Raw genomic sequence first — 115,343 nt, 5'->3', positions numbered from 1 at the left:
GAACATATACCCAAAAATGGAATTGGAATGATGAAAATTGAAAATAAAAATCAGGCCGCCGCGCTCAAAAATCATGATTTGGCTTGCCTCGTCCATGTGCAAGGACTTGGCGGGTTTGGCTGCCAAAATCTTGTGCGAATGCGTCAGGTGCGTCATGGCTTTGTCAAAATCGCCTAAGTAGTGATATTTCAAAAATCCATTGTCGGCCAAAGACCACTGACGGCGTGCGTATTGATAGCTCCAGCCGTTTTCTTGGCGCGGAAAATCTATCCATTCGGGGTGGCCAAATTCATTTCCCATAAAATTCAGGTAGCCTTCTCCGCCCAACGAAATCGTGAGCAAGCGTATCATTTTATGTAAAGCTATTCCCCTGTCTATGAGTAAATTATCCATGCTCTTGGCCATAGATGTGTACATTTCTTTGTCCATGAGCCGAAACGACAGAGTCTTGTCGCCTACTAAGGCTTGGTCGTGCGATTCCACATAAGCCACCGTTTTTTCCGTGAAACGGCGGTTGGTGAGTGCGCCCCACATTTCCCAAATATTCCACTGATCATCGGTTTTTTCTTTGAGCAATTTTATCCAAAAATCAGGAATTCCCATGCCTAAACGGAAACTAAAACCAATGCCGCCATCTTCGACGGGCAGGCCAAGCCCAGGCATTCCGCTTACGTCTTCGGCGATGGTCAGCACTTGCGGCTTGGTTTGAAGCGCGATCGTGTTGGCCAGTTGCAAATACATGATGGCATCGGCTTCCACGTCGTCGCCGAAATAGTCGGCATAACCCAAAAACGATTTGTCGAGGCCATGATGAGAATATAACATGGAAGTTACGCCATCGAAACGGAAGCCATCAAAATTAAATTCTTCGAGCCAATAGCGCACATTGGAAAGCAAAATTTCCAACACTTCCCATTTTCCATAATTCCAAAGTCTCGAATCCCAAAGCGCGTGATAACCGCGTACTCCTGCATGAAAATATTGATAATCAGTTCCATCAAATTCCCCCAGCCCTTCGTTCAGGTTCTTAACGGCGTGCGAATGCACGATGTCCATTATCACGGCCAAGCCGCAACGGTGCGCTTCGTCTATGAGTTGTTTTAGTTCGTCGGGCGTACCGAATCGCGAAGATGGCGCAAACAAACTGGATACGTGATAGCCATACGAACCGTAATAAGGGTGTTCCTGAATGGCCATAAGTTGCAACACGGTGTAGCCGTCGGCCACCACGCGCGGCAGTATATTTTCCCGAAAAGCCGTATAACTCGAAACGCCTTCTTGCTCGGAACTCATGCCGATATGTGCTTCGTAAATGAGCGGATTTGCGAGATTTTTATGTTTTTTGAATGAATGTTTGAAGCGGTAAGGTTGCGACGGATACCAAATTTGCGGACAAAAATCGTGCGTTTCGGGGTTCTGAACCACGTAGTTAGCGTAAGCAGGAATGCGGTCGTTCAGGCCGTTGCGGGCATGAACCACTACTTTGTATTGGCTGCCGTGCCCGAAATTTGCGCCGTAAGTGGCATCGTCCAAGAAAATCTCCCAAATTCCGCGTTCGTTGCGATGCAGCGGGTGCGCCGTTCGTTGCCAGCCGTTAAAGTCGCCAGTCAGGTACAACTGATAGGCTTCGGGTGCCCATTCTCTATAAATCCAGCCTTTGCGCTCTTCGTCGCGGTTCATTCCCAGATACTTATACGCGCCAGCAAACGCGTACAAACTGCCTGAATGCTGTTCTATTTGGTGTAGCGCGGCTTTGTAGCGATGATAACGGGCTTTCAAAAATGGCTCGAAAGGCTCAAGCAAGTTGTCTTGCTGCACGATGGGCAGATGCGAAACGGGCGTTTCTACCAAAGAAACACTTGTTGGGGCAGTAGTCGATTTGGTGGACATAGTGGCAAAAGTTTGATTCTTTTGGGGTAAAGATAAAACTTTTGCAAGGCTGCATCAACTTTTTGAGGTACAAATATTTAGGGTTTTTCGTGGCGGTAAGTGGCTTGTATCGGGAAATGGTCGGAATATGGCCAACGGTGCGTCTGGAATGAAGTTACCTTCAAGTTTTTGGAAGCAAATTGTTGGTCAATTCTTAGAAAAGGTAAAAATCCATTGAAACTAAAACCTAAGCCATTGCCTGCTTTTTCAAAGGCATTTTGCAAGGTGCGTTGCGTGCGTGTGTAGGTGTAGCTATACGGCAAATCATTGAAATCTCCGCACACAATAACAGGATGTGGCGACTTGGCGATTTCAGCTTCAAGTTGCTTTACTTGCTTGGCTCTTAGTTCAAAACCTTTGTTTAACTTCTTGTAAACCAAATAAATACTTCTTTTTGCTTCTTGCTCGTCTTGGTCTTGTTCAAAATATTCGGCGCGTACTCTATTGGATTGCAAATGCACATTAAACACCCGTATCGTCTCCGTAGGCGTTACGATGTCTGCGTACAAAATCTGATTCATGTCAAGTTTTTGTCGGCGAAAGGCTTTCGTTTTGATGATGGGGTAGCGACTAAAAATAACCATACCGCCGCGTTCGCGTACCCAACCCTCTAAGGCTGGGCTAAAAAACGAATGTTTTAGGCCTGCTTCTCTAAAAAGTTTGGTAATTTTGGTGTTATCCAAGCCCTCCAAATATTCCTGAAAACAAATAACATCAGGTTGCAGGCTAATGAGTTCGGTCGTAACTGTTTTGCGTAAAGAAGCGGTAAGTTCTTTGTTTTGTTCGTGCCTGCCGAACATGTGCACGTTGTAGCTCACAACATTCAAATCATTAGGGTTGGCGTGGGCTGTGGGGTGAAATGCCACCGTCGAAAATACAAAACGTGCTCCAGCTACCAACGCAAAAAGCGGCGGTAACGCGGGTTTGATTCCTTTTTTCGGCCAAATAAAAATAAAAAGTATAGCGTTGATAATGAGCCAAATAGGAATAGACATAGCCATAAATCCAGCACCAAAACGGGCAGGCTGCAAGTAGGCACACCAATAGGCTACGCAACTAAGAGCGGCAATAAGAGTTGTGAAAAAAAAAGAAAATCGCATCCAGTAAACCATAGTTTTAGTGGCATAAAGGTAGTGTTTTATGCGCAATTTTATAGGAAATACCCAATGCAAACTTTCATATATTTTAAAAATGAAAGTCGTAAATAGCTGATTATGGCCAAACTATTTACGACTTCGTATTTTAGGCTTTTTTGGCTTTGAACGACCACGTAAACCAAAATTCGGCCACCGTGTCGCCTGCTTCGTCCGTGCCTTTGCTCAAAATCGTAACGGTGCGGCCTTCGCCTGTGGCTTTACTTTCGGCGATAGCCTGCGCAATAGCGTCGCCATCCGTGCACACAAACGTAATTTTGCCAACGGCTTTTTTGGTAAATTCGGCCTTCATGCCCACCACCAACATCGAAATAGAAGGCTTGGCTTCAAACACGTGCATCATTGCCAAAACGCCCGTAGAAAGCTCGGCGGCCATCGCCAAACACGCAAAATATAACGAACGAAAAGGGTTTTGGGTCAAATAGCCGTAGCGAATTGTTACGCTGGCCGATTTTTCGTCCAATGAAGCGACTTTCAGACCTGCCAGCCACGCCATCGGCAGGCGTTGCAACGTGAAAACTCTGTATTTGAAAGAATTGGTAATAATATTTTTGAATTTTTCTGCACCAGAAGCCATACAACAAGACTTTTATTTGAGGTGAATGTTAAAATAATTACAATTTGGGTATTAGTAAGCAGAATACCGCCAAAAGTAATAGATTGTTCGCGTATTTGGTATATTTTTTAGTACAAAAATATTTAAAAAGTCTATAAGTTTGTTTTTATAAATCTTGTATTGTGTTTTATTGATACAATGTTGGTTTTGTTGTGATTTTTAAGATTAAGTTCAAAAAATAGACAAATGATTTATTGGCTTTTATTTGAAATAAATAACTGATTTTTAGTTGGTTAATTTGTAAAAATAAAGTTGATTTTCGCTTATAACAAGCCAATAATTTTGGTTAATAAATACGTTGTCAATACGCGTTTGGATGGGAATAGAAATAGTTCTTTCCTTAAAATTATACAAATTAAAAAAATGTAATTCAGGTTTGCCCGTTGCCTCTGGCCAATAGATTTCATCACCCCAAAAATTCCAAGCCAGCGCATTAACCATCGGGAGCTTTTTCTTCAAATTTCCCATATTATCAAACACAATCAGGCCGCCTGCGGGTTTGTTGGCCACATACACAAGATTCTGATATTCATGTATTTGCCCCCAATCATATTGCTGGTTGGGTAGCAACAAGGCCAGCGGCGTGGTCAGCAAAATTTGTTGGTTGAGCAGGTCTATTTTTTTGAGGCTAAAATCATTGTCATCTATCGCCCAAAGTTGGTTGTCGGCAGAAGGGCAGGCCGTGCGCACAGAACTGGCCAGTTGTTCGGGCAGGCCAATGGCAGGACTGGGAAGCAAAAACCTATCCGTATAAATAATTTGCTGTAAATCCCTGTAAAACACCATGATTTTGAGTGGATTCCAAGCCTCGATGTGGCTGGGACTGGCGGCAATATCGGGCGAAAGTCGCTGGCGTGCGTTGCCTGTGCTATCGAACATTTGCAAAACGCCATCGCGCGTGGCCACGAGCCAAAGCCCGTCGCGCGTGGCTGAGCCGCATACAAACGAACTCGGAAGCGAAACAGTTCGCAATAAAGTCCATTGTTTGTCTGTGTTTTGAGCAAAAACATTGCTAAAGCTTCCTATCCAAGCCACTAAAGCCCATTCAAATCCGCGCAATTTCATTTTAGGAAAGTTTTTTGAAAGATGATTTATTCAAATATGGTCTAATTTCGGCAAAAAATCATGTTCTTTGCAGGCTTATTAGATTTTGGCCATACGCAAGGTCGCTTTTGCTCAGACAACTATGTTACGATTTTTTAGAATAAACGTTCCAGACCGCATAATTGTACTATTTCTGCTTTTACTGGCTATTCGTTTGCCACTTTTCATTACAGGAACGCCACATTTCGCCCCCGAATTGCAATGGCTACTGATTGGCGAAAAACTAAGTAAAGGCTTTTTGATGTACAAAGATGTGTGGGATAACACTGCTCCATTTTCGGCATTTCTGTATATGTTGCTCAACTACATAGCGGGCAAATCGGTACTGGCTTTGCAGATTTTGGCGTTTGTGGTGCTGTTTGTGCAAGCGTTGTTATTTAATGAAATGGGCGTGCGCCAAGAACTTTATACCGAACGGACTTTTGTGCCAGCCTTAGTGTACGGAATCGGGGCTAGTTTTTTTTATGATTGCTTATCGCTTTCACCTATGTTATTGGGTATCACATTTTTACTTCTTGCTTTAAGTAAAATATTTCGCCATATTCGTTATGGCATACGCGAAGACGAAATTTTCCTTATTGGCTTTTATATTGGTATTGCGGCACTTTTCAAATTGTCATTAACGGTGTTTGTGCTATTTCCGATGGTGGTATTTTTGTTGTATTCGGGTACTTCACCACGTTTGTACGCATTGTTGTTATTAGGCTTTTTTATCACGTTTGCGGCTACATTTCTTATCTTTTTGGGTTTTGGGGCTGGTTCGGATTTTTACTACAATTATTTAGCTACGCTGTTTGCTTCGTATCGGTCGCTTTTGGTGGGTTGGCGTGAAATTTTGCCTATTGCAGCCGTGCCTTTGATATTTGGAACGATTGCATTATTCAAAGTTGTTAGCTCCAATAAATTCATCAATTACCAGATAGTAAGCCAAGTGGCGATGATATTTTGGGTTGTTTTTTCAGTAATTGCCTTGTGGTTGGATACGGGTCGTTCCCCGTTTTTATATCTTATATTTTTGCCTGCTTTGGCGTTTTTGCTGACGCATTTCTTTTTGCTTTTCAAGAAAAAATGGCAAGCTGAATTAGCTTTTCTTGTGTGGTCGGCGGCAACGGTTTTCATGCTATATATTCCTACCTACAAGCTTTTTGAAGCGGAGACATGGCTGCCGTTACGCAGTTTTGAGGTGGGAGAAACACTCCCTGCGCAAGCCAACCAGAACAAAAATATTTTGGTGTTGGGCTACGCTCCCGAGTACTATGTGGGCAATAGTTTGGCAACGCCGTACCTAAACTATGAACTTTCGCGTCGCGATTTGCATGATTTGGAACATTACAGTTCCGTACTCAGAGTGTACAACAACTTCCGTAAAGAATTGCCTGACATCATCGTAAAAGCTCCACAAGATCCAACACTTGATTTGCTTTTTGCGCGTATGCCTGTTTTGGCCAAACAGTACCAACAAACACCAGCAGATACTAATGTTTATCAGCGAATTACACAATAAGGAGTACTATTTGTTGGTGTTTAGTCGCGAGAATTGTATAAGCGTACAAAATCTATAAAAAAATAGAAATGATACTTTAGTGTAAATAGATGATATTCTGATTATTGACCAGAGAGTTCCAAACAAAACACACACTTCTTTCCGTCGATTTCCCCAAAATATCAGTAAACAGGCTCAAAAGTTCCGAATTTAACTATATTTGTTCCCATTATTGAAAAATGAGTAGCTTTGTTAGAACTTCTGCTCAACAATGATCTGTATAAATAACAATGGCGTAAAGTGCTTGTAATAAGTGATTTATTGCTCTTGTTTCAGTTAAATAAACTTCGGAACGTAACAATATAAATATGGCTTGCACATCTTGTGGTTCAGGCGGTTGTGGAACAAAAAAAACTGACAGTAGTAGCAAAACGGCTTGTGCCACAGGTTGTTCTACTGGCGGTTGTAACAAACTCAACGTTTTTGATTGGCTTAGCGAAATGGACGGGGTGGGCGAGCTTTACCCCATCGTAGAAATAAGATTTAAAGGCGGAAGAAAAGAATTTTTCCGTAATCATTTGGGTTTAGATCTCACCACAGGCGATGCCGTAGTGGTGGAAGTTCCCAACGGGCATCATTTGGGATTTGTGTCGCTGCAAGGTGAACTTGTACGCCTACAAATGACCCGCAAAAACATCAAAGAAGACAGCGAAGAAGTACGTGGTATTTATCGCATCGCTTCCGAAAAAGACATAGAGAAGTTTGAAGAAATGCGCGCGCGTGAACTGCCAACGCTTTTCAGGGCCAGACAAATCATCGACGATTTGAAGCTGAGTATGAAACTCTCTGATGTTGAGTATCAGTCAGATAACACCAAAGCAACTTTCTATTACTCGGCAGACGAACGCGTAGATTTTCGCGAACTCATCAAGCTGTTGGCCAGTGAATTTAAAGTGCGTGTAGAAATGCGCCAAATCAGTTTGCGCCAAGAAGCCAGCCGTTTGGGCGGGATTGGTTCGTGTGGCCGTGAGTTGTGTTGCGCTACGTGGATTGCTGATTTTAAGAGCGTTTCCACTTCGGCGGCACGTTATCAGAACTTGTCTTTGAACCCCAGCAAACTGTCGGGTCAGTGTGGCCGCCTCAAATGTTGTCTTAACTACGAGTTGGATACCTACATGGACGCGCTGCGCGATATTCCGAACATCGAAAAGCCACTTTTCACCGAAAAAGGCGACGCGCATTTGCAAAAAACAGACATTTTCCGCCGCATCATGTGGTTTGGCTATGCCCAAGAAACTACTTGGCATCCGCTTTCCATTGATAGAGTGAAAATGATTTTGGAATTGAATAAAAAAGGCCAAAAAGTAGCGGTACTGACGGAGGAAGAAGAAGTGCTGCTCGACAACGAAGACGGCGGCTCGCTCAACGACGATTTGCACCAAATGGACAAACGTTTTGCCGAAAAAGACCGCAAAAACAAGCGCAAGAAAAAACGCACGGCCAGCAAATCAGGCGCAAAACCTGCCAATGCTTCGGCAGAAAACGGTGCAGAAGCGACTGCTATTGTAGCTCCTTCCAGACCTGAAAGACCCGAAAGGCCGCCACGTGCTGAGCGCGAAAACAGACCAGAAAGGCAGGACAGACCCGAAAGAGAACGTAGGCCAGACCGAGACCGCCCAGACCGCGAAAGACGTAATAATCAGGGGCAGCAATCACCACAAGCGGAAGCTAAAGTTCAGGGAAATGTAGAAAAACCTGAAAATGCTGCGCAGGAAGTGGGAGAAGGAACGGAACAACGTACCGAACGCGAAGGACGTAACAATAACAACCGACGCAATCGCAACCGCAATCGTGGCGGCGGACAACGACCTCCACGCCCAGAAGGGGAGGCACAAACTAACGAAAATGCGCCAGCAGTGCCAAGAGAAAGGCCTGTAAATCAGCCAAGAGCAGAACGTCCAGAAGGCGAAAATGCAGGCGGCTCAGACGAAGAAAGACGCAACAGAAACCGCAATAATCGCAACAGAAATCGTAACAGAGGACGCGGCGGAAATGGGCCAAAACCTTCGGAAAACCCTTCGGCGGAATAAGTTAAAATTCCTTAAAAAAAGTCAAAAAATGTTAAACGGCCATTGATTATTACAAATCATTGGCCGTTTTTTCTTTGTTTTGTGCCCAAGTAAACGATGAACGAACTAACTAAATCAATTTTTATGCGTACAGAAATGAAACCCGAATTTAAAGTAGCTCTGATACAAACTGATATTCATTGGCAAGACGTAACGGCCAATTTGGCAACGTTGGAAGAAGAAATCGCGCAACTACAAGGCCAAGCCTTAGACCTGATCGTATTGCCCGAAATGTTTACGACAGGCTTTACGATGCAGGCCGCCGAATGCGCTGAACCTGCCAATTTGCATACGTTTCGGTGGCTCAAGTTGCAAGCCGAACGCACGGGCGCAGTCATTACGGGAAGTTATGTAGTGAAAGAAAATAATCAGTTTTATAACCGCCTTTTGTGGGTGCAACCCGACGGCCAGTTTTGGCAATACGACAAACGCCATTTGTTCCGCATGGCGGGCGAAGACGGCGTTTATACGGCAGGCAGCCAAAAAATAATTCCGACGTGGAAAGGCTGGCGATTTTTGCCGCTTATCTGCTACGACTTGCGCTTTCCTGTTTGGAGCAGAAATGTGGACAATGAGTACGATTGTTTGATTTATGTGGCCAATTGGCCAGATGTGCGCGTGGTGGCTTGGGATGCACTTTTGCAGGCACGCGCCATCGAAAATCTCGCGTATGTGCTGGGCGTGAACCGCGTGGGAACAGATGCCAACAAACTTTGGTATTCGGGACATTCGGCCATGATAGAACCCAAAGGCACGGTGCATAGGTTGCCAGAAGGCAAGGTTCACTCCGAAATTTTTACGTTGGAGGCGCAAAAGCTAACGGCTTTTAGGGAAAAATTCCCCGCGCACTTAGACGCAGACCAATTCGAAATTAAACCCAACTAAATATACTATTCTCTTCAAATTCAATTATTTATCAAAAAACAAATTATTTAAACAACCATGAAAAAATTATTTTTTGTTCTATTCTCTTGGCTTACGGTCGCTGCGCAGGCGCAAATGTTGCCGCCTCATTTCCCTGCATCAAGTGCTTCTTTTACCCAAAAATATTTGATGCCCAAAGATTTATCTTCTCTTTTTAAATCTTCTTTGCCCAATGCCATGCGCACCATGCAGCCGAATACGACCATGATTCGGGTAGATAGTGTTGTGAGGATGGATTCTATTTATTCGGATATAACGCACCGCTATGAAATGTTTGAATACAACAATGAAGGGCGTATTGTGAAGGATAGTATGTTTTATAGGTTCAATGCAAACCCGCGTATGTTGGAGTCTAAAAACGAATATGAATACGATGCAAACGGACGATTGGTAAAAAAAAGAAAATATAAGAATACGCCTAACTATGATGTGCTGTCACTAAACGCGACTACAGATTATTCTTATGATGCCAATAATTTGCTTTTGGAGGAAAATGGGGTATTCGTAAATGGCAGTATGAGCAAGGAAAATTATACTTATAATGCCAACAATCAAATGATAGAGCTTATTTCGAAATATAAAAATTCAGATACAAGCAACTGGGCTATAAATAGTAAGGTAGTATTTAATTATGATGCTTCTGGCAAACCTAATTATTACGGATACTATGCTCCTAATGCTTCCGCTCAGCTTTATTTGGCCGCTAAATACTCAATCTACTTTAATGCTGGCAATAAAATTGACTCGATGTCAAGCACGGTGCTCTATGAGGATAGTAGCGTTGCGTGGGCATCAAAAGAAACTTATTCGTATGATGGGAATGGTAATATGAGTGTACGCAAAATGTTTGATTATGACACGATTTCCAACACATGGACTCCAACAATAACACAGTACTATCAGCTCAATCCTAATTATTTGATGAGTAATGTGTTACAAGAATCTGATCCATGGCCGATTGGCTTTGCGCAGTTCTTCACCAATGCCTTTGTTCATCTGGACGTTTATAGGTTTGTGGCTGCTTCTAATACATGGAAATTTAATAATTTATACGACTACTATTATTCGCCCATAGAAATTACATCCACCAAAACGGCCAGCACTTCACAGGCGAGTTTGTACCCGAATCCCGCGACTAATGTCCTAAACGTACAATTGTCAGGCAACGCCACCGAAGGGCAAATCAGCTTGTACGATGCGCAAGGCCGCAGGGTACTGAATCAAAGCGTTTCGGCGCAACAAAGCACACTCGATTTGCAGGCTTTGCCGCAAGGAATGTATTTCTATCGTCTGCAAACCGACGGCCAGAAGCTCCAAACAGGTAAGGTGACTAAACTTTAAAAAATATTATTTATATAAAAAAGAAAACACTTGTAATCTATTGACTACAAGTGTTTTCTTTTTTATATTTACTCATTATTAATTTTTAACCTTGACAAAATGACAAAATACATCTACTCCACAGCCATGCTTTGTTTGCTGGCTGCAACTTATGCTTTAGGGCAAGCTAATTCGGCTAGGCTCAAGTTCAAAGAAATCTTACCAGATTCGGCCACAAGTCTTGAAGTGTTTGATTTTGTAAATAATATCAATGCAACTAACCATGCAGGAGCAAAAATAGCTCTAACCACCAATGCCCTTCGTTTGGATAGTATAGTGCCAAGCGTTATTTCGGAAAAGTATCTGTACAAATACAATGCGAATAATCAGGCCATTGAGGAGGATAGAATGACGCAAACTGCCGTTGCTGGAGGAATACCGCAATATCATGTGCAGGAAAAAAATATTTATAGTTATGATAGTGTTGGAAATAATACAGGTTGGATTACTCAAGTGTGGGATACGGCCACTAATTCACTTGTTAATACTACCAATTTTGCACGTACTTACAATCAAATAGGAAAAGTAACCTCTGCTATTACCTACTATTACAGTGATAATGCGTGGAAAGAACAATATGGTTATCTGTACACTTATGATAGCCTTGGCAATCTTGCAACGTTTAAAGAAATACGTTGGAACTATTATGGTAATAATTGGGATACACAATTTATCTATAGTTATACATACAATAATAATAAATTAACTAATTCGCTTTTGTATGTCTATTATAGCAGTTATACTAATTCTGTTAAGACAACTTATCAATACAATGCTCAAAACCAGCTTATAGAAGTGGTTGATTTGTGGAGTAGTAGTCCGACTTTGTCTAGCTATACTGGCCATTATAAAAATACATACAGTTATAATGTGGCAGGGCTACAAACAGAATGTATTAGATATGTTGGAGTACCAGGTTCAGTGTCTAATTGGGTTCCTGAATTAAAATGGACTTATGAGTACAATAATTTAGGTTATAAAACTGTCGAAATAATGCAGAAATATAACAAAAATATAAATTCATGGTATAATTACGATAAAAGGAATTACGACGTAGATATAAATGGGAATGTGTTGTTAGATGCGTATTCGTATGCACCAACAACTACTTCTCCTTGGGTCTGCATGAGCAAACGCCAATATGTGTACGATACGAATACTTTAACTGCAAGCACGTCGCTACCTCCTTATTTTCTTTATGGCTTTGAATCTCTCAATATTGTAACGGCTCGTTTGTATCATCAATTTAATGAGACTACATCTACATGGAGCATTTCGTTGCCCGTGAATTATTTCTATACACCGCCTAGCATTGTTACATCCACCAAAACGGCCAGCACTTTGCAGGCGAGTTTGTTCCCGAATCCCGCGACTAACGTCCTGAATGTTCAGCTTTCGGGTAATGCCACTGAAGGACAAATCAGTTTGTACGACGCGCAAGGCCGCAGGGTACTGAATCAAAGCGTTTCGGCGCAACAAAGCACACTCGATTTGCAGGCTTTGCCGCAAGGAATGTATTTCTATCGTCTGCAAACCGACGGCCAGAAGCTCCAGACGGGTAAGGTGGTTAAACTTTAATTGACCACAACATATTTTTTAATAAAGACAATAAGAACAGTTACACTATGGATTTGTTTATGGTGTAACTGTTCTTGTTTTTGTAAATTATTGAATTAAATATAGTGGAAGATGAAGATAGTATATACGCTTTTGGGATTGTTGGTGTGGTTGGGTGCGCAAGCCCAAAGCCAAGTTCAGGAATTGGAAACAGGATTAGAACTCATTACGATTAAAAGCCCTGTTGCGACTAATCCAGAGATTACGGTTTTGCGCATTAACCCCAATGATTTTGATTTTGTGATGAAAAATGCGTCGGCGAAGAAAGTCCCCGAACGCTTGCCGATGGATGTTTTTGCGAAAAAAGCAGGATTATTGGCTGCCGTGAACGCGGGAATGTTCGAACTTGATGGCGTATTTCTGACAGCAACAGGCTATACAGCCAATTACAATCATATCAATAATGCGCGTTTGCGCAAAGATTACAAACTGATGTTGGCCTTTAATCCGAAAGATAATTCTGTTCCGCCGATGCAACTCATAGACCTTTCTGCCCAAAATTGGGACTTGCTCAAAACCAAATATCATAGCTTTTCGCAGGGGCTGCGCGTGGTAACTGGCGGCAAAAATGTTTGGAAACAGCAAGCTAAAAAATGGAGTATGGTTTTGTGGGGAACAGACAAAGCGGGCAATGCGCTGTGGATATTTACACGTTTTCCGTATTCGGTGCACGATTTTGCTAATATTTTGCTCCAAACGGATTTGGATATAGACAAAATCATGTATTTGGAAGGCGGCCCAGAGGCTTCTTTTTGGCTTAATCATGGGCTTGCCCAACGTGCGTTGATGGGCAGTTACGAAACGGGTTTTAATGAAGACGATAAGAATAAAAGATTTTGGGAGTTGCCCAATATTATCGGGATACAGCGAAAGAAAAAATAAGTCACTTTTGCGAAACAGGAAAGTAAGTAGAATTGCATTGTTTCTAACTTTTAGTATTTATCTTATAGCAATAGCTTTTTGGGAATGTATTGTATCCAAAGAAGTTATTGCTATATTTTTTGATAGTTGAAAGGCAGTGTTTTGGCCAAATTCGCGGATTTTCGTACTTGCGCGATGGCTGTTTTATTGGTCAATGGAATTTGTTATTCTGCATTCTTGTTGCTATATTGTGCGAAATAGGTATCGTTTTTGACAGCGAAAAGCTCCTTTTACATACCTCATAGCCCACATTAACAAAAAATCAGATGGCTAAAAACTTCAAAGACAGAGAAGAAGGCGCAGAATGGGTGAGCCGCTTCGAAGCAATGCTTCAAAATGGCAATACTGCTTTCTTTGATTTGGACAGTTACGAGTATATCATACAATATTATCTTAGAAACGGAAATTTTGGGACGGCTCGCCAAGCCTGCGAATTGGCCATTGAGTCCTATCCTTATTCTACGGATTTAATGATAGATTATGCGCATATTTTGGCCAATACGGGCGAAATAGAACGCGCAATGGCGACCATTGAGTCGGCAGAATTACTTTTGCCCAACGACGTGGACGTGGTGATGGTTAAAAGTTCGCTGATGGCGCAAAACAATCATTACAAAGAGGCCGTAGATTATATCCAGACCGCACTGGAAACCATCGAAGAAAAAGATGAATTGTATTTCATTTTGGGTGTAACCTACCAGCAATGGAACAGGTTTGATAAAGCCATAGAAGCCTATCAGCAAACCATCAAGCTCAACCCGAAGCACGAAGATGCGCTGTTGGAGCTTGGTTTTTGCCTTGACCTGACGGATCAAAATGAGCAATGTATCGACGTGTACAAAGCCTATTTGGATCACGAACCTTATGCGTTTCAGGCTTGGTACAATTTGGGAATCATTTATAGCAAGCTCGAACGCTACGAAGAGGCACTGGACGCTTATGAGTTTGCCATAGCTATCCAAGACGAATTTGTAGAAGCCTATTTCAATATGGGTAATGTGTATATGAGTATGTTACGTTTCCAAAAGGCATTTAGCTCTTACGAATACGCGCAACAAATCGAGAAAAAACGCGGACAAGAAAATCCTGAAACACTCGTGTTTATGGGCTTGGCTTGCGAGCATTTGGAGAACTACACCGACGCGATGCACTATTTCCGCGAAGCCCTCAAAATAGACAACGACTATGCGGAGGCTTGGTTTGGAATGGGAGAATGTATGTTGCGCCAAGACAAAAACTATGAAGCGATTCATTTTTTTAGCAAAGCGGTTGAGCTTATCCCTGAATATGCGATTTATTGGCAAAAACTTGCCGAAGCCGAATACAAAATAGACAATGTGGTTTCCAGTATTAAAGCCTACGAGGAAGCTTGTACGCTCGAGCCCGACAACGTAAAATGTTGGATAGATTGGTCGCTGATTTACTACCAACAAGGTGACTTCTCGAAGGCGGTTGAAGTAATCGGCGACGGCATTGAGCAGAACCCCGAAGAAACGGTTTTGTATTATCATGCGGTGGCCTATATGTTGGGCTTGGGCAAATTCAAAGAGGCCTTGAGCATACTCGAACGCGCTTTGATGATGGACTATGAAGGCCACGCCGTTTTGTTTGAAATCATAGACAATTTGGAGGCGCAAAAAGCCTTACACAAAATCATTGCCCAATACAGCGACCTGAAAGGCGACAAATAATTTTTGATCAATAAAAAATAAAATCCCCGTAAAGCGAACCGATGCGTTACGGGGATTTTTGTTGTTGTATTATGCTTTCAAATAATCTTGACGCAACAAACCAAAAACATCTAAATCAATAAACGCCCCATGCAAATATTCGGCTTGGCGAAGCGTTCCTTCTTTTTCAAAACCAAGTAGTTGCGGAATGCGTTGGCTTCGCAGGTTGCCAGTGCCGCAACGAATTTCGAGCCGATGCAAGCCCAATTCCTCAAAACAAAATTGTAGCAGTCTTTGGCACGATTGCAACACAAGGCCGCGCCCTTGTTGGTCGGCGGCAATCCAGTAGCCAATTTCGGCGGACTGATTGGCCGCATCAAGTTTATACAGCCCGATTCTGCCCACTACGCGCCCGTCGGTTATCATCACAAAGGAATATTCCGTGCCTTGTGCGTGCCGATGTTGTGCGCCAGCCACAAAATTTTCGATAAACTGTACGTCTTGCGCCCTGTCCACCCAGCCGAGCCATTGCCGCAAATGCTCGCGGTTGTGCTGTACGATGTCAAAAATGGCGGGTGCATGCACCTGCGCAATGAGTTCCAGCACGGTGTTTTGGTTTACGATCATTGGAATATTGTAGTAAATTTAGGGTTTGTTTAGTGCTTTTGTTCTAAGGCGATTTTCTCTTTCACCCAAGATCCTGTTTCTTTGAGCAACGTGCCTTTGTGTTTTTTGACTAGCTAGTAGATCATACACTTATGAAATGATTTTATATTTCCCAAATATTAAACAACTTCGTACTTTTGCGGCACTGTAACAAATATTTGTAAACAACCTTTTCTCTTTTATGAAAATTGCAATTGTAGGAGCTACTGGCTTAGTTGGTGGCGAAATGCTCAAAGTGTTGGCAGAAAGCCAACTTCCTGTAACAGAAATTATCGCGGTGGCTTCGGCCAAATCTGTTGGGCAAAAGGTGCGCTACAAAGACCAAGAACTCACCGTAGTAAGTGTGGAAGATGCCATTGCTGCACGTCCAGCCATTGCGATTTTTTCGGCAGGCGGTAGCACTTCATTGGCTTTAGCTCCCGAATTTGCCAAAGCGGGCATTACGGTAATCGACAACTCGTCGGCTTGGCGCATGAGTCCAGACCACCAATTAATTGTGCCCGAAATCAACGCGCACACGCTCACGGCAGCCGACAAAATCATTGCCAATCCGAATTGTTCTACTATCCAAATGGTAGTGGCTCTCAATCCTTTATATAAAAAATACGGCATCAAACGCATCGTAGTTTCTACTTACCAATCCGTAACGGGAACAGGCAAAAAAGCCGTTGACCAACTCAACAACGAACGCGCAGGCACGGAAGGCGAAAAGGCTTATCCGCACCCAATCGACCTGAATCTTATCCCACACATTGATTCATTTTTGGACAATGGTTATACCAAAGAAGAAATGAAAATGGTAAACGAAACCAAAAAAATCATGGGCGACGACAACATCAAAGTAACGGCCACCACCGTGCGCGTGCCAGTTATTGGCGGCCACTCGGAGGCGGTAAACGTGGAATTTGAGCGCGATTATGATTTGGACGAAGTGCGCCAACTGCTAAGCACTACCGAAGGCGTGGTGTTGCAAGACGACGTAAAAAATAACGTTTACCCTATGCCACTTTTCAGCAAAGGCCGCAACGAAGTGTTTGTAGGCCGTTTGCGCCGCGACGACACGCAGCCCAACACGCTGAATATGTGGATTGTTGCCGACAACTTGCGCAAAGGTGCTGCCACCAATGCCGTACAAATTGCGGAATATTTATTGAAAAACAATTTGGTTTAATCGCCTCATGGCCAAGTCTTTGTCTTTCATAACAAAGGCTTGGTTTCTTTTTTTTAACTTTTTAAAACCCCATTTTTATACCATGCGTAAAGGCTTTTTAGGAATTTTTGTTGGGTTAATGCTTGTGGTTTTGTCGGCCAACGGGCAGCAAAATTATGCGTTTCGGGTGGCCAAACTCAAATACAATGGCGGCGGCGACTGGTACGCCAACAAAACGGCTTTGCCCAACCTGATTGGTTTCTGTAACGACAATTTGCGCACCAACATCGCCCCGCGCGAGGAGGTGGTAGAAGTGGGAAGTCTTGAACTTTTTGGCTATCCGTATGTGTATATGACGGGACACGGCAATGTGGTTTTTTCGGAAGCCGAAGCCCAAAATTTGCGTCAGTACCTTATCGGCGGAGGCTTTTTGCACATAGACGACAACTATGGTTTGGATAAGTTTGTGCGAACAGAAATGAAAAAGGTATTTCCTGAACTTAGCTTTGTGGAATTGCCGTTTTCGCACCCGATTTATCAACAAAAATACAAATTCCCGAAAGGGCTACCCAAAGTACACGAGCACGACAACAAACCGCCGCAAGGCTTTGGGCTGCTCTACGAAGGCCGTTTGGTTTGTTTTTATACTTACGAATGCGATTTGGGCAACGGCTGGGAAGACCAAATCATTTATAATGACCCCGAAAGCGTGCGCCAACAAGCCCTGCGCATGGGTGCGAACATCATGAGTTTTTGCCTTACGAATTTTTAGGCCGTAAAAGCGCACACAAAAACTTATTCCTTTCTATATTTTTATAACTTTGTGCGCCAAAGAAAAATACGATATATATTAGATAATGACAATGAAGCAAGTTCATTTTATTGCGGTTGGCGGAAGTGCCATGCACAACATCGCCATTGCTTTACATACAAAAGGTTATAAAGTAACGGGGTCGGACGACGAGGTTTTTGAACCATCGCGTAGCCGACTCGCCAAACACGGCCTACTCCCAGCCGAAATGGGTTGGAATCCTGAACGCATTCACGCGGGTCTGGACTCGGTAATCGTGGGAATGCATGCACGCCCCGACAATCCCGAATTGCTTAAAGCCCAAGAACTTGGCCTGACGATTTATTCATATCCTGAATTTATTTATAGCCAATCAAAAAATAAACAACGCATCGTTGTGGCGGGTAGCCATGGCAAAACCACCACCACTTCAATGATTATGCACGTGTTGGCGTACCACAAACGCAAGTTTGATTATTTGGTAGGCGCACAACTCGAAGGCTTCGACACGATGTGCAAACTCACGGAAGACGCGCCAATTATCGTGATTGAGGGCGACGAATATTTTTCTTCGCCTATAGACCGCACACCAAAATTTTTACGCTATCAGCACCATATCGGTTTGGTGAGTGGCATCGCTTGGGACCACATCAACGTATTCCCGACCGAAGAAATTTATGTGCGTCAGTTCGACCATTTTGCCGACGCGACACCCAAAGGCGGCATTTTGATTTATAACGACAAAGATCCGCTTGGTTCTGTTATTTGCAAAAAAGAACGCCCAGACGTGTTGCAAGTACCTTTCCAAACGCACCCAGCGCAAATCATTGACGGCGTTACGCACTTGGTTACGTCTGCGGGGAAAGTACCTGTGCCGTTTTTCGGACAACATAACTTACTGAATGTGAGTGGTGCGCAGCATCTTTGTGCTAAAATTGGGATTTCAGAAGAAATGTTCTACGAGGCTATTCAGTCGTTCAAAGGCGCGGCCAACCGTTTAGAATTGGTAAAACAAAATTCGATAACAGCACTTTACAAAGACTTTGCACACGCTCCGTCGAAAGTTCGTGCCACCACCAAAGCCCTAAAAGAGCAATATCCGCAACGCAAATTGTTTGTTTGCTTGGAGTTGCACACGTTTAGCAGCCTCAACAAAAAGTTTTTGAAAGAATATGAAGGCGCATTGAACATGGCCGATACGGCTATCGTTTATTTCAATCCTGAAGTAATCGCGCACAAACAACTTGAGCCAATTACGGCGGAAGAAGTAAAAACAGCCTTCAAAAAAGCAGATTTGCAAGTCTATAACGACAGTAAATCACTGGCCGAAATGCTCGAAAACTACGACTGGTCAGGCACCAATTTGGCCTTGATGAGTTCGGGCAACTTCGATGGCATTTCTGCTAACGAACTGGCCGAAAAGATTGTAAAATAGTTTATTCTTCTTTTTTTAGATAAAAATAAAAAGCACTTTGTACGGCTGCATTGTCCGTACAAAGTGCTTTTTATTTTCAGTAAAACAATGATTTTACTCTTTCACAAATTTGCCGTTTTGTGTTTGGCCATTGGCTGTAATACGATACAAATACAAGCCTGATTTTAAGTTGTTTACAGCTACTTTAGATGTATTTTCAAGGTTTTGGGTCAGTGCGCTGCGGCCTTGCGCGTCGAACACTTCCAGTGTTGCTTTTTGAGCATCATTCGCCAGCACAATATTCAAAACCTCTTTGGCGGGTACTGGATACACACTCGCCACCGTTTCTGCCTTGCCGCGCACCGCCGTTACTTCTTGAGAAGAGTAGTAGTAAGTGTAGCTTTGGGTATTATTCCATGTATTTGCACTGGTATTCCATGAATAATGTTGTTCCGTGGTTTTCATATTAGCCATAGTATAATAATCAGGCAATAGCAATTCAACCCCTGTATAATTTAGGTTAAAATTATACAAACTTTTACTAAGGTAATCCCAAGAGCTACTGGTTGTATTCCATTTGTAGATAATTACTTGAGTTATATTCCAATTGATATCATATTCATAATCAATTTTATTCAATAAAACCCAGCTTGAATCATTGTAAATATAATCTACTTTATTTGTAAGATAATTGTTTGAATTGTAAGTACATTCCGTTTTATAGCCTTCCCATGTATTTGTAGAACTATTAAAATTAATTTGATTCATTGATATAAAACTACCGCTATTATCAAAAAAATATTCTGCCTTACCTGAATAATCCCAGCTTAAAGTTACTGAGTTCCAGTTATATCTCATTACAATATAGTTGCTGCCATTGTACGTATAATTCATTTTCGAATTATTAAGCCATGTGTTATTATGCCATTGATAATAGTTCGAAGATATTATTTTTCCGTCAGAATTATAGCTATAACCGTATTTATTGCTACTTTCCCAAGTACTATTACTATCAACCCAATTATAAATATAAGAGTTGGTTCTCTGTCCATTTATATTATAAACCTCTTCTAATTTAGTTCCAAACCAAGTGTTAGTTAAAGCAACATAAAACTTTGAAATTTGCAATATTACAATTCCACTGCTATTATAACCTACCTCACTAATATACATTTCTTTCCATAAATTAGTAACGGTATCCCATGAATAAGAAATATAGGACTTTGTCGATTCTGTATAGGTATAAATATATTTTGTGCTATTGACCCAAGTGTTATTACTCCAAGAAAAGGTAATATACGAAGCTAAGAGATTATCCGAATTGTAACTATACTCTGTTTTAGTGCTTTTTTGCCAAGCCTGTGAAGAGGTATTCCAAAAAAAATAAATGGATGTAACGTTATGCCCCGTTGCATCATAAGTAAATATCCTTTTTGATGATTGCGCTATAACTATACTATCCAAACGCTGTTTGATAGCATTGGTTTCTAATAGCATATTGTCTGATTGTCGCGTTTCTTGATTATAAGGCAGTTGCATACGCTGCATTAGAGAATCAAGATTCCCATTTTTAAGAGCCGCAGACATCATCTCTGCCGTCACAGTTTGATTTAGAGCAGCGGGAGGTTGCATCTGCCCCAAAGCATTGAAAGCAAAGGCCACCACAGCAGCCAAAAGCGTTAGTGTTTTTTTCATAAATACATTTAAGGATTAAATAATTATTGCGCGAAATTCGTACAATAAGACATTAATAACAATGATTATTGTTTGTTAAATGTCATTATTCTGCAATAATTTCAAGCCTTAGGCCAACTCCCGCAAATCCACGGGAATAACACGCGAAACGCCTTGTTCCAACATCGTAACGCCATAAATTACGTCGGTGCTGGCCATCGTACGTTTGTTGTGCGTTACGATAATAAACTGCGACTCCGCCGAAAACTTCCGAATAATGTTATTGAATTTATCAATATTGGCATCGTCCAGCGGTGCGTCCACTTCATCAAAAATACAGAATGGCGCAGGCTTAATCAGGTAAATGGCAAACAGCAACGAAATGGCCGTCAGCGTTTTTTCTCCACCCGACAACTGATTGATAGTCAGTGGTCTTTTGCCTTTCGGACGTGCGACGATGTCAATACTCGAATCCAACGGATTGTTCGGGTCGGTCAGTATCAAATCGCAAGTATCTTCGTCGGTGAACAGCGACCGAAACACCCGAATAAAATGTTCGCGAATTTGCCCGAACGTGGCCATAAAATTATCACGCGCCACCGTGTCTATTTCGCTAATCGTGGCCAAAAGTGAATTTTTGGCTTCTGTCAAATCTTGTTTTTGTGCCGAAATAAAATCGTGTCGTTCTTTAATTTCGTTGTAGGCTTCCATCGCCATCGGGTTAATCGCCCCGATTTTATCCAACTGACTTTTTACGCCTTGCACGCGCTCTTTGAGTTCGGCTTCCGAATACAGGCCGCCGTCATAGTCCTGCATCATTTCGGGCGTAATCTGAATCTCAAATTCCACCGAAAGCCGCTCGCGTACTGCCGTCAGGTGCAAAGCCGATTCGTTGGACTTGTTTTGTAACTCACTCATTAACTGATCATTCAGTTCGCGTCTGCGCTGCAACTCGCGTATTTCTTTGTCCGCGCCGTCGATGCGCCCGCGCAATGCGTAGTACTCGCGTTCGGCTTCGTTTACGCCTTTTTCGATGGCTTCTTTTTCGGCATACATCGAAATAAGTTGTTCGTCCGAACCTTCCGCAATTTCGCGCAAAGCCTCAATGTCTGCCGTGAGTCGCTGCTGTTCGGTGGCCGCCTGCTCAACGCGATTCGCGAGCACTTGCGCCTCCGATTCTTTATAGCTAATTTCTTTTTGTTGGCTGCTTTGGCGGTTTTCTTGCTGATGAAACAAAATATTGAGCTGGTTATAATTGCCTGACTTTTGGGTCAAAAGCTCGTTGTTCACCAACAAATCTTGGTTCAGGCTACCGATACGCGTTTCAAGTTCCTGTAATTCAAATGCTTGCAACTGTAATTTGGGGCGTTGCTCCGTAATGTCTGCGTCCAATTGGGCTATTTTTTCCAAAATATCCTCTTGGCGCGTGTCGCTGTTGCGTAGCATTACGGCGAGTTGTTCTTGTTTGCTTCGCAAAGCCACAAGTTCCTGATTCAGGTAATTTATTTCTTTGCTAATGGATTCAATTACAGACTTTTGTGTATTGCGTTTTAGCTCTGCTACCGTGTTTTGTTTTTGTTCCAAAACGGCCTTGAGCTTTTCGGTTTGGCTGGCCAATTCTTTGAGTTGGGCTTGGAGTTTTTCCAAATTTTTGGCTCTGCCAATGCGTTTTCCTTCAAACAAACCCACCGAACCGCCCGCCCAACTAAAGGCGCGTTTGGTCAAGTTGCCGTTTGGCGCAAGCAACGTACAGCCCACCACGTCGGGGAACTGCTCCGCGCCCGACTGCACCAAATACACATTATCCAACAGATATTCCACCAACCGACGATAACGCGGCTCAAATTCTACAATCTCGATAGCGGCTTTCAGTTGCGCATTGAGCGAAGGCGGAAGCGTTGGCCTAAATTCTTCTAATTTACTCAAAATGAAAAAGTTAGCTTTGCCACGTGCCGACTCCGAAAGCAACCGAATCGCCTGCAATGCTTGCGCCTCATCGTCCACGACGTAGTAGTTCATGAGCGGTTCGAGGTAGCCTTCAATCGCCACGCGATACTGTTCCTCGCAAGTGAGAATATCCGAAACCAAGGGCGCATTTTTGTTCCAATCGGTTTGTTTTTTCAGGAATTTAATCGCCTCAGGGAAACCTTCTAAGCTGTCCACCAACGACTTAGTAAGATTATATTCGTTTTGAGCGGCATCGGCTTGGCGGTTGCAGGCGATGAGTTGTTCGCGTGCTTGCTCGGCTTCGAAGGTGTTTTGTTCTATGAGTTGTTGCGTGCGCGTTTCCTCCGCAATGCGGCGGTTTAGCTCTTGTTCTTTGTCCAAAACTTGCTCGCGCAAATCGGCCATGCGGTCTTCAAACTCGCCCAAACTCTCGGTGTGGCGGTCGGAATCTGCGCGATTTTTCTCCAACTCTTGTTTGAGGCTCGAAATTTGTATTTGGTTTATTTCCAACGACTTACGCAACTGATACACCTCGTCTTGACTTTGGCGGAAAAGCTGTGTCGCTTCGGCGGCTTGCGTTTGCAGTTGGCCAGTAAGTTGTTTTTGGGTTTCGTATTCGGTTTGGGCCGTTTGCAGTTGCGCTTCTACTTCGGCCAATTGTTTTTGGGTAATATGCTGTTCGGCAGTGAGTTGCGCGATGGCCGTTGCTACATTTTTTTGCAAATCTTTGTCTTGGGCAATTTGCTTGTCCAGATTTTTGATGCGCTCGGTAAACAATTGCAAACGCTCATTTTTGATTTTGCGGTCGTTTTCGTATTGCTGAATTTGGCTTACAAACTCATGCAACTGCTTTTGCCGCGAGGCAACCAACTTTTCGGCCTGAAGCATTTGCGCTTTTTCGGTTTGCAACAAATTATCACGTTCGGCCAGTTGCTTGTTCAGTGTTTCGCGCTCGGCGCGTGCTGCCGCTACTTGCTTTTCGATGCGCTGCTGCGACTGCGAAAACTGACTTACCGTAAGTTTGGCCAGTTCCACGCTCCAACGCTTGTATTCTTCTTTTAGCTCAAAATAACGCTGCGTTTGCTTGGCCTGTCGCTCCAGCACTTTCAGGTTTTTGACGATTTCGAAAAGCAAATCTTCGACACGTTCCAAATCCTTGTCGGTGTCTTCGAGCTTGCGAAAAGTTTCTTTTTTGCGTACCTTAAATTTGGATATTCCTGAGGCTTCCTCAAACAAATTGCGGCGCGAGTTGTCGCGGTCGTTGAGAATGTCGTCCACCATTTTCAGTTCGATAATGGCGTAACTGTCCGAACCTATACCCGTGTCTAAGAACAAGTTAGTAATATCTTTAAGCCGACACGTAACGCCATTGAGCAAATATTCGCTTTCGCCCGTGCGGTAATAGCGGCGCGTAAGCGAAACTTGCGCGTATTCGGTCGGGAGTATATTTTTTGTATTATTAAAAGTCAGGGAAACTTCGGCCATCTGCAAAGGCTTGCGGTTTTTGGTGCCATTAAAAATAATGTTTTCCATCTTTTCCGAACGCAAAGCCTTGGTTTTTTGCTCGCCCAACACCCACCGAATCGCATCGACAATATTGGATTTGCCGCAACCATTTGGCCCGACGATTCCCGTAATGCCCGCGTCAAAATTGACGGTTATTTTATCCCCAAAACTTTTAAATCCCTTTACTTCTAACTTACTTAATTGCATACGCTTCTGACACTGACAAACTCCTGAAAAATGTGGCGCAAAAACCTGAAAAACGCCTTTCGTGTGGTTTTCGGATTTTTTTATCCAAAAATTTTACGTTTTACTTTTTGCCAATAAAAAACGCCCATCGCATACGCATAAAAACGCTTGTATGCGCTGTTGGCGGTGGTCATAAATTCTTTGATTCGGGCTTTGGATTTGCCCTGAAAATGAAGCGTGTTGTGCAACACAAGTGTTTCTTTACCAGACACTTTGGCGAAAGGCAAGCCATTTTGCCAAATAATTCGTTTAAACTGTCCTTGCATCTCGAAGCCGTTGTGATAATCAATGGTTACGTCGTAGGTTTGGCCTTCGATGGTTTGCGAAATATCCAGCACTTGATTGGGATAGCTTTCGCGGAAAAGCGTAAACATGGTCATATCCGAAATGCCGCCCGCACCATGTTGCGCGATGTGCGTTTCGTACATGTGTTTTAACTTGGTATCATTGATGGTATTTTTGTAAAGCTCCGTGATGAAGTCACAGAAAAGCGAAAGCGTTTCGTAGCTGTTCACGAAATTGGTGTGCGCCGAAATCCCCGAAACCGTCATGCCAGCCTCCAAAACCGCTTGCGGCGCGTCGGCCAAATTGGTATAAGTAAGAATATCAGAATCCAAATAAATGCAGGATTGCCATTTGTTGGCACGCATCAGTGCACGCAACACAAACCAGCGTTGAATACAAAACAATTCGTAGTCGTAAGCATTGGTACTATAATGCTTGTAAGCGTCTGTAAACGTTTGGGCATCAGCAATATAATCGGCATAACTGAGATGTGTAACTACGTCCGAAAAATGTGCATTGTCGGCGTTGCCTACCAAATAAATAGGCGTTTGTGGCGGCTGTGTCTGACGCAATTGCCATAAACTTACGGGCAAATAATCACTGTTGCCTTTGTGTATCAGAACGATAGGAATTGTTTTTGTTTCATTTTTCATAAAAGCAAAAATAAACAATCGTTCGGGACTTTAAGCCCAATATTATCAGAAATTATTTGCCCGCAAATTGGTAATTTATCATTTGCCATAAGTGGCTTTGAGCTTGCGCATTAGCAATGTTGCGCCTTTGGGAACTTGCTCATGGAAGGCATTGGTAAAAATAATGTAGCCAATGTGTTTTTGTCGGTCAATGGAAACAAGCGTAAAATACGTGCCAGCCGTACCCGAATGCGTAGAAAATGATTGGCCGTTTTCGTAGCTATTGTACCAACCCATCGCGTATTGTGGTGCGCCATCGTGCAACAATTGATACGTTTTGGCTGTGAGGTACTTGTCTTTTCCTTGCAAACCTTGTATGTTTTTTTGAACAAATTTCAAATAGTCCGTAATTTTTGCGTTCAAATCCCCAGATGGTTCGGTTAGGTCTATGTGGTAACTCGTCGTGCAGGGTTCTGCCATCAATTGATTATTTTCCATCGAATGCCCCCACGTATCTTTGTTTTTGATGTTTTCAGGCCACGAAAAACCCACGTTTAGTTTGAGGTCTTTGTTCAATATTTTTTCGACTAATTGCTCCCATGTTTTGCCTGTTGCTTTTTCGAGCATCAGCGCGGCCAATGTATAGCCCGCATTGGAATACCGAAATTCTTGGTTTTCGCCATTGGCGGCAGGATTTAGCGTCAGTACAAATTTGCCAAAGGCTTCGCGTTGCTGCTGCTTGTTACCTGTAAATTTCGGAATTTCGGGGTCTTCAAAGCCCTGAAACGGCCAAATATGCGCCCGATGCGAAAGCAATTCTTGTAGCGTAATATTCTGATAATCAGCTTTTGAATCTTTTTTCCATTCTGGGAATAAATCAAAAAAACGGCTCGACCATTGCAACTTACCTTGTTCCACACATTTAGCTGCCAAAAAAGCAGTCAGGGCTTTGGTATTAGAACCCAAATGAAAACGGTCGGAAAGTGTGGCCGTATCGGGTAAGTTTACGGAATGTTTGCCAAGTGCTTGTATTTCAAGAACTTTGTCGCCTGTAACCACCACATAACTTAGCTCAGGGATTTGGTGTGCCTGACGAATGGAATCAGCAAAATGGCGCGTGCGCTGAGCTAAAGAAATTGTTTGGGTCGAAAGGACGAAAGCGAATAAAAATAGTGTTTTTTTCATTTTATAAAAATACGCGTTTTAAAATTTCAACTACTCTATTTTCATGCTTCACGTTTGCCCAACTTGGCCGCAATCGCACTGATAATCAGCAACTGGAAGGCATGAAAAAGCATGAGCGGCAACAAAATAATTCCCACCGAAGCCGAACCCGCAAACAAGATTTTGGAGAAAACCGTGCCGTGAACTAAGGATTTTTTTGTACCACAAAACTGCGCCGTAATGCGGTCTTCTATGCTAAAATTCAGGGCATTAGCGATTTTTCCTATCAAAAAATACACGCCATAAAACAGCCCCAACACTGCCACCGAAATCACGGCCATATCCGACCAATGCACCGTCTGGAAAATATGTTGCTCAAAGGATTCGGAAAAACTTTTGTAGATAATCAGCAAAATAACTGACTTGTCGAAAAGCGTCAGGTACTCGTTGTATTCTTTGGCGTATTGGCCGCCCCAGCGTTGCAGCAGCAAACCCAGCACCACAGGCAACAAAATGCCTATCAACAGTTTTAGATAAACGTCGGAAAGGTCATAACCCGCCGTACTGGTATTTTGGAGCAAAACGCCCATCCACAACGGCGTAATCACAATGCCAATGAGTCCCGAAATACTGGCGTTAAAAATGGCCGCAGGCATATTGCCTTTGGCAATTGAAACCATTACCACCGACGAGGAAACCGTAGAAGGCAAAGCCGCCAAAAACAGCAAAGCCAGCCACAAAGTTTGTTGTTGGGCGATAGGCAAAGCCGCTGTTTTGGCCAAACCATAAGCCGAAAGCACCAACACAGGAAACAACAAAAACGTAGATAACTGTATGACTACGTGTAGTTTATAGTTTTTGAGTCCCGACTTTAGTTTGTCTGGACTTAGCTTTAATCCATAAAAAAAGAAAATCAACGAAACACCTACTTCGCCGATAGTGTCCAGCGGAATGGGACTGCTTTTACTTCCCCATTGCGGGAAAAAATAAGCAATAATAATGGTAAGGATGATGAAAAGAACGAATCTGTCAATGTTGATTTTCATGGAAAGAATAATATGTGAGGCAATAATTTTTTAACTAAAACTAAAGTTAGGCGTTTGCCGCCGATAATGGCCAACGCCTAAGCAAATTTTAAGACAGTGTTTTGTGTTGCTGCCTGTATTGCGAAGGGCTTTGGCCATAGCATTTTTTAAAACTTTTGTAAAAATGGCTCTCGTCCGTATAGCCAAATAGGTGCGCTATTTCCGAAAAAGATAGTTCCGTTTTGGCAACTTTTTCGCCTATCAACTCCAAGCGATGTTCCGTGATGTATTGCTTGACGGCCTTGCCCGTTTGCTTCCGAAAATAAATCCCCAATTGGTTGGGTGTGGTATTAAATTTTTCGGCAATGTATTCTAAACCAAGCATTTGAGGCGAAAGTAAATGTTTGTGTATGTGTTTGAGAATCAAAGAAATATTTTTTTGTGGCGGAAGTGTTTCCCGATGCGGGTAATCCAAATTGCGTTCGATAATGCCGACCAAACAAATCAACTGGAAATAACATAGGTTTTCGTTGCAGACAATATCTTCGCTCAACTGGCACAAAATCGTTAAAATCTGCTCGGCAAGGGTGCGGTCTTTGCCCGAAAATGCAACTTTAGGATTGATGGGTAATTGCGCTTTGAACAAAGCAACTGCTTTTCCGTTGGAGTTGTCTATGAGTTCTTTGAGTTTGAGGCGGGCTTTTTCTGTAACTCTTATCAAAATCACCTCCGAAGGTTCGATGATGTCAAAAGAATGTTCTTCGCCTGTTCTGACAACAAATAAATCGCCAGCCACAAATGGGATTTTTACTTTCTCTTTAAAGTGATTGCCTGCTCCTGATACAATATATATCATCTCAAAATAGTCATGCACTTGGTCTGCAACAAACTGACGCTCTACCTGTTGCCGCTGTACGAACACGGGGACATATTGCTGGTCTTTTTTTGCCATATACAAAATATATTATGTGTAAAATTACCAAAAATTGGTGTAAATGTACAGGTATATCATTAGTGTTTGTATGCTACTTTGCATAAGTAAATACAAGGATATATTTTATGTCTGAACAAATGACCCACGAAGAACGACCTGTCGGAATGCAGGCTATCTTGACCGTAAAAGAAAAAATATTCCTAACACCTCATTATATCCGTATCGTGTTGGAAGGCGAAGGCGTTGCCAACTTTGAGCACGCTCGCGTAGGCGACAACAACAAAATCATTGTACCCGAAACGCCTACATCGCCGATTGTGCTGCCCGATTTTTCGCGCGGAGGTCGTGGTGGAGCAAGTGGCGGCGGCAATCGCCCCATTGTGCGCACTTATACGTTGCGGGCACTGGATTTGGCCAACAAACTCATGACCATTGATTTTGTGGCACATGGAGACAATGGCCCCGCTTCGCGCTGGGCAATGCAGGCCAAAGCAGGCGACCAATTAGGCGTTTTGATGAAAGTAAAAGACAAACAATTGTTTGCCGTAGCCGATTGGTATTGCTTGGTGGCGGACCATACCGCACTGCCCGTAGTAAGTGTTATTTTGGAACAATTGCCAGCCTCAGCACGCGGGAAAGCCATTATCGAAGTGCATAGCCCCGACGATGTTTTGCCTTTGCAAAAGCCTGAAAATGTAGAAATTATCTGGACATTTAATGCTGAAGCAGGCGCAAAAACAACGCTGCCCGCATTTCTTAGTCAAGAAAATTGGGCAGACTATGCAGGAAGTAAATTTGTATTTGCGGCAGCCGAACAAAGTGCTATCGCTGTCATACAGCAGCTTTTAAGAAACAATACGGCCTTAGAACGCCATGAATGGCAAACCTATTCTTATTGGAAATATGGGCAATCAGAAGATACGTCTTCAGAAGAGAGACGCTCTATGTCTCGGAGGCCTTAAAGATATGGAGCTACGCTTGTTGGCTAGCTCCCCAAAACTATTCTCTTAAACTATAACCAAACCTTTACATTGCTTGTGCATGAGCAAATTTTGAGAATTAGCTAAGATACTTTTGCTTCAAAGTACTCTTCTCAACAGAATTTTGCCCCTTACAATACAAACTTGTACCGTGAGGGGCAATTTCTTTTTAGGTATAAAAAGCTGATTTAAAATATTTTATCTAAAAATTTAAACTCGGCCTGATACGGCACAGCATTAGGTTTTACCTCCTCGCCAAAACGCATGATTTGTGGGCTTTGGAGCTGAAACGCTGGCCATGGCGGTAAGGTTTGGCCGTTAGGGTTTCCGTTGCGGGCAAAATTGACCCAATACGACGACATCATTTCCGAAAGCTGAAAATCCCACGCCGTAAAAGGCCTGTTCCAGTAGTGGAGCGTATGCAGCGCGTAGCTAAATTCGGCAGAATGAAACGCCCCAAAATCGGGTTCGCCTGCGGGTTTGTGCGTAAACCAATACAAAAATACCTTGTTTTTGCCCGTCTTGGCCTGTTCGCGTGCCCACGAATAGCTATGCCAACCAAACGAAAACTGATTTAGTAACTTCTCGGATTCGGTGGCTTGCGCGTCGGTGGCGGCTGGGAATATTTGCAAAATACTATCGGCTTGGTCGGGGTACTGTCGCCTGATTTTGGCCTGAAACTGCGCGGCAGTGAAGCGGTCAAACGAAACTCCATCGTCCAGATTCCAACCCGTAAGCAAAGGCGCATCATTTTGGGCGGCGGCCTCAAACACAGTGCGCACGTCGGGCACTACCACTTTATCACAAGTTACACTCCAACGGCCTGTCATTTTTTGCAGCGAATCGGCAGGCAATTGGCGCAACTGCTCCACAGACGCGAGGCCTAACTGTTGGGTGAGGCGCAAACCTGCGGCTTCGTTGTTTTCCAGCGACCTAAATTTCCCTTCTTTATTGAAAGAAAAAACACCACCGCTTTGCGCTATTACTTTGGAAAACAAACCTTTAGCCAACGGCGAAACCATCAGGGCGCAAATGCTATGCGCTCCCGCCGACTGTCCCGCCACCGTAACATTGGAGGAGTCGCCGCCAAAAGCCGCAATGTTTTGTTTCACCCAGCGCAACGCCTGCATCTGGTCAAGTAAGCCATAATTTCCAGAAGTATGCTTGGGATTTTCGGCAGAAAGTTGCGGGTGCGCCAAAAAACCAAATACGCCTAAGCGATAGTTAATCGTCACGAAAACAACGCCTTTGCGTGCCATTTGCTCACCATCGTAAAGCGACACTGTGCCCGACCCGCTCACAAATCCGCCGCCATGTATCCAGACAATAACGGGGCGTTTTTCGGTGGTTTGTTTGGCCGCCGTCCAGACGTTGAGGTACAGACAATCTTCGCTAATGGGCTGCTCTGGTGCCAAAAACTCGCGCGTCCAGCAATAAAAAGGGCGCGGCGTGCCTTGCATGGCCGAAGGCGGCGGCATTTGGCACTGTTTTACGCCTTTCCAAGCGGCGGCGGGTAGGGGAGCTTTCCAGCGCAAAGCCCCGACGGGCGGCGTGGCATACGGAATCCCCATAAAGATTTTTACTTCTTTGTCGGGAGTAGTTTTGCCCGAAATAAAACCCGATTGAGTCGGCAATTTTTGGGGATTAATGAGAGTCGGCGGCTCGGCTGCCGAACGATGGCCAATGCTCATGGTAGCAAGTAATAATCCAAGTTTTTGGGTTAGTTTCATAGGGTTTTGGTATCTGTAAAAGATTTGGCGTAGTAGAGCCAAAGATATGTTTTTTGTGAAAAAGAAGATAACAATACAAACGCTATACTGCCACAAAGTGTCAATTTCTGACACGCTGACCAAGAGTAGAATAGCTTATTTACATAACTTTCAAAAGAAAAAGTCTTACATTTACGGGAAAAGAGTTTTCGTAACACTGATTCTTTCGTCATATATTCTATATAAATACTCCTCGTTAAAACAATGAAACAACACAAAAACAAATGGCTTTGGGCTGGCTCGCTGCTCTGTGCGGCAGTGGGTTTGGGCGCGTGCCAAGACTGGAAAGACTTGGCCGACGTGAAAGTAGGCAAATGGAATAGCGAATGGGCTATCCCTGTGCTGGACGCTGACATTTCCCTTGCCGACATGATCAGCAAGAAAAAGGGCAACCTTACCATTACGGAAGATGCCAACGGTTTTTATACGCTGCTCTACAAAGATGAGTTTGTGAGCGAAACCGCCGAAAGTTATTTTTCTATTCCCAACCAAACGCTTCCGAGCGTCAATTTTAGTTCGCCGACTACTGGCACAGTGCCCGCAGGCCAAACCATCAACCTCGCCGACCAAAGCCAAACCGTAAGCTTTAGCGTAGCCGCCGCCGACCAAAAACTACGTTACATAGACCTGAAAGCAGGCACTTTGAATTTCAGTGCGACAAGTTCTTTCAAACATAACGTTTCGCTTATCGTGTCCTTGCCGTCACTAACCAAAAACGGAACAGCTTTTACCAAAACATATACGTTCACCTCCAACGGCACAAGCACACCCGCCGCCGTGAACGATGCCATAGATTTGAGCGGCTATCGCCTCGACCTGACTGGCGGCACGACTTCGGGGGCAAATCAGTTTACCTACACGCTCAAAGCCAGCATCACGACAGTGAGCAACAGCATTTCCAGCACCGACCGCATCACCGTGAACGCGAATGTTTCCAGTCCTAAGTTTTCGTATTTGGAAGGTTATTTGGGGAAATTTACGGCTTTCAGCCAACGCGATTCGGTGTTTTTGAGCATTTTTGATAGCAAATTGGCAGGTCAAGTATTTTTGGAAGATCCCAAATTGCGCATGACCATCGACAATTCTTTTGGAGTCGGGGCCAGAACCAGCATTACCAACCGCATCGGCAAAGCCAACTATTCCGCTGACTCGGTTTTGCGTTTTTACGGTACGGATTTGTTAAGTCCTTTTGACATTGCCGCCGCCGTAACACGTGGCCAAGTGGTAAGCAGCACGGTAGAAGCCAACAAAACAAACTCAAATATTCAGGGCGTACTCAATCCCGCACCGCGTGAAATTATTTACGACGCGTCAGGCATTATCAATGGCCAAACGACGAGCCAATCCCTTACTAATTTTGTAGTGGATACGAGTCGTATTCGCGTAAAATCGGAAGTTGAAATTCCGTTTGAAGGCCGCACAATGGAATTTTATACGATTCACGATTCCAGCGACGTAACATTGCCGCAAAACAACAACATTGAAAATGTACAGATGAACATTTATGCCAACAACGGCTTTCCTGTGGAAGTTGATGCGCAAGTGTATTTCCTTGATGCCAACGAAAATCCCATCGACTCCATTTTCACGGAACGCGGCCACAACGGCAAATTGTTTTTGTTGGATAAAGCAGTGGACACCGACGGCAACGGCAAAGTAGATGCTTACGAATCTAAAAAGACTGAACGTCAGTTTGTAATGGATAGCGTGCGTTATAAATTCTTGCGCGACAATGCCAAGAAAATCCGCATTTTCGGACGTTTCCGTTCCGATGGTGCAGAAAACAATAAATCCATTAAGATTTACTCGTATTACAGACTTAAAATGAAAGTTGGCGTAATTATGAATATGGAAATGGGTGGTTAAAATCCTTGTTTTCAGTTATTTAAAATTAAATTTTTGATCAAAGATTTTGACCATGAAAAAAATATTTACTTACTCATACATACTGCTGGCTTTGCTACTGTTGCGCGTACAAACGGCGCAGGCGCAACACGAACTGACGATGCCTTTCATGCACAACCTCATGCAAAGTGCTTACACCAACCCGACCCTTGTGTCCGAATATAAAGTTTCGGTGGCTGTCGCGCCGTTTTTTCCGTCGGTTTCGGCGGGGATTCGCAATACGGGTTTTTCGCTGAAAGACCTTTTGCGCAACGACACGATTTATTTACCCAAAATGTTGCCTAAGCTCAAATCGCATAATTATTTGTACACGGGCACTTCGCTGGAATGGCTGGCCGTGCGCATCAAAGCCGATAATTTGCACTGGTCTTTCAACATTACCGAGCAAATCAATGCGCGTATTTCGTACCCCGACAACTTCGCGCGTTTTGCCATAAACGGTAACCATACGGAAGAATTTTACCAAAAAACGGCTTATTTCAAAGGGCTTGGCCTCAATGCCATGCACTACCGCGAGTTTGCCGTAGGCCTTACGGTGGACGAATGGGACAACAAACTCATTTTTGGCGGACGTGCTAAAATGCTTTTTGGCAAATCCAACGCCTACACCAGCAAAACCGACGTAAATGTATTTTCGGCGGATACGCTTATTCATTTGGATAATGACGTGATACTGAACACGTCTTCGCCTTGGGACACTGGCGGCACAACGACGGCCAAAAAGTATATGTTCAACAACCGTAACATTGGTTTTGCGCTTGATGGCGGCGTTTCTTTCGAACCCAATACCAAATGGAAATTTACGTTCACGTTCAATAATGTTGGGTTTATTCGCTGGAAAGACCATGTTACAAACCGCCGTATGCGTGCCAATGTGGCGTATTCGGGCGTAAAATTGCAGTCTATCATTCTGAATCAATCCGAACAATACAATAAATCCAACGTAGATTTTGATATTACAAAAGACTCACTGAGCAAGCGTTTTGAGCCAGAAGAAACGCACGATAGCTATGTTACGCCGCTGGTTGGCCAAACGTATTTTTTGGCTGAATATAAAATTGATAAAAACAGCGAAGTGGGCGGTGGCGTGTATGCCGAATATTTTCAGGGTGTGCGCACGTCTTGGACGCTTAATTATCAACGTCGTTTTGGGCGTGTATTCAATCTGATTGGTAGCTATTCTGTCCACAACCGCACTTTTGATAATATTGGATTGGGTACGATGCTCAAATTAGGAAATGTTCAGTTGTATTTTGTGGGCGACAACCTCATCGGGATTGCACGCGGTACCAATGCCCATAATTTTAACCTACGTTTTGGGCTTAATTTCGTGATGGGCTTGGCCAAACCTGATTTATAACAGAATCAAATCTATTTAGCAATCACAAAATAAAATCAAGATGCCACGCCTACGGCGTTTGTGGTGTGTTATATCGCTTTGAGCTACAAAGGTTTCAATCCTAACGGATTTATTTCAAAATAGATTAAAACCTTTAGGTTTGGTATCTTGGTAGTAATGAATGCTAAGGAAAAGATACCACGCCTATGGCGTTTGTGGTGTGTTATATCGCTTTGAGCTACAAAGGTTTCAATCCTAACGGATTTATTTCAAAATAGATTAAAACCTTTAGGTTTGGTATCTTGGTAGTAATGAATGCTAAGGAAAAGATACCACGCCTATGGCGTTTGTGGTGTGTTATGTTGCTTTGAGCTACAAAGGTTTCAATCCTAACGGATTTATTTCAAAATAGATTAAAGCCTTTAGGCTTGGTATCTTGGTAGTAATGAATGCTAAATAAAATCAAGATGCCATGCCTACGGCGTTTGTGGTGTGTTATGTTGCTTTGAGCTACAAAGATTTCAATCCTAACGGATTTATTTCAAAATAGATTAAAGCCTTTAGGCTTGGTATCTTGGTAGTAATGAGTTTTAGGTATGAGAAAAACGCCGTAGGCGTGACATCTTCAAGGGGCTTTAATCTCCTACTAACTCAAATTGGGCGAAGTTTTTACAATTCTGCGCCACTTCCTTTACCGATTTTGACTCTGTTATTCCCTTATTCCGCTAAGATTCTTTAAGATTTTAGCGGAGTTTTTATTTTACAAATAACTAAAAATCAATTGATTGTGTTTTTGGCTAAAAAATATTTTTGAAAATAATTTTACTACGCAATTAGGTTGCGTAGTGCGTTTTCACCTTTGTATCACCAACACGGAACAACAACCATTACAACTTAAATAAAATTAGTCATGCTATTCAATTGGTTAAAAAAAGGGGCAAAAAAAGTAACAAACCACGAAGGCGCAACCGCTTACGCACTCTCGCCAGCGTTGGAACTTTACACGGCGGTCGTTACGGCATCTTTGAGCGACAACTTCTACGAAAAAGGAAGCGAACGTTTGGAGCGTATCCGCCAACTCATTGGCCAAAATAAGCCTGAATTTGTGCTGCAATTGGCCATTTATACACGCCAAAAAATGCACTTGCGCAGCGTGCCTTTGGTGTTGCTGGTGGAGGCTGCCCCTTTGTTGAGTGGCGACTTTTATTTGAGCCGTGCCATTGGCCAAGTGATTTTGCGTGCCGACGAAATTACGGAACTGTTGGCTTACTACCAGTTTGCCAACCAACGCAAAGGCGTGAAAAAACTCAACAAACTTTCCAAACAAATACAAAAAGGTTTGGCCAAGGCTTTCAACCGCTTCGACGAATACCAATTTGCCAAATATGACCGTCAAGGGGCGGAAATCAAGTTGCGTGATGCCTTGTTTTTGGTTCACCCAAAGGCAAAAAACGAAGCGCAACAAGAGATTTTCAACAAAATAGCCGCCCAAACGCTGGCCACGCCATACACATGGGAAACAGAACTTTCGGCCTTAGGGCAACAAACTTTCGCTAACGACCAAGAACGCCGCCGCGCCGTGTGCGCCAAGTGGGAAGAGTTGATTTTCAGTGGGAAATTGGGTTATATGGCCATGCTTCGCAACTTGCGCAACATGCTGGAAGCCAATATTTCGGCAGAAGCTATCGGGCGAGTAGCCAACACGTTGGCCGAGCCTGCGGCGGTGGCAGCAGCCAAACAATTGCCTTTTCGTTATTTGTCGGCATATCGCGAACTTTTGGCCAACGAAAAAACAAACCGCGAGGCCACCCAAAGACTAATAGAAGCCTTAGAAATGGCCGTGCGCCATACGGCAGCCAATATTCAGGGTTTTGATGCAAATACGCGTGTGTTGGTGGCCGCCGACGTGTCGGGGTCGATGCAAACGCCTATTTCCCAAAAAAGTAGCGTGATGCTCTACGACATTGGCCTGATGTTGGCGATGCTTTTGCGTAACCGTTGTCAAAATATCGAAACGGGTATTTTCGGCGATACGTGGAAAATCGTGCCAATGGAAAGCAAACGCATTTTGCACAACGTGCAAGAGTTCTACCGCCGCGAAGGCGAAGTAGGTTACTCAACCAACGGACATTTGGTGATAAAAGATTTGCGTGCAAGAAATGCCATCATGGATAAAGTGATGATTTTCACGGATTGCCAATTGTGGAACTCGACGCAAGACGGTTCTACTTTGCAAGAAGAATGGAAACAATACAAACGTATTGCACCAAAAGCCAAATTGTATTTGTTCGACTTGGCGGGACACGGTAACACGCCAGTGGACAGCCTCCGCGACGATGTGTATTTGTTGGCGGGTTGGTCGGACAAAATATTTGAGATACTCAACGCCATCGAACAAGGCCAAAGTGCTTTGGACAAGATAAAGCAAATTTCTTTGGAAGACGAAAACTAAAGAAAGGCGCGTAACGACATAAAAGCAGTGTCGTAGAAAAGAGTTACTTCGACTGGAAAAATCGTTTGGTGCAAGTTCGAGCCTTGCCGCAGGCGCAAGTCTGTGTAGTTTAATTGGTAGAACATTACTCTTTTCGCTTGTTACCTGCTTTTTACCACCAAGAAAACAGTGCCGTAAAAGAGAGTTACTTCGACTGTTAATCGGGAGTTGCAAGTGCAAATCTTGCCGCAAACTTCGGTTTGTGTAGTTTAATTAGCCAAAACGCCATACTCTTTTTGCCTTTTGCCTGTTTTTATTTTAAATAAATAATTGATATTAAAGACATTAGGAGTAGTGTCGTAAGAAAGAGATACTTCGAATGGCTGGTACATGAGCCTCTGCAAGTTCGAATCTTGCCGCAAACTTCGGTTTGTGAAATATCATGGCTCTTTCTGGCTGTAGCCTGCTCTTAACCCCAAAGAAAAATAGTGCCGTAGAAAAGAGTTACTTCGCCTTCCACGCGGGAGTTGCAAGTTCGAGTCTTGCGCAAACTTCGGTTTGTATAGTTTAATTGGCTAAAATACCTAAACGTTCTTTTTTCGCCTTTTGCCTATTTTTCTTTTTTCAATAAAAAAATAGCGGTTTGCGCCGCGCTGATACGGAGGGTTGGTGCCGTCGTTGGGAGTTACTTCGTTTGGGTCGAATCTTTATACTCCCGACACTTGTTGCCCACTCTGTTATTTGATGGAAAAAGTACCAACCGAAATGCCGTAGTAACGAGATTCATCGCAGCTTAGGAGGTAGGGTTTCGGCCTTTGCAGGTCGGAAAGAGGTGCAAATCCTCAACGCGTAGGCCTCCGTCTCGGAGCGATTGTTGCTTTTGACTGGTACTTTTTAAAAGGTGTCATTTAAGTTTCAGCCCCAACGCGTTGGCTTCTTTGAGCCATTTGGCGCGTTGCGTGTCGGCGGATTTGCGGACAATGCCAAAATAACTCACGCGCACGGGTTTTACACCACAAAACTCTAAGGTTGCTTTCCGCAACTGGTTTACACTTGGCCTGCCATACACGAGCCAATAATACCAACTGGGTTGGTCGAGTGTGGCCAGGATACGCGCCGTTTTGCCTTTGAGCAAGCCTTCGGGCAGCGGCGAGTTTTCGCGATACCGAAACGCCATATTGGGCAAAAACAAACGGTCAATAAAACCTTTGAGCAAAGCAGGCAGCCCACCCCACCAAACAGGATGCACCCAAACCAAATGTTCCGCCCACTGGATTAGCTCCCAAGCCTTCAGCAAATCGGGTTCTAATTCGGTGCGAAGGCTATAGCCTCCTGCCAAATTCGGATTAAAATCCAGTTCGTTGAGATTGAGCATTTGCACGTGTGCGCCTGCCGCTTCCGCGCCTTTGCGGTAGCTTTCGGCCAATGCAAAATTGAAACTTTCAGCGTAAGGATGGCCGTTGATAACAAGTATTTTCTTCATACCCAAACAATAGATAAGCGACTGATAAATAGATTTTTAACTGGCGCAAATGTAGAAGAAAGTTTTGCACACGCAAAGGACAAAAGTCCTCAAAAAAGCTAAGGCATCAGTTCGCGGCGCAAGCGGCTCAAATGGCGGCGCGTAATTCCCAGAAATGATGCCAAATATTGTACGGGGATTTGCTGAATGTAATGCGGCTGCTGCGTCAATAGCTTTTGGTATCGTTCGGCGGCTTTGTCTTTTTGCAAAGAAAAAACACGCTGTTCGAGTTCCATGTATTGCTGTTCGAGCAATATTTTGTTGGCCATCAACCAATTAACATTTTGGTTAATAAGTGTTTCAAAATCTTTTTTAGCAAAAATAATCAGTTCGGTTTGGGCAAGAGCCTGTATGTTTTCGGGCGTGGGACGGCCACTAATCAGCGAAGAAAGTGCCGTAATCAGAATGTTATCAAACAACAGACAATAAGTCATTTCTTCGCCGTCGGCGGTGGTATAAAACGACCGCAAAATTCCTTTTTCCACAAAAGCAATTTGCTCACAAACTTGGCCTTCTCGAACAAAAAACGCGCCTTTGGGCAATGTTTGGCGGCTACTCACTTGTTCCAAAGCCGTAATATCTTGCTCGGTAAGCACGCCCAAACTTCTAAAAAACTCGCGCATCTGCTACATTATCCAAAAGCTCAACCACAGCACAAACAACCCCAAAGCATACCAAACGTATTGTTGTACGTTGCCGTTTTGGGGCGAACGAACCACACCGCCCAGCGTGCGGCCAAGCCAAACGAGCAAATGAATTGTGCCATCCACCAAAAAGCGGTCAATAAACCCAATCACGTGCGCGAAAACCACCACTATTTTAGAAAAAATATTTACCGAACCACTTACGCGCGTCTCGTCGAAATGCGCCACCGCCGCCGAAAGTTTGAGTATAGGATTTATAAAAAGCGTTCCGATAAAATAACGTTTGTGTTTGTCTATGTACGCCAATTGCTCCGTGCAATACAACAGCGGTTTGATAACCGTCAGTTCAAAGAAGCGTTGCAGGCTTTTTTGGGTCGTAAAATTGGCCAGACGATGCACTGGCGCAATAATTATTTTTCGATAAAATTGATTGATATAAAACTGGTTTTCAAGTAATTGGTTTACTTTTTCGGCTAAAGGCATGGCCACATGTAGGCCGTAATGCGTGCAAGCCACACAGAAACCAACCACCGCCGCCAGCAGCGAAGCCGCCAGCACAAAACCATGTCCGTGTACGTGCGCGGGGCTGTGGCCTTGCCAAAACCAACTACCCGAACCGTCCAGCGGATTGACCGAAAATACGATAAACGTACTTAAAGCCGCCAGCATCAAAGTCGGCACGCGCATCGGCAACGGCACTTCTTTTACTTTTTGCAAAAGCCCCGCCGAATGCCAGTGTTTTTCCAACTGAAATTCGCCCCAAAACACCAAATACCATTGGCGCATCATATAGAAAGTAGTCAGCGAAGCCGTAAACAACAACACCGCAGGCACAAGCCAAGCCAGCCAAAAACCGCTATGTTGCGCCCACGAAACCGTAGCCAACAAAATCGTTTCTTTGGATAAAAAACCCGACAAAAACGGCAAGCCAGCCAAAGCCGCCGCCGCCGTCGTGTAGGCCACAAACGTAAACGGCAAAGCCTTGCGCAAACCACCCATCAGGCGCATATCTTGGGCATCAAAATGCGCGTGTTCTTGTCCCCATTGCTCGGCGCGATGCGCCAAATCGTGCAGCGCATGAATCACCGAACCAGCACACAAAAACAAACCCGCTTTAAAAAACGCGTGCGTAAGCAAGTGAAACATAGCCGCTTGCGGTGCGCCTACGCCAATGGCCACCACCATATAACCCAGTTGCGAAATAGTCGAGAAAGCCAAAACGCGCTTAATATCCGTTTGGCGCGTGGCCGTCAGTGCCGCAATAAGCATCGTGATACAGCCCATCAGTACAGCCAAATGCAGCACCAAGGGCGGCAATATCGCGTAAGTGCGCACCAACAAATAAATTCCTGCCGTTACCATCGTGGCCGCGTGTATGAGTGCCGAAACTGGCGTAGGGCCTTCCATCGCATCGGGCAGCCAGATTTGTAGCGGAAATTGTGCAGATTTGCCCGCGCAAGCCAACAAAAAACCCAAACCCGCCACCAACAGCAAAGCCGTCGAAACCACTTGCGTATTGGTTTGTAAAATTTGATTGATTTCGGTTAAAGAAACTGTTCCGAAGTTTGCCCAACACGCAAAAATGCCCGTCAGCAAGCCCGCATCGCCTATTCTATTGACCAAAAAAGCCTTTTTGGCGGCATTAGACGCGCTGTCTTTGGTGTACCAAAAGCCAATGAGCAAATACGAAGCAAAGCCCACCAACTCCCAGCACATAAACAGCGTAATGAGGTTGTCGGAAAGTACAAGGCCATTCATGGCGCACGTAAACAAAGCCAAAGCCGAGAAATAACGCGGCAAAGCTCCGTCGCCTTTCATGTATTGACCCGAAAACCAATGCACCAGTGCCGAGACAAACAAAATAATCGAAAGCATCATTAAGGCCATCGTGTCGGCGTTGAGGCCAACGCGAAACACCAAACTTTGCCCCATACTAAACCACGTAGTTTGTACAAACCAATGTTGCCCACCAAGCCACGCGCTACCGCCAGCGTAGAGCATCAGCACCGCCGAAAGACTCACGACTGCCGCCGAAAGGCGCGAAAGCCATTTGTCCGAAGGACGAAAAACATAAGCCGTCAGTATGTTCAGAAGCGGCAAAAAAGCCGCTACAAGAATTAGTAGTATCATTTCTACAAAAAATAAAATTGGGCTAAATGCTTGATGCTAAAGCCCTTTGAACCAAGCCTCACGCACTTTGAGTTGGGCGGGTGTGGGTTTGAGCATAGGCGTAATGCGATAACGTTCGGTGCTTTCTTGCAACTGTGCTTTGGCCTTGAGCGCGACGGTTTTCTTTTGGCCTTTGTTGTCCACGCGAGCCACTTTTACTTTGACTGCCTGCCCGTCTTTGGTGTTGTTGCGGTACTCGGTCAAAAGCGTTTCAATGTTGTCGGTGTTTACGGGTTTGCCTTGCAGCTCTACCAACACATCGCCCACTTGCCAACCCATGCTGCGACCAAAATCGTTCATGTTGCCGATATACGACACCACAACTTCCCGATTGCCTTTGTACTCAAGACTAATTTTGCCCAAAGATGGCTCTTTTTTCTTTACATCTTTCTGGAAATCATAACCCGCAAACGCCAACGATTCGGTAAACGGCAAAGGGCTTCCACCTTCCACATATTTACGGAAAAAATCGCCAACAGACGGGTGCGTCAGTGCCACGATTTCGGGAATAAGGTCATCGTCGCGGAAAGGTTTGCTTGCACCATATTTTTTGGCCAATTCGCTGATTACACGCTGCAAACCCATTTGGCCTTGTGTGTAATGGCGGATTTGCAAATCCAAACACCACGCCATCAACGCGCCTTTTTCATATACGTTGCTGTATTGGTCGGCGTATTCGTCCAACACATTTTTGCTTAGTTGGGTAAAAGAAAGTGAGTCTTCAAAAAGCTGTTCGGACATACTCATTTTCAGTTTCATGGTATTGAAAAAATCTTTTTGGCTAATCAGGCGGCTGACCAGTTGCACGTACAGCGAATTGTACTCGGTTACGCCTTCGTACAACCACAAATGTTTCGACATTTTGGGCGTGTTGTAATCAAAATCCGCGATTTCTTCCGAATGCAGCGTAAGCGGTGTAACGATATGGAAAAACTCATGTGCGCCCACATCCCGAATCTCACGCGCCAAAGCCTTCGGATTGCCGCCATCTACCAAATAATACAGCGAACTTTGCGAGTGTTCTAACGCGCCTTGCATGCCGTTTACAGGCAGCGAGGCACTCAAATACACCAAAAACGCATATTTACGCACAGGCAATTCGCCGCCCAAAAACTTTTCGATAGAAAGCAAAACTGTTTCTAATTCTTTGAGAATCACAGGGGCATAAGGTTGGTCTGTATTTTGCGAATACACCGAAACCAAAATTTTAGACCCGTGCAAAGCCAACGAAGCCGTATCGGGGCGGCAGTAAAGCAGTGGCGCGTCGGTGATGTTCATGTACGAATTGCTTTCGTAAAGGTCGGCAAAATCGTTGTGGCTGATGGGTTCTAAAGCCGTAGCCCCATAAAATGCTTTGGGTTTGCGCACATGCAGGCGGTAAATGGCTTTTTTTAGTCCATCAAAATAACCCAAAAAGGCGTGCGTATTGAGCAAAAAAACGTCTTTCTCAAAGTCTGAGCCTGCGGGCTGAAACACATAATTTTGTTGTAGTGGCGCGTCGAACGTGTCATCTACTTTGTACGTGATTTTGTAGAGCTTATTGGCGGGGCTTATTTTCCAAGAATTAGAATCAAGGCGCGTAACCGTCAGGGCTTTATTTTGCTTATCAAAAGCCTGAAAATCTTTGACGAATCGGCCAAAATCGTATTTTTTGTACGTGCCAGGTACGATTTTGGGAACACGATACACCGCTTCGGGCGTGCTGAGTACGGGACAAATCAACTCAACGGCGAGGCGGTCGGCTTGTTCTTGGTAAGTGGTCAGGTCAATAGAGAATTGATACTTGTTATCTTGAGTTTGGGCAACAGCTCCCAGCGCATAACAAAAGGAGATGAAGGTAAAAAATAGACTTTTTTTGAGGTTCATAGTACGAAAGAAAAGGTAGAAACAACGCCAAAACGTTAGATGGGCAAATTTGGTATAATTTTTCGGTTCTTCTACAAGATTGCACAAAAAGAAAAGCCCCCGCGCCTTTTTGTGATAGTCGGTGGAATATGCCTTATATTCGTGCCGCGAAGATGGCCAAGCAAATGCGACTATTTGCTCCCGACGCAATACTTTATGAAAAAACAAGTCAAATTATCGAATGGCCAGCAAATCGCCTACACGGATTCTGGAGACGGAAACGTCATGGTTTGGGTGCACGGCCTTACCAGCTACAAAGAAATTTGGGAACGAAATATTCATACGTTCAGTAAATATTTTCGTTGTGTGGCCTTAGACCTGCCAGGGCACGGCGAGTCGGCCAACGCCGCCATTGGCGCGACATACAGCCCCCAGTTTTTTGCCGATACGCTTTTTTTGTTTTTGGAAGAATTGAAAATAAACCGCTGCACACTCGTCGGCCACTCGATGGGCGGACAAGTGGCACTGCTGGCGGCCATCCAAAAGCCCGAACTTTTTTCGGAAGTCGTGCTCGTCGCGCCTGCGGGTTGTGAGCCGTTCACGGAAACCGAAAAAATATTGTTGCAACGCTACTCCTCGGTGGGCATTGTGGGGGCTTCGTGGTTTGGTCAAACCATGCTGAACCTGAAAAGCCATTTCGGAAAATTAAACGAACACGAACATCAGGCCTTAGAACGTCTGGCACGTTTGCACGAGAGTCGCGGCATCGCGGAACTGGCCGTTTTGCTCTCGCAATGTATCGCGGGAATGCTCAACCAGTCGGTTATTGAGCAATTGCCCCAAATCAAAATCCCTGTTTTGTTGATTTTTGGAAAAGAAGACAAACTCATTCCCAACAAACTCATACACGGCACGATGACCACCGAAGAAATCGCCCGAAACACCGCTGCCGCCATTCCGAATTGTAAGCTAAAACTCTGGGACGAAGCAGGCCATTACGTGCAATACGAATATGCCGCCGCCGTGAACATGGAAATTTATAAGTTTATGAACCGAAAAATATTTACAACCTAACAGATTATTTTGCTGTACGCACGGGTAATTTTGTTTTACGAACGAATAGTTTTGCTGTACGCACGGGTAATTTTGCTTTATGAACGAATAATTTTGCTGTTCACACGGGCAATTTTGCTTTATGAACGAATAGTTTTGCTGTACGCACGGGTAATTTTGTTTTACAAACGAATAATTTTGTTGTACGCACGGGTAATTTTGCTTTATGAACGAATAATTTTGCTGTTCACACGGGTAATTTTGTTTTATGAACGAATAATTTTGCTATTCACACGGATAATTTTGTTTTACGAACGAGTAATTTTATAAATATTCCTTTTCTCTGCATTAATTCTTAACAATTTTCAAATAAAATGGTACACCAATTCGAAACACAATTATCTTACGCACAAGCACTTGACGAGCAAGACGAGTTAAAACATTTCCGCGAGCGTTTCCACATTCCGCAAGCCGACAACGGAGAGCCTGCTATTTATATGTGCGGCAATTCGCTGGGGCTGCAACCCAAATCAGCCGCCGCCGCCGTAGCGCACGAGCTGGAACAATGGGCTCAAATGGGTGTTGAAGGACATTTTAGAGGCGAAACGCCTTGGTTCACGTATCATAAAGCGTTTGCTGAGCCTTTGGCGAAAGTGGTAGGCGCAAAACCCGACGAAGTAGTCGCGATGAACGTGCTAACCGTGAACCTGCATTTGATGTTGGTGTCGTTTTATCGCCCGACGGCCACGCGCTACAAAATCATTACGGAAGCGGGCGCATTTCCGTCCGACCAGTACGCCTTAGAATCGCAAGTTCGTTTTCATGGCTTCGACCCTGACGCGGCCATTGTGGAACTCAAACCACGCGCAGGCGAACACACACTTCGCACGGAAGATATTTTGCAAACGATTGCCGAAAATGCCGACTCGCTGGCCTTAGTGATGATGGGCGGCATCAATTATTACACAGGACAAGTATTTAATATGCAAAAGATTACGGCCAAAGCGCATGAAGTTGGTGCGGTCGCTGGCTTTGATTTGGCGCACGCGGCAGGCAACGTAACACTTGCCTTGCACGATTGGGACGTGGACTTTGCGGTTTGGTGTTCGTACAAATACATGAACGCAGGGCCGGGTGGCGTGAGTGGCGTATTTGTACATGAGCGACACGCCGAAAACACCGATTTGCCACGCTTTGCGGGTTGGTGGGGACACAGCGAAAAAGAACGTTTTCAGATGAAAAAAGGCTTTAAGCCCATGTACGGCGCAGCAGGTTGGCAGCTCAGCAACGCGCCAGTATTGCACATGGCTCCGTATAAGGCCTCTTTGGCGATTTTTGAGGAAGCGGGCATGAGCCGACTCACCGCCAAAAGTCGTTTGCTGACGGGATATTTAGCCTTTTTGTTGGGGCAAATTGAGCATATCAAAATTGAAATTATTACACCAGAAGACCCCGCACAACGCGGTTGCCAACTTTCGATGATAGTAGAAAATGGCCGTCAAGTATTTGATTATTTGGTGAGTAATGGCGTAATCGGCGACTGGCGCGAACCTAACGTAATTCGTCTTTCGCCTGTGCCATTATACAACCGCTTCGAGGACGTATATCGTATCTACGAAATATTGACGCGATTCAAACAATAATTTTCCTATAAAAGAAAAAACGCCTTTCAGTAAAACCAACTTACCGAAAGGCGTTTTTTGTAGAACTACAAATATGTTATTTTCTAAACTGAAATTTAATTTGAATACTTTTACCCAAACTACACTTCCTCGAACATAGTTTTGATTTCTTCCACGTACTCGCGCGAGTTGGACAGGCGCGGCACTTTGTGTTGTCCGCCGAGTTTGCCTCTGCGCTTGAGCCATTCGTAAAACGTGCCTTTCGGCGCAACGTGTATGAGTGGAGCTTGTAGCGCAATATCTTGGTAGCGTTTGGCATCATAATCCGAATTGATTTCGCGGAGTTTTTGGTCTAAAATCTGCGTAAACCCCGCCAAATCGTCGGGTTGCTTTTCAAACTCAATAATCCATTCGTGGCCGCCTTTGCCGTTGGTTTGCATGAACACAGGCGCAGCCGTAAAATTGCTAATGACCGCGTGTGTTGCTTGGCAAGCCTGCGCAATACCTATTTCGGCATTTTCCACGATGAGTTCTTCCCCAAACGCATTGATAAAATGTTTGGTACGACCCGAAACTTTTACACGAAACGGTTTGAGGTTTGTAAATTTGATGGTATCGCCAATCATGTATCGCCACAAACCACCGTTTGTACTGATAATGAGGGCATAATTTTTATTTAATTCTACTTCGTCCAGTCCTAAGGTTTTGGGGAATAACTTGCCCACTTCATCCATTGGCGCAAACTCATAGTAAATGCCATAGTCGAGCATCAGCAACATTTCGTCGGTCAGGCTCAAATCGTCCTGAATCCCAAAGAAACCTTCCGAAGCGTTGTAAGTTTCCAAATAACTCATTTTTGGGTCAGGAATCATTTGCTTAAAAAGCTCCCGATACGGCGTGAAAGACACCGCCCCATGCAAAAATACTTCTAAGTTTGGCCAAACCTCGTGCAATGTTTTCGCGCCTTTTATTTCCATGACGCGTTGCAAAAGCACCACCATCCACGTAGGCACACCCGACAGACTGGTTACGTCCACGCTGAGCGTCTCTTCTGCTATTTTTTCAATTTTTTCTTCCCATTTGTCCATCAAAGCCACTTCGATGCGTGGCGTGCGCATCCATTGCGCCCACGAAGGAAGATTTTTCATGATAATGGCCGATACGTCTCCGAAACGGACATCAGGATTTTGGTCAAAATGCTGGTAAGTGCCACCAATAGCCAAGTTTTTGCCATGCAGCACGCGCGTTCCTTCGCGGTTTTGCAAGTACAAACAAATCAGGTCTTTGCCGCCTTTGTAGTGGCATTGCTCCAACGATTCTTGCGAAACGGGAATGAATTTGCTGCGGGCGTTGGTCGTGCCCGAAGATTTGGAAAACCAATGAATCGGCGTAGGCCAAAGGATATTTTGTTCGCCCAACATCATGCGTTCGATGTAGGGATAAATATCTTCGTAAGTCGAAACGGGTACGCGTTCTTTGAAAGCGCGAACCGATTTGATGTCGGCATAGCCGTATTTTCGCCCCCACTCTGTGGTGCTTGCTTGCTCGATAATCGACTGAAAAATAGTTTGTTGCGTATCGTGTGGGTTTGCGCAAAAAGCCTGAATCTGGTCATAGCGTCTTTTTAAAACCCAAGTAATTACGGAACTGACAATTGACATAGGTAAGGCATCACAAGAAACAAAACACGCCCATGCGCGAATCGTTTTGGGGGGTTGAAAAATAGCTTCTTAAATGCAACTCAAAAACTGCAAACAGACGAATCTAAAAGTTTAGATTTTTCTTTTTAGTTCAAAATGTTTGCCCAAATAAACGCGGCGTACTTGTTCGTCGGCGGCCAGCTCCTCGGCTGTGCCTTGCTTGAGGATTTTACCTTCAAACAACAAATAGGCGCGGTCTGTGATAGAAAGTGTTTCGTTTACGTTGTGGTCGGTAATCAAAATCCCAATGTTTTTGTTTTTGAGCTTGGCCACAATGCTCTGAATTTCTTCTACGGCGATGGGGTCAACGCCCGCGAAAGGTTCATCAAGCAACACAAATTTGGGGTCAACGGCCAGCGCACGAGCAATCTCGGTGCGGCGGCGTTCGCCACCTGAAAGCACCATACCCAAGTTTTTGCGCACGTGCGTAAGGCTAAATTCTTCGAGCAACGCTTCCATTTTCTCTTTACGCTCGGCAGACGTTTTATTGGTCATTTCCAAGACGGCCATAATATTTTCTTCCACCGAAAGCGAACGAAAAACGGAGGCTTCTTGCGCCAAATAGCCCAAGCCCAATTGCGCACGTTTGTACATGGGGCGCGACGTAATTTCGAGGTCGTCAAGGAAAATCTTGCCGTTATTGGGTTTTACAAGCCCCACCATCATATAGAAAGACGTGGTTTTGCCTGCGCCGTTTGGCCCCAACAGCCCCACGATTTCGCCTTGTTTTACCACTACGGACACGTCGTTTACAACTTTACGTTTTTTGTATGTTTTAAAGAGATGCTCTGCTCTTAATTCCATGTTCTCAAATATTTACAGAAGGCAAAACTACATTTTAGCCACCAATAAGCCAAACAAGAAGTTCGTTTGTAGTTTTATGTTAAATTAAACAATTGTTTTTCAGTTATTTACCCAAATAAATTAGTCCTGAAAATAATAAATTTGGTCGGGGCAAACGCACAAATCCAGCTTTATGTCATGCTCGGCAGCATCAGCAATGGCAGGCACGGGAGGCGTTAGGCTTAACCCTATTTTGCGCACGTCGGGGCGGCATTTGGCCAAAAATCTATCATAAAATCCTTTGCCGTAGCCCACCCGAAAACCTTTTTCATCGAAAGCCAACAGCGGCACAAGCACTGCCTCAAAATCGGCATCGTGTGCGAGTGTCGCGCCAACGGGTTCGGGGATTCCCCACGCATTTTCTACCAAATTAGTATTGTTTTCCAGCCAATAATTACGCATAGCAAACGTCTGAAAATCAGATACGGAAGCGGCAAAGCGCATCGCAGGAAATCGCTGCCGCAATTGTTCCCAAATCAAAAACGTGTCTATTTCGTTGTGCTTGCGAATCGGTAAAAAAATGTGCAGAGAACTAACGGGATTTGCTGTAAAATATTGGATAAGATGCTCGGCAAGGGCTTGGCTTTGCGCCTGCACGTGTTGGGGCGTAAGGTCGCGGCGGTGCGCAAGAGCTGTTTTGCGCCAATGGGCTTTGTGCATAGGTTATTTTTTTACGCGGTCTTTGTTGGCACTGACGAAAGCCGACCAATCTTTGGGTTTGGCTTTGGCGGCGGCGGGGTTTTGGAAATGATGGCATACGGCCACACCCAGCGCGTCGGTGGCATCGAGAAGTTGGTCGGCGTTATCAAAATTGAGCATCGAACGCAACATGGCGGCTACTTGCTCTTTGGAGGCGTTGCCGTTGCCAGTTACGGACTGTTTTATTTTCTTGGGAGCATACTCCACCACAGGCACTTCGCGCGACATGGCGGCGGCAATGGCCACGCCTTGCGCACGTCCGAGTTTGAGCATGGACTGTACGTTTTTACCAAAAAATTGGGCTTCGATGGCCATTTCGTCAGGGATAAACTCGTCGAGCAGTTGCACTGTACGTTCATAAATTTTTTTGAGCTTCAGGGCGTGTGTGCTGTATTTGCTCAAATGGATTACACCGTACTGGAGCAGGCGCATTTGCTTGCCTTCGATGGCAATTACGCCGTAGCCCATTACCGTCGTGCCGGGGTCTATGCCAATAATTATTTTATCCGTTGGGACAATATTGTTTGCTGTATTCATTGGTGCAAAGGTAGGAAAAAACGGGAGTTTTAACGTGGGCGTAATGCTTGTTTTACAAGAAGTTAAGGTTGGAATATTTTAAAATTTAAACAAAAAGATACAAAATTTCATTCAACACTAAATTGCGCCGTTGGTGTGGTATTTGGGCGTTTGGTGTAAGAGTTGTTCGTAAGTCGGGGCGTGTGCCCCACCTTTGTATCAACAAAACGGGACAAATATTTCCCTGATTGTCAATTAAATCATCATCATCATTCGCTCAAAAAAAATGAAAACGTTTGTTCAAAAATTCCGCATCGTTGCCGTGACGGTTATGGCTTTGGCCGCTTCTTCGTCTGTTGTGTTGGCTGGTGGCAACGACACCCAAAAAGCCAAAGTAAGTTCACTACAAGTGAGCATCGTTCCGCAGTCCGAACCCAAAATGGTAAGACTTGCTTTCCAAAACAACTCCGATAGTCCCGTAACCGTGAAGGTATTTGATGCCGAACATCATCAATTGTTGAGCAGCAAAACTTATCGTAATAAACACGTCGTATTCAAAAAATATAATTTTGCACAAGTTCCTGCTGGTCAGTACAGCATTGAGCTAAGCAATGCCACAGATAGTTATGTGGAAAACATCACATTTTAATATTGACCGATAGTTAAGAAAATCATCATATTTTAGAGGTTAATTGCACTAATAATAAGGCTCTTGCTTACATAGCAGGAGCTTTATTTTTTTAGGGGGTTTGGCTAAAGTTTTCTAAATTTTATTTATACTCGTAACTTTGTCGTATTTTCTGATTCTTTTTGGGAAAGTACACCAAGACACACCAGAGATTTTAGGTCTGAATAACAGTTATTTATGCAAAAAAAATTATCTTCTTTTTCACTACCAATCATTTCGCTGGCCATTACTTCGATGCTTGCTATTGCCATGACAGTAACAAGCATTGTACCTGAAATGGTAGCCGCCATAATGCGTTGGGTTGCAATTGCTACATTATTTTGGTACGGAACGCAAAAAAAATCACTTACAACATGGATCGTGGTGAGTATGTTTGTTGGCGCACAATTCGGGCATGATTTCCCCGACCAAGCCGCAAACCTTAAAATTGTGAGTGATATTTTTATCAAACTCATCAAGACAATTATTGCCCCGCTGCTTATCGGAACGTTGGTGGTGGGCATCGCTGGGCACTCGGACACTAAGCAAGTTGGTCGTATGGGCGTAAAAGCCTTGGTTTATTTTGAGGTGGTAACTACGTTGGCATTGTTTGTGGGGCTGGCAGCCATCAACCTAAGCAAAGCAGGTGTGGGCATAGATAGTTCTATGGTTCAGTCTGAAGAAAGTTTGGGAGCGGTATCTCACCAAAGTTGGCAACAAATTGTGCTACATATTTTCCCTCAAAACATTGCCAAATCTATTGCTGACGGCGAAGTATTGCAAATCGTAGTGTTTAGCGTAATTTTTGGTATCGCCCTTTCGATGGTCGAAAACAAATACAAACGCACGATGCTTTCGGCCTTAGAAAGTCTTTCGGAGGTAATGTTTAAGTTTACAAATGTGGTAATGTACATGGCTCCTTTGGCGGTTGGTGCGGCTATTGCCTACACACTGAGCAAAATGGGCTTGGGAGTTTTGGTCAATTTGCTAAAACTGTTGGCTACGCTATACGGCGCATTGTTCTTTTTCTTATTGCTTGTATTACTGCCTATCGCATTGGCATTCAAAGTTCCTGTAAAACGTTTTGTGGCGGCGATTGCCGAACCTGTTTCGTTGGCATTTGCAACTACCAGTTCGGAAGCTGCTTTGCCGAAGGCCATGAAAGCACTCGAAAACATGGGCGTGCCGCGCAAAATTGTAGCCTTCGTCATGCCTACGGGTTACAGTTTTAATCTAGATGGAACTACCTTGTATTTGGCATTGGCTTCTGTCTTTGTGGCGCAGGCGGCAGGCGTTGAAATGAGTTGGGAACAACAATTACTCATGGTTTTTACGCTGATGCTTACTAGTAAAGGTGTAGCTGGCGTGCCGCGTGCGTCTTTGGTTATTTTGTCGGGGACGGTGGCTTCTTTCAATTTGCCCGCGTGGCCTATCGCCATTATTTTAGGTATCGACGCACTTATGGATATGGCCAGAACCTCCGTAAATGTCATTGGTAATTGTTTGGCTACGGTGGTAGTGGCACGCTGGGAAGGCGAATATGACCCTGATGCTCCGTTACCAGAGCAACATCATCACGAAATAGAAGAACGTACAGAAGAAGTTGTACATTAAGCGAATATTGAAATAGCCCGAATAAACGGGCTATTTTTTTTAAAAAAAGTGTTTACTTTTTTGGCGCAAATCGAATTAAGTAGGTATTTATTTGTTTTCGATGTTCTATCAATTGTCAATAAATTAAGAGCGAAGAGATATTGCTATGCTCAGTTATTGAATGTTGATTATGATCACAGAAACGCTAAGCCGCTATTTTTTTAATTCACTTATTAATCAAATAATATAAGCCTATATTTTAATTGTTGATTAGGATGATTCCATCAGAACAAAAACTTTCTTCCCCACAACGCTCAAGCATTTCCTACAATCAAAAGTTATTTTCAGTCTTTATCAACTATACAGCTTTTTTTATTACCAGTTTTGCTATTGCTTACTTCATTTATCATGCAAGTACGGTGTTGATTGCTTTGACATTTCATATTCCGACCACTTGGTCTGGTGAGGGGATAAAATTTAAAGTGTCTGAGTTGGAATGGTTAAAACAGGTGGTCGTTTCTGTGCGTCTAATTCCGCCATTGATATTGGCGGCATCTAGCTTTATTTTTTATAGAATTTATAGATTTAATAAACGTAAGGCTGGCATGATCAAAGCTTTTTGGTTATGGATGTACCTGAATTCTGCCAATTTTGCATTAGGAAATACAGTTGCAGATATCGCCACCAATACTGGTGTTTGGGAGGGATTACAAGCTCAACGAATTGCGCCAATCGTACAAGTATTTATTGCAATTGTCTGTATCATTTCAATGCTTATCATTGGTTATAAAGCAGGTCGCCCTTTCTTACTTTCTGCCAATTCCCGAGAACTCATCAAAAAAGATAATAAATTTAGATTTGTTTTTTTTGCTGTAATTCTTCCTTGGCTTCTAGGGTCAGTTCTGTTTTTTTTGGTAGAATTTATCGCTGCTGGCCGTGCTAATTTTGGCATTTATTTGTCTATAGGACTGATGCTTACGCCAATCATTAATAGTTATGCTAGTTATACCGAAATAAGCTTGGTAAAAGACCGCCAAAAACGAATTATTTTGCTGGAATTTATAGTGCTGGCAACTATTATGTTTAGCTTATTTGTGGTAGTAAATTTTACTAGGTTACAATTCTAATATATACCAATGCAACTTAATCGCTATATTTTACTTTTTATTTTCACTATTATCAATAGTTTTTTTATTGTAAAATATGGCTCTCGACAACATTATTTAAGCGAATATATTCTTGGTGTGGCCTATTCGATTGGCGTTTTGTTGACTATTTTCTTTTTTACCAAACAAAAAATCAAAGAAAATTATAGTAGAATATTATTTTTTGGATTAACCGTACTTGTATTAACAAGTACGGTATTAATCAATAAATTAGTAGATGCAAATTCGCTAAATGTAGATAGATGTTCGGCCATGAGCGTTGGCGTTGAAGCTTTATTAAATGGACAATATCCGTACTCGGCCATAGACCATTTGGGCGGCAGAACTTCTAATTTACCAACACTACTTTTTATAGGTATTCCGTTTTATTTGTTAGGCGATGTCGGCTATTTGCAAACCTTTGGTTTTGGGCTAATGGCTTGCCTGATTTTTTATTTTTTCAATAATTATCCGCAACGGTTATTGGCTTTGTTGCTATTGATAAGTTCGCCTGCCTATTGGTGGGAAATTTATGCTAAAAGCGATTTAATGTCCAATTTCATTATCCTATTAGCCTTTATTTTTGTTGCCCAGAAGTATATTTTTGCCAATAAAGAAACCAAAATAATTCCGATTGCTGTTGCGTCAAGTGCATTGGTTCTCACACGACTGACAAGCATTATTCCGTTGTCTTTGTTGCTATGTGCGTGGTTTTTTGGGCAATCTATCAAGCAAAAAAGTATTTTTATTTTTTCGGGAATAATTACGTTATTCGTATTGTTGTATTTGTGCTTTATGCACGTTCCGAACCTCGACTATTTACAAAAATATAATCCTTTTGAACTACAAAATAGACAAATGCCAACCGCGCTTAATATCGCATTTGTATTACTGCCATTTATCTACTCTTTTTACATTAAAAATACTACACAATTACAAATAGCAAGTACTTATTTCTTGCTACTACCCATTCTCATTTCTTTTGTAATGAGTGTATTCAAAAATGGGATTTATCCTTGTATCGTAGAATCGTATTTTGATATAAGTTATTTCAATATGGTTTTGCCTTTTATTATTGTCAATTTGGCGCAATCATACGAAACTGCATTTAATCAAACGCAATAATTAATTTTTGATAGACGTAGGCAAATGTTTTTTTGCACCTGGCCGCGTAGTACGTGAGAAAATATCTACGGTAATGGCAATACTGGCCAAAATAAACAATATCGCTACTGCTACAAATATTTTTTTAGAACGATTCATCTCTTTTTGTTTTTAGTTTTGCAAGAATAAAATACATTTATATAAAATCCTGATGGCCTTACGCATCGAACTGCACTATTTGCCAAGCATCGAATACATTGGCGTACTGCTCAAAGCAAACCAACCTGTTTTGCTCGAAGCCCACGAACACTATGTCAAGCAAACATACCGTAACCGTTGCCAAATCCTGACAGCCAACAAGTTGGAGTCGCTGACCGTTCCCGTACACAACACTGGCAAACCCACCAGCAAAGATATTCGGATCGATTACAGCTTGGCTTGGCCCAATACGCATTGGCGCACGGTAGCTTCGGCTTATGGCAAATCGCCTTTTTTTGAGTTTTACGCCGACTCGCTTCAGCCGATTTTTTATGCCCAGCACGCCACACTTTGGGAACTGAACAAAGCCATGTTACAATGGTCGTTGCGCTGCCTCAGTGCCAAAGTTGATTTGCAAGAAACCACTGATTTTGAGCCGATTGGCAGCAGCCCAGCCGATTTGCGCAACCACATTCACCCGCGCCAAGCGAGCCGCTATTACACGCCTGTGAGTTACGGACAAGTTTTTAATCCAACCCAACCTTTTGCGCCCAACTTGTCGGTGCTCGACCTGATTTTTTGTGTAGGCGGCAAGCAAGCCAAACAAATCGCGGAGCAATCGGTACGTTTTCCGTTTGTTTAAAATTTATTGATAAAAAATTGATTATTAGTTGTTTAACTTTTTCAATTCTTGACAAACTTCTGTTACCGTTTGCGCCAACGGCCTAAACTGTATGCCCAATAATTGTTGGGCTTTTTGGCTATCGTATTGATAATTTTTGCTTGAAGTACGCGCCGTTTCTTTGGTAATCAAAGGTTTTTTGCCCGTAAACAATGCTTTTACCCATTCAGCACGCCATGCCAGAGCCGCCAACAGTGGCGTAACCTCGTAGCGCGGCACACGTTTTTGCCATTGCGCCGCGATTTGCCCCAAAAAATCTTTGTACGGCACATTGCCCGCATTGAGTACAAAACGCTCATTTACAATGTTGTTTTCCACCAAACGGCAAACGCATTCGGACACGTCGCGCACGTCCACGTAATTGATGTTGCCGCGTGGATAAAATGGTTTTTCGTCGTACACGTATTTGAATAAAGCCGTGCTACCACTGCTCCAGTCGCCAGCACCGAGTACAATCGACGGATTCACAATGGCCACAGGCAAACCTTCTTCGCTGCCGCGCCAAACTTCCAACTCGGCGTAATATTTGGAACGCGCGTAATTGGTATTGTCGTCGGAGTTTTCCCACTTGGTTTCTTCGTTGATAATGAGCGAGTTTTTGTTGCGCCCCAACGCCGCTATCGAACTGATATACACCAACTTTTTCACGGAAGGCGTATCCAAACAAATATTCACCAAATTGGCCGTACCGTCAATGTTTACTTTGTTCATTTGCTCCACGTCGGCGGGGACAAACGAGACCATAGCCGCCGAATGAACCACCACGTCTGCGCCTTGCAAATGCTCGGTAAGCGGCAACACGTCCAACACATCGCCTTCTACCCATTGTATTTGGTCGGCAATGTCGGCCAGCAACTTAAAAGAAGTGTTATGGCGGCGTAATGCCTTCACCTGATGGCCTTTTTGGAGCAATTGCCGCGCGATGTGGCTGCCGATAAGTCCGCTTGCACCCGTAAGAAATACGTTCATTATGCTGAGTTTGGAGAAAAAATAAAATACGCGGCAAAGATAAAGTCAGAATCGTATTTTACTAACCCCCAGCCCAACATTGTATCAGGATTAAATCGGGCAACCATGCGCACGCAATGGACTAAACTAAAAGTAATTTGATTGTCAAATGATTACAAGGTACGGAAAACTTTTTTTGCTGGGCTTGTCACCCTTTTTCCCTTCGAGAAACGTCTTGTATCTGTATTGCGCTATCTAAACCGAAAATTGCCCGCGAAAGCCAAAAATTTTGGGTGGGGGTATTTTTGCACTTTTGTATGATTATTTAAAAATTAAATATAAAAATATTTTGAAATGTGATTTCGGTTTAGGATTTTGCGGAAGAAAATATAAACGAAATATGGTTCGTTTATATTAGGTGTTGTATGTAGTTTCAGACAAATCTCACATCAAAAGAAATATGGACAAAAAAATTTTAACCCTTGCCTTTGCGACAATAATCGCAACCTCTGCGTTTGCTCAACTAACATATAAGTTGCCTGATGCACAACTTAACGCTAATCAAATTTGTGGTAAGAATGTTTGTGATCCTGGAAGTGTTGGTAAACTTCTTCATTACACTAAAAGCCCATTCTCACCTGCCGTAACAAAAGCCACAACCGTAGAATATGTTGCAACACAAGTGTTAGGGCAGACTTTGCCAGCAAGAAAGATGTTGTCATCCAAAGACTTTAGTACTTGCTCCGAATTAAGTAATAATCCATTTACAACTTTGGACATAGAAAATGTTAGATTTCCCGATGGTCGTTCAATTGACTATACTCGGACAGAAAAACTTGAAATAAATATAACTGCTGCCGTTGAGGCAAACGTAAAGGAATTAATGAAACAAACAACAGATATGGCTAAAATTGAAAGAATGAAAGCAAAAATTCAAGCTGCCTATCAAAAAGTAAGTGGTAAAGAATTAACTGTTGTTGGAAAATATTCAGAATGGCAACTTTCAAAAGAAGCTCGAGAAAAATTAAAAAAAGGAGATGGATACCAAGAGTGTAGAAAATGGATAGAAGAAAATAATCAGAGAATATTATTGGCAGTAGGCATTGTATACTTTGAAATAACATTTGAACAAAATAGCCTTGACCAATTAGCTGCAGAACTTGATGCCGAATTTGCTAAAGAGGGATTGACCGCAAGTTTATCATTTTTCTTTAAAAGAGAAGTAACGAAACGACTAAAAACATCTAGTGAAGTATATCAAATTCTAATTGTCAGACACGCAGGAATTTCAGGAAAGGAGTTTGTTGAAGCATTTAAAAAAAACGAATATACAAGATCCTATTAGCAAAAGGCGAGCTGTAAGTGCCGTATTTAAAAGTATTGGAACTGTTAAATTTTATCATAATGGACTGTTTTGTGCTCCGAAACCCCACCCGAATGAAAATCCCAAACCGTTAATTATCCCCCAAGGCTTCGGACACCCCGAAGCCTTTTTATTGGTTGCCTTACTTCCTGTATTTCCGTATTTTTGTGTTAGTTTACTACCAACCATGAGCAAAGAGAATACCTACCCTTTAATTGAATCCGATGAACTACAACCGTTACAGTTTGTGTTTATTAGTAAGGGGTTGAGAGACATAATCAAAATAGTGGAGTATTTTTATACGCATGATATTGAGGGGAAACGTGTTTTTAATCTTGGATTTGGAGATTATAACATTGACAATGATAGTGTTATTGATGACGAAAGTACCAATAATGGCGATGCTTACAAAGTGTTTAATACTGTACTAAACACCATCCCCTTATTCTTTCAAATCAACCCTAATGACCTGCTCATTGTACGTGGTAGCGATAGCAAGACACTTTTTATAGATAAATGCCGAGCTACCTGCACCAAAAATTGTGATGAATTGTGTAAGAAAAGCCACAGAAGAATTACTATTTACTGTAATTATATCAACAAAAATTACAATCAATTATGCCTCGAATATGAGTTTTGGGGCGGCATTTCTACTCCAAATGCCCAAACGGAATTTGAGCAATATCTACCACACAATGTTTACGATACCGTCTTATTAAAAAAAATAAAACACTAAATTTGTGTCATGCAAAAAGGAAAAGAACCAACCCAACCAATGGTAAGCATTCCAGAAAAAGCACTACTCCGTATGGTGCTGAGGGTAACGCAAGGCCGCAACCTTTTTCCTGAGAAGGTGGAAGACGCTAAACGTGTTTTACAAGGTGCTACATTCAAAACACCTCTTAAATAAACTCATTTGGGCGTTCCCCTTCAGGTCGCTCCCCAAGGCTTCGGACACCCCGAAGCCTTTTTTGTTCCTGTTCTAAATCATGGGCTATGCCCTAACCAAAGGGCTTTTTTTTGCATAAAAACACATTTTTTGCGCAATAGCCACCCCAAAATTTATACCTTTGTAACGCATCCAAAACGCCGAGTTGATGCAGGCCTGTTTCTTTTGGCCAAAAGTTTACCGTTCGTTCAACCTCATAAACATTGCAAAACAATGCAACTCGAACTTTCCAAAGAATATCTCGAAAGGTTAGAGACGGCCATCGAAAAACGTGATGAAGCGTTTATTCGCGAAAGCATGGACGGGGAACACCCCGCCGATATTTCGTCGGTGCTGTACGAACTGGACACGGCTCAGTCCAAATATGTGATAGACTTACTCCCGCGCGAAGTAAGTGCCGAAATCATCAGTAGTCTGGACGGCGACACCCAACGCAAATTCTTGAAAGCCTTTACTTCTGCCGAGCTGGCCGAGCTGATTCCGTATGTGGATTCGGACGATGCCGCCGATTTGCTCAACCAACAACCCGTTAAGTTTCGGGAAGAAGTAATCGCGCTGATAAATGATGCCGAAACGGCTAATCACATCATCGAACTGCTGCATTACGACGAAGATTGCGCGGGCGGCCTGATGGCCAAAGAGCTTATCAAAGCCAATATTAATTGGACGGTGGTGCAGTGTATTGAGGAAATTCGCCGACAGGCCGAAGACGTAGAAAAAATATTTTCGGTGTATGTGGTAGATGACGAAGACAAATTGTTGGGGCGCGTTTCGCTCAAAAAAATCATTTTGGCACGTGCCTACACGCGCATTGCCGACATTTACGAAGACGATATTATTGCGGTGGAATCTTACCGCGACAGCGAGGAAGTGGCCGAAATGATGCAAAAATACGATTTGGAAACAATCCCTGTGGTGAATATTCAGGGCAAACTATTAGGCCGTATTACGATTGACGACGTGGTGGACGTAATCACGGAGCAAGCCGAGTTAGACCAACAAATGATGTCGGGTCTCTCGCAACCCGAAGAAGAAGACGACGGCGTACTCACTTCTGCCAAAGCGCGTTTGCCGTGGTTGCTGATAGGTATGGGCGGCGGACTGCTGGGCGCACGTTTTGCGGGCTTTTTTGAAGCAGATATTAAACTCATTCCCGCGATGGCGTTTTTTATTCCGCTCATTACGGCCACAGGCGGCAACGTGGGTATTCAGTCTTCGACGGTCGTGGTACAAAGCCTTACTAATGCTTCATTTTTGGGCAACTCGTTTTATAACCGAATCGTTAAAGTATTGTTGGTGGCTCTGATAAACGCCGCGGTTATTTCTACTTTGGTTTTTTTGTTTAATATCTTGACGGGCAGTGCCTTGCAACTGGCTTTGGTGGTAAGTATCGCCTTGTTTTCGGTGGTAATTTTGGCCTCGCTGATGGGGACGATTACGCCGATTATTCTCAACCGATTTGAAATAAATCCCGCTTTAGCCTCTGGGCCATTCATCACCACCGCCAACGATTTGTTGGGACTGGCCGTGTATTTTGGCGTGGCGCATTGGCTGTACAATTTGTAATTTCTTTCTTTGACAAAAAGCCGCGTTTAAACTCAATTAAACGCGGCTTTTTTATTAACTTATGCCTTTTATCATTATTATTTCTTCTTGTAAAGGATTGATAATGAATTAATAATTTGCATTTTCTGATATTTTATGCCCAACTCATTGCCTTTGGTTAGTGTTATTTGTTTGTGTTATAAACATGCGCGTTTTGTGGCGGAGGCCTTGGATTCAGTGTTGGCGCAAACCTACCCACACTGGGAATTGATTATCATCGACGACCAAAGCCCCGACAACAGTGTAACCGTCATCCAAGACTGGATAACACAGCACACGCCACAGCCGCAAGCCATTTCTTTTTTGGCTTTGGAGCAAAATGTCGGCAATTGTGCAGCTTTTAATCGCGGTTTGGCGCAGGCCAAAGGCCAATATGTGATTGATTTTGCGGCGGACGATGTGCTTTTGCCGCAACGCTTGGCCGAACAAGTCAGTTTGTTGGAGGCTAATCCGCAGGCGGCGGCGGCTTTTGCCGATGCGCTGCTGATTTCGGAAACTGGCCAACCGCTACACACGCATTTTCGGCGCGACGCCAACGGAAAACTACTGGAAACGGTGGCTTCGGGCAATATTTTTCGGCGTTTATTTCTGGGGCATTTCATTTGTTCGCCTACGCTGATGTTCCGTGCGCAGCCGTTGCGTGCGCTTGGCGGCTACGACGAGACACTGGCCTACGAAGATTTTGATGTGATGATGCGATTGGCGAGGAATTGGGACTTGCTGTTTCAGGATTCAGTACAAACCAAGTACCGCGTTGTGCGTGGCTCTTTATCCCAACAATTCTACACACAACGTCAAAATAAAATGCTTTCTTCTACGCTTATTATTTGTCAAAAAGCTGATAATCTGTGTATTAATCAAGAAGAAAAGCAGGCTTTGGCCGTGTTCGTAAGGTATCATTTGCGGCAGTCGGCATTTATGCACAATCCTGATTTAGTACAAAAATACGCTAATTTGTTACAGCAAATGGGCTTGCTTGACTGGACAAGTAAACTTATTTTAACTTTTTCAAGATTTGGTCTAAATTTATATCCAATTTATAAGTGTTATCTTTGGACTAAAAAATATTTTTAAAAAAATTTTATTTTAATTAAATCAATTTTTTAAATATTAAATTCTGTATTTTTTGTTTTTTTGGTAATAAATTATTTTTTCTCGAAAATTTCAATAAATTATATTTTAATAATTTTTGACAAAAACAAATTCAATTTGCGCTTTTCATTTTAAAATCTCTAACTTTACAGCACAAATTAAGACGTTTCACCTAAAAAGTAACAATATTTTATGGAGACTACCACCAAAAAAGCCATTAAAGGAGGCGAATTCCTAATCCGCGAAACAGCGGCACACGAAATTTTCATTCCAGAAGAATTTGCTGAAGAGCAACGCATGATTGCCAAGACTTGCGAAGATTTCTTAGAGAAAGAAGTTTTCCCACACTTGGACAAAATCGACACACAAAAAGACCCTACGTTCATGCCTACGCTTTTGGAAAAAGCTGGCGAGTTGGGTTTGTTGGGCACGTCAGTACCCGAAAACTACGGCGGTTTCGGCATGGACTTTAACACGTCTTTGCTTGTAAGTGAAGTAATCGGTGGCGGTCACTCGTTCGCGGTGGCTCTTTCGGCGCACACAGGTATCGGTACTTTGCCAATTCTTTACTACGGTAACGAAGAACAAAAACATAAATATTTGCCAAAATTAGCTTCTGGCGAATGGAAAGCGGCTTACTGCCTCACAGAACCAGATTCTGGTTCGGACGCAAACTCTGGCAAAACTAAAGCTGTTTTGTCGGCAGACGGTAAGCACTACCTTATCACTGGTCAAAAAATGTGGATTACGAACGGTGGTTTCGCTGACGTAATGACTGTTTTTGCTAAAATCGGTGACGACAAAAACTTAACAGCTTTCATCGTTGAAAAATCATTCGGTGGCATCACCATGAACGAAGAAGAGCACAAAATGGGTATCAAAGGCTCATCTACGCGTCAAATCTTCTTCAACGATACGCCAGTTCCTGTGGAAAATATGCTTTCTACACGCGAAAACGGCTTCAAAATCGCTGTAAACATCTTGAACATTGGCCGTATCAAATTGGGCGGTGCTGCTATTGGTGCTTCTAAGCGCGTGGCAAGTTTGTCTGTACAATACGCTAACGAACGCAAACAATTCAATACGCCAATCGCTTCTTTCGGTGCTATCCAATACAAAATCGCTGAACAAGCTATCCGTATTTATGCTACTGAAGCTCTTTCGTACAGAGCAGGTCAAAACATTGACGAAGCTACAAGCGCACTTATCGCAGGTGGCATGGCCGAAAACGAAGCAAAACTTAAAGGTGTTGAGCAATTCGCGATCGAATGTGCTATTTCTAAAGTTCACGGTTCGGAAGTACTTGACTACGTTACTGACGAAGGTGTTCAAATCTATGGTGGTATGGGCTTCTCGGCTGATGCACCAATGGACAGAGCTTACCGCGACTCACGTATCAACCGTATCTTTGAAGGTACAAACGAAATCAACCGCATTTTGGCCGTAGGTACTATCCTGAAACGTGCTATGAAAGGCGAGTTGGACGTAATGACTCCAGCAATGGCCGTTGCGAAAGAAATCATGTCTATCCCAGAATTTGGAGACGACGAAGACGGTTTGTTCGTAGCAGAGAAAAAAGTATTGCGCAACTTGAAAAAAGCTATTTTGATGGTAGCGGGTGCAGCAGTACAAAAATTCACTGTGAAAATCGACGCACAACAAGAAATTTTGATGAATGTAGCCGATATGCTCATCGAAGTATATGCCGCTGAATCTGCTCTTTTGCGTACCGAAAAATTGATTGGTATGCGTGGCGAAGAAGCTTGCAGCATCTACACAGACTTGGCTCTTTCTTACCTATACAAAGCAGTTGACAAAACAAATGTAGCTGGTAAAGAAGCAATTAACGCTTTCGCAGAAGGTGATGAGTTGCGCGTAATGTTGATGGGCTTGAAACGCTTTACAAAAGTTGCTCCTTACAACACTACTGCGGCACGTCGTCGTATTGCGGCTCACGTTATTAAAGAAAACAAATATCCATTCTAAGCAGAATAATTCTGACACACAAAAAGCCTTCTTGTTTTACAGGGAGGCTTTTTACTTTTTGGTGGTTTTTAAAGCAAATTTAAAATGCAGTGGGTTTGTATTTGTGTCAGAGTTTATAATTTTACACAAAATTTGGGCGTTGGAAATAAATAAAGCCCGTGATTTCCGAATTTTTAGTATTTTTCTAAACAGAATTGATTTTTTCTAAAAACATAAAAATTGAATATGCAACTTTCTTGGATTCTATTGCAAATCACCCAAACTGGCGGCTCACAAACAGGCGCGGCCACTACTGTTCCTGCCGCTGCTGCCGAAGGCCTTTCGGTTTTTGATTTATTGATGAAAGGTGGCGTGGTAATGATTCCTATTTTCATTTTGTCGTTTACGGCCATTTTTCTATTCATCGAACGTTTTCTTTATATCCGCAGCGCGGGCAAATTAGACGCTAATTTTCTTGCTCAAATCCGCGAAAAACTCTATTCGGGCGACGTGAAGGGCGCAATGTCTTATTGCAGCCAATCCAAATACCCGATTGCGCGTCTGCTCGAAAAAGGACTTACGCGTTTGGGTTCGCCTGTGGCCGACATCGAACGCGCCATCGAAAACACGGCACGCGTAGAAATTTACAAAATGGAAAAAAACCTTTCAATTTTGGGAGCTATTGCGGCCATCGCGCCAATGTTTGGCTTTTTGGGTACGGTTATGGGTATGATTAAAGCCTTCTATAACATTTCGTTGGCCGATAACATTAGTATCGGTATCATTGCCAGCGGTATTTATGAGAAAATGGTTACCTCGGCGGCTGGCTTGATTGTGGGGGTGTTGGCGCACATGCTTTTCACTTACCTGACGGGCATGATTGACCGCGTAACGCACAAAATGGAAGTAACTGCCATCGACTTTTTAGATATTTTGCATAAGCCTGTTCAGTAGGTTTTTATTTTTTTCTTACAAAAAACAACCGCTGACAATATGAATTTTAGAAAACATCGCCGACCACACGCCGCAGTTGAGGCCTCGTCGCTTTCGGATATTTTGTTTTTTTTGCTTTTGTTCTTCCTGATTATCTCGACGCTGGCCAGCCCCAACGCTATTAAGTTGTTGTTGCCGAAAGCCTCCACAGGACAGACCATTTCGCACCACGCCATTAACGTTTCGATTAGCGCGAATCTGAGCTATTATATCGACAAACGCATGGTGAGTTTGGAAACGTTAGAACCCGAACTGCAACGCGAATCCAAAAACTACGAAAATCCAACCGTTGTGTTGCGCGTGGACAAGTCCGTAACCGTAGAAGAATTGGTAAAAGTAGTGGACATTGTGAATCGCTTGCGCATTCCGCTGGTGATTGCCACAGACAAAAGTAAATAGCCAATTCTTTCAACAATGAAACGCATAACCATCTTATTATCTGTAACTTTAGTAGTATTAGCGGCCTGCACCTCTGCCCCCGAAATCAAAGGATTTGACTTTGAGGCATGGCGTGCAGACCGCAACGCCTGCCAAGGCATCCGCGACACGATGCAAACGAATTTGGAACGCATTCGTCCCCAACTCAAAGGCATTAGCGACCGCCATTTGATGCAATTGCTGGGCAAACCAGACCGCAACGAACTGGACGAACGCAATCGCAAATACATTACTTATTTTATTTCGGCTGGCAACCAATGCGACCCCAAAGCAGCCGCGTTGGGCAAACGAATTAAGTTTAGTTCGTCGGCCATGGGCATTATTAGCGAAGCCATTATCGAATAAAAAATCCATGAATCAGCGCAAAGAACTGGGACAAGAAGGCGAAAATATGGCCGCCCGATTCTTGACCGACAAAGGATTTGAGATAGTAGCCCGCAATCACCGCGAAGGCCGCACGGAAATCGACATTATTGCCCAAAAAGAAAAGCTATTGGTTTTTGTGGAGGTAAAGGCGCGGAGTTCGGCTTTGCACGGCTATCCCGAAGAGGCCGTAAGCACGGCCAAAGCCGCCCGAATCGTGGCGGCTGCCGAGCAATATATTTCCAAAACGAATTGGCAAGGGCTTATCCGATTTGATATTGTTTCGATTCTGGTGCACAAACAACAGCTACAAGAGATTTTACACCTTGAAGACGCTTTTTATTAGGAAAAATTTAACCTAAAATTTTGAGCATTTTTATAAAAAAAAGTACGTCAAAATCGCATTTATGCTTAATTTGCGAGGTAAAACAACACAAAACGTATATAAAAAGTAAAATTCTTGCGTTCGATGACATAAAACCAAAAATTAAACAGTAACAATATTTTTTTGTTAGCGTTTTTTTTGGGACTTTTGTCGCCCTCAAAATGCAAAAGACTGTTTGCGGAACCTGCGAAATATCATTTTGCATTTTTGAGATTGCCCGTATTATTGCGGTGCAAACCGAAGCAACACTACTCATTATTGCCTTAATACAACTTAAAATACTAACGCTTAATTCATTTAGCTTTTATACTCTATCATTTCGATGCACAAAGACCATATCACGGTTTGGAATAATTGTCTTCGCGTAATCAAGGAGAACATAGACGAGGCCAACTTTAAAACTTGGTTCGAGCCTATCGTACCATTGCGCCTAACCGACAACGTGCTGACGATTCAAGTTCCAAGCCAGTTTTTTTACGAATGGTTGGAGGAGCAATATGTAGAGTTGCTGTGGCGTGCTATTTATTTGGAGTTAGGTCCTCGCGGAATGCTGGATTATTCTGTGATTATTGACAAAGGCAACGAGCAAAACAAGCCGTTGGCTATCAATATCCCGACCAACAAACCAGAGTTGGCCAGAACCAAAAATAATGAGAGTTCTATCAATGCGGGTACAGGGCGCAGTCCTTTTCAGTTGCGTAGCCTCGACAACAATCATATACACGAGTCGCAACTAAATCCTAACTATACGTTCGAGACCTACATCGAAGGTACTTGCAATAGTTTTGCGCGTTCGGCGGGTGTAGCTGTGGCCAACAAACCTGGCGATACTGCTTTTAATCCCTTGATGATTTATGGTGGCGTTGGGCTTGGCAAAACACACTTGCTACATGCTATCGGCAACCAAATCAAGAAAGACCGCCCCGACAAATTTGTGTTGTATGTTTCTTCCGAGAAATTTACAAATCAGTTTTTGGATTCATTGAAAAATAATAGCGTTCAGGATTTCACCAACTTTTATATGCAAGTGGACGTGCTTATGCTCGACGACGTGCAGTTTTTGGCGGGCAAAGAACGTACTCAGGAAATTTTCTTTCACATATTCAATCACTTACACGGTTTGCGTAAGCAAATCATCACGACAAGCGACTGTGCGCCCAAAGACCTGAAAGGTATGCACGAGCGTTTGGCTTCTCGTTTCAAGTGGGGACTTACGGCAGATTTGCAACAGCCTGATTTTGAGACGCGTATTGCCATTATCCAAAAGAAAATGCAAGGCGATGGCATTGATTTGCCGTTTGAAGTAGTAGAATATTTGGCTTCGAGCGTGGATACCAACGTGCGCGAACTGGAAGGCATACTTATTTCGTTGGTGGCGCAAACGACCCTGAACCGTCGCGAATTTGATATTGGTTTGGCCAAACAAATTTTGCAAAATATGGTGCATAACATCGAAAAAGAAATTGATATTGATTTTATTCAACGTTCTGTTTCTGAGTATTTTGATGTTACGATAGATTCGCTCAAAGCCAAAACACGCAAAAAGGAAATCGTGGTAGCGCGTCAGGTGGCTATGTATTTTGCTAAAGAATATACCAACTATTCACTCAAAACAATTGGTTTGCATTTCGGAGGCCGCGACCACAGTACCGTAATTCATGCGATACAGTCGGTCAATGACCTGATAGATACCAATCGAAAGTTTAAAACATCTATCGAAGAGTTACAAAAGAAATTGAAAATTAGATAAAAAAACAAAAGCCCTGACGATGATGTCGGGGCTTTTGTTTTTGTGATGCAATTCACAGTTCTATTTACTTGCATTTTACTTCCTTTTCCAGTTTTTACTTTTCAGGATTTTGCCTGTGTCCGTAATCATTAGACAACGGTAGGCGGGGTATTTGCTTAATAACTTGAGGCCTTCTTCTTTGCCCAACACCATTATGGAAGTACTGAAGCCGTTTGCTATTTCTGCGCTTTCGCCTACGACTGTAACGCTGCACAATCCTGTGGCGGGGTAGCCCGTTGCGGGATTGATGATGTGTGAATAGCGTTTGCCGTCGATGATTGCAAACTTTTGGTAGCTTCCTGAGGTAGTTATGGCCGCATTTGTGAGGTGTAGGGTCGTGAATATTTCGTCATTCTTGAAAGGATTGGTAATGCCGATGTTCCATGCTTTTTTGTTGGGCTGAGTTCCCCAAACACTCATGTCGCCTGAGGCATTGACGATGCCTGCTTTTATTCCTTTGGCCTGCATCATGGCGCGACATCTATCTGTTGCGTAACCTTCGCCCAATGCTCCGAAACCTATCTTCATGCCTTCGAGTTTGAGGAAGATTGTTGAGGCTGCCGAGTCCAGTATTATGTTTTTATAGCCTACTTTTTGGACGGATTTGCGCACCGCTTCGGGTGTTGGCATGGTCGTCATGGAGCCGTCGAACTTCCATATACGTTCCATGGCCGCAAAACTAATATCAAAAGCCCCGTTTGTGATTTCTGACCAGTGAATTGCGCGTTGCGTGAGGTCAAAAACTTCTTTGTCCACTTTCACTGGCTTAATACCCGCATTACGATTGACTTCCGAGATTTGTGTCTGGGGTTTCCAGTCCGAAATTAAGTATTCGATGCGCGTAATTTCGGTGATGATGGTATCAATATAATGTTCTGCGGTGGCTGAATCGTTGGCAACGATTGTAATATCAAATCTTCCGCCCATCAATAAAGTTGTACGCTTACGTAATGTTTGGGCATGGCTTTGTGTTGTGAAAATATTAAAGATGATTGTTAAAAAAATTATACTTAATTGGTTCATTTAGTTTTATTTAGTATGATGCTTTAATTAGAATGTTAGTTATGTTTATGATATGCACTGCCATGCGTATGTACAAGAAAGTTATCTATTTTGAAAGTGCAGTAAGTTATTTTGATTTGTTAGTTGTCTATTTTGAAAGTGCAGTATAAGGAATATATTTAAAAGCTCCCTTAACCTCTCCAAAGGAGTGGAATTGTTTTTTTGCAAAGATGTTATATCATACACACGGCAATTATTATTCAACGCATTGAAATGCGTTGCTATGTGGGGATGATGTGAAAAGATGTGTGCAATTAAAAAAAAGATACGCATGGCAATTATTATGCAATGCAATAAACCTATTTTATTTCAGTTATTAAAGTTTACACACAGGCTTTATGACAAATGTTTTCAGGAATTAAATAGGGTTTACGGTGGTTCTAAGCTAATGCCAAATGCAAGGCAAAAATAAAATCCGTTAGGATTCAAATCTTTGTAGCAAAGTATAACGCTCGGCGTACTAACGCCGTAGGCGTGACATCTCGAACACAATTCCCAGCCAACTAACAAACCTTTATTTATTTTTCTGAAAATTATTTATACTAATTCTAAATAAGCCTTATATTTGCCGCTCAAACCAGCCCCAACACGCTGTGATTGCAGATAGTTTACACTGGTGTTTAATCAAAGATTTGTATTAATTCTAAACACCCATATTCAATTATAACTTTTTTATGAAAAAAATACTCGTGTTGGCTTTAGCCTTGTCGTTTAGCTCGCTAAAAGCCCAACAAAAAAACGCGCTTTTAGACCAAGCCTTTTGGAAAAATAGCCCTAATGTAGAAGCCGTAAAAGCCGAAATTGCAAAAGGTAACAACCCTTCCGCTTTTAATCCTTTCACTTTCGATCCTGTTTGCTTGGCCATCAACAACGGCGCGCCAATCGAAACGATCAAGTTCTTGATAGACCAACAAGGCAACAGCATTAGCAAAATTACGCACGACGCACGTATTTATTTGCACTGGGCTGCCTATAAAGGCAACGTAGAATTGGTACAATACCTTATTAGCAAAGGTTCGGACATCAATCTGGAAGATAGCCACGAGGCTACACCATTAGTATTTGCCGCTGGTGTCGGACAAACAAACCCCGCACTTTACGAAGCCTTCTTTAATGCAGGACTTGATGCCAAGAAAAAATATAAGAACGACGCAACACTTTTGCATTTGTCCATTGCCACCGACAAAGATTTAACGCTGGCCAATTATTTAGTAACAAAAGGGTTGTCGCTAAAGGATGTGGACAAAAACGGCTATACCGTATTTGATTATGCCGCCCGTAACGGAAACATCAAGTTGCTAAAAACACTAAAAGAAAAAGGCGTAAAACATTCGGATAACGCATTGTTGGTAGCTGCCGAAGGTTCGCGCCGTAGTGCCAACTCACTCGAAAGTTATCAGTATTTAGTGGACGAAGTAAAAATCAAACCAACCGTAACGACCAAAGACGGCGAAAATGTCTTGCACTTGGTAGCCCGCAAACCCAATCAAACCGAAATCATCAAATACTTTTTGCAAAAAGGAGTAGAGGCCAACCAAGCAGACAAAGAAGGTAATAACGCCTTGATGGTCGCAGCTTCTGGCGAAGAAGTGAGTTCTTTGGAAACCCTTTTGCCTAAAATCAAAAACATCAACGCCGCCAACAACAAAGGCGAAACAGCTTTGGCCATTGCTTTGCGTTATGGCTCTTCGGATGTCGTGGCGTTCTTGCTTAAAAACGGTGCAGATACAAAAGCCACCGACAAGAGCGGAAATAATTTGGCATACTATTGGCTACAGTCCTACAGACCGCAAGGCGCACGCGGCGAAGGCGGAAGACCATTACCCGATTTCTTTGAGGCAAAAATGAAATTGCTACAAGAAAAAGGCTTTAACCTAACAGCAGCCCAAAAAGATGGAAATACGCTGTATCATTTGGCCGTAGCCAAAAACGATTTGGCTTTGTTGCAGAAAATAGCAGCTTTAGGCATCGACCTCAACGCAAAAAATAAAGAGGGCATGACAGCACTGCACAAAGCTGCGTTATTAGCAAAAGACGATACCATTTTGAAATATTTGGTTTCCATAGGCGCAAAGAAAGACATCAAAACGGACTTTGATGAAACTGCATACCGCTTAGCCAAAGAAAATGAGTTCCTAACCAAAAACAACATATCTGTTGATTTCTTAAAATAATAAAACACAATGAAATTAAAATTCTTGATACTGGGCTTAATGCTTACAATCGCTTCCCTACAAAGCACTTACGCCCAAAATAGCAAATACAAATGTATGTTACAGATGTCCAACTACATGGGCGAAGGCGCGTACATTGTTGTTTCTCTTATCAACCCACAAGGACAATACGAAAAGACTTTGTATGTGATGGGCGACAACAAAAGATGGTACAACACTCTCAAAGAGTGGCACAAGTTTTACAAAAACAAACCAACAGACATTAGTGCCATTACAGGCGCGTCGGTAACGGGGGGCGACCGCAGCGTTACGACAATGGAAATCGAAGACGCGAAAGTAAACGCTGGTTACAAACTTCGTTTTGAGTCGGCGGTAGAAGACCAAAAATATTACCTTGACGATTTGGAAATGCCCCTTACCACAGAGGCAATGGCCGAAAAAACCGACGGAAAAGGTTATATCCGTTACGTGAAATTTAGTAAAGTACAATAGTTTTTAGTCTAACAAATGACCTTATCCATTTGGCGATATGCGCATTTGACACTGGCGGCATTTTCTTTTGCTTTTTTGCTCATCGTTTCGCTAACAGGTACACTGTTGGCCGTAAGTGCAGCACAAGAGAGAATGTCGCCTTTGCGTGTGCATGATTTGCAAAACCTGACCCTTGCCCAAACGCTGCCCATTTTGCGCAAGGCATACCCCGAAATTACGGAAATTAATATCAATCACAATCAGCAAGTTACGCTTCAGGGCATAGATGCCGACGGCAACGACATTAACGCCTACATTGACCCAAGCACAGGCCAAATTTTAGGCAAAGCCCAGAAACCCGCCGAATGGGTGCAATGGGTTACCGCACTGCACAGGTCTTTGTTTCTGCACGAAACGGGTCGTTTGATAGTGGGCATCACTTCGTTTTGTTTGCTGCTCATTACGTTGTCGGGCTTGGTGTTGTTCGTGCAACGTCAGCAGGGGTTAAAGCGATTTTTTGCCAAAATTCCCAAAGACGGTTGGGCGCAATATTATCATGTTACAGCAGGTCGTTTGTTGCTTGTCCCTATTTTGCTGATTGCCCTTACGGGTTCGTATTTGTCAGCCGAACGTTTCGAAATTTTCGGCAAAGAAAAAATAAAACACAACATTACGCCGCCCTCAGATGCTCCCGAAAAGCCTTTAAACATGGCCGATTTTGAAGGTTTTAAGGCAATCAACTGGGCGCAAGTCCAATCCATCGAATTTCCTTTTGCCCCAGACCCAGAGGAATATTTTACCATCAAACTCCAAGACCGCGAAGTAGTAATAGACCAGTTTACGGGCAAAATCCTAAGCCAAGTTTTCTATAACAAAACCACCATGTTAGCAAATTTAAGCCTTGACTTGCACACAGGCCGCACTAATTTGGGATGGGCTGTCGTGTTGGGTTTGGTTTCGCTCAACATGTTGTTTTTTGTGTACTCAGGTTTTGCTATGACGTACCGCCGTTTGCGTACACGCGTCCGCAATCCTTACACCGCCGCCGAAGCAGAATATATTTTGTTAGTAGGTTCAGAAAATGGCAGTACACGCCGATTTGCAAACGCTATCCATACGCAACTTTTACAGGCAGGTTTGCACGTACATCTTACCGACCTAAACAATTACCAGACCTTCCCAAAGGCAAAGCATTTACTTATTTTCGCAGCAACACACGGGTTGGGCGATGCCCCTTCCAATGCCCGAAAATTTGCTACATTACTACCACAAATAACACAAAACCAAACGATTAACTTTGCTATCGTGGGTTTTGGCTCAAAAGCCTATCCAGATTTTTGTGGTTACGCCAAAGAAATTCAAACACTATTGGCAGGGCAAACGTGGGCAAATGCTTTATTGCCATTACACACCGTCAATGACAAATCCGCACAGGATTTTACAACGTGGGTAAAAGCATTAAATGCAGCAACTAACCTAACACTTTCTCAGAATCAAGACACCTATTTTCAGAAACCCAAGCATTTGCGTACGCTGCGCGTCATTTCCAAAACCACAGTTACCGAACAAGACCAAACATTTATCCTAACTTTACGCCCTCCGTTTTGGAGTCGGTTCGAGTCAGGCGATTTGCTGGCCATTTATCCCCAGCAACAAGAACGGCTCTATTCGGTGGCCAAAATTGGCCGTGATATTCAGTTGATTATTAAACTGCATGAGTCGGGACTGGGTTCAGGTTTTTTGAATAATTTAAAAATCGGCGACACATTTCGCGCGCGTTTGGTGCGTAACGTCGCGTTTCATTGGCCTGAGGCTGCCCCCGCCGTCCTCATGATTGCCAACGGAACGGGCATTGCGCCATTTTGGGGAATGATTGCCCAAAACAAAAAGCACACCGAAGCATATTTATACGCAGGATTCCGACACGCTACGCCATTAGTGCAACAGTACCAGCAAATGGCCACAGCGCAACAAAATATCTCACAAGTAAAAACGCATCAATTTGCTTTTTCGCGCGAAAAAGACCCAAAATATGTAATGGATTTGTTGCAGAAAGACACTGATTTGGTAGCTGACTTGTTGACACGCGGTGGCGTAATCATGATTTGCGGTTCGTGGGCAATGCAACGCGATGTAGAAACAATGCTTAACCAAATGCTCAAATCTCGCAACGCGCACGACGTAGCATATTACAAAAACAACAACCAAATTTTGACAGATTGTTATTAGTCCAGACAGGTAGATACGCACATCCGTGCATATTATAATTATGGCAGTGTGATCCTCCCACATAGAGGCGTATTTCAATACGTCTCTATGTGGGAAATTTATGTGATGAGGAGGTGAAAATCAAAAACTTTTCACCTGCTTATAGTTCGGATAGGCTTTGAACGGAAATTCTGGGCATTGGCTTGGCCACTCTAACCGCGTATGCTCCAACTGCAAATACGTGTGGTCGGTGTCAAGGCTTTGGGTTTGGTATTGTAGGTGTATATTTTTCTGCAAAGCAAAATTTACGTTTTGAGGCGTAGTTTGCCAACTCGAAAGAGCTACCGAAAGTTCGCTTTTACGCGCTGTATCCGACAAAAGTAAGTGTTTGGGGCGCGTGTTGGCAATGATATTTTTCCAAAAAACATCGTCATTGACGGGCTGAAATACGGTGCTGTCGTTGGCTATGCTGTCGCTTTGGGTGTGCGGCTGGGGCAAGTTGCCGACCACTAAGGCCTGCAACAAATCATAGCTAACCGTTACGCCTAACTCTTTGCTCAGTGCCGCATAGCCCCAAGTATAAAAAGTGTGGTTGTAATGGTCGGCGATTAGTGCCGAGTCGGGCGTAAAGCGGCAACGCAAAAATTCAATGCCTAATTTTTGTACCGAAACCCACAACAAACTATCCTGCGCCGCCCTGATGCTGGCCGTCGCGCTAAAGCTGCTGGCCTCGTCTTCGTACCTAATTTTTAGTTTGGTAGAAAGATAATGAAACGGCAATTTTTGCACGTTTAGCACCGAAGTCCGCGCCGCGTCTGGGTTGCTGCTCGGAGCATTTACCGCTTGCACTGGGGCAGTTGTTGGCGTGCTGTGCTGCCGCGCCGACTTACAAGCTACCATATTTAATCCACCACAAAATATTGAAACACAGAATAAAAGGCTTTTGCCTGTAACGATATTCATACAAAAAAACTTAAAAAGCAATTAGCCTTCAAAAAGCGTACCTGTTTGGTTGGGCGAAGCCAATCCCAAATGTTTGTAGGCTTTTTCGGTTACTTCGCGGCCTCGCTGCGTGCGTTTGATAAATCCTTCTTGTATAAGAAATGGTTCATATACTTCCTCGATGGTTTCGCCCTCTTCGCCGCAGGCCGTAGCGATGGTTGTAATCCCGACAGGGCCGCCTTTAAATTTGTGAATAATGGTGCGCAAAATCCGCAAGTCCATTTCGTCCAAGCCGTATTCGTCCACGTCCAAAGCCTTTAGAGCCATTTGCGCGATGGCCAACGTAATGCGGCCAGTGCCTTTGATTTGCGCAAAATCGCGTGTGCGGCGCAACAAGTTGTTGGCAATACGTGGCGTGCCTCTGCTGCGACGCGCAATTTCGTAGGCGGCTTCTTCATCTACGGGCGTACCGAGTATGTGGCACGAACGCATCACGATGGTAGTCAGTAATTTAGCATCATAATATTCCAAACGGCAATTAATCCCAAAACGCGCACGCAATGGCGAGGTAAGCATTCCTGCGCGGGTCGTTGCGCCGATGAGCGTAAACGGATTCAGACCGATTTGGACGCTTCGCGCATTTGGACCCGAATCGAGCATAATATCAATTTTGTAATCTTCCATTGCCGAATACAAGTATTCTTCCACAATGGGATTGAGGCGGTGAATTTCGTCGATAAACAAAACGTCGTTGGTGTCCAAGTTGGTGAGTAGCCCCGCCAAATCGCTGGGTTTGTCCAACACTGGCCCCGACGTAATTTTGATACCCGAACCCAACTCATTGGCCACGATGTTAGAAAGCGTGGTTTTGCCCAAGCCTGGAGGGCCATGCAGTAGCACGTGGTCGAGAGCTTCGCCACGCAGCCGCGCTGCAGCCACAAATATTTTTAGATTCTCCAAAATTTTGTCTTGCCCCGCAAAGTCCTCAAAACTCAATGGGCGCAAGGCTTTTTCTATCTCGCGGTCGCTGTTGGAAAGCGAATCTTTATTGCCGTTCAAATAATCTTCACGCATAGTAATTTAGGGCTTTGTGCCAATCAAAAACACTCTTAACAGACCAATTTGTTTTTGATTCTTTAACGCGAAAGTAGCAAAAAAAGGTCAGACTCTTGCGCAAAAGGATAGGGAAGGAGGGTTTGGGTAAAATGAAATAGTAGGACTAATTTATGACTGCATTTTTGCGTGGCCTATCCAAATGCTGTACCTTTGTTTGCAGGAAAAAACCTTTTATTCAAAAAAACTTAGCTTATGAGAAAAAGATATTTGTTGCTTGCCTTGGGCGTGTTACTGATGGGTTCGGTGCAAGCTCAACGCCTTTCTGCAACGCTGAATTACTCACGTTTTCGGCTGGATTCGACTCAGAATCTACTGGAAGTGTATTTGCAATTTGATGCAGCTACACTTCGGCTGAAACCTGATGCCAAAAAGCAATTTCAGGGAAAAGTAAATGTTGCGGTGTGGGTGCAAGACAGCAGTCGCACGTTTTTTGCCGACAAATTTGAAATGACCACGCCTACGGCTGCCGATACGCTTTCTTTCAAAAAGAACTTACTTAATACTATCAAACGTATTCCGTTGCCCAACGGAAAATTCACGTTGCATTTGCTTGCTTCCGACCCGAACAGCCACGATACTGCTGCGCTACGCGCACAATTGCCCGTTGAATTGAATTTCAATAATAAAAATCTGAATTTCAGTGATATACAGCTTTTGGATAAATACGAAAAAGCAACGGCAAAAAGCGTAATCGTAAAACATGGCATGGAGCTTTGGCCTCAGGTACAAGGCTTTTATCCTGCCAAGCAGCATCAAATTTCGTTTTTTGTGGAGCTTTATAATGCTACCAAAGTGCTTGGCGATACAGCCTCTTTTGCGTTGGCTTATGCTGTGCGTAAAAATGGCACATATAAAAACATTCCTGAACTTACCCGTATTTTGTACAAAAAGGCTCAAGCTACCAATGTATTTTTTGGGACATTGGACGTGAGCAATCTACCTTCTGGCAACTATGATTTGGTGGTAGAAATTATTGATGGCAATCGTAAAATGTTGGTACAGCAAAGCAAGTTTTTCCAACGTAGCAACCCCAAAGCTGACGCAGGTTTGGACATTGCCGCCAATAGCGAATCGGTGAGCGGAACAAATGTAAATTATGGCGAAGATTTTACTTCCAAATTAAAACCTGAGGACTTGAAAGATTATTTGCGAGCCCTAGAGCCACTGGCCAACCGTCAAGAAAATGCGAGTATTATCGCGCTGTCTAACGGCGGGAATGTAGTGGCACAACGCAAATATTTGTACGATTTTTTCCGCCGTCGCAACCCAGAAAGTCCAACTAAAGCTTTTATCGAATACGCACAACGCATCGCCGTAGCCGAAGAAAAATATAGCACCAAAACCATGAAAGCCTACGAAACGGACAGAGGTCGCATATTTTTGAAACATGGCCCACCTAACCAAATCGAGAATGAATTTACGGACAGAAAACGCACTTCTCATTTGGAAATCAGTAGTTTGCCGCCTTACGAAGTTTGGTATTATTATGCCATTGAAGAAAGAAACCAGACCAATGTAGAATTTGCGTTTGTGCAAACGAGTTTGGGTAACAACAATTACAAACTACTTCATTCGACGGCTATCGGAGAGTTTAAAAATACAGATTGGCGCACGGCTTTAGAGAAAAAAGCCACTAACTCCAACAACTTCGATTATATGCCCGTTGATAAATAATTTACCAATCTAATATTTGTATTCGTGTCTTTAATTTTAAGTATAGAAACTTCTACAAGCGTCGGCTCGGTTGCTTTGCATAGGGCTGGTGTACTTGTTTCTTTGTTTGATATTTGCCTGGAAAATTCACATTCTCAGACGCTTACACTCCAAATTGAGCAAGCCGTAACTTTGGCGGGCTTTTCGCTTGCGCAACTTGATGCTGTGGCTCTTTCGGCAGGGCCAGGTTCTTATACGGGTTTGCGCATCGGGACGGCTACGGCCAAAGGCTTATGTTTTGCGCTGGACAAACCCCTGATTGCTGTTGGGACGCTGGAGGCAATGGCGCATGGTTTCCGCCAAGCCAATATTTACAGCGATGCGCTACTTTGTCCGCTACTCGACGCGCGTCGTATGGAAGCATGGAGTGCGCTGTACGCGCCAAACGGGTTGGAAACCATTTGGGATGCTGCACCGCGCGTTCTGAATGCCGAATCTTTTGCAGAAATAACGGACAATCAGCAAGTTATTTGCTTTGGAAATGGTGCGGCGAAATACGCGCCACTGTTGGCACATCGCCCTAACTTTGTGTTTGTCAACGGCCTGAATCCCTCGGCAAAAAACGTCGGCGAGTTGGCGCACACGTATTGGCAACAAGGCCGCTTGGCCGATGTGGCTTATTTTGAGCCTTATTATTTGAAAGAAGGAAATGTAACCGCTCCAAAATCGTAGCAGACATGGACAAACCTTTGCCCGAAAAAAGATATTATACCATTGGCGAAGTGGCAGCATATTTTAATCTAAATACTTCTACGTTAAGGCATTGGGAATCAGAATTTCCGCATATACGCCCCCAAACCAATGCTAAAGGCGACCGCCGTTATACGCGCCAAGACGTGAATAATGTGCAAGAAATATTTGTGTTGGTAAAACAAAAAGGCTATACGCTGCAAGGTGCACGCGAATATTTGAGTACCAACCAGAGCCAACGCCAAACTGATGTCGTGGAAAAACTCCAAGACATCAAGGCGTTTTTGTTGGAATTGAAAGACATTTTGCAAAATCCTGACCAACAGCCAGATTAAACTTTTGTTTTCAAGAAATCTAAGAGCTTGGCCGTAGCACGTGCGCGGTGACTCATCGTATTTTTTTGCTCCAGTGGCATTTGAGCAAAAGTTTCTGCAAAACCCACAGGTACGAATACGGGGTCGTAACCGAAACCATTTGTACCCGTCGGGGCGACGGCAATTTCGCCTTCTATTTTTCCCTCAAAAAAGTGTTTTTCTCCGCCCAGAATCAACGCGATACAAGTCCGAAATTGCGCCGTGCGATTGGTTTTATTGGCTAAATTTTGGAGCAACAAAGCCACATTCGCGGCATCCGAACGCGCAGGCCCAGCATAACGCGCCGAATAAACACCAGGTGCGCCGTCTAAGGTCGCCACTTCCAAGCCCGTATCGTCGGCGATGCAACTCACCCCAAAATTATCCCAAACGTATTGCGCTTTTTCCAGGGCGTTGCCTTGTAGCGTGTCTTGGTTTTCGGGCAAATCCACTTCGCAACCAATATCGCGCAGCGTAACTAACTCAATTCCTTCTCCAAGCAACGGGAGCAATTCTTCTATTTTGTGGCGGTTGTTGGTGGCCAAACAAATTTTTAACATAAACTATTGAAAATGAATATGATATTAGGGCGTGTATTATGTAACTATGGTGCAAAGGTAGCGTCCAGAATTTATTTTTCTCATAAGAATTGTATTTTTTAAAATGGAGTGATTTTAGTGATACAACTTAAATTTTTTTTGGGTTGGTGAGCTACATTGCTTTCTTCCAGTATCATTTAAATACATTTAAAACCGCAAACCCATGTGTAAACTATGCTTACTACTGCTCTTCAGCCTTGCGGTCATCGTTTCCTACGCTTCAATTCTCCTTGAGTCTGCGGTGATTCGCCTGAGCGAAGTTGGCAGAGGAAACGTATTGGTAGAATAATAAGTATCGCTGACAGATAATATTTTGTGATTGAGTACTGCGCCCTTGGGCGTTCTGAAAATGTCGGTAGTGAAGTAAATACTTTCCTGTGTGGGAGAATTCAGGAAGGGTTTGAAATAGAAAAGGCTTGTTTCTTTCTGCAAAGAATCTTGGGGGAATTATTCTTTTTTTGCCATTTTTTCCCACCTTTGCAACGGAACATTGAAGCATTTTTTTCCTTCAATCTTTTACTAAAATTGCTTTAATTCATCTAATAATAATCAATACAACAACATAAATGGAATCAAAATACGCTTGGGAAACCATTAAAGAATACCAAGAAATTAAGTATTCGTATTACAACGGTGTAGCCAAAATCAGCATTAACCGTCCGCACGTACACAACGCTTTCACGCCGCTTACGGTGCGCGAAATGTCGGAAGCGATGGAGTTGGCACGTCAGGACGAACGCGTAGGCGTTGTTATCCTTACAGGCGAAGGCGGCAAAGCATTTTGCAGCGGTGGCGACCAAAGTGTACGCGGTCATGGCGGCTATGTGGGCGAAGACAAAGTGCCGCGTCTGAACGTGCTTGATCTTCAGATGCAAATCCGTCGTATCCCGAAGCCTGTAGTGGCGATGGTGGCGGGTTGGGCTATCGGTGGCGGCCACGTGTTGCATGTGGTTTGCGATTTGAGTATTGCTGCCGAGAACGCACGTTTCGGACAAACTGGCCCTAAAGTGGGTAGTTTTGATGGTGGCTTTGGTGCTTCGTACTTGGCGCGTGTGGTAGGTCAGAAAAAAGCCCGCGAAATTTGGTATTTGTGCGACCAATACGACGCGCAAGACGCTTTGCAAATGGGCTTGGTAAACAAAGTAGTTCCGTTGGAGAAACTCGAAGAAACAACAATGGAATGGTGTGCCAAAATGCTCGAAAAAAGCCCAATGGCTTTGCGTATGCTTAAGTCGGCATTCAATGCGGAACTTGACGGACAGGCTGGTATTCAGGAACTTGCAGGTAATGCCACGTTGTTGTATTATCTTTCGGAAGAAGCCAAAGAAGGCCGCGATGCTTTTGTTCAGAAACGCAAACCTGACTTTGCGAAGTATCCAAAATTCCCTTGATTTTTCCTCCAAAAGTCTTTTGATACAAAAAAGCCCGCGACTTCGGTTGTGGGCTTTTTTTGTTGGTAGCAAAACTTTTTTTGTATTGTTTTCTTATAAAACGGATATTTAAGCCACCTAAAACATTTTGCTTATGTTGCGTAGAATAGCGATTTTATTATGTCTATTGCTCACCTTGATGAGTTCCAATGCGATAGCCCAAGTCCGCAAAAAGCCTGCGCCTAAACCTGTTGCCGCTGCCGCTCCGACGGGGCCGAAGAAAACCCGCATTTTGTTTTTGTTGGATTGTTCGGGAAGTATGTTGGCCAACATGGACGGTGACTCGCGCATGAACGTAGCCAAACGACTTTTGTCCGAACTCATAGACTCCCTTTCTACTAAACCAAATCTTGAAATTGCTTTGCGTGCATACGGACACCAATCCGACCGCACCGAAGCGGATTGTTATGACTCCAAATTGGAAGTTGGTTTTTGGCCAAAAAATACGACGGCCATCAAAAACCGCCTCAAAACGCTGCAAGCCAAAGGCAACACGCCTATTTCATATTCGTTGGAGCAGTCGGCCAGAGATTTTCCCAAAGACCCTAACGCCGAGAATTTAGTGATTCTGATTACTGACGGTTTGGAATCCTGCAACCGCGACCCATGCGCTGTGGCGGCTGCTTTGCGCAGTAAAAACATTAATCTAAAACCGTTTATTATTGGGGTAGGTAGTGATGCCGATTTCAAAACGGCGTATAGTTGTGTGGGACAATATTTTGATGCTAAAAGTGCGCAAGGATTCAAATCAGTGTTGCGTAAAATCGTGCGCCAAACCCTCAACAAAACGACTGTAACCGTTAGCTTATTAAACCATGTCAATTTACCCAAAGAGACGAATTTGAATATGAGTTTTTATAATGCCCAGAATGGAGAGGTTATCTACGACATCGTGCATTATTTGGACGGCAGAGGCCTGCCTGATACGCTAAGTATTGACCCTGCCATTACTTATAATTTGGTGATAAACAGCATTCCTGCCGTAGAAAAGAAAAATGTAGTCATTAACGCTGGAATGCATAATAATATTTCTGTAAAAGTGCCGCAAGGAAATTTGATGGTTACGCATCCCTTGAGCTCGGGCTACGGCAAGACGCTGCCCGTCATGATTCGGCAGGGAAAGAATCTGCTTAATGTGCAGGCAATCAATACGCCCCAGCCGTATTTGATGGGTACTTACGATGTGGAGGTACTCACACTTCCGCGTACTGTGATGAAAAATGTAAATATTCAGGGTGGCAAAAATACGACTATCGACATACCTGGCCCTGGCCTCGTGAACATTACCGACAACGTGGCGGGTTATGGCGGTATTTACGAAGTGCGCGAAGATGGCCAAGAAGTCTTAATCTATAACCTGAGCAGAGGTTCGCGTGTGAGTTTGTCCATTCAACCTGGCGAATATAAGGTGGTGTATAGGTCGGCCAAAGCCATCAATTCAAAGTTTACGGCAGTGAAATATTTCACGGTAGAGGCCACTGGTAGCGTAGTAGATGTTACTTTGTTTTAGTGAATTAACTTGTTGTAAATCATAATTATACTTTCTTTTTATCCAAAAAAATGCGCAAAAAAATAAGAGTTTGGGGCTTAGGAGTATTGGCCTTGTGGTCGGTGGTTTCGCCTGCACAGGCTTGCGGTTGGTATTCGCCGCAATTGGGGCACGTGTCGTTGTTCGATTATTTTTTGCCTAAAAACTGCACCGACAACAAGTATTTTGTTTATAATCGCTACATCGCCGCTTGCAAGGGCTGTGCGCATCGTAACTCTTACGATTTTCATTTTGACGAAGGTTTTTCACCTGCCGAACCCAATAAAGACCATAACATAGAGGCTTGGCAACTGCTTTTGCAGTCCAGAGCACAAGAAAGCCAAATTGCGCAAATCGTTTATCGCACGGGCGTGGATACGCTTGATTTTTTGGTGCAAAAGCTTGAAGGTAAGTCTGTTGAGTTGCCCAATGATTTGCAGGTAAACGCCTTTGCTACCGAGATTGTAGCGCAAAAACGCCTTGACATTGCCAAGTATTTGGTTTATGCCAAAAAATGCGAGCCTTTCGCCTTGCGCGAATGGGATTGGTTGGATTGGGAAGCCAATACCAAAGCCAATGAAGCCGAACGCGAATTGATGGCCGCCGTGCGCGAAGAGGGAATGCAATTACTGGCTGCTGAGCCGAATATCGCCCTAAAGCAACGCTATCTGTATCAGGTGGTTAGGCTTAATTATTTTGTAGAAAATTTTGAACAAATATTGCAAGTTACACAAGCGTATTTGCGCCCCGAAATGCCCAAAAACTATATAGATTCGCGCTTGCGTGGTCGTATTGCAGGGGCGTATTTTCGGTTGGGGCGCGTGGCTGAGTCTGCGCATACTTACGCCATGATTTACAAAGATTATATCAAAACGGATGCGGCATTTGCGGAGCGTTCGTATGTCAATTTCCGCACGCTGATTCAAGACAAAAAGCATTTTGAGGCGTGTGTAAAGCTGGCAAAAGACAATCAAGAACGTGCAACTGTCTGGTTTTTAGGTTCTTTGGTGGACTCATATAGTACTTACTGGGACATGGCCGAAGGGGAAACGCCTACGCAAGAATACCAAAATTTGCACGCGTCCATGCTCAACACGCTGGAGCAGATTTGGCAAAATTCGCCCACAGACGAAGCCCTCGAAACGGCACTTTGGCGTAATTTGCAGGAAGTGGAAGACGATTATTTCCGCCCGATGCTCCTTGCCAACCAACCCAAAATAGATACGGCAGCCTACAAAGCCACCGACCATAACATTACTAATGTTGCCTTCGCGCCAACGGCAGTGGAAAAACCTTCGTTTTTCAAAAAAATAACGAAAGCCATCGTTAATTTTTGGCATAGTATCTGGGATTGGTTTTCGAGTTCGGATAAAAAATCGACCAACAAAAACAAACAGTCGGACGGTGAAAATTCCGCCGATACGTTGCTTGTGGACGATTATGTAAATCCGTACGAATCAGGATTTTATTATGATAATACCTTTGCTTTTACGGGTTTTGCCAGTGCGGCAGACCGCGAAGCGCGTGAGGATTATTATATGGGACTCAAAAGCATTGTGAATAAAATTGCGGCGGCAGGCAACACGGAGCAACCTGCACTTTGGCATTTGACAAAAGCCTATTTGCACATCATGAACAGCGAATGGCCGCAGGCGCAAGAATCCGTAGAAATGGCGCGTCAGCAATTCAAAACAAAGCAAGGGCAAAATGAGTATATTTTGCTGCAAACCAATTTGTTAGAACAATATATTGCGCTCGAAAATCAACCGAAAATTTCGGCAGAATACGAAAATAAATTAGGTGATTTTGTGGCTTCTCAAACCGATACTACCAGCCACTTTGACCAAATTTTCTTTAATAGATTGGGACAAAAATATTTGGCTCAAAACGATTGGCAAAAAGCGGCAATGGCCTATCATCGTGCGGGTAGTTCGTGGGCGATGGCTGTGCTGTTGGATATGTACGCGACCGACGCACAATTTACGACCTTGTTGGAAACGGTGCGCAAAGGCGGTGAAAACAAACTGGAAAGCTATTTGGTTGGTAAGTTCTTTAATGCCAGTCAATTAACAGAAATAAAAGCCGTGCGTTTGGCCAGAGACAATCACTTTACAGAAGCAGTGGCGGCACTTGACGATTTGCCCGCGAGCTATTGGCAACACGCCCCCGACACGTTTGCGGCCAGTTTGGGCAACAAGTACCATGATATGCCGTATCGCACGTACAATCACTTGCAATTTTTCACGACCATCGACTCGTTGCGGGCCAATGCGGCGGCTAATCCGCAAAATGCGGCGCAAGAATGGATGACAGTGGGCAATGCCTTGTGGAGTTCGGCGTATTGGGGTTATAATCAGACACTTTGGCGCGGCGATTTGATTACGACCGCCCGATATTTTGACGGAAATCAGTATCCACTCAATGTCTCGGACACACTCGCCACGCAGTTTTATGTGCGCAAAATGCACTTTATGAACCGCTACGGTACGAGCCTTTTGGCAGGGAAATATTACCAGAAAGCCGCCGAAACGACCAGCAACGAACTGGGCGCACAGGCTTGTTATTTGGGAATGAGCCTGACCAAACACACGCAAACCACGTTCCACGAAGGCATTTATACCGACGATTTTGAGCCAATGTACGCGCTTTGGAAAAAGGTGTTTGCCGACAAGCCGCAGGCCGTTCCGTACCTGAACGAATGCCCAGCCTTGCGCGAAACGTTGCCTAAGCAAAAATCGAATAAGGTGAGTTAATATTCTGTATATCAAATTATTGCTGATTAGGGGCGTGCTATCTTATGCACCTAATCAGCGATAATTATTTTAGCCTTAACAGAGATTTATTTTATCGCTGTATCTTATGGGAAAGATACTATCGGTTTGCGTCCCAAAATATAGTTTTATCACGCAAAAATGCGGTAATCCAAATCAATGCCAATGGAATACCTGGGTTAAGCATAGAGCCGTCATAGGCTAACTCCACGGCCATCGCCCCAGCAAAGTAGCAGCACAACAGAATAAAACCAATTCGCATAGTTTTGGGAATAACAAATAGAATAATAAATGTCATTTCCATTAAACCAAGCATAGTAGCAGCGTTTGGCAAATTAAATTTAACCAAACCCTCAACAGACCAAGCAAAATGTATCGCTTTTAGCAGTCCACTTACAAATACAATTATAGTCGTTAAGACTAAAAGAGACGTTGCAATAATGTGTTGCGTTTTCATTTAGTACGGCAGATTTAATGTTCTTGCTTCTATCATTAAAAAATAGCCAACTCGCTCTTTTATCAGCCATTTTCCGTTCTGAAAAACGTATGAATCCTCATATTTGACGCTATAATCTGTGATAACGTCTTTTCCTTCGTTTTCTCTAATCATTTTAAGTAAAGAGAATGAAACACCCTTTGCGGTATCGCCTTCTATGGTTACAGTATGTTGTCCATTTAATGTAAAATAGGTTTTGACCAGAGAAGCGTGTCCCGTAAACTCTTTTTCTAATGCCTCATTACCAGTAATGTTAGCAACTATTACCCCATTCATATACACTGTATAGGTGACATCTTTCGTAAACAAAGTCATTTGTTCGGTAATCTTTTTTTCATCACCCAAATAGGCGTAGGCATCTATCAGAGTTCTTAACTCTTCTTTTGCTTTTAAGGCTTCTAAAAACATCGTTATTTTTTTTAGTTGAACATTATTTTTAAATTGTTGTTGGCAAAAGTATGCCATAGTTGCTTACAATTTATTAGTTGTTACCTAAAGGTTACTGCGTAACCATAAATCACAATGTTAAATAATCAAGAAGACGCGAATAAAGAATTTACAGAAGAATGCGACAAAGTGCTTGGTGCTGTAAGTGATTTTCTGTACGTTATTGGAGGGAAATGGAAACTTATGATAATTATTGCTCTGGCGAGAGGCAATACTAGATTTACAGAACTTCAACGGCAAGTCAAGGGAATTTCGGCAAGGGTTCTTTCAAATGAATTAAAAGACTTAGAATTAAATGGATTTGTTGTAAAAAAAGTTTCTGTTGGCTACCCTGTTCTTATTGAGTATGAGTTACTTCCTTATAGTCATACACTTGAGGAAGTCGTTACTGCCATGACAAAATGGGGGATTCAACATAAAGAAAAAATCAAACGAGATATGGCCGTATAATCTATTGTTGTATGGCACAGACCCGCTTCGCGGGAAATTTTGCTACACAAGAAAGAAGTAGATACGCAGTGCGTATCTACTTGGAAGCGTATGCGTTACGCCAAAAGCTCTACAATGTCATCTTTGCTCAGGGCTTTTACAAAGTTTTCTTCTGTAACGATCAGATCTCCAGCAAGTTTTAGTTTGTTTTGTTGCAAAGCTAAAATCTTTTCTTCTACCGAATCTTTGCTAATAAACTTATAGACAAAAACGGTTTTGTCTTGCCCAATGCGGTGTGCTCGGTCAATGGCTTGTGCTTCTACGGCAGGATTCCACCACGGATCTAAGATGAAAACATAGTCGGCGGCTGTGAGGTTCAGGCCAACGCCTCCTGCTTTGAGCGAAATCAAAAATACTTGGCAATCTGCATTTTTCTGGAACAAATTGACTTGCTCTTGGCGGTCGCGGGTGCTACCGTCCAAGTACGCATAATTGAGTTTGAAATGCTCTAAATATTCGCGCAAAATACTTAAATGTTTTACAAATTGACTGAAAATCAAAACTTTATGATTTTCGCGAATCACATTATCCAACTTATGCACGATGTCTTCCATTTTGCCCGAACTGCCTTTGTATTCTTCGTTTACCATGCGCGGGTGGTTGGCCAACTGCCGCAATTGCGTAAGCCCCTGCAACAACAAAATTTGCGACTGCGCCATGCCTTTCTGCTCGATATGTTCCAAGATTTTGTTACGGAAATACGATTTTGCTTCCTCGTATTCGGTCTCCTGCTCGGCGTTCATGCGGCTGTAATGTATATTTTCCACTTTTTCGGGCAACTCTTTGGCTACTTGCGACTTATGTCGGCGCAAAATAAACGGTTTGATGATGGCGTGCAGCTTGTGCAATCTGGTTTCATCATTTTTCCGCTCGATTGGTGTTTGAAATTCGTTGCGGAAATACGTCTGCGTACCCAACAGGCCTTCGTTGATAAAATTCATTTGCGACCAAAGGTCTAACGTGCTGTTTTCCAATGGTGTACCCGTCAGGATAAGGCGATGTATTGCCCCGATTTGCGTTACGGCGCGGGCAATGTGCGAACTCGGATTTTTGATGGCTTGCGACTCGTCCAGAATCAAATAATTGAATTGATATTGCTTCAAAACGTCCAAATCCAGACGCACAATGCCATACGAAGTGATGATTATATCAAAATAGCTAAAAAATTCGCTGCTTTTCTCGCGGTCAGCTCCCGTATAATTCAAGATTTTGAGGCCAGTCGTAAACTTTTTGGCTTCCATTTCCCAGTTATACACCAACGATGTTGGCATGACTAGCAAAGACGCTCGTTTGATGCCCTCGTCTTTTTGGCTTTGCAACAAGGCCAGCGTTTGTACGGTTTTGCCCAAACCCATGTCGTCGGCAAGGCAGCCGCCCAATTTGTATTGGTTCAAAAATCGCATCCAATCGTAGCCAGCTTTTTGGTACGGACGCAACACGCCTTTAAACGCCTTAGGCAACGGATAACTTTCGATAGATGAAAAGTCGCGCAAACGCTCCAGTTTTTCGTTCATTTTCACGCTCAAAAGTTCTTGGTCGTGCATGGTATTGAGCATCGCAAAATGCGCTTTTGTGATGTTCACTTCGCCCGTGTCGGAGGTGTTGGCAAGGGCAAAAAGTTCGGAATATTCTGTAAACCAAGCCTCTGGAATTACGGCAATTTCGCCATTAGGCAACAGAAATTCACGTTTATTTTGCAGAATTAACTGTCTGATTTTCAGGAAAGGAATAGTATATTCTCCAAATTGTACGTTGGCGTAAATATCGAACCAATCGGAGTTCTCGCGTACGTCCAGACTAATGCTGGTGTGGCCAATAAAATATTTTACGTCCGAAACGGTTTGTTGTTCTACGCGCACTGCATTTTCTGCCAGCAAATCTGCATGGCGACCAAGCCATTCCAAGGCTTCAAAATGCGGCATTACGACTTGTCCCGCATGGAGTTTGAGTCCGTTTTCCTGCAAAATTTTTAAAATATTTTTTTCTTTGGCTGTATCGCGTTGCGTGCGAACAAACGTATAAGAATCGCCCTCTTTTTGCATGGTTACCAATACATCTTGCGAGTTGTTGAGCTTGACGGTTTCGGCTCCTGTGTACTCAAATTGTAGCTCAAACGAGATGTTGGTATTGTTTTCGGTGCGCACTTCTGCCGCAGGGTTTTCGTCGGTTTGGCCTACCAATAGCGGGGCAGCCACTCGCGCATTTTCTTGCAACAACTCCCTGATTACCAATATAGTTTCTGGCTTAGGTGTTTGTTTTATTATCTCAAAACCTTCTGCATAAATATCTTCAGAATGTGAAATAAGCGGCTTTAGAAACTTATTAAAATAGGTTTCTTCCACCGAGCGCGGCACGACGATGTGGTTTTTATTCAAAAATGGCTTAAGTTTATTGCCATCAATACTTTGCTTAAAGGTATAAAGTACACGATTGAGCAGCAGACACGCAGGCTCATTGCTCATCACAATCGCGTTTTTGTATTGAAAATCAAGCTTTTGACCTTTAAATAAAATTGTCGGGAAATAATGTGTAGCTTCTTGGTTGCGGTGAAAATGAAACCAAATCGAGGCGGGTTCGTCGGCCATCGCCAAACGGCGGTACGTGGCTTCGCCGTCGCTGCCCATTTCAAAAATGGGTTTGTTGGATAGCAACGGAATGATTTCGGACATTCGCCGTTCCAGGTAATGGCTGATTTGCTCCTGTAATGGCTTGTCAGGTTTGTTCGGGTCGTAGATTTTGATGAAAAAATCTGAAACAGTTTGCTTTTTGTTGTTGGTAGAAAAATGTTTAAACACAGCATCTTGCTGAATCTCATCAATGAGTTTCACCAAACGCCAATCGGCTTCGTCCATTCTGTCGGAAAATTCGTTTGCGTTTTTGAATGAAATATTTTGCGACTGCAAACTCAAACGGCCATGGTCGTCGAGTTGTACGGCAAAAGATTCAAATAAATACCCTAAGAATTCGTGCTGAAATAACGAATAGACAATTTGGAACGGTTTGGTGGGAGATACTTTCATGTGCAAAAAGAAATTAAAACGAAAGTTAATAAAAATATCTGAAAGTCTCCGCCGTCGTTGATGCGATTGTGTGATATTATTGCCTTAAATCTCAATTAAAACCCATTTAATGCTATTTGGCATACCCTCAAAACATACAATCCTACCCACCGAGTCGTATTGGAAAAATCTAAAGTTTAACCTAAAACCGCACTGGCAATCTAATTCGTTTGTATATTTGTATTTATTTTTGTGCGTAATTATTTACTCAAAATCTATCAGCAAAACATGGCCAAGCAAAAATTTGCCCGCGAATCATTTGTCATTACGACGGAAATGGTAATGCCCAACGAAACCAATCCCCTCAACAACTTGATGGGAGGCCATTTGATGCACAGCATGGACGTAGCAGCCGCCTTGGCCGCCCAACGCCACAGTAATCGCATCGTCGTAACCGCTTCGGTGGACAATATTTCTTTTTCGCGGCCTATTCCTTTGGGTGCTGCCGTTACTTACGAAGCCAAAGTTACGCGTGCGTTCAACTCTTCGATGGAAGTACACATTATCGTACACGCCGAAGACATTCCCTCAGGCCAACGTTTCAAAAGCAACGAGGCGTTTTTTACGTTTGTGGCCGTTGACCAAACAGGCCGCCCCATAGATGTACCCGAACTCATTCCAGAGACAGAAGACGAAAAGAATATGTATGATTACGCCCTCCGTCGCAGGCAGTTACGTTTGGTATTAGCTGGCCGTCTCAAGCCATCAGATGCCACCGAACTCAAATCTATTTTCAAGTTAGATGAATAAAGAATAAAGGCCGACATTCGCATAAATGTCGGCCTTTATTTTATAAAAAACAGGTAGTAACTATAAACCCCAACCCTGTATTTGCTGCATGGTTTTGTAGGCCGTCAGGTCGAAAGTACAAGGCACCAACGAAACATAACCGTTAGCGATTGCCCATTCGTCGGAGTCGGAGCTATCGCCCGTTTCCATGTTCACGAAGCTACCCACCAACCAAAAATACGAACGGCCTGCGGGGTCTTTGCGTTGGTCAAATTCTTCTTGCCAACGGGCACGCGCTTGGCGGCAAACTTTTAGGCCTTTCACTTCGCCTGCTTTGTGTGGCGGGAAATTCACGTTAAGCGTAATGCCTTCAGGAATGCCATTGGCTAAGGCTTTGAGCGTGATTTCTTTTACCCAATGGCGCACGTGCGAAAAATCGGCATCGTGGCTATAGTCACAAAGCGAAAAACCAATCGCTGGCAAGCCTTCCAAAGCCGCCTCAATAGCTGCCGACATTGTGCCCGAATACAACACGCTCACGGAAGTATTGCTACCGTGATTGATACCACTCACCACCAAATCAGGGCGGCGGTCGTGCAACACGTGATGTTTGGCCAGTTTCACACAGTCGGCAGGCGTACCCGAACATTGATAGGCTTCTACGCCCAAATCTCCAAATTGGTTGCTGCGGTCTAAGCGCAACGTATTGCCGATGGTGATGGCGTGTCCCATGCCCGATTGCGGGCTGTCGGGAGCTACCACAACTACTTCTCCAATTTCGGCCATCACTTCTACCAATGTACGGATACCTTTGGAGGTAATGCCGTCGTCGTTAGAAATGAGAATTAACGGTTTTTTAGACATAATTTTTTATTTTCTGATGAATAAATTTCTTGATTGAAAAGTAACTTTAACATTCTGTTACGCCACCCAAACGGTTTTGATGTTCACGAACTCGTGCATTCCCCAGTGCGACAGCTCGCGGCCATAGCCCGACTGCTTCACGCCTCCAAACGGAACACGTGGGTCTGTGCGTACAATTTCATTCACAAAAGTACAACCCGCTTGTATTTGTGCCGCGATTTTTTCTCCTTTTTCGGTGTTGGCCGTCCAGACGGAAGCCCCCAAGCCATAAGGCGTGTCATTGGCCACCGCGACGGCTTCTTGGGCATTTTCTACCACAATCACACTGGCCACCGCTCCAAACATTTCTTCATCGTAGGCAGGCATTCCGCGCTTTACGTTGGTGAGCAAAGTCGGTTCAAACCACGCGCCTACTTTCGTGGGGCGAGCACCACCCACCAGCACTTGTGCACCTGCCGCAACGCTTTTTTGCACTTGCTCCAGCAGGATTTGGGCGAGGTCTTCGCGTGCCATTGGCCCAAAACTGGTTTGTGGGTCGGTGGGGTCGCCTGCCTGCAAAGCTGCGATTTTTTCGCGCAAAGCTGCCGTAAATGCTGCCGCGATTGGTTTTTCTACAATAAAACGCTTGGCCGAAGTACAACCTTGCCCGCCATTGGTGAAACGTGCTTTTACGGCTTTTTGAGCCACAGCCTGCACGTCGGCATCTGCGAGCACCACAAAGGCATCACTTCCGCCAAGTTCTAACAGCGTCTTTTTCAAATATTTACCTGCCAATGAAGCCACTACAGAACCCGCGTAGCTGCTACCCGTAAAGGTAACTGCGCGTACCAGTTCGTGCGAAATTAGTTCGTGTACTCTTTCGTTTGGTAAAAAAAAGTTTGTGTAAACATTTTCGGGGAAACCCGCTTGCTCGAACACAGACGCAATGGCCAACGCGCATTGCGGTACGTTGGGCGCGTGTTTCAGTACAATCACATTGCCAGCAGCCAGCGCAGGCGCAGCAAACCGAAACACTTGCCAATATGGATAGTTCCAAGGCATAATCGCAGACACCACACCCAAAGGTTCAAAGGCCACATAGCAACGCGAAGCCTCCGTGCCAACTGGCTGTGGAGCAAGCATTTGTTCGGCTTTTTCGGCATAAAAACGGCACGTAAGCGCACATTTTTCTATTTCGCTGATGCTTTCGCGCAGCACTTTACCCATTTCGAGGGCGGCAAGCTGAGCAAGTTCGTGTTTGCGTTCCAGCAGAACATCGGACAGGCGATGCACATACGTTACGCGTTGGGCAAGAGGTAAATTTTTCCATGCAAGCCAAGCCTCATTGGCTCGCTCAATCCCCTGCGCCACTTGCGCGGGGCTGTGCGGCTCAAATTGCCGTACAATTTCGTTATTTTGAGGATTAATGGTTGCAATAGCAGACATTTCTGATACTTAAAAAAAATTGAGTTAGTGTAAAACAGTATAAAAATAAGGGCGTGTTTGCCTAATATTGTGGCGGCCAAACAATGTTTTTGTATTCAAATCGAAAACATTTATGCTGTTTTTTGTAATTAAATTCGCTGATAACATTAAGCCCGATACAGCCCATGAACGCCGAAGCCTTACAAACGCAACTTGCACAACTTCAACAAAAAGTAGCAAAGTTGCTTGTACAACACCGCCAACTCAAACAAGCCTTACAGGAGGCAAATATAGAGCGCAAACAGTTGCGGGTGCAAAATGAGAAACAAAAAGAAGAGTTAAAAAATTTTCAAAATAAAATTAAAACAAGTAAGATTGTAGCCACAATCGCGACTACTCCGCAACAAAATGCGGCAATTTGCCAAAAAATAGAGGAGTATGTAGCAGAAATTGACAAGTGCATAGCGCAATTGAATCAGAAGTAAAAATTTTGGGGTTGAAAAAAGTTGGAGGTTGTCCGTAACTATGGCCGTTATTTCTATCAAAATAAAAATTGCCGACCGCGAATACCCCATGAAGGTAGAAGCCTCTGAAGAAGAGTACATTAGGCGTGCAGCCAAACAGCTCAACGAAGCAATTGTAGAATATCGAGAACGGTTCGGCATCAGTGATAAATTGGATATTTTGGCGATGGTGGCATTCGATGCACTCGCAGACAAAATAAGAACCGACAACGAACTGACTAACACATACAAGCAACTCAATGGCGCATTGGCGCAATTGGATGCACAGATAAGCAGAGAGTTAGAATAAAATAGCAAACTCTCGCCCCATTTTTTGATACTGTAGTTTTGATTCGTGCTTGTGCGCGAAGTTGATTTCTGATGATTGATTTGGAACTAACATTTTAACATCACAAACAACTGTTTTTACAGCACCAATGGAAATAATAATTTACGTCGTTGCCGCTTCTTTGCTTAGCCTATTTGTTGGGCTGTGGCTGGGTCAGAAACAACTTCAAAAGTTGTATGCTCGCAAAGAGCAAGAAGCCCGCGAGAAAGCTGCTCTCATCATTAAAGAAGCCGAAATTAATGGGGAAACCATTAAAAAAGATCGCATTTTTGAGGCTAAAGAAAAGTTTCTCAAACTCAAAGCTGAGTTTGAAGACGAGTCGAATAAAAAGAAAAACATCATCTTGCAAAATGAAAACAAAGTAAAACAACGCGAACAAGCCGTTGCCAAATTGCAAGAACAAGTAAACCGCAAAGAAGCCGAATTGGATAGCGAAAAAGAAAATCTACGCGCCCAACTCGACATCACCAACAAAAAGAAAGACGAAGCCGAAAAACTACGCCTTCAACAAGTACAAAAGCTGGAAAAAATAGCGGGTCTGACGGCAGATGAAGCCAAAGAACAAATACTGGAAGCACTCAAGCAAGAAGCCCAAAGTAAAGCCTCGTCTTACATCAAAGACATTATCGAAGAGGCTAAAATGACCGCTACGAAAGAAGCTAAAAAAGTGGTTTTGGAAACAATCCAACGCACTGCCACCGAACACGCCATCGAAAACTGTGTATCAGTTTTCAACATTGAAAGTGATGACGTGAAAGGTAAAATCATTGGTCGCGAAGGTCGTAATATCAGAGCTTTGGAAGCTGCCACAGGTGTGGAAATCATCGTGGATGATACGCCAGAAGCCATTATTATTTCGGGCTTCGACCCTGTGCGCCGCGAAATTGCTCGTCTTTCGTTGCACCGCCTCGTACAAGACGGACGTATTCATCCCGCACGTATTGAGGAGATTGTTTCCAAAACGCGCAAAAACATTGAAGAGGAAATCTTGGAAATTGGCGAACGTACGGCCATAGATTTAGGGATTCATGGTTTGCACCCAGAGCTTATCAAATTGGTAGGTCGTATGCGTTTCCGTTCTTCTTACGGTCAAAACTTGTTGCAACACTCGCGCGAAGTAGCCAAACTTTGTGCTACAATGGCCGCAGAATTGGGCTTAAATGCTAAACTTGCCAAACGTGCAGGTTTGTTGCACGACATCGGGAAAGTATGGCCAGAAGAACCCGAATTGCCTCACGCACTTTTGGGCATGGAACTTGCTAAAAAATACAAAGAACACCCAGAAGTTTGCAACGCTATCGGTGCGCACCACGACGAAATAGAAATGACTTCGATGCTTTCGCCTATCGTGCAGGCTTGCGATGCGATTTCGGGTTCGCGCCCAGGCGCACGCCGCGAGGTGATGGAGTCGTACATTAAGCGTCTGAAAGATTTGGAAACATTGGCCTTGTCGTTTGATGGCGTAACCAATTGCTACGCTATACAAGCAGGCCGCGAGTTGCGCGTGATGGTAGATGCCGACAACGTAACTGACGAAAAAGCCAGCATGTTATCTTTCCAAATTTCGCAGAAAATAGAAAAAGATATGCAATACCCAGGCCAAATCAAAGTAACGGTAATCCGCGAAATGCGCTCTGTGGCTTACGCAAAATAACACAGCATTATTTGCTAACAAAAAACGCCTTTTACGTGTATCGTGAAAGGCGTTTTTTGTAGGGCATCGAATTTTTTTTGAACTGAGACAATTTTAGTTTTCATCGAAAGCCGCAGGCCTTACCAAAATCACGTCTTCTTTGTCCACTATCACAGAGCCAGCTGCCGCACCTTTTACCTTGCGCACAAACTTTTTGGGTGTGCAGATGACGGGGCAAAGCGTGTCGGTTTTGCGTTTGGAATAATAGGCGGCCAGCGATGCGGCTTTTTCTATGACAGATTTGGGAAAGGGTTTGCCAGATTTGTATTTTACGAGGACGTGCGACCCAGACACATCGCGGGCGTGCAACCAAAGGTCTTCTTTGTGCGAATAGCGTTGCGTAAGTGTGTCGTTGTGTTGTGCGTTTTTGCCAACCCAAATGTCAAAACCTTCGTACTCGAAGCGGCGATAGGGCAGGGCCATTTCTTCTTTTTGTTGGTCTGAAATTATTTTGTTGTCTTTCAGGTACTTACGGATTTCTTTTACGCTGTTGGCTTTTTCTATAAAATTAATATGCGTCTCAATGCGTGCGAGTTCTTGCTGTTTTTTATCCAGATTTTCGTACAATTTATCAAGCTCTACTTTTTGATTTTTAGCTTTGCGGTAATAGTTTTCGGCGTTGCGCTGCGGACTAAGGTCGGCCTTTAGCTTGATTTCGAGCGGTTGATTTCTATAAAAATCCTCAAGCGTAATTTTTTCGGTTCGAGGCTTGATATTGTGCAAGTTAGCCATCAGAATATGGCCAATTTCTTCGTAACGTGCACTACTTTCCAAACCGTTGAGTTTGGTTTCTGTTTTTTGTATGTAATTGGTTGTCTGTTCTTTACGCTTTTGGAGTAGCCGCAGCGCGTCGGATTTTTCATTTTCCGAAAAATACAGCCTTGCGTATTCGGCAGCAAACTGATTGGCCGCTTCCAGTGGATTGGTATATTTCCGAGATTGGCCATCTTCAAAAATCGGTAAAAGCGACAAAATTAACTCGTCGTTGAGCGTACCGACATAGTAGCTCGAAGGTTTTTCCAGCACCGAAATCATTTCCTCAAAATGCGGCCATTGTTCCACCAAACCCAGCAAATCCAAGCCGTGTTGTTGCCAGTAGGTCAGTGGCACGTTGCCCAACGTGGGATAGGCTTTTTTGAGATTTTGGCCATTTTCCAGAAAATAGGCCGCATCGTGATAGTCGAGCGGGCGAGCCAATTCCGCGAAATTTATCTCCAAATCTTTGGAAAGCGAATGTTTGAAAACACTTGTAACTTTCTGATTTTCAAATAAAATGACGTTGGCGCGGTTGCCGTGCATTTTGAAAAGTAAGGCGAAATTATCTTCAAATAAAAAATAAAAACTGCGTTCGTTCGGGATTTGAATTACGTCCAGAACAGTTTTGTTCAAAATTTCGTCAAAAAGTTCTACGCTGTTGCGTTTGGCGCGTTGGAAATTTTCGGGAAAACTTAGCGCGGAAATTTCTTGCGTGAGCATGGCACGGATATAAAACTCTTGGTCGGTGGTGCAAAAACCCAAGATAAGTTCGTCTTTGTTTTGACTAAAGCAAGTAGCTAATATCCAGTTAGTTAATTTGTTTTTGAGCGACTGGGCTACTTGCTGGAGAAAGAAAAAATTGTTGTGCACGGTGCGTATTTTTAGGAAATAAAAAACTTTTGCGGGAGGCGATAAATCTCACAAAGATAGCCAATTGCACGGAACTACGTGTTTTTGTGGTTTTGGTTTAATATTTTGCCAGAAAACTACAAACAATGAACATCACAGACGCACTTGACTCCACCAATACTCCGCTGTACGATTCGCTATCGCGGCATACTAAAATCCACTTTCTGCCGAACGATAATTGGCACGTAAATGTTTGGTATTCAGTATTTCATGGAAAAGAATCTGTAATTTATTATAGTCCTGTGGCTTGCCCGCAGGCGCAACTTTCGCGGCAATTATTGTTTTTGGAGTTGCAGTGCAATGGTTATCGGCGTGTATTGGATGGCTTGAGTCTTTTGCCCGACACCAATCAATGGATGCAAACCATCGTGAAAAGTATAGATACTTGTTTGCAAAATCAGAAAATAGCAAATCGTTGGTTGGCAATGGGTTATGATTTGGAGCAGCTTTTGTATGAAGATGATGCAGACATTTTTGAGTATTTCGAGCAAATGCTTGCCATGAAAGGCTATTCGGAGATGTATTTACTTACCTCGTATTGGGGTTTCACGAATCCTTTGTTGAATGTCTCAGCAAATCAACGGAAATATTTGCACCAAAAATTTTGTGTATATGCTGGCGGAAAACTGCGAACTCGTTTGTTGGAAACAGATTCTTTGCTTTTTCGTTGGGCGAATGTATCTGCTTATGAAGCAAAGACTTATGTGTTGGCAATGGCCAATATTTTGGGGATAAAACAAGATACTTGGTTAAGTTATGAGTATAACAAAGGAGCGTTTTTTGAAGAACAATTTCCGCAAGCAGGCTTTTTTGTGGGGCAACCGTTCGGGCTGGAACAAGTACGAAAAGTCTATTCCTAGCGGAAATGATGAACATATAATTCGCTGTTGCACAGATTGTCTCATTATTTATTTACGATATAGTAACATATTACATCTGTACTTCTTTCTTTTTGTAACGCATTGTTAATGAGTTGATAATGATACAATGAATTATTCAATAATTTGTATTATATAATTTTTTAAAGACGAGTGTTTGTTGTTTTTGAATGAATATAAGAGTTTATATTGTTTTTGTTGTTTGTAGCGTTTGATAGCAGGTAGCTTGCTGGTTGTTTTATGAAATAAGAAGTTGAATATTACAGATGATTAAATTCTACTATTTTAATCTAAATCGCTTCGCATTAAAATAAGATATTGCACATTGGCAGTCTTTACGTTGCTACTAATCATCAAATCTCTAATCATTTTCAGTCATGAACAATCAGATACTAAGAGCCATTTTGGAGAAAACAAGCGATAGCATCATTATGTTAGGGCTTGATTTAAAAATAACGTATATCAATAATACGGCTCAAAAGATGTATGATTTGCTCAATGGCGAGCAAATGGAAGTTGGGGTTGATGTGAGGGAATACCTGAATCCAAAGTGTGGGGGTTTAATTTTGGATGCGAATCAAAAGGTTTTGGCGGGTCAAAGTGCAGAATTGGAATTATTGATGACTTATAAAAAAACAGAACGTTGGCTCAAACATCAGTTGCCGCCGATTTATGATGCAGAAGGAAAGGTTTGGGCTACGTTATGGATTATACAGGATATTCATCACCAAAAACAAGCAGAAATTAAGCTGGAGGAGTCAGAAGCAAAATTTAGCAGTATTTTTCATTCTGCTCCCGTTACGATTCTGATTGTGGATAGTAATATGTGCATTGTTGATGCTAATCCTGAAACCAAAAATCTTTTTCATTATGATCTGGGGGAACTTATAGGGGAAAGTATTAATGTGCTAATTCCCAGACGATTTTGGGAAAGTCATGAGGTTTCTCTGCTTACTTATACCTCGAACCCTACACCCTATAAATTAGGAACGGGTCGCGTGTTTCCTGCTCTTACCAAAGAAGGGAAAGAAATTTTTACAGAAATCAGCCTTAATAATTTTATATTGGCTGGGAAAAAATATTTTGTGGCGTTGATACAAGATGTTACACAACGAATTGAACACGAGTCTATTATAGAAAGTCAGGTAACGCAGTTACAAGACATTGCATGGTATCAGGCGCACAAAGTAAGAAGCCCGCTGGCCAAAATATTGGGTTTGGTTAATTTGTTTCAGACAGAAAAAGACGAAGAATACAAAACGCTATACCTCCAATATTTGAAAGAGTCTGCCGATGAGTTAGACGCGGTTATTCACAAAGTGATTAATGACGTATATACCAAAGATTTGATTTCCAAAATCTAAGTATTATTCATGTTTCTTAAATTGCGGAAGTTGCCAGTCGTAGCGAACCGCCAGCACTCGAATTATAATAATAATACTACCCGAAATAGCCAAGTTATAATCAAAATTTACACCATAGCTATGAAGCGTCAGGTACAGTAAAGCACCTGCAAAACAAGCTGTTGCATAGATTTCTTTTTGAAAAATAACAGGAATTTCGTTGGTGAGCATGTCCCGAATCACACCTCCAAAAACCGCCGTAAACATTCCCATAATGGCCGCGTTGATGTTGCCGACTCCCAAAGAAATGGCTTTGGCCGTCCCAACCACCGTAAACAAGGCGATGCCCAGCGTATCGAACAGAAAAAACGTTTTTTTGAGTTTGATAAAATACGAATAAAACACTTTGGCCATCACGATGCCCGCAAACACGGCATAAATCATGTTTACATCTTTTATCCAAGCAATCGGGTAGTTGCCCAGCAACACATCGCGCAGCGAGCCGCCTCCGATGGCCGTAATGTATCCAATAAACGTAGCCCCAAACCAGTCGGCGCGGGCTTTTTCGGTAGCGGAGAGTGCGCCCGAAACGGCAAAAAATGCCGTTCCGAACAACTCAAACCAATATTGTACTTGCATAATTTATGCGACTAAATTCTTTTTGAAAATTAAAACATAAAATTGATTACCAGCCTTTTATTGCATTTGCACCAAATGCTTTTTCGGCGGCTTGTAGCACCGCTTCCGACTGATAGGCCTTTACGAATTTCTGTACTTTTTCTTCGTGTTGGTTGTCTTCGCGGGCAGCAATAACATTCACATAAGGCGAATTTTTATCTTCTTTCAACAAACCATTTTTGTTGGGGTCAAGGCCAGCTTGCGCCGCAAAGTTACTGTTAATAATGGCCAGTACGACGTTTTCGTCGTCCAAAACTCTCGGAAGTTGCGGGGCTTCTATTTCCAGAATGTTGAGCTGCTTAGGGTTGGCCGTGATGTCGGTTACTTTCGGCAGCAAACCCACGCCTTCGCGCAGTTGGAGCAAGCTATTTTGTTGTAACAAAAGCAACGAACGGCCTCCGTTGGTCGGGTCGTTGGGAATGGCGATGGTGCTACCGTTGGCCAGTTCCCTGATATTTCGGATTTTGTTGGAATAAGCCACTATCGGATACACGAACGTTTTGCCCACAACAGCGAGTTTGTAGCCGCGTTGTTTGGCTTGCTGCTCCAAATACGGCACGTGTTGGAAGGCGTTAAGGTCGATGTCGCCCTGATTGAGTGCTTCGTTGGGAACGACATAATCATTAAAGAAAACCAGTTCCACGTCCAAGTTATATTTGTCTTTTGCCTCTTTTTGGGCAGCTTCCGCAATTTGTCTTTCTGGGCCAGAAGTAACGCCTACTTTTAGGTGATTAGGATTGTTTTCTTTGGCCGATTTCTGACAAGAAAATAAAGTTAATGCACTGAAAAACAATGTAATGATGCTAAGATTTTTCATTTTATAGAATAAGAAAATTATCGGTGATTAAATTTTTTGGAAAGCGTTTCGCCCGTAAATTGAATGATAAAAACTAAGGCTACGAGCAGCAGCAATACAGCATTCATAATGAATGTATCGTACCCGACATAACCGTATTGGTATCCGATTTGGCCTAAACCTCCCGCGCCAACAGCTCCGCCCATGGCCGAATAACCGACCAGTGTAATGAGTGTTATGGTGGCGTTGTTGATTAGCGAAGGCAATGCTTCAGGCAACAAAACTTTAGTGATAATCTGGTAGGTGTTTGCACCCATCGCGCGCGCCGTTTCGATGAGTCCTGCGGGAATTTCGAGCAAACTATTTTCCACCAAACGCGCAATAAATGGCGCAGCTCCAATACTTAATGGCACTAAAGCCGCCCACACGCCAATAGACGTTCCCACCAGCGCACGCGTGAACGGAATAAGCCAAACGATGAGAATAATAAACGGAATAGAACGAAACACATTGACCCAAACCGACAAAATGCGGTGATAAATGGCGTGTTCGAGCAGTTGGCCGCGCCGCGTCAGGAACAAAAAAATGCCCACAGGCAAGCCAATAGCAAAACCCAACAGCCCAGCGGCAAAAGTCATAAAAATAGTTTCGAGCAAGCCTTGCAGCAGCAGCGACACATTAGAATTAAGCATAACCTCTTACCGAATTATAGATTTTGTGTTGATTAAAATAATTGATTACGTCGGCGTTGTGGTCGGCGTTTCCTTGCAGTTGGAGCAGTGCTTTTCCGAAGTTCTTTTTGCCGATATATTCTATTTCTGCCCGAATAATTTTGTAAGGCACTTTGTAATGATGGTAAATCGTATCTACCAAATCCTCAAAAGCAACTCTGCCGTTGAGTTCTATTTCTACGAGCGGAAACAAGCCGTCGTTTTGTTGCGATTGAAGTGTTTTATTAAAATCTGAAGGAATCGTCATGTTTTTGGTATTTAAAAATTGTCGGATAATGGGGTGGGAGTTGTTGAACAAAATGTTTTCCAACGTGCCTTTGGCTACCAGTTGGCCATGGTCAATAACGGCCACATGGTTACAAATGGCTTTTACGACTTCCATTTCGTGCGTGATGAGCAAAACCGTAATCCGCAAACGCTGGTTGATGTCGCGGAGCAGTTGCAAAATGGACTGGGTCGTGATGGGGTCTAAAGCACTGGTTGCCTCATCGCAAAGCAACAAATGCGGGTCGTTGGCCAAAGCTCTGGCAATGGCAACGCGTTGTTTTTGGCCGCCCGACAAATTCTTGGGATACTCGTCTGCTTTGTGTTCCAATCCAACTATTTTCAGCAGTTCCGTTACTTTGGCCTGAATGTGCGTTTTGTTGGCTTTGTCTAATTCGAGCGGCAAAGCCACATTTTCGAATACGGTACGCGAAGAAAGCAAGTTGAAATGCTGGAATATCATGCCGATTTTTTTGCGCTCTGCGGCCAGTTCGGAGGCGTTGAGCTTGGTAAGGTCGCGCCCCCTGACCACAATTGCGCCGTTGTCGGGTTTTTCCAGCAGGTTGATACACCGAATCAAAGTGCTTTTGCCTGCGCCCGAACTGCCAATAATGCCGACTATGTCCCCTTCCGCAATTTCCATATTTACTTGGTCTAAAGCTTTGAACGTCTTGCTTTTGAGCGTAAAAGTTTTAGAAATGTTCTGTATTGAAATCATTGAACAAAAAGTTAAATAAATGTTTTTGATAGGTACTCAAATGGGGTGTGCGCTTAACGAAAAGAAAATAAAAAAAGGGCTTTACGCTGTGTGGTAAAGCCCTTTTCTAAAGTTTATGGTGTAGAAAACGCGTTATATCAGACACAGCAATACAAGGTTGTATGTTTCATCATACAACAACACATCACCGCTGCCATTTGCTTGCCAGCGTTGTTTTGTATTGCCAATGCTTTTGATAAACTGATTTTCATGTTGTATCTTGTTGATTTACATTTGCTTACATGGAAATTGAGCCGCAAACGATGCCCAAAAGTAAAGCATTGATTTTATTTTCACAAAAACAAGGCCTAAAAATTTGGAAAGGTTCGGGTAAGAAAGTCGTGTTATTTCACCTCTTTCCACCATTGCCCGAAGTGCTGCGGCTCGTCGGTGAAGCGCACCACTTGCCCGATTTTTGGCGTAACCAAATCAAGGCCGTATTGGGCATTGAGGCGCGTAATTTCGTTTAGTGGCTCGTCCCAAGCGTGCAATGCCAACTCGAATTTGGACGAATGTACAGGTATAACGTGTTTTGCCTGAAGGAGTTGTGCGGCTTTGAGCGTTTCTTCGGGTAGCGAGTGTATTGCCTGCCAAGCCAAATTGTACTGGCCATTTTCCATAATTGCCCAATCTATCGGCGCAAACTTTTTGCCTATTTCTGCAAAATGATTTCCGAAGCCGCTATCGCCACCCACCAAGATTTTTTGCGTAGGCGTTTGCAACAACATCGCTATCCAAAGCGTATTGTTTCGTTTGAAAGTTCTACCCGAAAAATGGCGGGCTGGCAGTGCATGAATTTTTAACTGATTGTCAATGTTTACGGTTTCGTCCCAATCCAATTCCGTGATGGATTCGGGCGCATAACCCCAATATTCCAAATGCTCGCCTACGCCCAAACCGCACACAATTTTCTTTACTTTTCCTTTCAGTTCCTTGATGGTGGCGTAGTCTAGGTGGTCGTAGTGGTCGTGGGAAATGAGTAAATAATCTATTTCGGGCAAATCGGCTACGCTGTAAATATTTGTGCCTTCAAAAGCAGTGTTAGAACTAGCAATCGGCGAAGCATTATTGCTAAAAACAGGGTCAATCAGAAATTTGAGGCCGTCCACTTGCATGTAGTATGAGGAATGCCCGAACCAAACAAATACGTTTTCGTTGGGCGGCAACTGCTTCAAATCTGTTTTGACGCTCGGCAAAGGGCGCGGCGGTCGGCCTGTTTTACTTTTATTGAAGAAAAAATCGAAAAGAATTTTGGGCATGGAATAGCCTTCGGTCAGTTGGGGTGTGGGCATGAGGTTGTCAAATGCGCCATCGCGGTAATGTGGGGATTTTTTCATTCGCTCAAGGCGTTGGTCAGCGGGAGCTTTGCCGAAAAGCGGCTGTTGCAAAAATATAAATACGGCCAGTGCCAATACTGCTACAATAGCAAGGGTTATAAACATGATACGTCGGAAGATTAATTTCATTTTGGGTTTATTGTGTCTGATTTGCCCAAAACAACTGGCTGCCAGAAAAGTTCATAATTACTTTAACCCAAAATCAATAAACCCAGCAGCATTGCCACCGACGCAAACAAACCAATGCCCAAAATGATGGGAATAATGAGGGTACGCTGACGGTTTTCGTGCCGAATTTTTTGCCATAAAAAATAACTGATAATTCCGAAAGGGTAGGAGATAACCACTGCCGCCCAATACGCCCAAATGTAAGACGTAAGGGCAAACCAAAGGGCTGTGATTAGTCCCAAAGTGAAAAAAATATCATTGCGTTGGATGCCCATATTTTCAGAAAAATTAGAGCGCGATGGGGCGCACGGGCAACTGTATGACGACAACCGTACCCATAACACTATTGTCTGGAGCTTTAAGTTCTTCGATCGAAACACTACCGTGTCGGCCTTCTGTATCGCGGATTTGTTCGATTCGTTCACGGCTGACAATCAGGCCAGTATCTTTGTGAAGGCGACCTTGCGCCCTGTATAACTCGCGCGAAGCCTCCAGCCCGATGCCATTGTCTTGTATAATAATTTGCAAATAATTTTCTGAAATTCGTTCCAGTACGATGTTGATACGACCGCGTTTTTCTTTGTGAGCCAAACCATGTTGTATGGCGTTGTCCACGTAAGACTCCAAAATAAGCGGCGGAATCCGCATTTTGTCCATATCAATTTTTGGGCTGATGCTGATTTGAAAGCTCATTTGCTCGCCCAGACGCTGTTTTTCTAATTCTAAAAAATCTTGTATCGTGCTGATTTCCTGCGCAATAGTTACGAAAGATTGTTGTGAATTGTTGATGTTCGTGTCCACCCAATTCACAAAAGTATTAAGGCTGTTATAGGCCTGTTTTTTCTCGTCGTCTTTGATGAGTTGCTGAATGGTTTGGCTAGACTGCTTGAGCAAATCTCTTTTGAGTGCCAACTGTAAGGCTTGTTGCTCTAGTTGGTGGTTGCGCTGTTGTATCATTTTTTTTGCTCGCTCTCTGATAAGCAAATAGGACACGCGGCGGGTGTAAATTTGCCAAATCAGGATACCTAACGCAATGCTACACAGCGAAATAAACCACCATTTTAACCAAAATGGCGCAGCAATACTAAATTTCACATCTTCGGTATTGCTCCAGCCACTATGAAAACGCCTGCAACGTACCTGCAAAACATAATCGCCGTGCGGGAGTTCGGCCAGTTGTAAACGCCCGTTGGTTGTCGTAATCCATGGGGCATCTTTTCCGTTACGACTCAAACGGTATTCATAAGATACCAAATTAGCGTACCGATAAGCGATTCCCACAAAATAAAACTCTAAATTGTTTTCGTGCGTCCGAAGGGCTATTTTTTTAGGGTTTTTAATCAACACATCGTCAATACGCACTTGGCTGATGAGCAGCGTCGGAGGAGGCAAAAGTCCTTTCAAATCGCTTTCCGAGAAATGACATAAGCCATTGTTGGTTGCGACATAAAGATTACCGTGTTGGTCGGCACAAACATCATTTATTTCGTTCGAAGGCAGGCCTTCTGCCATTGTAATAGACGATATAATCCATTCTTTTCCAGCAAGTTGTATATGCGTAAGGCCGTTGTTGGTACAACCCCAAATGTTTCGGCCATCTTTCATATACAATTTATTGCACACGTTACTTACCAGTCCGTTATTGACAGATACCCGCTTGATAATACGTTGGCCTTGTACCTGAAACAGTCCCAGCCCCGCCGTGCCGATGAGCAAACTACGGTCTGGCAGCAACAGAATAGAAGTAATACGGCTCTGAAAACGCAGCGGTGACATACCAATTTGGCCAGAGGCTTCGTCAAAATACATCAGGTCTTTGCTGGTTGCAAACCAAATCGTATCGTTGTTGCCTTTGCATAAAGTATAGGCCGCAGGATAATTGGTCAGTACATAATTTCTAAAATCTTTGCCCGAAGGTGTCGGCAGATACTGCGACAAACCCATAGACGTAGCCGAATATAAACTCTGATTGTCGTGCAATATGCTTTTCATTGAGTTTACTTCTTTGAGTACTGCGGGGCGGTCTTCGCCTTCCCAGCAATACAAACCCATGTCGGCGGCTATCCAAAGTTTGCCGAATGCCCATACAAACTGGCGAATTTTGTTGGTTTGACGAGGACTTTTGAGTTGGAACAACGAAAGGTTCTTGTTTTCCCAAAACCCAAATTGCCCATTATCGAAACCCACGAGCAGCCCCATGCCTTCGCCACAACTAGCCAAACTGGTTACTTTACTGCTGGGCAAGCCTGTGCTTTGATCGTATAGATTTATTTTATCGAATTTGTTGGCAAAAAAATAAAGTCCTTGATTCAGGGTGCTACACCACAAATTCCCTTCGTGGTCGCGCATGAAATGACCCACTTCTACACCTTTCAGATAATGGTTGCGGTGTTGCTCATGGCGTGGTTTTTGGTAATTTTCGATGACATAAACACCGTTGTACGTTCCTATCCAGAGCCTATCGCTGGGGTCTATGTAAAAGCAATTCAGGTTTTGGAAATTAAAATGCACTGAGTCGGTAACGGTGTAAGTGTATTTCCCGATTTCTACATGAACACTAAACGAGTCGGCATAAAATGAGGCTTTTTCGTCTTCGTGTACAGAATAATATTTGCGCCCGACTTTGTAGCGTTCGCCGTAAAGTCGGAATAGATTGTTGGTACTACTAAATCGCATTTTACCTGCGTAGGTTTGCACGCAAATGATCCCTTGTTTGTCGCGAAAAAAGAAGCACGGCACATTCATTTTGCTCGTGGCAACTTCCACGTTGTAGTGCTGGACTTGCTGGCCGCTAATGCGCACGATGCCATTGCGGAACGTCCCGAGCCAAATATCTCCGTTGTTTTTGTCTTCGTAAATGCAGGTAAATTGGGAAGGCGATTCGGCTTTAGCCAAAAAAGCCGTATTGTTTCCGTTGTAAAATTTATTGTTAAAAAAATAAGAAAGTTTACCGTTATAGGTCAAAAACCAAATGCGCCCTTGGGTGTCTTCGTAGGCTTTGAAAACTTCGTTGTCGGAAAGACCATTGTCTGTGGAAAAATACTCGAAATTTTGCCCGTCGAAGCGATTCACGCCCGAACTAGTCATTATCCAAAGATAGCCTTTGGAATCTTGCATCGTAAAATAAACCGTAGAAGAAGCAAGCCCTTGATTTACAGTATAATGCTTGTGAGGAAAATAGGAATGTAATTGTCTTTCGTCTTGCGCTTTGCAAGCCAGAGACAGCATTAACCAAAAGCCTAATAGCCCAAAAAAATTCCTCATGTATTTGCAATAGTGTGTTTTGTCGCTAAATCTAATAAAATGAATGTATTTTACAAACAAAAAACCACCACAACCCCAATTAAAAACTTAAATGAGGTTGTGATGGTTGAAACGAATAAAGGAAAAAATTATTCGTGTACTTCTTTTTTACGACGCACTAAACCTTTGTACGGATTGTAGTGGTTTGTATTTTTTTGATAATAACCTGTGCCATCATAAACGCGTTTGTCGGGTTGCGATTTGCATTCTGCCGAGCAACTACCTTCCATTTCCCAGCCGCATTTTTCGCACATGGCTATGTGGTTGTTACAATGTTCGTTAGCACAGTTAATCATGCGGTCGGATGGCGTGCCGCAAACATAACATTTAGAAATTACAGTCGGGTTTGCAGTGTTTACATCTACAGCAATGCGATTATCAAACACATAACATTTCCCTTCAAAGTCTGCGCCTTCCGCTTCCATGCCGTATTTGATGATGCCGCCGTGCAACTGATACACATTTTCAAAGCCATTTTCGAGCAAATAAGCACTTGCTTTTTCGCATTTGATGCCGCCTGTGCAGTACGTCAAAATCTTTTTGTCTTTGTATTGTTCCAACTCCGCCAATTTGTCTGGGAACTCACGGAAATTGTCAATATTCAAGGTTACGGCATTTTTGAAACGACCTAATTCGTGTTCGTAATTCGAGCGAACGTCCAAAATTACAACGTCTTCGTCGTCTTTCATGGCCCTGAACTCTTTGGGTTCTAAGTGAATGCCCGTGCGTTGGTTGGGGTCAATGCTTGGCAAACCTACGTGTACGATTTCGGGTTTGTAGCGCACGTGCAATTTAGAAAATGCATGTTTGTCGTGGGCTTCTACCTTAAAATCCGTTTTGGCAAAACGTGGGTCAGATTTTACATGGTTCATGTAGGCTTCGCAGTCGGCCACCAAGCCCGAAACCGTTCCGTTCAAACCCTCTTTGGCCACGATGATGCGGCCTCTGATGTTGTTTTCCAAACAGAACAAATGGTGTTCTTCTCTAAATGCTTCGGGGTCTTCGATGGGCGAATAGCAGTAATACAGCAGCACGCTGTAAGGCTTTGTAGATTCCATAATTTTTTAACGATTCTGCCTTCATAGCAGATGTTTATGTTAATAAAAAACTGCCGCAAATGTACGATTTTCTTTCCACAAACCCGAATGATATATGTCAGCGCGGCGGCCAACTCTTGCCGCAATTTGCTACAAATAGTGGTAGTGTTGCAGCAGCGCGAACAGCTCCATGAGCCACGCCACGCCCAAATGAATGGCAATGCCGCCCCAAATATTTTGGGTTCGGCTCGCGATAACGCCCAGTATCAGGCCGCCAAACATGGAGCCAATGGTTTCGCCCAAAGGCTTGTCAAAATGAATAAAAATATACAGGCTTGTGGCTGCAAAAATTACGGAAGAACCCGTGTATCTTAGCAAGCAAAAAATAAGAAATCCTCTGAAAAATAATTCGATAAAAACAAAACTTATTCCGTAGCAAAATTCATAGACTGCTATTGTATAAGTTTTAGGCCAATTAAGGATAATTTCCGCTTGATTGTAGTCTGGGCGATTGGGCAAATAGCGCGGATATTGTTTCAGAAAATCAGGAAGAAAAGAAGCAGAAAATATCAACGGAATCATGATGCCAAGCATAATGGCATACGGTTTCCAGTCAAAATTTTGTGTGCTAAAGCCGTAAAAACTATTGGTGTGTTTTCGGTCAAAAAAATACCAATAAACCAACATTAACGGCACAACAAAAAGCGGCCTAATAACACTATTGCAGCATTTTAAGATAAAATATTGTAAATGATAGTCTATTTTTTCGGTTACTAAAAAAGAGTACAAACTGGCCGAATTGATATAAACAGCCAGTAAAAAAAGCGCGAAAAAACTAATCCACCAAAACTGTTTGGTTGGTAGTTTTGGTGGATTAGGAGCGAATATTTTGTATAATAAAAAAGGCGTAAACCAAGCAACTCCATAGAAAATAGTAAAAACAAAAACCTTTTCTACAAAAGGAAAATTTTGCGCATCTATGTACTTATCTTTGAACCGATAACCGTAATTTATTCCAATGCAAATCGCATTAAAAACAAACCAAGCTATCCAGAATTTTACAGAATTATGTTCTTTGATAAAGTCTTTTAGATACGCAATTATTTTATACATTTTCTATGGAGCAATTAGCCTAAATAATTAACTAATGGTTTGTTGTAAAAGCGCGATTTCGGCTACCAATTTTTCCCAAAGTTCCATTTGCTCTGCCAAATTCGCTTCGATTTGCGTGCGTTCTGCGTTGTGTTTGTGCAAAAGCTCCACACTTCCGAACACTTCTGGTTTGGCTAACTGTGCATCTACCAACGCTTTTTGTTTTTCAAACTCCGCGATTTTTTGCTCGGTTTGTTCGAGTTGGCGTTCTGCTTTTTTCAGGTTGTTTTGAGCCTCGCGACGCGCATCGTTGGCGTGGTTTTCTTTGGCTGCCGAGTCGTTTTGCTTTTTAGGCAATGGCGTAGGCGTAACACCTGCTTTGCGGTCGGCTTCGCGTTGTTCACGCCAATATTCGTACTCCTCAAATGTGCCTGGGTATTCTTTAATTTCTTGATCTTCGATGTACCAGATTTTGTTGGCGATTTGGGACACAAAGAAACGGTCGTGGGAAACGACTACAAACGTACCTTCGTACTGTTGCAAAGCCTGAATCAGGATGTTTACCGACACAATGTCCAAGTGGTTGGTCGGTTCGTCCAAGAGCAAAAAGTTAGCTTCCGAAATCAGGGTTTTAGCCAATGCCACGCGCGATTTTTCACCACCCGAAAGCACTTTGATTTTCTTGAAAACATCATCGTTGCTGAACAAGAAACAGCCCAACACGCCGCGCAATTCCATTTCGGTTTTGGCCGTGCCTGTTTGTTTGAGTTCGTCGAGCAAATTGCTTTCCACGTTTAAAGATTCCAACTGATGTTGCGCAAAAAACGATTTAATCACGTTGTAACCCGCCGTGCGTTTGCCTTCGATGGGTTCGCTGCCGTCGATGATGCGCAACAGCGTTGATTTTCCGCGACCGTTTGCCCCAATAAGTGCGATTTTGTCGCCTTTTTCGATGCGTGCCGTCGTGTTATTGAGGATTTGCAAAGAGCCGTAGGCTTTAGAAATATCTTCCAGTTCCAACACGTTGCGGCCAGACTGTTGCGAGAACGTGAAACGGAAATTTACGCGCGCCGTTTCGTCCACGACATCGTCTATCATGTCGATTTTGGCCAATGCTTTCACGCGCGATTGCACTTGGCGCGATTTGCTGGCTTTGGCCTTGAAACGCTCGATAAAACGTTCTGTTTGACGGATTTTGGCTTGTTGGTTTTCAAACGCGCCTTTCTGGATTTCGTTGCGAAGGGCTTTTTCTTCCAAATAAAAAGAATAATTGCCCGAATACACATTTATTTTTTGTTGCGAAACTTCCGCGATGGTTTCTACGGTATTGTCCAAGAAAAAGCGGTCGTGGGAAACGATAATAATCGCACCTTCGTAAGTTTCCAAGTAGTTTTCAATCCACTCAATAGACGGCAAGTCCAAGTGGTTGGTCGGTTCGTCGAGCATGAGCAACGAAGGTTTTTGCAAAAGCAATTTGGCCAACATCACACGCATACGCCAACCGCCCGAAAACTCGCGCAAAGGGCGTTGCAGCGACTCAGTCGAGAAGCCCAAACCTTCCAAAATTTCTTCGGCACGCGACTGCAACGTATAGCCGTCGAGTTGCTCGTATTCCTCTTGTAGGCGAGTGAGTTTGTCCACGAGTTTGTCCTCGTAGTTCACTTCCATTTGATGCAAAACTTTATCAATTTCTACTTGCAACTGCAAGGCACGCTCAAAAGCCTGCATGGTTACGTGCAAAATAGAATCGTCACTTTGATAACTCAGCAAATCTTGGTTCAAAAACCCAATGCTACAATCATTGCTTTTGGAAATAACACCGCCGTCGGGTTGGTATTCGCCATCAATCAAACGCAACAGCGTAGATTTTCCTGTTCCGTTTGCGCCAATCAGACCGATTCTGTCTTTGGGTTTGATGTGCAACGAAGTGGTATCGTAGAGGGTTCTGCCTCCAAAATGAAAAGAAAGGTTGGTAATCGAAATCATGCTATTGGGCTAAATATGAATAAGAAACACGCCATTTGATGCAAAAATTGCGGACAAATTTAGTAGATACATCGCATACTTTTATGATATGCCGCCGAAAAGACATAGGTTTTTCTGTTTACCCAAAAAATACAAAGATTTGCGGCTGTATAGTGCAAAAGTGGCAAATAAGGTTATTTTTGCCGATTCCAACTCGCGCAGAACAGCCGAGCAAGGCTCTCGAACTACTTTTTTTGATACAAAAAATGAAAAATATATTTCTGTTGCTTTTGGGTTTGTGCATTGTTTGTCAGCCAGTTTTGGCACAAAAAAACAAAGCGACTCAAGCTAAACGCAAACCCTTAACCCGTTTTACTAAAACCATGATGGCACTGAATCGAGTAGCCAACTTGCCCAACGCTGCCCAACGCAAAGACGCGGTGGCGGATTTTTGGGAAGAAATGGTTTCGGAAGGAAATGTACCTTATATCTCTGGCGACTCGGTGGCATTTTTGTACAAAGGCGAAGCCGATTCCGTATTTTTTCATGGCGATTTTGATGGCTGGAGCGCACGCCCCGAAGGTTTTCAGAGTCGCGCACGCCGCGTAGGCAAAACAGATATTTGGTTGCTCAAAGCCTCTTTTCCTTCGGCGGCTCGCTTGGATTATAAAATTGTGGTAAATGACCGCTGGATATTAGACCCCGCCAACCCGTTTCAGCAATGGGGCGGTGCTGGGCCAAATTCGGAATTGCGAATGCCCGCGTGGCACATCGAACCCGCTACCGTACCCAACTACGATATTGTACGCGGCAATTTGAGCGAAAATATCCGAATCAAAAGCCGTAAACTTGGTTATGATGTTCAATATCAAGTTTATACACCTGCCGACTACGAGGACTTACGCAATTTGCCGACTATTTACCTGACCGACGGACAAGAATATTCTTCTTCGCAAATGGGAAGTATGATTACGGTTTTGGATAATTTGATTGCCAATAAAGAAATAAAACCAGTGATTGCCGTGTTCATTGACCCGCGCAATCCTGATACGCTTTCGCAGAATCGCCGCGAAAAGGAATTGTTGCTCAATGATAAATTCGTGGATTTTGTGGTTACGGAACTTGTGCCCGAAGTGGATTACAATTTCAAAACCAGCCGCAAGGCTGCCGACCGCGCCATGATGGGGCTGTCGTGGGGTGGTTTAAGTACGGCTTATTTTGGTTATAAGGCTTCGCATACTTTCTCAATGTTAGGGTTACAATCTCCCGAATTTGGCGACAAACCCGAAATTTATACGTTTTACGAACAAAGCCCTAAGTTGCCGATTAGCCGTATTTTTATGAGTACAGGCACGATTAGGGACACGGAAAAAAGTGCCAGACGCATGAAAGAGATTATGGAGAAAAAAGGCTACATCGTGCAGTATCGCGAAGTGCCCGAAGGCCATTCGTGGGGCAATTGGCGTGCGCTAATAGACGAGCCATTAATCTACTTTTTTGCAAGATAAACAGTGTTACAACTGGCCTTAATTTAGAATTGTTCTAATTTGCAAATTAAATGACAACTGTCATTTCCTTGCCTGTTTGTTTTCGTACTTTTGCCCATGTCGGCTTGGGTAGCTTGTGGCTGCCGAGCTTAGATGAGAGATTTTAAATTATTAACAATCAATATACTTCAAACTTATCAATTTCATCATGGCTTTTGATATAGAAATGATTAAGGCCACTTACGCTCGCATGGGTGAGCGTGTGGAAGCCGCCAGAAAAGTAGTAGGCCGTCCGCTTACTTTAACCGAAAAAATCTTGTATTCTCACCTTTCAGAAGGTTTGTCTACACAAAAATATGAGCGTGGTAAGTCTTATGTGGACTTCAACCCAGACCGCGTAGCAATGCAAGATGCCACAGCACAAATGGCTTTGTTGCAATTTATGACTGCTGGTAAAGACCGCGTTGCTGTTCCTTCGACAGTTCACTGCGACCACCTTATCCAAGCAAAAGTTACAGCCTCAACGGATTTGGCCGTAGCAAACAAAGAAAACGAAGAAGTTTACAATTTCCTTTCGTCAGTTTCTAACAAATACGGCATTGGCTTCTGGAAACCAGGTGCTGGTATCATTCACCAAGTTGTATTGGAAAACTATGCTTTCCCAGGTGGTTTGATGATTGGTACAGACTCACACACTGTAAACGCAGGTGGTTTGGGTATGATTGCTATCGGTGTTGGTGGTTCTGACGCTATGGACGTAATGGCAGGTATGCCATGGGAGCTTAAAATGCCAAAACTTATCGGTGTGAAACTTACTGGTAAATTGAGCGGCTGGGCTTCTGCAAAAGACGTTATTTTGAAAGTGGCTGGTATTCTTACTGTAAAAGGTGGTACTGATAAAGTAATCGAATATTTCGGTGAAGGTGCAGAATCTTTGTCTTGTACAGGTAAAGGTACTATCTGTAACATGGGTGCTGAAGTGGGTGCAACTACTTCTACATTCGGTTACGATGAGTCTATGGAGCGTTATTTGCGTGCAACAAGCCGCGCAGACGTAGCTGATTTGGCCAACACTGTAAAAGCACACTTGACTGCTGACCCTGAAGTGTATGCAAATCCTTCGGCTTACTTCGACGAAGTAATCGAAATCAATTTGTCTGAACTTGAGCCTTACGTAAACGGCCCATTTACGCCTGATTTGGCTACACCTATTTCTAAATTGAAAGAAGTAGCTTTGGCTAACGGCTGGCCAATGAAAGTTGATGTTGGTTTGATTGGTTCATGTACCAACTCTTCTTACGAAGATATTTCTCGCGCAGCTTCTTTGGCTGAACAAGTAGCAGCTAAAAAATTGAAAACTAAAGGTGAATTTACCATCACACCAGGTTCTGAATTGGTTCGTTACACTATCGCTAAAGATGGTTATGTAGAAACATTCAATAAAATCGGTGCTGAAGTATTTGCTAACGCTTGCGGTCCATGTATCGGTATGTGGGCGCGTACAGGTGCTGACAAGCAAGAGAAAAACACCATTATTCACTCGTTCAACCGTAACTTCAAAGCACGTCAGGACGGCAACCCAAATACTTACGCTTTCGTGGCATCGCCAGAAATCGTAACGGCTTTGGCTATCGCTGGTGATTTGGGCTTCAACCCACTTACAGACACGCTTATCAACGAAGACGGCGTAGCAGTGAAACTTGACGAACCAAAAGGTTTCGAGTTGCCAGTAAAAGGCTTCTCAGTAGAAGACCCAGGTTATCAAGCTCCTGCGGCTAACGGCTCTGGCGTACAAGTGGTAGTAGCTCCTACTTCTACTCGTTTGCAATTGCTCGAATCGTTCAAGGCTTGGGAAGGTACAGACCTTTCAGGTTTGAAACTTCTTATCAAAGCCAAAGGAAAATGTACTACTGACCACATCTCTATGGCTGGTCCTTGGTTGAAATTCCGTGGCCACTTGGACAACATCTCTAACAACTTGTTGATTGGTGCTACAAACTTTGCTAACGAAAAAGCAAACAGCGTTAAAAACCAATTGACTGGTGCTTATGATGCAGTTCCAGCAGTACAACGCGCTTACAAAGCGGCTGGTGTAGGTTCTATCGTGGTAGGTGACGAAAACTACGGCGAAGGTTCTTCACGCGAGCACGCAGCGATGGAGCCACGTCATTTGGGCGTAAGAGTTGTATTGGTAAAATCATTTGCTCGTATCCACGAAACAAACCTTAAAAAACAAGGTATGTTGGCTCTTACGTTTGCAAACCCTGCTGACTACGACAAAATCCAAGAAAACGACGTGTTGGACATAGTAGGTTTGACTTCATTTGCTCCTGGCGTACAGCTTACAGTGGTACTTAACCACGCGGATGGCTCGAAAGAGGAAATCAAAGCAAACCACAGCTACAACGACGGTCAAATTGGCTGGTTCAAAGCGGGTTCGGCTCTTAACCTTTTGAGACAACAAAAGTAATCGGCTGAATTAAGTTTGTAATAAACATAGAAAACTCACCTTGTTATGCGCAATGCAATAGCAAGGTGAGTTTTTTTTATTGCTTTTGATAGTGTTAATAAATTATGGGAATGACGATAACTGCAACATTGAATTTGTGGCTGGTTTTATTCCGTTTTTTAAAAATAGTTTTTCGTGAAAAAATAAAATTTTTTTCAAAATTGTTTACATTTGCTTTTGTGTTGGTATAGATGAAAAAAAGAAAGATAATTATATTGTGTATTATAATCTTTTGGGTATGAACCAAGGCGTTGTATGGCATAAATAATTTTTTAATATATAATATATCTTGGTTAAGCTAAAAAAATAGTAGTTTTGCCAAAGAGAAGCATTAACATTAAAATTTAATAAATATGGAAAAGCCAATGATTTACACAGTTAAAAAACGTGCTCGAGCGTTTTGGGTTTCCTGTGTGATGGTTGCCGCAGGTTTGCTTGCTACTGTATCAGTAGCAACGGCTCAGTGCTCACCGCCCACAGGATTTAGTTTTACGGATGTAACAGGCTCTGCGGTTACATTGAATTGGACGGCAAGCCCGTCTTCTGTAACTTACTATGAAGTAAACACAAGAGATTCATTATCATCTACTTGGGTTACTGCGAGTTCAGCCATTAGTGGTTCGGCGACAAGCTATCGAATCGGTAAAGATGTTGCACTTTCCCCAAATAAAACGTATCAAATAAGGGTTAGATCTACTTGCGGCGGAACAAAGTCGGCGTACGTTTATGCAGGGTATATACGTACAACAAGCACTCCAACTTGCGGTTTTCCGTTTAATCTTAATGCAACAGAGGTGACATCAGTAGGAGCAACATTCAACTGGGAATCGACTGTTGATAACCTTACAAGTTATGAAGTTCGTTACCGTATATTAGGAGGTAGTTGGTTTTCTACTGGAGTATTGCCAGCTCAAATGACTTATAGTAAGCGAATGACCAACTTAGTTGCTGGTCAAACGTATCAGTGGGTTGTAAATGGGATATGTACTAATGGTGATAAAGTTGCTGTGAATGGTACAAATTTTGTTACACCTACTGAGCCTGCATGCTCAGTTCCCACGAATCTGAGTGTGGATAGAATTACCAATGTAGGCGCACGTTTTAATTGGGATCCGACAACCAATACGAAAAAATCGCAACTTTATACTAAAACTGGCACGGGAAGTTGGTATTTGTGGCCAAGTGTGCCAGGTGATTCCACTAGTGTCAGGGCATATGATTTACGACCGAATACAACCTACTCTTGGTATATTCAGACTGTTTGTAACAATGGGGATATACCTTCTTCAAAATACTATGGCCCAGATTTTACAACAAATAGTACCGAGTATTGCAGCTCGCCTTCATCTTTGAGTGTAACGCAAGTTGCTGACACTGGTGCAACCTTAAATTGGGTAGCTGATACATCATCTACTGTCAAATATTATGAGGTTGAATTTAGAAAAGGAGGATCTTCAGGAGCTATTTTATTTATTAAGTTTAAAAAAGTTTTGTCACTTAGAGCATCCAATTTGCTTCCTAATACAGAATATTTTTGGAAAGTAAGGACTCATTGCACTAATGCAGA

Annotated in this window: 94 protein-coding genes, 1 tRNA gene and 1 pseudogene (2 of these 96 only partly in view); 53 read left to right on the top strand and 43 right to left on the bottom strand. The window is 43.4% G+C overall.

Going from position 1 to position 115,343, the window contains the following annotated elements:
* The 4 genes from BM090_RS03715 to BM090_RS03700 all read right to left on the bottom strand — a co-directional run.
* Positions 1 to 1,890 carry the 5' portion of an alpha amylase C-terminal domain-containing protein gene (locus BM090_RS03715; protein ID WP_091507541.1) on the bottom strand. The gene continues 168 nt to the left of window position 1, outside the view, so only the first 1,890 of its 2,058 coding nucleotides appear in the window; its start codon is at positions 1,888 to 1,890; its stop codon lies beyond the left edge, outside the window.
* A 77-nt stretch (positions 1,891 to 1,967) separates the two neighbouring features.
* Complete coding sequence (locus BM090_RS03710; protein ID WP_177199825.1) at positions 1,968 to 3,029, bottom strand: endonuclease/exonuclease/phosphatase family protein; 1,062 nt, start codon at positions 3,027 to 3,029, stop codon at positions 1,968 to 1,970.
* Positions 3,030 to 3,171: 142 nt separating this feature from the next.
* Positions 3,172 to 3,660: a DUF4442 domain-containing protein gene (locus BM090_RS03705; RefSeq protein ID WP_091507534.1), complete on the bottom strand. Its 489-nt coding sequence runs from the start codon at positions 3,658 to 3,660 to the stop codon at positions 3,172 to 3,174.
* Positions 3,661 to 3,924: 264 nt separating this feature from the next.
* Complete coding sequence (locus BM090_RS03700; protein ID WP_091507531.1) at positions 3,925 to 4,764, bottom strand: hypothetical protein; 840 nt, start codon at positions 4,762 to 4,764, stop codon at positions 3,925 to 3,927.
* A gap of 121 nt (positions 4,765 to 4,885) precedes the next feature.
* Here BM090_RS03700 and BM090_RS03695 point away from each other — a divergent pair, with 121 nt between their 5' ends.
* The 7 genes from BM090_RS03695 (at position 4,886) to BM090_RS03665 (ending at position 14,948) form a co-directional block, all read left to right on the top strand.
* Positions 4,886 to 6,307, top strand: a complete 1,422-nt coding sequence (locus BM090_RS03695) for a hypothetical protein (RefSeq protein WP_091507527.1) — start codon at positions 4,886 to 4,888, stop codon at positions 6,305 to 6,307.
* A gap of 347 nt (positions 6,308 to 6,654) precedes the next feature.
* Positions 6,655 to 8,376 (top strand): PSP1 domain-containing protein, encoded by a 1,722-nt coding sequence (locus BM090_RS03690; protein ID WP_091507523.1) that lies wholly within the window; start codon positions 6,655 to 6,657, stop codon positions 8,374 to 8,376.
* 96 nt (positions 8,377 to 8,472) lie between these two features.
* Entirely contained in the window at positions 8,473 to 9,300 is an 828-nt protein-coding gene (locus BM090_RS03685) for an amidohydrolase (protein WP_245756674.1), read from the top strand.
* A 57-nt stretch (positions 9,301 to 9,357) separates the two neighbouring features.
* On the top strand, positions 9,358 to 10,680 hold the full coding sequence (locus BM090_RS03680; protein ID WP_091507520.1) for a T9SS type A sorting domain-containing protein: 1,323 nt from the start codon (positions 9,358 to 9,360) through the stop codon (positions 10,678 to 10,680).
* A gap of 99 nt (positions 10,681 to 10,779) precedes the next feature.
* Positions 10,780 to 12,297 (top strand): T9SS type A sorting domain-containing protein, encoded by a 1,518-nt coding sequence (locus BM090_RS03675; protein WP_091507516.1) that lies wholly within the window; start codon positions 10,780 to 10,782, stop codon positions 12,295 to 12,297.
* A 111-nt stretch (positions 12,298 to 12,408) separates the two neighbouring features.
* Positions 12,409 to 13,218: a phosphodiester glycosidase family protein gene (locus tag BM090_RS03670; protein WP_091507513.1), complete on the top strand. Its 810-nt coding sequence runs from the start codon at positions 12,409 to 12,411 to the stop codon at positions 13,216 to 13,218.
* Positions 13,219 to 13,523: 305 nt separating this feature from the next.
* Positions 13,524 to 14,948 carry a tetratricopeptide repeat protein gene (locus BM090_RS03665; RefSeq protein ID WP_091507510.1) on the top strand — a complete coding sequence of 475 codons (1,425 nt, stop codon included), beginning with the start codon at positions 13,524 to 13,526 and terminating at the stop codon, positions 14,946 to 14,948.
* A 69-nt stretch (positions 14,949 to 15,017) separates the two neighbouring features.
* On the opposite strand, the gene BM090_RS03660 is transcribed toward BM090_RS03665, so the two are convergent.
* Positions 15,018 to 15,554, bottom strand: a complete 537-nt coding sequence (locus BM090_RS03660) for a GNAT family N-acetyltransferase (RefSeq protein ID WP_091507507.1) — start codon at positions 15,552 to 15,554, stop codon at positions 15,018 to 15,020.
* 220 nt (positions 15,555 to 15,774) lie between these two features.
* Between BM090_RS03660 and BM090_RS03655 the strand changes: the two genes are divergently transcribed.
* The 3 genes from BM090_RS03655 to BM090_RS03645 all read left to right on the top strand — a co-directional run bounded on the left by BM090_RS03655 (position 15,775) and on the right by BM090_RS03645 (position 18,968).
* Positions 15,775 to 16,764 carry an aspartate-semialdehyde dehydrogenase gene (locus BM090_RS03655; RefSeq protein ID WP_091507504.1) on the top strand — a complete coding sequence of 330 codons (990 nt, stop codon included), beginning with the start codon at positions 15,775 to 15,777 and terminating at the stop codon, positions 16,762 to 16,764.
* A gap of 82 nt (positions 16,765 to 16,846) precedes the next feature.
* Positions 16,847 to 17,515: a DUF4159 domain-containing protein gene (locus BM090_RS03650; RefSeq protein ID WP_091507846.1), complete on the top strand. Its 669-nt coding sequence runs from the start codon at positions 16,847 to 16,849 to the stop codon at positions 17,513 to 17,515.
* A 91-nt stretch (positions 17,516 to 17,606) separates the two neighbouring features.
* Positions 17,607 to 18,968: a UDP-N-acetylmuramate--L-alanine ligase gene (locus tag BM090_RS03645; RefSeq protein WP_317040724.1), complete on the top strand. Its 1,362-nt coding sequence runs from the start codon at positions 17,607 to 17,609 to the stop codon at positions 18,966 to 18,968.
* A gap of 93 nt (positions 18,969 to 19,061) precedes the next feature.
* Here the strand turns inward: BM090_RS03645 and BM090_RS03640 are convergent, their stop codons facing one another.
* The 6 genes from BM090_RS03640 to BM090_RS03615 form a co-directional block, all read right to left on the bottom strand.
* The gene (locus BM090_RS03640) at positions 19,062 to 20,642 is read right to left on the bottom strand and encodes a T9SS type A sorting domain-containing protein (RefSeq protein ID WP_091507496.1); all 1,581 of its coding nucleotides are present in this window, start codon (positions 20,640 to 20,642) and stop codon (positions 19,062 to 19,064) included.
* Between the two features lie 108 nt (positions 20,643 to 20,750).
* Positions 20,751 to 24,281 (bottom strand): chromosome segregation protein SMC, encoded by a 3,531-nt coding sequence (gene smc / locus BM090_RS03635; RefSeq protein ID WP_091507493.1) that lies wholly within the window; start codon positions 24,279 to 24,281, stop codon positions 20,751 to 20,753.
* Between the two features lie 80 nt (positions 24,282 to 24,361).
* A complete protein-coding gene (locus BM090_RS03630; RefSeq protein WP_091507489.1) occupies positions 24,362 to 25,258 on the bottom strand; it encodes a hypothetical protein in 897 nt (298 codons plus the stop codon).
* Positions 25,259 to 25,336: 78 nt separating this feature from the next.
* Entirely contained in the window at positions 25,337 to 26,422 is a 1,086-nt protein-coding gene (locus BM090_RS03625) for a serine hydrolase domain-containing protein (RefSeq protein WP_091507486.1), read from the bottom strand.
* A 41-nt stretch (positions 26,423 to 26,463) separates the two neighbouring features.
* Positions 26,464 to 27,447 (bottom strand): bile acid:sodium symporter family protein, encoded by a 984-nt coding sequence (locus tag BM090_RS03620; RefSeq protein WP_091507482.1) that lies wholly within the window; start codon positions 27,445 to 27,447, stop codon positions 26,464 to 26,466.
* Between the two features lie 88 nt (positions 27,448 to 27,535).
* On the bottom strand, positions 27,536 to 28,378 hold the full coding sequence (locus BM090_RS03615) for a helix-turn-helix domain-containing protein (RefSeq protein WP_091507479.1): 843 nt from the start codon (positions 28,376 to 28,378) through the stop codon (positions 27,536 to 27,538).
* A 107-nt stretch (positions 28,379 to 28,485) separates the two neighbouring features.
* On the opposite strand from BM090_RS03615, the gene BM090_RS03610 reads away from it, so the two are divergent.
* The gene (locus BM090_RS03610; protein ID WP_091507475.1) at positions 28,486 to 29,322 is read left to right on the top strand and encodes a siderophore-interacting protein; all 837 of its coding nucleotides are present in this window, start codon (positions 28,486 to 28,488) and stop codon (positions 29,320 to 29,322) included.
* Between the two features lie 206 nt (positions 29,323 to 29,528).
* Here BM090_RS03610 and BM090_RS03605 read toward each other — a convergent pair whose 3' ends face one another.
* The gene (locus BM090_RS03605) at positions 29,529 to 31,070 is read right to left on the bottom strand and encodes a carboxylesterase/lipase family protein (RefSeq protein WP_091507472.1); all 1,542 of its coding nucleotides are present in this window, start codon (positions 31,068 to 31,070) and stop codon (positions 29,529 to 29,531) included.
* A 243-nt stretch (positions 31,071 to 31,313) separates the two neighbouring features.
* Between BM090_RS03605 and BM090_RS03600 the strand changes: the two genes are divergently transcribed.
* The 3 genes from BM090_RS03600 to BM090_RS03590 all read left to right on the top strand — a co-directional run bounded on the left by BM090_RS03600 (position 31,314) and on the right by BM090_RS03590 (position 36,805).
* On the top strand, positions 31,314 to 32,975 hold the full coding sequence (locus BM090_RS03600; protein WP_091507469.1) for a hypothetical protein: 1,662 nt from the start codon (positions 31,314 to 31,316) through the stop codon (positions 32,973 to 32,975).
* Between the two features lie 52 nt (positions 32,976 to 33,027).
* Positions 33,028 to 34,374 (top strand): DUF5723 family protein, encoded by a 1,347-nt coding sequence (locus BM090_RS03595; RefSeq protein ID WP_091507465.1) that lies wholly within the window; start codon positions 33,028 to 33,030, stop codon positions 34,372 to 34,374.
* An 889-nt stretch (positions 34,375 to 35,263) separates the two neighbouring features.
* Positions 35,264 to 36,805 carry a TROVE domain-containing protein gene (locus BM090_RS03590; RefSeq protein WP_091507460.1) on the top strand — a complete coding sequence of 514 codons (1,542 nt, stop codon included), beginning with the start codon at positions 35,264 to 35,266 and terminating at the stop codon, positions 36,803 to 36,805.
* On the opposite strand, the gene BM090_RS18825 is transcribed toward BM090_RS03590, so the two are convergent.
* Positions 36,802 to 36,930, bottom strand: coding sequence for a hypothetical protein (locus BM090_RS18825; protein ID WP_262487654.1), 129 nt, complete (start codon positions 36,928 to 36,930; stop codon positions 36,802 to 36,804). The genes BM090_RS03590 and BM090_RS18825 overlap by 4 nt on opposite strands.
* Between BM090_RS18825 and BM090_RS18285 the strand changes: the two genes are divergently transcribed.
* Positions 36,903 to 37,040 (top strand) — tRNA-OTHER (locus tag BM090_RS18285). The two genes, BM090_RS18825 and BM090_RS18285, sit on opposite strands and share 28 nt — an antisense overlap.
* 648 nt (positions 37,041 to 37,688) lie before the next feature.
* Here the strand turns inward: BM090_RS18285 and BM090_RS03585 are convergent.
* From BM090_RS03585 to BM090_RS03570, 4 genes are all read right to left on the bottom strand, one after another.
* On the bottom strand, positions 37,689 to 38,267 hold the full coding sequence (locus tag BM090_RS03585) for an NAD(P)H-dependent oxidoreductase (protein WP_091507456.1): 579 nt from the start codon (positions 38,265 to 38,267) through the stop codon (positions 37,689 to 37,691).
* Between the two features lie 98 nt (positions 38,268 to 38,365).
* Complete coding sequence (locus BM090_RS03580; RefSeq protein ID WP_091507452.1) at positions 38,366 to 38,929, bottom strand: Crp/Fnr family transcriptional regulator; 564 nt, start codon at positions 38,927 to 38,929, stop codon at positions 38,366 to 38,368.
* A gap of 3 nt (positions 38,930 to 38,932) precedes the next feature.
* Positions 38,933 to 41,080, bottom strand: a complete 2,148-nt coding sequence (locus tag BM090_RS03575) for an NADH-quinone oxidoreductase subunit 5 family protein (RefSeq protein WP_091507448.1) — start codon at positions 41,078 to 41,080, stop codon at positions 38,933 to 38,935.
* A 36-nt stretch (positions 41,081 to 41,116) separates the two neighbouring features.
* Positions 41,117 to 42,985: a M61 family metallopeptidase gene (locus BM090_RS03570; RefSeq protein ID WP_091507445.1), complete on the bottom strand. Its 1,869-nt coding sequence runs from the start codon at positions 42,983 to 42,985 to the stop codon at positions 41,117 to 41,119.
* 195 nt (positions 42,986 to 43,180) lie between these two features.
* Between BM090_RS03570 and BM090_RS03565 the strand changes: the two genes are divergently transcribed.
* Together BM090_RS03565 and kynU are read left to right on the top strand one after the other, a co-directional pair.
* Entirely contained in the window at positions 43,181 to 44,038 is an 858-nt protein-coding gene (locus BM090_RS03565; RefSeq protein ID WP_177199824.1) for an alpha/beta fold hydrolase, read from the top strand.
* Positions 44,039 to 44,391: 353 nt separating this feature from the next.
* Positions 44,392 to 45,660 (top strand): kynureninase, encoded by a 1,269-nt coding sequence (gene kynU, locus BM090_RS03560; protein ID WP_091507440.1) that lies wholly within the window; start codon positions 44,392 to 44,394, stop codon positions 45,658 to 45,660.
* 119 nt (positions 45,661 to 45,779) lie between these two features.
* Here kynU and BM090_RS03555 read toward each other — a convergent pair whose 3' ends face one another.
* The 4 genes from BM090_RS03555 to ruvC all read right to left on the bottom strand — a co-directional run bounded on the left by BM090_RS03555 (position 45,780) and on the right by ruvC (position 49,418).
* Positions 45,780 to 47,300: a GH3 auxin-responsive promoter family protein gene (locus BM090_RS03555; protein ID WP_091507436.1), complete on the bottom strand. Its 1,521-nt coding sequence runs from the start codon at positions 47,298 to 47,300 to the stop codon at positions 45,780 to 45,782.
* A 111-nt stretch (positions 47,301 to 47,411) separates the two neighbouring features.
* Positions 47,412 to 48,143, bottom strand: a complete 732-nt coding sequence (gene lptB / locus BM090_RS03550) for an LPS export ABC transporter ATP-binding protein (protein WP_091507433.1) — start codon at positions 48,141 to 48,143, stop codon at positions 47,412 to 47,414.
* 120 nt (positions 48,144 to 48,263) lie between these two features.
* The gene (locus BM090_RS03545) at positions 48,264 to 48,842 is read right to left on the bottom strand and encodes a 5-formyltetrahydrofolate cyclo-ligase (RefSeq protein ID WP_091507429.1); all 579 of its coding nucleotides are present in this window, start codon (positions 48,840 to 48,842) and stop codon (positions 48,264 to 48,266) included.
* Positions 48,843 to 48,845: 3 nt separating this feature from the next.
* Positions 48,846 to 49,418, bottom strand: coding sequence for a crossover junction endodeoxyribonuclease RuvC (gene ruvC, locus BM090_RS03540; protein ID WP_091507426.1), 573 nt, complete (start codon positions 49,416 to 49,418; stop codon positions 48,846 to 48,848).
* A gap of 265 nt (positions 49,419 to 49,683) precedes the next feature.
* Here ruvC and BM090_RS03535 point away from each other — a divergent pair, with 265 nt between their 5' ends.
* From BM090_RS03535 to BM090_RS03520, 4 genes are all read left to right on the top strand, one after another.
* On the top strand, positions 49,684 to 50,046 hold the full coding sequence (locus BM090_RS03535) for a hypothetical protein (protein WP_091507423.1): 363 nt from the start codon (positions 49,684 to 49,686) through the stop codon (positions 50,044 to 50,046).
* 216 nt (positions 50,047 to 50,262) lie between these two features.
* A complete protein-coding gene (locus BM090_RS03530) occupies positions 50,263 to 51,678 on the top strand; it encodes a dicarboxylate/amino acid:cation symporter (RefSeq protein WP_091507421.1) in 1,416 nt (471 codons plus the stop codon).
* Between the two features lie 254 nt (positions 51,679 to 51,932).
* Positions 51,933 to 52,784 carry a hypothetical protein gene (locus tag BM090_RS03525; RefSeq protein WP_091507417.1) on the top strand — a complete coding sequence of 284 codons (852 nt, stop codon included), beginning with the start codon at positions 51,933 to 51,935 and terminating at the stop codon, positions 52,782 to 52,784.
* A 9-nt stretch (positions 52,785 to 52,793) separates the two neighbouring features.
* A complete protein-coding gene (locus BM090_RS03520; RefSeq protein ID WP_091507414.1) occupies positions 52,794 to 53,927 on the top strand; it encodes a hypothetical protein in 1,134 nt (377 codons plus the stop codon).
* Here BM090_RS03520 and BM090_RS18280 read toward each other — a convergent pair whose 3' ends face one another.
* Entirely contained in the window at positions 53,928 to 54,065 is a 138-nt protein-coding gene (locus BM090_RS18280; RefSeq protein ID WP_177199823.1) for a hypothetical protein, read from the bottom strand.
* A gap of 52 nt (positions 54,066 to 54,117) precedes the next feature.
* Here BM090_RS18280 and BM090_RS03515 point away from each other — a divergent pair, with 52 nt between their 5' ends.
* The gene (locus tag BM090_RS03515) at positions 54,118 to 54,747 is read left to right on the top strand and encodes a WbqC family protein (protein WP_091507410.1); all 630 of its coding nucleotides are present in this window, start codon (positions 54,118 to 54,120) and stop codon (positions 54,745 to 54,747) included.
* 24 nt (positions 54,748 to 54,771) lie between these two features.
* On the opposite strand, the gene BM090_RS03510 is transcribed toward BM090_RS03515, so the two are convergent.
* Positions 54,772 to 55,755, bottom strand: coding sequence for an SDR family NAD(P)-dependent oxidoreductase (locus tag BM090_RS03510; protein WP_091507406.1), 984 nt, complete (start codon positions 55,753 to 55,755; stop codon positions 54,772 to 54,774).
* Between the two features lie 439 nt (positions 55,756 to 56,194).
* Between BM090_RS03510 and BM090_RS03505 the strand changes: the two genes are divergently transcribed.
* From BM090_RS03505 to dnaA, 11 genes are all read left to right on the top strand, one after another.
* On the top strand, positions 56,195 to 57,079 hold the full coding sequence (locus BM090_RS03505) for a hypothetical protein (RefSeq protein ID WP_091507403.1): 885 nt from the start codon (positions 56,195 to 56,197) through the stop codon (positions 57,077 to 57,079).
* Positions 57,036 to 57,833: a DUF6934 family protein gene (locus tag BM090_RS03500; RefSeq protein WP_221405330.1), complete on the top strand. Its 798-nt coding sequence runs from the start codon at positions 57,036 to 57,038 to the stop codon at positions 57,831 to 57,833. Before BM090_RS03505 ends, BM090_RS03500 begins: the two co-directional genes overlap by 44 nt.
* Before the next feature lie 9 nt (positions 57,834 to 57,842).
* Positions 57,843 to 58,007, top strand: a complete 165-nt coding sequence (locus BM090_RS18275) for a hypothetical protein (protein ID WP_177199822.1) — start codon at positions 57,843 to 57,845, stop codon at positions 58,005 to 58,007.
* Positions 58,008 to 58,259: 252 nt separating this feature from the next.
* The gene (mgtE, locus tag BM090_RS03495; RefSeq protein ID WP_091507843.1) at positions 58,260 to 59,612 is read left to right on the top strand and encodes a magnesium transporter; all 1,353 of its coding nucleotides are present in this window, start codon (positions 58,260 to 58,262) and stop codon (positions 59,610 to 59,612) included.
* Positions 59,613 to 59,747: 135 nt separating this feature from the next.
* Positions 59,748 to 60,725 (top strand): glycosyltransferase family 2 protein, encoded by a 978-nt coding sequence (locus BM090_RS03490; protein ID WP_091507396.1) that lies wholly within the window; start codon positions 59,748 to 59,750, stop codon positions 60,723 to 60,725.
* 210 nt (positions 60,726 to 60,935) lie between these two features.
* Entirely contained in the window at positions 60,936 to 62,729 is a 1,794-nt protein-coding gene (locus tag BM090_RS03485) for an acyl-CoA dehydrogenase family protein (protein WP_091507392.1), read from the top strand.
* Positions 62,730 to 62,954: 225 nt separating this feature from the next.
* On the top strand, positions 62,955 to 63,662 hold the full coding sequence (locus tag BM090_RS03480; protein WP_091507389.1) for a MotA/TolQ/ExbB proton channel family protein: 708 nt from the start codon (positions 62,955 to 62,957) through the stop codon (positions 63,660 to 63,662).
* Positions 63,663 to 63,701: 39 nt separating this feature from the next.
* Positions 63,702 to 64,100 (top strand): ExbD/TolR family protein, encoded by a 399-nt coding sequence (locus BM090_RS03475; RefSeq protein ID WP_091507385.1) that lies wholly within the window; start codon positions 63,702 to 63,704, stop codon positions 64,098 to 64,100.
* A gap of 15 nt (positions 64,101 to 64,115) precedes the next feature.
* Positions 64,116 to 64,484 carry a hypothetical protein gene (locus BM090_RS03470; protein ID WP_091507382.1) on the top strand — a complete coding sequence of 123 codons (369 nt, stop codon included), beginning with the start codon at positions 64,116 to 64,118 and terminating at the stop codon, positions 64,482 to 64,484.
* Positions 64,485 to 64,491: 7 nt separating this feature from the next.
* Positions 64,492 to 64,848: a YraN family protein gene (locus tag BM090_RS03465; RefSeq protein ID WP_091507379.1), complete on the top strand. Its 357-nt coding sequence runs from the start codon at positions 64,492 to 64,494 to the stop codon at positions 64,846 to 64,848.
* A 361-nt stretch (positions 64,849 to 65,209) separates the two neighbouring features.
* Positions 65,210 to 66,637 (top strand): chromosomal replication initiator protein DnaA, encoded by a 1,428-nt coding sequence (dnaA, locus tag BM090_RS03460; protein WP_091507376.1) that lies wholly within the window; start codon positions 65,210 to 65,212, stop codon positions 66,635 to 66,637.
* 75 nt (positions 66,638 to 66,712) lie between these two features.
* Here the strand turns inward: dnaA and BM090_RS03455 are convergent, their stop codons facing one another.
* Entirely contained in the window at positions 66,713 to 67,603 is an 891-nt protein-coding gene (locus tag BM090_RS03455; RefSeq protein ID WP_221405329.1) for an FAD:protein FMN transferase, read from the bottom strand.
* 809 nt (positions 67,604 to 68,412) lie between these two features.
* Between BM090_RS03455 and BM090_RS03450 the strand changes: the two genes are divergently transcribed.
* Genes BM090_RS03450 through BM090_RS03440 form a run of 3 tightly spaced genes read left to right on the top strand, consistent with a single transcriptional unit; the run spans position 68,413 to position 72,612 of the window.
* Complete coding sequence (locus tag BM090_RS03450; protein ID WP_091507369.1) at positions 68,413 to 69,912, top strand: ankyrin repeat domain-containing protein; 1,500 nt, start codon at positions 68,413 to 68,415, stop codon at positions 69,910 to 69,912.
* 9 nt (positions 69,913 to 69,921) lie between these two features.
* Positions 69,922 to 70,404 carry a DUF2271 domain-containing protein gene (locus BM090_RS03445; RefSeq protein ID WP_091507367.1) on the top strand — a complete coding sequence of 161 codons (483 nt, stop codon included), beginning with the start codon at positions 69,922 to 69,924 and terminating at the stop codon, positions 70,402 to 70,404.
* A gap of 15 nt (positions 70,405 to 70,419) precedes the next feature.
* The gene (locus tag BM090_RS03440; protein WP_091507364.1) at positions 70,420 to 72,612 is read left to right on the top strand and encodes a PepSY domain-containing protein; all 2,193 of its coding nucleotides are present in this window, start codon (positions 70,420 to 70,422) and stop codon (positions 72,610 to 72,612) included.
* 120 nt (positions 72,613 to 72,732) lie between these two features.
* Here BM090_RS03440 and BM090_RS03435 read toward each other — a convergent pair whose 3' ends face one another.
* Together BM090_RS03435 and ruvB are read right to left on the bottom strand one after the other, a co-directional pair.
* Positions 72,733 to 73,491, bottom strand: a complete 759-nt coding sequence (locus BM090_RS03435; RefSeq protein WP_221405328.1) for a lipoprotein insertase outer membrane protein LolB1 — start codon at positions 73,489 to 73,491, stop codon at positions 72,733 to 72,735.
* Between the two features lie 84 nt (positions 73,492 to 73,575).
* On the bottom strand, positions 73,576 to 74,607 hold the full coding sequence (gene ruvB / locus BM090_RS03430; RefSeq protein ID WP_091507356.1) for a Holliday junction branch migration DNA helicase RuvB: 1,032 nt from the start codon (positions 74,605 to 74,607) through the stop codon (positions 73,576 to 73,578).
* Positions 74,608 to 74,841: 234 nt separating this feature from the next.
* Between ruvB and BM090_RS03425 the strand changes: the two genes are divergently transcribed.
* From BM090_RS03425 to BM090_RS03415, 3 genes are read left to right on the top strand one after another with little or no spacing between them, the layout of a single operon-like run.
* Positions 74,842 to 76,323 (top strand): GWxTD domain-containing protein, encoded by a 1,482-nt coding sequence (locus BM090_RS03425; RefSeq protein WP_091507353.1) that lies wholly within the window; start codon positions 74,842 to 74,844, stop codon positions 76,321 to 76,323.
* A gap of 24 nt (positions 76,324 to 76,347) precedes the next feature.
* Positions 76,348 to 77,034, top strand: a complete 687-nt coding sequence (gene tsaB / locus BM090_RS03420) for a tRNA (adenosine(37)-N6)-threonylcarbamoyltransferase complex dimerization subunit type 1 TsaB (RefSeq protein ID WP_091507351.1) — start codon at positions 76,348 to 76,350, stop codon at positions 77,032 to 77,034.
* A gap of 5 nt (positions 77,035 to 77,039) precedes the next feature.
* Positions 77,040 to 77,387, top strand: a complete 348-nt coding sequence (locus BM090_RS03415; protein WP_091507348.1) for a MerR family transcriptional regulator — start codon at positions 77,040 to 77,042, stop codon at positions 77,385 to 77,387.
* Here BM090_RS03415 and rdgB read toward each other — a convergent pair.
* Entirely contained in the window at positions 77,384 to 77,965 is a 582-nt protein-coding gene (rdgB, locus tag BM090_RS03410) for an RdgB/HAM1 family non-canonical purine NTP pyrophosphatase (protein ID WP_091507343.1), read from the bottom strand. The two genes, BM090_RS03415 and rdgB, sit on opposite strands and share 4 nt — an antisense overlap.
* 605 nt (positions 77,966 to 78,570) lie before the next feature.
* Between rdgB and menB the strand changes: the two genes are divergently transcribed.
* From menB to BM090_RS03395, 3 genes are all read left to right on the top strand, one after another.
* Entirely contained in the window at positions 78,571 to 79,395 is an 825-nt protein-coding gene (menB, locus tag BM090_RS03405) for a 1,4-dihydroxy-2-naphthoyl-CoA synthase (RefSeq protein WP_091507341.1), read from the top strand.
* A 133-nt stretch (positions 79,396 to 79,528) separates the two neighbouring features.
* Positions 79,529 to 80,944 carry a vWA domain-containing protein gene (locus tag BM090_RS03400; RefSeq protein ID WP_091507338.1) on the top strand — a complete coding sequence of 472 codons (1,416 nt, stop codon included), beginning with the start codon at positions 79,529 to 79,531 and terminating at the stop codon, positions 80,942 to 80,944.
* Between the two features lie 50 nt (positions 80,945 to 80,994).
* Complete coding sequence (locus tag BM090_RS03395) at positions 80,995 to 83,715, top strand: hypothetical protein (RefSeq protein WP_091507335.1); 2,721 nt, start codon at positions 80,995 to 80,997, stop codon at positions 83,713 to 83,715.
* Positions 83,716 to 83,833: 118 nt separating this feature from the next.
* Here the strand turns inward: BM090_RS03395 and BM090_RS03390 are convergent, their stop codons facing one another.
* Positions 83,834 to 84,190 (bottom strand): hypothetical protein, encoded by a 357-nt coding sequence (locus BM090_RS03390; protein WP_091507331.1) that lies wholly within the window; start codon positions 84,188 to 84,190, stop codon positions 83,834 to 83,836.
* Entirely contained in the window at positions 84,191 to 84,694 is a 504-nt protein-coding gene (locus tag BM090_RS03385) for a nuclear transport factor 2 family protein (protein WP_221405327.1), read from the bottom strand.
* Positions 84,695 to 84,751: 57 nt separating this feature from the next.
* Between BM090_RS03385 and BM090_RS03380 the strand changes: the two genes are divergently transcribed.
* Entirely contained in the window at positions 84,752 to 85,126 is a 375-nt protein-coding gene (locus BM090_RS03380) for a winged helix-turn-helix transcriptional regulator (protein ID WP_091507327.1), read from the top strand.
* A gap of 95 nt (positions 85,127 to 85,221) precedes the next feature.
* Here the strand turns inward: BM090_RS03380 and BM090_RS03375 are convergent, their stop codons facing one another.
* Positions 85,222 to 88,185: a DEAD/DEAH box helicase gene (locus tag BM090_RS03375; protein WP_091507324.1), complete on the bottom strand. Its 2,964-nt coding sequence runs from the start codon at positions 88,183 to 88,185 to the stop codon at positions 85,222 to 85,224.
* Between the two features lie 267 nt (positions 88,186 to 88,452).
* Here BM090_RS03375 and BM090_RS03370 point away from each other — a divergent pair, with 267 nt between their 5' ends.
* Positions 88,453 to 88,974, top strand: coding sequence for an acyl-CoA thioesterase (locus BM090_RS03370; protein WP_091507321.1), 522 nt, complete (start codon positions 88,453 to 88,455; stop codon positions 88,972 to 88,974).
* A 60-nt stretch (positions 88,975 to 89,034) separates the two neighbouring features.
* Here the strand turns inward: BM090_RS03370 and surE are convergent, their stop codons facing one another.
* Together surE and BM090_RS03360 are read right to left on the bottom strand one after the other, a co-directional pair.
* Positions 89,035 to 89,817 carry a 5'/3'-nucleotidase SurE gene (gene surE / locus BM090_RS03365; RefSeq protein ID WP_091507318.1) on the bottom strand — a complete coding sequence of 261 codons (783 nt, stop codon included), beginning with the start codon at positions 89,815 to 89,817 and terminating at the stop codon, positions 89,035 to 89,037.
* Positions 89,818 to 89,874: 57 nt separating this feature from the next.
* On the bottom strand, positions 89,875 to 91,242 hold the full coding sequence (locus tag BM090_RS03360) for an NAD-dependent succinate-semialdehyde dehydrogenase (protein ID WP_091507314.1): 1,368 nt from the start codon (positions 91,240 to 91,242) through the stop codon (positions 89,875 to 89,877).
* A gap of 164 nt (positions 91,243 to 91,406) precedes the next feature.
* Here BM090_RS03360 and BM090_RS03355 point away from each other — a divergent pair, with 164 nt between their 5' ends.
* The 3 genes from BM090_RS03355 to rny all read left to right on the top strand — a co-directional run bounded on the left by BM090_RS03355 (position 91,407) and on the right by rny (position 93,727).
* The gene (locus BM090_RS03355) at positions 91,407 to 91,706 is read left to right on the top strand and encodes a hypothetical protein (RefSeq protein ID WP_091507311.1); all 300 of its coding nucleotides are present in this window, start codon (positions 91,407 to 91,409) and stop codon (positions 91,704 to 91,706) included.
* Positions 91,707 to 91,746: 40 nt separating this feature from the next.
* Complete coding sequence (locus BM090_RS03350; protein ID WP_091507307.1) at positions 91,747 to 92,034, top strand: cell division protein ZapA; 288 nt, start codon at positions 91,747 to 91,749, stop codon at positions 92,032 to 92,034.
* A gap of 127 nt (positions 92,035 to 92,161) precedes the next feature.
* Positions 92,162 to 93,727 carry a ribonuclease Y gene (gene rny / locus BM090_RS03345; RefSeq protein WP_091507304.1) on the top strand — a complete coding sequence of 522 codons (1,566 nt, stop codon included), beginning with the start codon at positions 92,162 to 92,164 and terminating at the stop codon, positions 93,725 to 93,727.
* 93 nt (positions 93,728 to 93,820) lie between these two features.
* Here rny and BM090_RS03340 read toward each other — a convergent pair whose 3' ends face one another.
* Positions 93,821 to 95,392, bottom strand: a complete 1,572-nt coding sequence (locus tag BM090_RS03340) for an NFACT RNA binding domain-containing protein (RefSeq protein WP_091507301.1) — start codon at positions 95,390 to 95,392, stop codon at positions 93,821 to 93,823.
* 125 nt (positions 95,393 to 95,517) lie between these two features.
* Between BM090_RS03340 and BM090_RS03335 the strand changes: the two genes are divergently transcribed.
* Positions 95,518 to 96,291: a hypothetical protein gene (locus BM090_RS03335; RefSeq protein ID WP_091507298.1), complete on the top strand. Its 774-nt coding sequence runs from the start codon at positions 95,518 to 95,520 to the stop codon at positions 96,289 to 96,291.
* Positions 96,292 to 96,686: 395 nt separating this feature from the next.
* Positions 96,687 to 97,673 carry a PAS domain-containing protein gene (locus tag BM090_RS03330; protein ID WP_091507295.1) on the top strand — a complete coding sequence of 329 codons (987 nt, stop codon included), beginning with the start codon at positions 96,687 to 96,689 and terminating at the stop codon, positions 97,671 to 97,673.
* A gap of 3 nt (positions 97,674 to 97,676) precedes the next feature.
* On the opposite strand, the gene BM090_RS03325 is transcribed toward BM090_RS03330, so the two are convergent.
* The 10 genes from BM090_RS03325 to BM090_RS03275 all read right to left on the bottom strand — a co-directional run bounded on the left by BM090_RS03325 (position 97,677) and on the right by BM090_RS03275 (position 109,801).
* Positions 97,677 to 98,291: a trimeric intracellular cation channel family protein gene (locus tag BM090_RS03325; RefSeq protein ID WP_091507291.1), complete on the bottom strand. Its 615-nt coding sequence runs from the start codon at positions 98,289 to 98,291 to the stop codon at positions 97,677 to 97,679.
* A 46-nt stretch (positions 98,292 to 98,337) separates the two neighbouring features.
* Positions 98,338 to 99,147 carry a methionine ABC transporter substrate-binding lipoprotein MetQ gene (metQ, locus tag BM090_RS03320; protein ID WP_091507288.1) on the bottom strand — a complete coding sequence of 270 codons (810 nt, stop codon included), beginning with the start codon at positions 99,145 to 99,147 and terminating at the stop codon, positions 98,338 to 98,340.
* Positions 99,148 to 99,164: 17 nt separating this feature from the next.
* Positions 99,165 to 99,818 carry a methionine ABC transporter permease gene (locus tag BM090_RS03315; protein ID WP_091507284.1) on the bottom strand — a complete coding sequence of 218 codons (654 nt, stop codon included), beginning with the start codon at positions 99,816 to 99,818 and terminating at the stop codon, positions 99,165 to 99,167.
* Positions 99,811 to 100,839 carry a methionine ABC transporter ATP-binding protein gene (locus BM090_RS03310; protein WP_091507281.1) on the bottom strand — a complete coding sequence of 343 codons (1,029 nt, stop codon included), beginning with the start codon at positions 100,837 to 100,839 and terminating at the stop codon, positions 99,811 to 99,813. The genes BM090_RS03315 and BM090_RS03310 overlap by 8 nt, the downstream gene beginning before the upstream one ends.
* Before the next feature lie 383 nt (positions 100,840 to 101,222).
* Positions 101,223 to 102,344 carry an MBL fold metallo-hydrolase gene (locus tag BM090_RS03300; protein ID WP_221405326.1) on the bottom strand — a complete coding sequence of 374 codons (1,122 nt, stop codon included), beginning with the start codon at positions 102,342 to 102,344 and terminating at the stop codon, positions 101,223 to 101,225.
* 62 nt (positions 102,345 to 102,406) lie between these two features.
* Positions 102,407 to 102,658 carry a hypothetical protein gene (locus BM090_RS03295; RefSeq protein WP_091507276.1) on the bottom strand — a complete coding sequence of 84 codons (252 nt, stop codon included), beginning with the start codon at positions 102,656 to 102,658 and terminating at the stop codon, positions 102,407 to 102,409.
* A gap of 13 nt (positions 102,659 to 102,671) precedes the next feature.
* Positions 102,672 to 105,647 carry a ligand-binding sensor domain-containing protein gene (locus tag BM090_RS03290; protein WP_143083850.1) on the bottom strand — a complete coding sequence of 992 codons (2,976 nt, stop codon included), beginning with the start codon at positions 105,645 to 105,647 and terminating at the stop codon, positions 102,672 to 102,674.
* Positions 105,648 to 105,775: 128 nt separating this feature from the next.
* Positions 105,776 to 106,744: an oxygen-dependent tRNA uridine(34) hydroxylase TrhO gene (gene trhO / locus BM090_RS03285; protein ID WP_091507269.1), complete on the bottom strand. Its 969-nt coding sequence runs from the start codon at positions 106,742 to 106,744 to the stop codon at positions 105,776 to 105,778.
* 129 nt (positions 106,745 to 106,873) lie between these two features.
* On the bottom strand, positions 106,874 to 107,836 hold the full coding sequence (locus BM090_RS03280) for a CPBP family intramembrane glutamic endopeptidase (protein WP_091507265.1): 963 nt from the start codon (positions 107,834 to 107,836) through the stop codon (positions 106,874 to 106,876).
* 27 nt (positions 107,837 to 107,863) lie between these two features.
* Positions 107,864 to 109,801 (bottom strand): ABC-F family ATP-binding cassette domain-containing protein, encoded by a 1,938-nt coding sequence (locus BM090_RS03275; RefSeq protein WP_091507262.1) that lies wholly within the window; start codon positions 109,799 to 109,801, stop codon positions 107,864 to 107,866.
* A gap of 245 nt (positions 109,802 to 110,046) precedes the next feature.
* On the opposite strand from BM090_RS03275, the gene BM090_RS03270 reads away from it, so the two are divergent.
* The 4 genes and pseudogenes from BM090_RS03270 to BM090_RS03260 form a co-directional block, all read left to right on the top strand.
* A complete protein-coding gene (locus tag BM090_RS03270) occupies positions 110,047 to 111,288 on the top strand; it encodes an alpha/beta hydrolase-fold protein (RefSeq protein WP_177199821.1) in 1,242 nt (413 codons plus the stop codon).
* Between the two features lie 187 nt (positions 111,289 to 111,475).
* A complete protein-coding gene (locus tag BM090_RS03265; RefSeq protein ID WP_091507254.1) occupies positions 111,476 to 113,737 on the top strand; it encodes an aconitate hydratase in 2,262 nt (753 codons plus the stop codon).
* A gap of 392 nt (positions 113,738 to 114,129) precedes the next feature.
* Positions 114,130 to 114,480 (top strand): annotated as a pseudogene (locus tag BM090_RS18900) (fibronectin type III domain-containing protein); the annotation flags it as partial.
* Positions 114,481 to 114,708: 228 nt separating this feature from the next.
* A protein-coding gene (locus tag BM090_RS03260) for a T9SS type A sorting domain-containing protein (protein WP_245756673.1) crosses the window boundary here: on the top strand, positions 114,709 to 115,343 show its 5' portion. The gene runs 2,893 nt beyond the window's last position; 635 of the gene's 3,528 nt are visible here — the first part of the coding sequence; it begins with the start codon at positions 114,709 to 114,711; its stop codon lies beyond the right edge, outside the window.

This window comes from Flexibacter flexilis DSM 6793 (genome assembly GCF_900112255.1).
GTDB lineage: Bacteria > Bacteroidota > Bacteroidia > Cytophagales > Flexibacteraceae > Flexibacter > Flexibacter flexilis.
This window is presented reverse-complemented; position numbering and strand designations above follow the sequence as displayed.

Bases quoted from the DNA above. Each gene is read 5' to 3' on its own strand.
- BM090_RS03710 (WP_177199825.1), bottom strand. From the start codon at position 3,029: ATGCGATTTTCTTTTTTTTTCACAACTCTTATTGCCGCTCTTAGTTGC.
- BM090_RS03705 (WP_091507534.1), bottom strand. From the start codon at position 3,660: ATGGCTTCTGGTGCAGAAAAATTCAAAAATATTATTACCAATTCTTTC.
- BM090_RS03700 (WP_091507531.1), bottom strand. From the start codon at position 4,764: ATGAAATTGCGCGGATTTGAATGGGCTTTAGTGGCTTGGATAGGAAGC.
- BM090_RS03695 (WP_091507527.1), top strand. From the start codon at position 4,886: ATGTTACGATTTTTTAGAATAAACGTTCCAGACCGCATAATTGTACTA.
- BM090_RS03690 (WP_091507523.1), top strand. From the start codon at position 6,655: ATGGCTTGCACATCTTGTGGTTCAGGCGGTTGTGGAACAAAAAAAACT.
- BM090_RS03685 (WP_245756674.1), top strand. From the start codon at position 8,473: ATGAACGAACTAACTAAATCAATTTTTATGCGTACAGAAATGAAACCC.
- BM090_RS03680 (WP_091507520.1), top strand. From the start codon at position 9,358: ATGAAAAAATTATTTTTTGTTCTATTCTCTTGGCTTACGGTCGCTGCG.
- BM090_RS03675 (WP_091507516.1), top strand. From the start codon at position 10,780: ATGACAAAATACATCTACTCCACAGCCATGCTTTGTTTGCTGGCTGCA.
- BM090_RS03670 (WP_091507513.1), top strand. From the start codon at position 12,409: ATGAAGATAGTATATACGCTTTTGGGATTGTTGGTGTGGTTGGGTGCG.
- BM090_RS03665 (WP_091507510.1), top strand. From the start codon at position 13,524: ATGGCTAAAAACTTCAAAGACAGAGAAGAAGGCGCAGAATGGGTGAGC.
- BM090_RS03660 (WP_091507507.1), bottom strand. From the start codon at position 15,554: ATGATCGTAAACCAAAACACCGTGCTGGAACTCATTGCGCAGGTGCAT.
- BM090_RS03655 (WP_091507504.1), top strand. From the start codon at position 15,775: ATGAAAATTGCAATTGTAGGAGCTACTGGCTTAGTTGGTGGCGAAATG.
- BM090_RS03650 (WP_091507846.1), top strand. From the start codon at position 16,847: ATGCGTAAAGGCTTTTTAGGAATTTTTGTTGGGTTAATGCTTGTGGTT.
- BM090_RS03645 (WP_317040724.1), top strand. From the start codon at position 17,607: ATGAAGCAAGTTCATTTTATTGCGGTTGGCGGAAGTGCCATGCACAAC.
- BM090_RS03640 (WP_091507496.1), bottom strand. From the start codon at position 20,642: ATGAAAAAAACACTAACGCTTTTGGCTGCTGTGGTGGCCTTTGCTTTC.
- smc (WP_091507493.1), bottom strand. From the start codon at position 24,281: ATGCAATTAAGTAAGTTAGAAGTAAAGGGATTTAAAAGTTTTGGGGAT.
- BM090_RS03630 (WP_091507489.1), bottom strand. From the start codon at position 25,258: ATGAAAAATGAAACAAAAACAATTCCTATCGTTCTGATACACAAAGGC.
- BM090_RS03625 (WP_091507486.1), bottom strand. From the start codon at position 26,422: ATGAAAAAAACACTATTTTTATTCGCTTTCGTCCTTTCGACCCAAACA.
- BM090_RS03620 (WP_091507482.1), bottom strand. From the start codon at position 27,447: ATGAAAATCAACATTGACAGATTCGTTCTTTTCATCATCCTTACCATT.
- BM090_RS03615 (WP_091507479.1), bottom strand. From the start codon at position 28,378: ATGGCAAAAAAAGACCAGCAATATGTCCCCGTGTTCGTACAGCGGCAA.
- BM090_RS03610 (WP_091507475.1), top strand. From the start codon at position 28,486: ATGTCTGAACAAATGACCCACGAAGAACGACCTGTCGGAATGCAGGCT.
- BM090_RS03605 (WP_091507472.1), bottom strand. From the start codon at position 31,070: ATGAAACTAACCCAAAAACTTGGATTATTACTTGCTACCATGAGCATT.
- BM090_RS03600 (WP_091507469.1), top strand. From the start codon at position 31,314: ATGAAACAACACAAAAACAAATGGCTTTGGGCTGGCTCGCTGCTCTGT.
- BM090_RS03595 (WP_091507465.1), top strand. From the start codon at position 33,028: ATGAAAAAAATATTTACTTACTCATACATACTGCTGGCTTTGCTACTG.
- BM090_RS03590 (WP_091507460.1), top strand. From the start codon at position 35,264: ATGCTATTCAATTGGTTAAAAAAAGGGGCAAAAAAAGTAACAAACCAC.
- BM090_RS18825 (WP_262487654.1), bottom strand. From the start codon at position 36,930: ATGTTCTACCAATTAAACTACACAGACTTGCGCCTGCGGCAAGGCTCG.
- BM090_RS03585 (WP_091507456.1), bottom strand. From the start codon at position 38,267: ATGAAGAAAATACTTGTTATCAACGGCCATCCTTACGCTGAAAGTTTC.
- BM090_RS03580 (WP_091507452.1), bottom strand. From the start codon at position 38,929: ATGCGCGAGTTTTTTAGAAGTTTGGGCGTGCTTACCGAGCAAGATATT.
- BM090_RS03575 (WP_091507448.1), bottom strand. From the start codon at position 41,080: ATGATACTACTAATTCTTGTAGCGGCTTTTTTGCCGCTTCTGAACATA.
- BM090_RS03570 (WP_091507445.1), bottom strand. From the start codon at position 42,985: ATGAACCTCAAAAAAAGTCTATTTTTTACCTTCATCTCCTTTTGTTAT.
- BM090_RS03565 (WP_177199824.1), top strand. From the start codon at position 43,181: ATGAAAAAACAAGTCAAATTATCGAATGGCCAGCAAATCGCCTACACG.
- kynU (WP_091507440.1), top strand. From the start codon at position 44,392: ATGGTACACCAATTCGAAACACAATTATCTTACGCACAAGCACTTGAC.
- BM090_RS03555 (WP_091507436.1), bottom strand. From the start codon at position 47,300: ATGTCAATTGTCAGTTCCGTAATTACTTGGGTTTTAAAAAGACGCTAT.
- lptB (WP_091507433.1), bottom strand. From the start codon at position 48,143: ATGGAATTAAGAGCAGAGCATCTCTTTAAAACATACAAAAAACGTAAA.
- BM090_RS03545 (WP_091507429.1), bottom strand. From the start codon at position 48,842: ATGCACAAAGCCCATTGGCGCAAAACAGCTCTTGCGCACCGCCGCGAC.
- ruvC (WP_091507426.1), bottom strand. From the start codon at position 49,418: ATGAATACAGCAAACAATATTGTCCCAACGGATAAAATAATTATTGGC.
- BM090_RS03535 (WP_091507423.1), top strand. From the start codon at position 49,684: ATGAAAACGTTTGTTCAAAAATTCCGCATCGTTGCCGTGACGGTTATG.
- BM090_RS03530 (WP_091507421.1), top strand. From the start codon at position 50,263: ATGCAAAAAAAATTATCTTCTTTTTCACTACCAATCATTTCGCTGGCC.
- BM090_RS03525 (WP_091507417.1), top strand. From the start codon at position 51,933: ATGATTCCATCAGAACAAAAACTTTCTTCCCCACAACGCTCAAGCATT.
- BM090_RS03520 (WP_091507414.1), top strand. From the start codon at position 52,794: ATGCAACTTAATCGCTATATTTTACTTTTTATTTTCACTATTATCAAT.
- BM090_RS18280 (WP_177199823.1), bottom strand. From the start codon at position 54,065: ATGAATCGTTCTAAAAAAATATTTGTAGCAGTAGCGATATTGTTTATT.
- BM090_RS03515 (WP_091507410.1), top strand. From the start codon at position 54,118: ATGGCCTTACGCATCGAACTGCACTATTTGCCAAGCATCGAATACATT.
- BM090_RS03510 (WP_091507406.1), bottom strand. From the start codon at position 55,755: ATGAACGTATTTCTTACGGGTGCAAGCGGACTTATCGGCAGCCACATC.
- BM090_RS03505 (WP_091507403.1), top strand. From the start codon at position 56,195: ATGGACAAAAAAATTTTAACCCTTGCCTTTGCGACAATAATCGCAACC.
- BM090_RS18275 (WP_177199822.1), top strand. From the start codon at position 57,843: ATGCAAAAAGGAAAAGAACCAACCCAACCAATGGTAAGCATTCCAGAA.
- mgtE (WP_091507843.1), top strand. From the start codon at position 58,260: ATGCAACTCGAACTTTCCAAAGAATATCTCGAAAGGTTAGAGACGGCC.
- BM090_RS03490 (WP_091507396.1), top strand. From the start codon at position 59,748: ATGCCCAACTCATTGCCTTTGGTTAGTGTTATTTGTTTGTGTTATAAA.
- BM090_RS03485 (WP_091507392.1), top strand. From the start codon at position 60,936: ATGGAGACTACCACCAAAAAAGCCATTAAAGGAGGCGAATTCCTAATC.
- BM090_RS03480 (WP_091507389.1), top strand. From the start codon at position 62,955: ATGCAACTTTCTTGGATTCTATTGCAAATCACCCAAACTGGCGGCTCA.
- BM090_RS03475 (WP_091507385.1), top strand. From the start codon at position 63,702: ATGAATTTTAGAAAACATCGCCGACCACACGCCGCAGTTGAGGCCTCG.
- BM090_RS03470 (WP_091507382.1), top strand. From the start codon at position 64,116: ATGAAACGCATAACCATCTTATTATCTGTAACTTTAGTAGTATTAGCG.
- BM090_RS03465 (WP_091507379.1), top strand. From the start codon at position 64,492: ATGAATCAGCGCAAAGAACTGGGACAAGAAGGCGAAAATATGGCCGCC.
- dnaA (WP_091507376.1), top strand. From the start codon at position 65,210: ATGCACAAAGACCATATCACGGTTTGGAATAATTGTCTTCGCGTAATC.
- BM090_RS03455 (WP_221405329.1), bottom strand. From the start codon at position 67,603: ATGGGCGGAAGATTTGATATTACAATCGTTGCCAACGATTCAGCCACC.
- BM090_RS03450 (WP_091507369.1), top strand. From the start codon at position 68,413: ATGAAAAAAATACTCGTGTTGGCTTTAGCCTTGTCGTTTAGCTCGCTA.
- BM090_RS03445 (WP_091507367.1), top strand. From the start codon at position 69,922: ATGAAATTAAAATTCTTGATACTGGGCTTAATGCTTACAATCGCTTCC.
- BM090_RS03440 (WP_091507364.1), top strand. From the start codon at position 70,420: ATGACCTTATCCATTTGGCGATATGCGCATTTGACACTGGCGGCATTT.
- BM090_RS03435 (WP_221405328.1), bottom strand. From the start codon at position 73,491: ATGGTAGCTTGTAAGTCGGCGCGGCAGCACAGCACGCCAACAACTGCC.
- ruvB (WP_091507356.1), bottom strand. From the start codon at position 74,607: ATGCGTGAAGATTATTTGAACGGCAATAAAGATTCGCTTTCCAACAGC.
- BM090_RS03425 (WP_091507353.1), top strand. From the start codon at position 74,842: ATGAGAAAAAGATATTTGTTGCTTGCCTTGGGCGTGTTACTGATGGGT.
- BM090_RS03415 (WP_091507348.1), top strand. From the start codon at position 77,040: ATGGACAAACCTTTGCCCGAAAAAAGATATTATACCATTGGCGAAGTG.
- rdgB (WP_091507343.1), bottom strand. From the start codon at position 77,965: ATGTTAAAAATTTGTTTGGCCACCAACAACCGCCACAAAATAGAAGAA.
- menB (WP_091507341.1), top strand. From the start codon at position 78,571: ATGGAATCAAAATACGCTTGGGAAACCATTAAAGAATACCAAGAAATT.
- BM090_RS03400 (WP_091507338.1), top strand. From the start codon at position 79,529: ATGTTGCGTAGAATAGCGATTTTATTATGTCTATTGCTCACCTTGATG.
- BM090_RS03395 (WP_091507335.1), top strand. From the start codon at position 80,995: ATGCGCAAAAAAATAAGAGTTTGGGGCTTAGGAGTATTGGCCTTGTGG.
- BM090_RS03390 (WP_091507331.1), bottom strand. From the start codon at position 84,190: ATGAAAACGCAACACATTATTGCAACGTCTCTTTTAGTCTTAACGACT.
- BM090_RS03385 (WP_221405327.1), bottom strand. From the start codon at position 84,694: ATGGCATACTTTTGCCAACAACAATTTAAAAATAATGTTCAACTAAAA.
- BM090_RS03380 (WP_091507327.1), top strand. From the start codon at position 84,752: ATGTTAAATAATCAAGAAGACGCGAATAAAGAATTTACAGAAGAATGC.
- BM090_RS03375 (WP_091507324.1), bottom strand. From the start codon at position 88,185: ATGAAAGTATCTCCCACCAAACCGTTCCAAATTGTCTATTCGTTATTT.
- BM090_RS03370 (WP_091507321.1), top strand. From the start codon at position 88,453: ATGGCCAAGCAAAAATTTGCCCGCGAATCATTTGTCATTACGACGGAA.
- surE (WP_091507318.1), bottom strand. From the start codon at position 89,817: ATGTCTAAAAAACCGTTAATTCTCATTTCTAACGACGACGGCATTACC.
- BM090_RS03360 (WP_091507314.1), bottom strand. From the start codon at position 91,242: ATGTCTGCTATTGCAACCATTAATCCTCAAAATAACGAAATTGTACGG.
- BM090_RS03355 (WP_091507311.1), top strand. From the start codon at position 91,407: ATGAACGCCGAAGCCTTACAAACGCAACTTGCACAACTTCAACAAAAA.
- BM090_RS03350 (WP_091507307.1), top strand. From the start codon at position 91,747: ATGGCCGTTATTTCTATCAAAATAAAAATTGCCGACCGCGAATACCCC.
- rny (WP_091507304.1), top strand. From the start codon at position 92,162: ATGGAAATAATAATTTACGTCGTTGCCGCTTCTTTGCTTAGCCTATTT.
- BM090_RS03335 (WP_091507298.1), top strand. From the start codon at position 95,518: ATGAACATCACAGACGCACTTGACTCCACCAATACTCCGCTGTACGAT.
- BM090_RS03330 (WP_091507295.1), top strand. From the start codon at position 96,687: ATGAACAATCAGATACTAAGAGCCATTTTGGAGAAAACAAGCGATAGC.
- BM090_RS03325 (WP_091507291.1), bottom strand. From the start codon at position 98,291: ATGCAAGTACAATATTGGTTTGAGTTGTTCGGAACGGCATTTTTTGCC.
- metQ (WP_091507288.1), bottom strand. From the start codon at position 99,147: ATGAAAAATCTTAGCATCATTACATTGTTTTTCAGTGCATTAACTTTA.
- BM090_RS03315 (WP_091507284.1), bottom strand. From the start codon at position 99,818: ATGCTTAATTCTAATGTGTCGCTGCTGCTGCAAGGCTTGCTCGAAACT.
- BM090_RS03310 (WP_091507281.1), bottom strand. From the start codon at position 100,839: ATGATTTCAATACAGAACATTTCTAAAACTTTTACGCTCAAAAGCAAG.
- BM090_RS03300 (WP_221405326.1), bottom strand. From the start codon at position 102,344: ATGAAATTAATCTTCCGACGTATCATGTTTATAACCCTTGCTATTGTA.
- BM090_RS03295 (WP_091507276.1), bottom strand. From the start codon at position 102,658: ATGGGCATCCAACGCAATGATATTTTTTTCACTTTGGGACTAATCACA.
- BM090_RS03290 (WP_143083850.1), bottom strand. From the start codon at position 105,647: ATGAGGAATTTTTTTGGGCTATTAGGCTTTTGGTTAATGCTGTCTCTG.
- trhO (WP_091507269.1), bottom strand. From the start codon at position 106,744: ATGGAATCTACAAAGCCTTACAGCGTGCTGCTGTATTACTGCTATTCG.
- BM090_RS03280 (WP_091507265.1), bottom strand. From the start codon at position 107,836: ATGTATAAAATAATTGCGTATCTAAAAGACTTTATCAAAGAACATAAT.
- BM090_RS03275 (WP_091507262.1), bottom strand. From the start codon at position 109,801: ATGATTTCGATTACCAACCTTTCTTTTCATTTTGGAGGCAGAACCCTC.
- BM090_RS03270 (WP_177199821.1), top strand. From the start codon at position 110,047: ATGAAAAATATATTTCTGTTGCTTTTGGGTTTGTGCATTGTTTGTCAG.
- BM090_RS03265 (WP_091507254.1), top strand. From the start codon at position 111,476: ATGGCTTTTGATATAGAAATGATTAAGGCCACTTACGCTCGCATGGGT.